The 113,427-nt window shown below is 71.7% G+C and carries 102 protein-coding genes, 1 tRNA gene and 1 pseudogene (2 of these 104 cut by a window edge); 57 read left to right on the top strand and 47 right to left on the bottom strand.

Features of this window, described 5'->3' with window-relative positions:
• Positions 1-1,388, bottom strand: partial view of a DUF4331 domain-containing protein gene (locus tag ACFY01_RS19985; protein WP_390737030.1) — the 5' portion only. The gene continues 151 nt to the left of window position 1, outside the view; only the first 1,388 of its 1,539 coding nucleotides appear in the window; its start codon is at positions 1,386-1,388; its stop codon lies beyond the left edge, outside the window.
• A 221-nt stretch (positions 1,389-1,609) separates the two neighbouring features.
• On the opposite strand from ACFY01_RS19985, the gene ACFY01_RS19980 reads away from it, so the two are divergent.
• From ACFY01_RS19980 to ACFY01_RS19970, 3 genes are all read left to right on the top strand, one after another.
• A complete protein-coding gene (locus ACFY01_RS19980; RefSeq protein ID WP_390737029.1) occupies positions 1,610-2,152 on the top strand; it encodes a sigma-70 family RNA polymerase sigma factor in 543 nt (180 codons plus the stop codon).
• A complete protein-coding gene (locus tag ACFY01_RS19975) occupies positions 2,149-2,967 on the top strand; it encodes an anti-sigma factor domain-containing protein (RefSeq protein ID WP_390737028.1) in 819 nt (272 codons plus the stop codon). Before ACFY01_RS19980 ends, ACFY01_RS19975 begins: the two co-directional genes overlap by 4 nt.
• A 115-nt stretch (positions 2,968-3,082) precedes the next feature.
• On the top strand, positions 3,083-3,358 hold the full coding sequence (locus tag ACFY01_RS19970; RefSeq protein WP_132853822.1) for a hypothetical protein: 276 nt from the start codon (positions 3,083-3,085) through the stop codon (positions 3,356-3,358).
• Positions 3,359-3,371: 13 nt separating this feature from the next.
• Here ACFY01_RS19970 and ACFY01_RS19965 read toward each other — a convergent pair whose 3' ends face one another.
• Genes ACFY01_RS19965 through ACFY01_RS19955 form a run of 3 tightly spaced genes read right to left on the bottom strand, consistent with a single transcriptional unit; the run spans position 3,372 to position 6,352 of the window.
• Entirely contained in the window at positions 3,372-4,568 is a 1,197-nt protein-coding gene (locus ACFY01_RS19965) for a CaiB/BaiF CoA transferase family protein (RefSeq protein ID WP_390737109.1), read from the bottom strand.
• A gap of 48 nt (positions 4,569-4,616) precedes the next feature.
• The gene (locus ACFY01_RS19960) at positions 4,617-5,393 is read right to left on the bottom strand and encodes an ABC transporter permease (RefSeq protein WP_390737027.1); all 777 of its coding nucleotides are present in this window, start codon (positions 5,391-5,393) and stop codon (positions 4,617-4,619) included.
• Positions 5,390-6,352: an ATP-binding cassette domain-containing protein gene (locus ACFY01_RS19955; RefSeq protein ID WP_390737026.1), complete on the bottom strand. Its 963-nt coding sequence runs from the start codon at positions 6,350-6,352 to the stop codon at positions 5,390-5,392. Before ACFY01_RS19955 ends, ACFY01_RS19960 begins: the two co-directional genes overlap by 4 nt.
• A gap of 64 nt (positions 6,353-6,416) precedes the next feature.
• Between ACFY01_RS19955 and ACFY01_RS19950 the strand changes: the two genes are divergently transcribed.
• A complete protein-coding gene (locus ACFY01_RS19950; RefSeq protein WP_390737025.1) occupies positions 6,417-7,139 on the top strand; it encodes a TetR/AcrR family transcriptional regulator C-terminal domain-containing protein in 723 nt (240 codons plus the stop codon).
• A 15-nt stretch (positions 7,140-7,154) separates the two neighbouring features.
• Here ACFY01_RS19950 and ACFY01_RS19945 read toward each other — a convergent pair whose 3' ends face one another.
• From ACFY01_RS19945 to hmgA, 3 genes are all read right to left on the bottom strand, one after another.
• Entirely contained in the window at positions 7,155-8,321 is a 1,167-nt protein-coding gene (locus ACFY01_RS19945) for a type ISP restriction/modification enzyme (protein ID WP_390737024.1), read from the bottom strand.
• A gap of 532 nt (positions 8,322-8,853) precedes the next feature.
• Positions 8,854-9,600, bottom strand: a complete 747-nt coding sequence (locus ACFY01_RS19940) for a GntR family transcriptional regulator (RefSeq protein ID WP_390737023.1) — start codon at positions 9,598-9,600, stop codon at positions 8,854-8,856.
• 27 nt (positions 9,601-9,627) lie between these two features.
• The gene (hmgA, locus tag ACFY01_RS19935) at positions 9,628-10,977 is read right to left on the bottom strand and encodes a homogentisate 1,2-dioxygenase (protein WP_390737022.1); all 1,350 of its coding nucleotides are present in this window, start codon (positions 10,975-10,977) and stop codon (positions 9,628-9,630) included.
• A gap of 190 nt (positions 10,978-11,167) precedes the next feature.
• Between hmgA and ACFY01_RS19930 the strand changes: the two genes are divergently transcribed.
• The gene (locus ACFY01_RS19930) at positions 11,168-11,764 is read left to right on the top strand and encodes a hypothetical protein (protein ID WP_390737021.1); all 597 of its coding nucleotides are present in this window, start codon (positions 11,168-11,170) and stop codon (positions 11,762-11,764) included.
• A gap of 78 nt (positions 11,765-11,842) precedes the next feature.
• Positions 11,843-12,463 carry a TetR family transcriptional regulator gene (locus ACFY01_RS19925; protein ID WP_390737020.1) on the top strand — a complete coding sequence of 207 codons (621 nt, stop codon included), beginning with the start codon at positions 11,843-11,845 and terminating at the stop codon, positions 12,461-12,463.
• A 16-nt stretch (positions 12,464-12,479) separates the two neighbouring features.
• Here ACFY01_RS19925 and ACFY01_RS19920 read toward each other — a convergent pair whose 3' ends face one another.
• Positions 12,480-12,695, bottom strand: coding sequence for a hypothetical protein (locus ACFY01_RS19920; protein ID WP_390737019.1), 216 nt, complete (start codon positions 12,693-12,695; stop codon positions 12,480-12,482).
• A 114-nt stretch (positions 12,696-12,809) separates the two neighbouring features.
• Between ACFY01_RS19920 and ACFY01_RS19915 the strand changes: the two genes are divergently transcribed.
• From ACFY01_RS19915 to ACFY01_RS19880, 8 genes are all read left to right on the top strand, one after another.
• A complete protein-coding gene (locus tag ACFY01_RS19915; RefSeq protein WP_390737018.1) occupies positions 12,810-15,062 on the top strand; it encodes a molybdopterin oxidoreductase family protein in 2,253 nt (750 codons plus the stop codon).
• A 133-nt stretch (positions 15,063-15,195) separates the two neighbouring features.
• Entirely contained in the window at positions 15,196-16,635 is a 1,440-nt protein-coding gene (locus ACFY01_RS19910) for a CitMHS family transporter (protein ID WP_390737017.1), read from the top strand.
• Positions 16,636-16,656: 21 nt separating this feature from the next.
• Positions 16,657-17,904 (top strand): MFS transporter, encoded by a 1,248-nt coding sequence (locus ACFY01_RS19905; protein WP_390737016.1) that lies wholly within the window; start codon positions 16,657-16,659, stop codon positions 17,902-17,904.
• 102 nt (positions 17,905-18,006) lie between these two features.
• Positions 18,007-18,741 (top strand): hypothetical protein, encoded by a 735-nt coding sequence (locus ACFY01_RS19900; protein WP_390737015.1) that lies wholly within the window; start codon positions 18,007-18,009, stop codon positions 18,739-18,741.
• On the top strand, positions 18,728-19,372 hold the full coding sequence (locus ACFY01_RS19895; RefSeq protein WP_390737014.1) for a class F sortase: 645 nt from the start codon (positions 18,728-18,730) through the stop codon (positions 19,370-19,372). The genes ACFY01_RS19900 and ACFY01_RS19895 overlap by 14 nt, the downstream gene beginning before the upstream one ends.
• A gap of 906 nt (positions 19,373-20,278) precedes the next feature.
• A complete protein-coding gene (locus ACFY01_RS19890) occupies positions 20,279-21,619 on the top strand; it encodes an ABC transporter ATP-binding protein (RefSeq protein WP_390737013.1) in 1,341 nt (446 codons plus the stop codon).
• A gap of 151 nt (positions 21,620-21,770) precedes the next feature.
• Complete coding sequence (locus ACFY01_RS19885; RefSeq protein ID WP_390737012.1) at positions 21,771-23,159, top strand: aldehyde dehydrogenase family protein; 1,389 nt, start codon at positions 21,771-21,773, stop codon at positions 23,157-23,159.
• Positions 23,160-23,174: 15 nt separating this feature from the next.
• The gene (locus ACFY01_RS19880; protein ID WP_390737011.1) at positions 23,175-24,257 is read left to right on the top strand and encodes a zinc-binding dehydrogenase; all 1,083 of its coding nucleotides are present in this window, start codon (positions 23,175-23,177) and stop codon (positions 24,255-24,257) included.
• 22 nt (positions 24,258-24,279) lie between these two features.
• Here ACFY01_RS19880 and ACFY01_RS19875 read toward each other — a convergent pair whose 3' ends face one another.
• From ACFY01_RS19875 to ACFY01_RS19865, 3 genes are all read right to left on the bottom strand, one after another.
• The gene (locus tag ACFY01_RS19875) at positions 24,280-25,224 is read right to left on the bottom strand and encodes a DMT family transporter (protein ID WP_390737108.1); all 945 of its coding nucleotides are present in this window, start codon (positions 25,222-25,224) and stop codon (positions 24,280-24,282) included.
• 99 nt (positions 25,225-25,323) lie between these two features.
• Entirely contained in the window at positions 25,324-26,031 is a 708-nt protein-coding gene (locus tag ACFY01_RS19870; RefSeq protein ID WP_390737010.1) for an ArsR/SmtB family transcription factor, read from the bottom strand.
• A 59-nt stretch (positions 26,032-26,090) separates the two neighbouring features.
• Positions 26,091-26,732, bottom strand: coding sequence for a TetR/AcrR family transcriptional regulator (locus ACFY01_RS19865; protein WP_390737009.1), 642 nt, complete (start codon positions 26,730-26,732; stop codon positions 26,091-26,093).
• Positions 26,733-26,825: 93 nt separating this feature from the next.
• Between ACFY01_RS19865 and ACFY01_RS19860 the strand changes: the two genes are divergently transcribed.
• The 3 genes from ACFY01_RS19860 (at position 26,826) to ACFY01_RS19850 (ending at position 29,035) form a co-directional block, all read left to right on the top strand.
• On the top strand, positions 26,826-27,977 hold the full coding sequence (locus ACFY01_RS19860; RefSeq protein ID WP_390737107.1) for an acyl-CoA dehydrogenase family protein: 1,152 nt from the start codon (positions 26,826-26,828) through the stop codon (positions 27,975-27,977).
• 74 nt (positions 27,978-28,051) lie between these two features.
• Positions 28,052-28,339, top strand: a complete 288-nt coding sequence (locus ACFY01_RS19855) for a YiaA/YiaB family inner membrane protein (RefSeq protein ID WP_390737008.1) — start codon at positions 28,052-28,054, stop codon at positions 28,337-28,339.
• A 72-nt stretch (positions 28,340-28,411) separates the two neighbouring features.
• Complete coding sequence (locus ACFY01_RS19850; RefSeq protein WP_390737007.1) at positions 28,412-29,035, top strand: TetR/AcrR family transcriptional regulator; 624 nt, start codon at positions 28,412-28,414, stop codon at positions 29,033-29,035.
• A gap of 15 nt (positions 29,036-29,050) precedes the next feature.
• On the opposite strand, the gene ACFY01_RS19845 is transcribed toward ACFY01_RS19850, so the two are convergent.
• Positions 29,051-29,512 (bottom strand): MaoC family dehydratase, encoded by a 462-nt coding sequence (locus ACFY01_RS19845; RefSeq protein WP_390737106.1) that lies wholly within the window; start codon positions 29,510-29,512, stop codon positions 29,051-29,053.
• Between the two features lie 128 nt (positions 29,513-29,640).
• Between ACFY01_RS19845 and soxR the strand changes: the two genes are divergently transcribed.
• Complete coding sequence (gene soxR, locus ACFY01_RS19840; RefSeq protein WP_390737006.1) at positions 29,641-30,105, top strand: redox-sensitive transcriptional activator SoxR; 465 nt, start codon at positions 29,641-29,643, stop codon at positions 30,103-30,105.
• Positions 30,106-30,401: 296 nt separating this feature from the next.
• Here the strand turns inward: soxR and ACFY01_RS19835 are convergent, their stop codons facing one another.
• From ACFY01_RS19835 to ACFY01_RS19825, 3 genes are all read right to left on the bottom strand, one after another.
• A complete protein-coding gene (locus ACFY01_RS19835; protein WP_390737005.1) occupies positions 30,402-31,469 on the bottom strand; it encodes an RNA ligase (ATP) in 1,068 nt (355 codons plus the stop codon).
• Positions 31,470-31,553: 84 nt separating this feature from the next.
• The gene (locus ACFY01_RS19830; RefSeq protein WP_390737004.1) at positions 31,554-32,264 is read right to left on the bottom strand and encodes a 3-keto-5-aminohexanoate cleavage protein; all 711 of its coding nucleotides are present in this window, start codon (positions 32,262-32,264) and stop codon (positions 31,554-31,556) included.
• 103 nt (positions 32,265-32,367) lie between these two features.
• Positions 32,368-32,970: a hypothetical protein gene (locus ACFY01_RS19825; RefSeq protein WP_390737003.1), complete on the bottom strand. Its 603-nt coding sequence runs from the start codon at positions 32,968-32,970 to the stop codon at positions 32,368-32,370.
• Positions 32,971-33,230: 260 nt separating this feature from the next.
• Here ACFY01_RS19825 and ACFY01_RS19820 point away from each other — a divergent pair, with 260 nt between their 5' ends.
• Positions 33,231-36,014 (top strand): penicillin acylase family protein, encoded by a 2,784-nt coding sequence (locus tag ACFY01_RS19820; RefSeq protein ID WP_390737002.1) that lies wholly within the window; start codon positions 33,231-33,233, stop codon positions 36,012-36,014.
• A gap of 22 nt (positions 36,015-36,036) precedes the next feature.
• Here the strand turns inward: ACFY01_RS19820 and ACFY01_RS19815 are convergent, their stop codons facing one another.
• Both ACFY01_RS19815 and ACFY01_RS19810 read right to left on the bottom strand, forming a co-directional pair.
• Positions 36,037-37,350 (bottom strand): serine-threonine protein kinase, encoded by a 1,314-nt coding sequence (locus tag ACFY01_RS19815; protein ID WP_390737001.1) that lies wholly within the window; start codon positions 37,348-37,350, stop codon positions 36,037-36,039.
• An 81-nt stretch (positions 37,351-37,431) separates the two neighbouring features.
• Positions 37,432-38,661, bottom strand: a complete 1,230-nt coding sequence (locus ACFY01_RS19810) for an exo-beta-N-acetylmuramidase NamZ domain-containing protein (protein ID WP_390737000.1) — start codon at positions 38,659-38,661, stop codon at positions 37,432-37,434.
• A 122-nt stretch (positions 38,662-38,783) separates the two neighbouring features.
• Here ACFY01_RS19810 and ACFY01_RS19805 point away from each other — a divergent pair, with 122 nt between their 5' ends.
• Genes ACFY01_RS19805 through ACFY01_RS19795 form a run of 3 tightly spaced genes read left to right on the top strand, consistent with a single transcriptional unit; the run spans position 38,784 to position 41,840 of the window.
• Entirely contained in the window at positions 38,784-39,557 is a 774-nt protein-coding gene (locus tag ACFY01_RS19805) for an SDR family oxidoreductase (RefSeq protein ID WP_390736999.1), read from the top strand.
• Positions 39,554-41,221: a class I adenylate-forming enzyme family protein gene (locus ACFY01_RS19800; protein ID WP_390736998.1), complete on the top strand. Its 1,668-nt coding sequence runs from the start codon at positions 39,554-39,556 to the stop codon at positions 41,219-41,221. Before ACFY01_RS19805 ends, ACFY01_RS19800 begins: the two co-directional genes overlap by 4 nt.
• Before the next feature lie 25 nt (positions 41,222-41,246).
• Positions 41,247-41,840 (top strand): TetR/AcrR family transcriptional regulator, encoded by a 594-nt coding sequence (locus ACFY01_RS19795; protein ID WP_390736997.1) that lies wholly within the window; start codon positions 41,247-41,249, stop codon positions 41,838-41,840.
• Between the two features lie 773 nt (positions 41,841-42,613).
• Here ACFY01_RS19795 and ACFY01_RS19790 read toward each other — a convergent pair.
• The gene (locus ACFY01_RS19790) at positions 42,614-43,828 is read right to left on the bottom strand and encodes an acyl-CoA dehydrogenase family protein (RefSeq protein WP_390736996.1); all 1,215 of its coding nucleotides are present in this window, start codon (positions 43,826-43,828) and stop codon (positions 42,614-42,616) included.
• 5 nt (positions 43,829-43,833) lie between these two features.
• On the bottom strand, positions 43,834-44,856 hold the full coding sequence (locus ACFY01_RS19785) for a phosphotransferase family protein (protein WP_390736995.1): 1,023 nt from the start codon (positions 44,854-44,856) through the stop codon (positions 43,834-43,836).
• Positions 44,857-45,123: 267 nt separating this feature from the next.
• Here ACFY01_RS19785 and ACFY01_RS19780 point away from each other — a divergent pair, with 267 nt between their 5' ends.
• Positions 45,124-46,083, top strand: coding sequence for an NADP-dependent oxidoreductase (locus ACFY01_RS19780; RefSeq protein ID WP_390736994.1), 960 nt, complete (start codon positions 45,124-45,126; stop codon positions 46,081-46,083).
• Positions 46,084-46,104: 21 nt separating this feature from the next.
• Here ACFY01_RS19780 and ACFY01_RS19775 read toward each other — a convergent pair whose 3' ends face one another.
• From ACFY01_RS19775 to ACFY01_RS19760, 4 genes are read right to left on the bottom strand one after another with little or no spacing between them, the layout of a single operon-like run.
• The gene (locus tag ACFY01_RS19775) at positions 46,105-46,431 is read right to left on the bottom strand and encodes a DUF202 domain-containing protein (RefSeq protein ID WP_390736993.1); all 327 of its coding nucleotides are present in this window, start codon (positions 46,429-46,431) and stop codon (positions 46,105-46,107) included.
• Positions 46,428-46,820 carry a YidH family protein gene (locus ACFY01_RS19770; protein WP_390736992.1) on the bottom strand — a complete coding sequence of 131 codons (393 nt, stop codon included), beginning with the start codon at positions 46,818-46,820 and terminating at the stop codon, positions 46,428-46,430. The genes ACFY01_RS19775 and ACFY01_RS19770 overlap by 4 nt, the downstream gene beginning before the upstream one ends.
• Positions 46,821-46,841: 21 nt before the next feature.
• The gene (locus tag ACFY01_RS19765) at positions 46,842-47,357 is read right to left on the bottom strand and encodes an NUDIX hydrolase (RefSeq protein ID WP_390736991.1); all 516 of its coding nucleotides are present in this window, start codon (positions 47,355-47,357) and stop codon (positions 46,842-46,844) included.
• Between the two features lie 45 nt (positions 47,358-47,402).
• A complete protein-coding gene (locus tag ACFY01_RS19760; RefSeq protein WP_390736990.1) occupies positions 47,403-48,296 on the bottom strand; it encodes a DMT family transporter in 894 nt (297 codons plus the stop codon).
• Positions 48,297-49,135: 839 nt separating this feature from the next.
• On the opposite strand from ACFY01_RS19760, the pseudogene ACFY01_RS19755 reads away from it, so the two are divergent.
• From ACFY01_RS19755 to ACFY01_RS19745, 3 genes and pseudogenes are all read left to right on the top strand, one after another.
• Positions 49,136-50,044, top strand: a pseudogene (locus ACFY01_RS19755) (hypothetical protein); the annotation flags it as partial.
• Between the two features lie 129 nt (positions 50,045-50,173).
• Positions 50,174-50,899 (top strand): molybdopterin-dependent oxidoreductase, encoded by a 726-nt coding sequence (locus ACFY01_RS19750; protein ID WP_390736989.1) that lies wholly within the window; start codon positions 50,174-50,176, stop codon positions 50,897-50,899.
• Complete coding sequence (locus tag ACFY01_RS19745) at positions 50,883-51,509, top strand: cytochrome b/b6 domain-containing protein (RefSeq protein ID WP_390736988.1); 627 nt, start codon at positions 50,883-50,885, stop codon at positions 51,507-51,509. The genes ACFY01_RS19750 and ACFY01_RS19745 overlap by 17 nt, the downstream gene beginning before the upstream one ends.
• Positions 51,510-51,639: 130 nt before the next feature.
• Here ACFY01_RS19745 and ACFY01_RS19740 read toward each other — a convergent pair whose 3' ends face one another.
• Positions 51,640-52,557 carry an NAD(P)-dependent oxidoreductase gene (locus ACFY01_RS19740; protein ID WP_390736987.1) on the bottom strand — a complete coding sequence of 306 codons (918 nt, stop codon included), beginning with the start codon at positions 52,555-52,557 and terminating at the stop codon, positions 51,640-51,642.
• A gap of 59 nt (positions 52,558-52,616) precedes the next feature.
• On the opposite strand from ACFY01_RS19740, the gene ACFY01_RS19735 reads away from it, so the two are divergent.
• Entirely contained in the window at positions 52,617-53,024 is a 408-nt protein-coding gene (locus tag ACFY01_RS19735) for a MerR family transcriptional regulator (RefSeq protein WP_390736986.1), read from the top strand.
• Here the strand turns inward: ACFY01_RS19735 and ACFY01_RS19730 are convergent.
• From ACFY01_RS19730 to ACFY01_RS19720, 3 genes are all read right to left on the bottom strand, one after another.
• Positions 52,975-53,739, bottom strand: a complete 765-nt coding sequence (locus ACFY01_RS19730) for an SDR family oxidoreductase (RefSeq protein ID WP_390736985.1) — start codon at positions 53,737-53,739, stop codon at positions 52,975-52,977. The two genes, ACFY01_RS19735 and ACFY01_RS19730, sit on opposite strands and share 50 nt — an antisense overlap.
• 10 nt (positions 53,740-53,749) lie before the next feature.
• Positions 53,750-55,147 (bottom strand): GntP family permease, encoded by a 1,398-nt coding sequence (locus ACFY01_RS19725; protein WP_390736984.1) that lies wholly within the window; start codon positions 55,145-55,147, stop codon positions 53,750-53,752.
• A 71-nt stretch (positions 55,148-55,218) separates the two neighbouring features.
• Positions 55,219-55,740, bottom strand: a complete 522-nt coding sequence (locus tag ACFY01_RS19720) for a gluconokinase (RefSeq protein WP_390736983.1) — start codon at positions 55,738-55,740, stop codon at positions 55,219-55,221.
• Between the two features lie 143 nt (positions 55,741-55,883).
• Between ACFY01_RS19720 and ACFY01_RS19715 the strand changes: the two genes are divergently transcribed.
• Positions 55,884-56,585, top strand: a complete 702-nt coding sequence (locus tag ACFY01_RS19715) for a FadR/GntR family transcriptional regulator (RefSeq protein ID WP_390736982.1) — start codon at positions 55,884-55,886, stop codon at positions 56,583-56,585.
• A 21-nt stretch (positions 56,586-56,606) separates the two neighbouring features.
• Here ACFY01_RS19715 and ACFY01_RS19710 read toward each other — a convergent pair whose 3' ends face one another.
• Entirely contained in the window at positions 56,607-56,825 is a 219-nt protein-coding gene (locus tag ACFY01_RS19710) for a hypothetical protein (protein WP_390736981.1), read from the bottom strand.
• On the bottom strand, positions 56,818-57,192 hold the full coding sequence (locus ACFY01_RS19705) for a YchJ family protein (RefSeq protein WP_390736980.1): 375 nt from the start codon (positions 57,190-57,192) through the stop codon (positions 56,818-56,820). The genes ACFY01_RS19710 and ACFY01_RS19705 overlap by 8 nt, the downstream gene beginning before the upstream one ends.
• A gap of 319 nt (positions 57,193-57,511) precedes the next feature.
• On the opposite strand from ACFY01_RS19705, the gene ACFY01_RS19700 reads away from it, so the two are divergent.
• Positions 57,512-58,357, top strand: a complete 846-nt coding sequence (locus ACFY01_RS19700; protein ID WP_390736979.1) for a hypothetical protein — start codon at positions 57,512-57,514, stop codon at positions 58,355-58,357.
• Between the two features lie 29 nt (positions 58,358-58,386).
• On the opposite strand, the gene ACFY01_RS19695 is transcribed toward ACFY01_RS19700, so the two are convergent.
• From ACFY01_RS19695 to ACFY01_RS19685, 3 genes are all read right to left on the bottom strand, one after another.
• Entirely contained in the window at positions 58,387-58,578 is a 192-nt protein-coding gene (locus ACFY01_RS19695; protein WP_390736978.1) for a hypothetical protein, read from the bottom strand.
• Positions 58,579-58,727: 149 nt separating this feature from the next.
• On the bottom strand, positions 58,728-60,071 hold the full coding sequence (locus ACFY01_RS19690; protein WP_390736977.1) for a M1 family metallopeptidase: 1,344 nt from the start codon (positions 60,069-60,071) through the stop codon (positions 58,728-58,730).
• Between the two features lie 74 nt (positions 60,072-60,145).
• Positions 60,146-64,012 (bottom strand): Pls/PosA family non-ribosomal peptide synthetase, encoded by a 3,867-nt coding sequence (locus ACFY01_RS19685; RefSeq protein WP_390736976.1) that lies wholly within the window; start codon positions 64,010-64,012, stop codon positions 60,146-60,148.
• A 287-nt stretch (positions 64,013-64,299) separates the two neighbouring features.
• Between ACFY01_RS19685 and ACFY01_RS19680 the strand changes: the two genes are divergently transcribed.
• Positions 64,300-65,415 carry an NADAR family protein gene (locus ACFY01_RS19680; protein WP_390736975.1) on the top strand — a complete coding sequence of 372 codons (1,116 nt, stop codon included), beginning with the start codon at positions 64,300-64,302 and terminating at the stop codon, positions 65,413-65,415.
• A 35-nt stretch (positions 65,416-65,450) separates the two neighbouring features.
• Here ACFY01_RS19680 and ACFY01_RS19675 read toward each other — a convergent pair.
• Positions 65,451-65,538: transfer RNA gene (locus tag ACFY01_RS19675), tRNA-Leu, on the bottom strand.
• 199 nt (positions 65,539-65,737) lie between these two features.
• On the opposite strand from ACFY01_RS19675, the gene ACFY01_RS19670 reads away from it, so the two are divergent.
• The 3 genes from ACFY01_RS19670 to ACFY01_RS19660 all read left to right on the top strand — a co-directional run bounded on the left by ACFY01_RS19670 (position 65,738) and on the right by ACFY01_RS19660 (position 68,583).
• On the top strand, positions 65,738-67,063 hold the full coding sequence (locus tag ACFY01_RS19670) for a M20/M25/M40 family metallo-hydrolase (protein WP_390736974.1): 1,326 nt from the start codon (positions 65,738-65,740) through the stop codon (positions 67,061-67,063).
• 160 nt (positions 67,064-67,223) lie between these two features.
• Positions 67,224-67,457 (top strand): chaplin ChpH, encoded by a 234-nt coding sequence (gene chpH, locus ACFY01_RS19665; RefSeq protein ID WP_132853764.1) that lies wholly within the window; start codon positions 67,224-67,226, stop codon positions 67,455-67,457.
• A 115-nt stretch (positions 67,458-67,572) separates the two neighbouring features.
• The gene (locus ACFY01_RS19660) at positions 67,573-68,583 is read left to right on the top strand and encodes a chaplin (protein ID WP_390736973.1); all 1,011 of its coding nucleotides are present in this window, start codon (positions 67,573-67,575) and stop codon (positions 68,581-68,583) included.
• Positions 68,584-68,665: 82 nt separating this feature from the next.
• On the opposite strand, the gene ACFY01_RS19655 is transcribed toward ACFY01_RS19660, so the two are convergent.
• Positions 68,666-68,854 (bottom strand): DUF5703 family protein, encoded by a 189-nt coding sequence (locus ACFY01_RS19655; RefSeq protein WP_145882766.1) that lies wholly within the window; start codon positions 68,852-68,854, stop codon positions 68,666-68,668.
• A gap of 47 nt (positions 68,855-68,901) precedes the next feature.
• Here ACFY01_RS19655 and ACFY01_RS19650 point away from each other — a divergent pair, with 47 nt between their 5' ends.
• Positions 68,902-69,621 (top strand): hypothetical protein, encoded by a 720-nt coding sequence (locus tag ACFY01_RS19650; RefSeq protein ID WP_390736972.1) that lies wholly within the window; start codon positions 68,902-68,904, stop codon positions 69,619-69,621.
• 55 nt (positions 69,622-69,676) lie between these two features.
• Here ACFY01_RS19650 and ACFY01_RS19645 read toward each other — a convergent pair whose 3' ends face one another.
• Both ACFY01_RS19645 and ACFY01_RS19640 read right to left on the bottom strand, forming a co-directional pair.
• Positions 69,677-72,109, bottom strand: coding sequence for a helix-hairpin-helix domain-containing protein (locus ACFY01_RS19645; protein WP_390736971.1), 2,433 nt, complete (start codon positions 72,107-72,109; stop codon positions 69,677-69,679).
• Positions 72,106-73,089: an aldo/keto reductase gene (locus ACFY01_RS19640; protein ID WP_390736970.1), complete on the bottom strand. Its 984-nt coding sequence runs from the start codon at positions 73,087-73,089 to the stop codon at positions 72,106-72,108. The genes ACFY01_RS19645 and ACFY01_RS19640 overlap by 4 nt, the downstream gene beginning before the upstream one ends.
• A gap of 164 nt (positions 73,090-73,253) precedes the next feature.
• Between ACFY01_RS19640 and ACFY01_RS19635 the strand changes: the two genes are divergently transcribed.
• Together ACFY01_RS19635 and ACFY01_RS19630 are read left to right on the top strand one after the other, a co-directional pair.
• Positions 73,254-74,309 (top strand): LLM class F420-dependent oxidoreductase, encoded by a 1,056-nt coding sequence (locus ACFY01_RS19635; protein ID WP_390736969.1) that lies wholly within the window; start codon positions 73,254-73,256, stop codon positions 74,307-74,309.
• 215 nt (positions 74,310-74,524) lie between these two features.
• A complete protein-coding gene (locus tag ACFY01_RS19630; protein WP_390736968.1) occupies positions 74,525-75,313 on the top strand; it encodes a ferritin-like domain-containing protein in 789 nt (262 codons plus the stop codon).
• Between the two features lie 9 nt (positions 75,314-75,322).
• Here ACFY01_RS19630 and corA read toward each other — a convergent pair whose 3' ends face one another.
• On the bottom strand, positions 75,323-76,321 hold the full coding sequence (corA, locus tag ACFY01_RS19625; protein ID WP_390736967.1) for a magnesium/cobalt transporter CorA: 999 nt from the start codon (positions 76,319-76,321) through the stop codon (positions 75,323-75,325).
• Between the two features lie 62 nt (positions 76,322-76,383).
• Between corA and ACFY01_RS19620 the strand changes: the two genes are divergently transcribed.
• The 4 genes from ACFY01_RS19620 to mshC all read left to right on the top strand — a co-directional run bounded on the left by ACFY01_RS19620 (position 76,384) and on the right by mshC (position 79,858).
• Positions 76,384-77,070, top strand: coding sequence for a histidine phosphatase family protein (locus ACFY01_RS19620; protein WP_390736966.1), 687 nt, complete (start codon positions 76,384-76,386; stop codon positions 77,068-77,070).
• A gap of 92 nt (positions 77,071-77,162) precedes the next feature.
• Positions 77,163-77,753 carry a DUF3090 domain-containing protein gene (locus ACFY01_RS19615; RefSeq protein ID WP_390736965.1) on the top strand — a complete coding sequence of 197 codons (591 nt, stop codon included), beginning with the start codon at positions 77,163-77,165 and terminating at the stop codon, positions 77,751-77,753.
• Positions 77,717-78,535: an SCO1664 family protein gene (locus tag ACFY01_RS19610; protein ID WP_390736964.1), complete on the top strand. Its 819-nt coding sequence runs from the start codon at positions 77,717-77,719 to the stop codon at positions 78,533-78,535. Before ACFY01_RS19615 ends, ACFY01_RS19610 begins: the two co-directional genes overlap by 37 nt.
• A gap of 93 nt (positions 78,536-78,628) precedes the next feature.
• The gene (gene mshC, locus ACFY01_RS19605) at positions 78,629-79,858 is read left to right on the top strand and encodes a cysteine--1-D-myo-inosityl 2-amino-2-deoxy-alpha-D-glucopyranoside ligase (RefSeq protein WP_390736963.1); all 1,230 of its coding nucleotides are present in this window, start codon (positions 78,629-78,631) and stop codon (positions 79,856-79,858) included.
• Between the two features lie 82 nt (positions 79,859-79,940).
• Here mshC and ACFY01_RS19600 read toward each other — a convergent pair whose 3' ends face one another.
• From ACFY01_RS19600 to ACFY01_RS19575, 6 genes are all read right to left on the bottom strand, one after another.
• The gene (locus tag ACFY01_RS19600; RefSeq protein WP_390736962.1) at positions 79,941-80,921 is read right to left on the bottom strand and encodes a PAC2 family protein; all 981 of its coding nucleotides are present in this window, start codon (positions 80,919-80,921) and stop codon (positions 79,941-79,943) included.
• Positions 80,922-81,134: 213 nt separating this feature from the next.
• The gene (locus ACFY01_RS19595) at positions 81,135-81,806 is read right to left on the bottom strand and encodes a FadR/GntR family transcriptional regulator (RefSeq protein ID WP_390736961.1); all 672 of its coding nucleotides are present in this window, start codon (positions 81,804-81,806) and stop codon (positions 81,135-81,137) included.
• A gap of 212 nt (positions 81,807-82,018) precedes the next feature.
• Positions 82,019-83,635: an FAD-dependent oxidoreductase gene (locus tag ACFY01_RS19590; RefSeq protein ID WP_390736960.1), complete on the bottom strand. Its 1,617-nt coding sequence runs from the start codon at positions 83,633-83,635 to the stop codon at positions 82,019-82,021.
• A 48-nt stretch (positions 83,636-83,683) separates the two neighbouring features.
• Positions 83,684-85,222 carry a glycerol kinase GlpK gene (glpK, locus tag ACFY01_RS19585; RefSeq protein ID WP_390736959.1) on the bottom strand — a complete coding sequence of 513 codons (1,539 nt, stop codon included), beginning with the start codon at positions 85,220-85,222 and terminating at the stop codon, positions 83,684-83,686.
• A 98-nt stretch (positions 85,223-85,320) separates the two neighbouring features.
• The gene (locus ACFY01_RS19580; RefSeq protein WP_390736958.1) at positions 85,321-86,115 is read right to left on the bottom strand and encodes an MIP/aquaporin family protein; all 795 of its coding nucleotides are present in this window, start codon (positions 86,113-86,115) and stop codon (positions 85,321-85,323) included.
• Between the two features lie 377 nt (positions 86,116-86,492).
• The gene (locus tag ACFY01_RS19575; RefSeq protein WP_390736957.1) at positions 86,493-87,257 is read right to left on the bottom strand and encodes an IclR family transcriptional regulator; all 765 of its coding nucleotides are present in this window, start codon (positions 87,255-87,257) and stop codon (positions 86,493-86,495) included.
• A 282-nt stretch (positions 87,258-87,539) separates the two neighbouring features.
• Here ACFY01_RS19575 and metH point away from each other — a divergent pair, with 282 nt between their 5' ends.
• The 4 genes from metH (at position 87,540) to ACFY01_RS19555 (ending at position 95,597) form a co-directional block, all read left to right on the top strand.
• Entirely contained in the window at positions 87,540-91,055 is a 3,516-nt protein-coding gene (metH, locus tag ACFY01_RS19570; RefSeq protein ID WP_390736956.1) for a methionine synthase, read from the top strand.
• 150 nt (positions 91,056-91,205) lie between these two features.
• Positions 91,206-91,907 carry an HAD family hydrolase gene (locus tag ACFY01_RS19565; RefSeq protein WP_390736955.1) on the top strand — a complete coding sequence of 234 codons (702 nt, stop codon included), beginning with the start codon at positions 91,206-91,208 and terminating at the stop codon, positions 91,905-91,907.
• Between the two features lie 431 nt (positions 91,908-92,338).
• Positions 92,339-93,943, top strand: a complete 1,605-nt coding sequence (locus ACFY01_RS19560) for an ABC transporter substrate-binding protein (RefSeq protein ID WP_390736954.1) — start codon at positions 92,339-92,341, stop codon at positions 93,941-93,943.
• Positions 93,944-94,022: 79 nt separating this feature from the next.
• Positions 94,023-95,597: an ABC transporter substrate-binding protein gene (locus tag ACFY01_RS19555; RefSeq protein WP_390736953.1), complete on the top strand. Its 1,575-nt coding sequence runs from the start codon at positions 94,023-94,025 to the stop codon at positions 95,595-95,597.
• Positions 95,598-95,682: 85 nt separating this feature from the next.
• Here ACFY01_RS19555 and ACFY01_RS19550 read toward each other — a convergent pair whose 3' ends face one another.
• Together ACFY01_RS19550 and ACFY01_RS19545 are read right to left on the bottom strand one after the other, a co-directional pair.
• Positions 95,683-96,354: a response regulator transcription factor gene (locus tag ACFY01_RS19550; RefSeq protein ID WP_020141342.1), complete on the bottom strand. Its 672-nt coding sequence runs from the start codon at positions 96,352-96,354 to the stop codon at positions 95,683-95,685.
• Positions 96,355-96,368: 14 nt separating this feature from the next.
• Positions 96,369-97,406, bottom strand: a complete 1,038-nt coding sequence (locus tag ACFY01_RS19545) for a RecB family exonuclease (RefSeq protein ID WP_390736952.1) — start codon at positions 97,404-97,406, stop codon at positions 96,369-96,371.
• Positions 97,407-97,591: 185 nt separating this feature from the next.
• On the opposite strand from ACFY01_RS19545, the gene ACFY01_RS19540 reads away from it, so the two are divergent.
• The 3 genes from ACFY01_RS19540 (at position 97,592) to ACFY01_RS19530 (ending at position 101,244) form a co-directional block, all read left to right on the top strand.
• Complete coding sequence (locus ACFY01_RS19540; RefSeq protein WP_390736951.1) at positions 97,592-99,445, top strand: site-2 protease family protein; 1,854 nt, start codon at positions 97,592-97,594, stop codon at positions 99,443-99,445.
• 50 nt (positions 99,446-99,495) lie between these two features.
• Complete coding sequence (locus ACFY01_RS19535; RefSeq protein WP_390736950.1) at positions 99,496-100,398, top strand: tRNA (adenine-N1)-methyltransferase; 903 nt, start codon at positions 99,496-99,498, stop codon at positions 100,396-100,398.
• 264 nt (positions 100,399-100,662) lie between these two features.
• Positions 100,663-101,244 carry a hypothetical protein gene (locus tag ACFY01_RS19530; protein ID WP_390736949.1) on the top strand — a complete coding sequence of 194 codons (582 nt, stop codon included), beginning with the start codon at positions 100,663-100,665 and terminating at the stop codon, positions 101,242-101,244.
• 65 nt (positions 101,245-101,309) lie between these two features.
• On the opposite strand, the gene ACFY01_RS19525 is transcribed toward ACFY01_RS19530, so the two are convergent.
• Positions 101,310-101,615: a ferredoxin gene (locus ACFY01_RS19525; RefSeq protein WP_390736948.1), complete on the bottom strand. Its 306-nt coding sequence runs from the start codon at positions 101,613-101,615 to the stop codon at positions 101,310-101,312.
• Between the two features lie 243 nt (positions 101,616-101,858).
• On the opposite strand from ACFY01_RS19525, the gene arc reads away from it, so the two are divergent.
• From arc to prcA, 6 genes are all read left to right on the top strand, one after another.
• Positions 101,859-103,625: a proteasome ATPase gene (gene arc / locus ACFY01_RS19520; protein WP_361804345.1), complete on the top strand. Its 1,767-nt coding sequence runs from the start codon at positions 101,859-101,861 to the stop codon at positions 103,623-103,625.
• A 232-nt stretch (positions 103,626-103,857) separates the two neighbouring features.
• Positions 103,858-105,369 (top strand): depupylase/deamidase Dop, encoded by a 1,512-nt coding sequence (gene dop, locus ACFY01_RS19515; RefSeq protein ID WP_390736947.1) that lies wholly within the window; start codon positions 103,858-103,860, stop codon positions 105,367-105,369.
• Between the two features lie 200 nt (positions 105,370-105,569).
• A complete protein-coding gene (locus ACFY01_RS19510) occupies positions 105,570-105,788 on the top strand; it encodes a ubiquitin-like protein Pup (protein ID WP_058079921.1) in 219 nt (72 codons plus the stop codon).
• Between the two features lie 192 nt (positions 105,789-105,980).
• Positions 105,981-106,424, top strand: a complete 444-nt coding sequence (locus ACFY01_RS19505) for an endonuclease VII domain-containing protein (protein WP_390736946.1) — start codon at positions 105,981-105,983, stop codon at positions 106,422-106,424.
• A complete protein-coding gene (gene prcB, locus ACFY01_RS19500; RefSeq protein ID WP_390736945.1) occupies positions 106,376-107,221 on the top strand; it encodes a proteasome subunit beta in 846 nt (281 codons plus the stop codon). Before ACFY01_RS19505 ends, prcB begins: the two co-directional genes overlap by 49 nt.
• A gap of 58 nt (positions 107,222-107,279) precedes the next feature.
• The gene (gene prcA, locus ACFY01_RS19495) at positions 107,280-108,032 is read left to right on the top strand and encodes a proteasome subunit alpha (RefSeq protein WP_390736944.1); all 753 of its coding nucleotides are present in this window, start codon (positions 107,280-107,282) and stop codon (positions 108,030-108,032) included.
• A gap of 102 nt (positions 108,033-108,134) precedes the next feature.
• Here the strand turns inward: prcA and ACFY01_RS19490 are convergent, their stop codons facing one another.
• The gene (locus ACFY01_RS19490) at positions 108,135-109,151 is read right to left on the bottom strand and encodes a LacI family DNA-binding transcriptional regulator (protein WP_390736943.1); all 1,017 of its coding nucleotides are present in this window, start codon (positions 109,149-109,151) and stop codon (positions 108,135-108,137) included.
• 114 nt (positions 109,152-109,265) lie between these two features.
• Here ACFY01_RS19490 and ACFY01_RS19485 point away from each other — a divergent pair, with 114 nt between their 5' ends.
• The 4 genes from ACFY01_RS19485 to ACFY01_RS19470 all read left to right on the top strand — a co-directional run.
• Positions 109,266-110,525, top strand: coding sequence for an MFS transporter (locus ACFY01_RS19485; protein WP_390736942.1), 1,260 nt, complete (start codon positions 109,266-109,268; stop codon positions 110,523-110,525).
• Positions 110,526-110,534: 9 nt separating this feature from the next.
• Positions 110,535-111,896: a Pup--protein ligase gene (pafA, locus tag ACFY01_RS19480; RefSeq protein WP_055622880.1), complete on the top strand. Its 1,362-nt coding sequence runs from the start codon at positions 110,535-110,537 to the stop codon at positions 111,894-111,896.
• A 152-nt stretch (positions 111,897-112,048) separates the two neighbouring features.
• Entirely contained in the window at positions 112,049-113,062 is a 1,014-nt protein-coding gene (locus ACFY01_RS19475) for an FKBP-type peptidyl-prolyl cis-trans isomerase (protein ID WP_390736941.1), read from the top strand.
• Between the two features lie 92 nt (positions 113,063-113,154).
• Positions 113,155-113,427, top strand: the 5' portion of a protein-coding gene (locus tag ACFY01_RS19470) for an FKBP-type peptidyl-prolyl cis-trans isomerase (protein ID WP_355930588.1). The gene runs 108 nt beyond the window's last position; 273 of the gene's 381 nt are visible here — the first part of the coding sequence; it begins with the start codon at positions 113,155-113,157; the stop codon falls past the right edge of the window.

Genomic DNA, 113,427 nt, shown 5'->3' with positions numbered 1-113,427 from the left:
TGGCTGCGGACGTCGGCGCCGCTGGTCGTGCCCTTGGCGAGCGCGCCGCGCGAACCCGGGGTCGGCTCGGCCACGTACGGGAAGTACTTCTCGAACTTCTTGTCGTTCTCGTTGACCGCGTCGCTCAGGTCGTTCTTGGCGCCGACCAGTTCACCCTCCATGACCTGGAGCGCCTCGTCGACCACGTCGTCGGTGAGCCGACGGCCGTTCGGGAAGCCCGCGTTGTCACCGTCGAGCACACCGAGCCGCTTGGGGTGCATGGCCGGCTTGATCGAGGTGTTGAGGCGCAGCTGTTCCGAAGGCTTCACGTACGGAGGCTGGTTGAGCCCCTTGACGCCCTTCAGGAACACGTCGACCAGGTCGTTGCGCGGCTCCTTCGGAGCCTTGATCTTGTAGATCGACTCGATGAGCTTCGGCAGCTCGGGGTTGGTCACGTTCTTCAGGAACTGCGCGTCGTACGCCGGCGAGGACGCGTTGAACTTGTCCTTGTCCTTCAGCGGGTTGACGACCTCGTTCACCAGCGGGTTGCCCAGGCGCGAGACCTGCGAGTAGTAGCCCTGCGCGTTCTTGCGCTGCGTGGTCGAATAGATGCCGACGATCGGCTGCTTGCTCGACTCACGGATCAGGTCGTTGGGCACCTGGAGGGCGATCGTGTTGACGTTGTAGCCCTTGAGCGTGTCCCGGCCGACCTCGCTGAGGTTCCCGCCGTACAGCAGGTCGAAGACGCGCAGGTCCAGGAAGAACGGGTCGTCCGCCTGTCCGGCGAAGGTCTGGGCACCGCCCGACGTCTTGTAGATGGCCTGCGAGCGCAGCTTCGCGTAGTCCGGCATCGACGCCTTGCCGACGTCCGACGGGGCCACCGGCACGCTGTCCGCGACCCGCGACTTGTAGACCTGCTTGCCGTACTTCAGCTTGATCAGGTCGATGTCGTACGTCTGCGTGACGTTGAGGTCGGGGTCGTTCAGGCTGTCGACGACACCGGTGTTGTAGAGGAAGGTGTTCTCGTTCTTCCGGTGCGTCTTGAAGGTGTAGCGGAAGATCAGGTCGTCCTTGGCGTCACCGTTGTTGTCGACATGGAGGTCGTACTGGGCGTCGTCCGCGAACGTGAAGAAGTTCGGTCCGCCGGCCGGGTCCTCCATGGGGATCCAGTTCGCCACGATCGTCGTCGTGTCGGGCTTGTCGGGGCTGACGAACGCGTACACGTCGGTGTTGTCGTACTGCGGGGTCCCCGAGATGAGCGGGGCCTCCCGGTGGCTGGAGGCGAAGGCCGCCCCGGGTGCCAGTGCGGCGGCGCCGGCGGCCGCCAGCCCGCCGGCGGCCAGCGCACTGCAGACGAGAGTGGCGAGGCCCTTGCGCCCCGCGCCGCTCCTGGAAAAGTGAGGTGTCATGCCGTCCGTCCTCAGTCCCAACTTGCTTGACGGACGGGTATACGGAGCGGAGGGCGGGTTCGGTTTGGTCTCGAAGAAAAAATCTTTTTCGAGTTCGTGACCCGCGTTTTCGGCCCTCGGATACGTAAGCCCTGCTGGAGGTGTGTCCGTTGGGCAGGGGCGGTGTGACGGGAGCTGGTGTGGCGGGATGGGGCCGGTGCGGCCGCGGAGAGGGGGACGGGGTGGAGGCGGACGAACTCCTGGTGCGCGTGGCCGGCGGTGACCAGAAGGCGTTCGAGCAGCTGTACGGCATGGTGTCCGGGCCGGTGTTCGGACTCGTGCGCCGCGTGCTGCGCGATCCCGCCCAGTCGGAGGAGGTGGCCCAGGAGGTGCTGCTCGAACTCTGGCGCTCGGCCGCCCGGTTCGACCCCGCCAGGGGCAGCGCCCTGTCCTGGGTCCTGACCCTCGCCCACCGCCGCGCCGTCGACCGGGTGCGCAGCGCCCGCGCGGCCGGCGAACGGGAGCAGCGCGAGGCACTGCGCACCTCCGGACCCGCCTTCGACCAGGTCGCCGAGGAGGTCGAGGCGGGGCTGGAGCGCGAATGGGTACGGCGCTGCCTCAACCGGCTCACCGCCCTGCAACGACAGTCCGTCACCCTCGCCTACTACGACGGCTACACCTACCGTGAGGTGGCAGAGCGGCTGTCGCTGCCACTGGGTACGGTCAAGACGCGGATGCGCGACGGACTCACCCGGCTGCGCCAGTGCCTGGGAGGTGCCGCATGAGCCTGCTCGACCGGCTGTTGCGCCGCGAGGACCTGCACTCGCTCGCCGCCCCCTATGCCCTGGACGCACTGGAACCCGCGGAGCGCGTCCGCTTCGAGAAGCACCTGAGGAACTGCGACCGCTGCACCGCCGAGGTGCGCGCACTGGCCGAGGACGCCGTGCGCCTGGCCTGGTCGACGGCCGCGCCGCCGCCGGCCGCGATGCGCGACCGGGTGCTGGCGGCGGTCCGGGCCACCCCGCAGGACCCGGCCCCGTCGCCGGTCCGCGAACGCGCGCCCCAGCTCCCGCCGCACGTCTGGGGTGCGCAGCCACCTCCGGCCCGCACCCGTGCGCCCCGCCGGCGCCCCCTCTTCGTCCCGTTCGCCACCGTCACGGCCGCCGCCGCGCTCGTCGTCGCCGGGCTCTTCGCGGTCCAGGCCAACCGGACGCAGGATCAACTCGACGCCGCGCGAGCTCAGTCACGTGAGATCGCCCACGTTCTGTCCGCCTCGGACGCCCGCGCGACCAGCGGCAGGGACACCCAGGGGCGAACGATCGGAGTGATCGCTTCCGCATCCGAGGGCCAAGCCGTCGTCACGCTCAGCGGATACAACGCCCCGCCCGGCGGACGGGTGCGCCAGCTCTGGCTCATGCGCCCCGGCGTGCAACCGCGCTCCCTCGGGCTCTTCGACGGCGACACGCCCTTGATCGCGACCGGTCTGGGCAAGTCCGCGACGTCACTCGCAGTGACCGTGGAACCCGACGGTGGGTCAGCACAGCCCACCACGCAGCCAATTGCCCAACTCGCGTTGAAATCGGTCGGATTCGGAGAGTAATCGTCAACCCCCTTGCTGGGTAGGTGAATCCTGCGACCGTGATACACGCATGCCTCGCCGGGGCGATAGGGTTAGCCTGCCCGGGCCGGGTGGACTCGTACGGGTGGGGAGTGACATGGAGCAGATAACAGTGCGCAGCAGGGCGCGGGTCCCTGCGATCACCTGCGGGAGCAGCGCGACCAGCTCGCGCCTGGACCGCCATCTGTCGGTATTGGGCGGTCCCGCCATACCGCAGCGGGAGACGGTCGAGGCCACCTCGCTGATGCGTGAGCTGACCGCACGTGAGCCCGCGCACGAGCGCAGCGGCAGGGGCGCCCGGGTCCGCCGGGTCTCGCTCTTCGCCCCCCTGCGCCGACTGCGCCGCTCGCTGTTCGGCGGCAACAAGCACTGAGCCCCGCCCGCGTTCAGACGACCACACCGTCCCGGCGCAACGCTGCGATCTCGTCGTCCGTCATCCCCACGGCACGCAGCAGCGCACCGGTGTGCTGTCCGAGCGCGGGCACGTCACCCATCCGAGCCTCGTCCCCGCCCGGCAAGGTGATCGGCGGCAGCAGCGCCCGCAACGGCCCGACCGGCGAACCCACCTCCCGCCACCGCTCCCGGGCCGCCAGCTGCGGATGCTCCGCGACCTCCCCCAGGTCCCTCAGCCGGGCACACGCGATGCCCGCCGCCTCCAGACGCGCCAGCGCCTCGTCCGCCGTCAGCGCGCCCAGCGCCTCGGCGACGAGCCCGTCGGTGCGCTCCCGGTTCGCCACCCGCGCCGGGTTCGTCGCGTACGCGGGATCCGTGCCCAACTCTGGGCGCCCGATGACCTGTTCGGCCAGCCGCCGCCACTCCCGGTCGTTCTGCACCGACAGCAGCACCCGCCCGCCGTCCGCCGTCGGATAGGCGTCGTACGGCGCGATGACGGCATGCGCCAGCCCGGTGCGGACCGGGGGAGTGCCCCCGTGCATGGTGTGGTGCAGCGGATGGCCCATCCACTCGGCGAGCGCGTCCAGCATCGACACCTCCACCGGCCCGCCGCGCCCGGTCGTCCCGCGCCGCACCAGCGCCGCCAGCACCCCCGAGAAGGCGTACATGGCCGCCGCGATGTCCGCCGCCGGGATCCCCGCCTTCACCGGCTGCTCCGGCGTCCCGGTCACCGACACCAGCCCCGCCTCGCACTGCACGAGCATGTCGTACGCCCGCTTGTCCGCGTAGGGGCCCGACGCCCCGTACCCCGAGATGTCCACCGCGATCAGCCGGGGGTGCGCCGCGCACAGCGTGGCCGCGTCGAGGCCGAGCCGGGCCGCCGCGCCCCGCGCGAGGTTCTGCACGAACACGTCCGCGTCCGCGACCAGTCGCCGCAGAAGATCCAGGCCGCGCGGGTCCTTCAGGTCCAGCGCGATGGACTCCTTGCCGCGGTTGCACCACACGAAGTGCGAGGCCAGCCCGCGCGCCGCGGAGTCGTAGCCGCGCGCGAAGTCGCCGCCGTCGGTCCGCTCCACCTTGATGACCCGGGCGCCCAGGTCGGCGAGCTGCCGGGTCGCGAAGGGTGCGGCCACGGCCTGTTCGACGGCGACGACTGTGATGCCCTCCAGGGGGAGGGGGAGTCGGTCCATGGGGAGTCGGTCCATGCGGTGGATCATCACCCCTGACCGGCGGTTCTGTCAGCCGTGCGCGTACCGGCGGACCGCGAGCGGTGCGAAGAGGGCGATCAGCACGGCGCACCACACCAGTGACCCCGCGACCGGATGTGCCACCGGCCAGGCCGCGCCCTCGGGCACGGGCGCGTTGCCGAACAGGTCCCGCAGTGCCGTGGTCACCGCGCTGATCGGGTTCCACTCGGCGAGCGTGCGCAGCCAGCCGGGCAGGTTGCCGGTCGGGATGTAGGCGTTGGACAGCAGCGGCAGCATGAAGGTGGCGCCGCCCAGCTGGCCGGCCGCCTCCTCGCTGCGGGTCAGCAGCCCGAGGAAGATGCCCACCCAGGTGCAGGCGAACCGGAACAGCAGCAGCAACGCGACCGCGCCCACCGCGGCCGGCGCCGAGCCCTCCACCCGCCACCCCATGGCCAGCCCGACCGCCAGGAACGGCACCGTGCCCGCGGCCGTGGTCACGAGGTCGGCCAGCGCCTGCCCCAGCGGGACGGCGGCCCGGCTCATCGGCAGTGTGCGGAAGCGGTCCATCACGCCCCGGTGGGTGTCCTGGGCGGCCTGGAACATGCCCGTCATGATCCCGCCGGCGGCGGTCGCCACCAGCAGTCCGGGGACGAGGAAGGAGCGGTACCGCGCGCCGGGCATCGCCAGCGCGCTGCCGAAGACGTAGCCGAAGAACAGCAGCATGCTGATCGGCATCGTCTGGCTGAGGATCAGCAGTCCGGGGTTGTTGCGGACCCGGCGCAGCTGGCGTCCCAGCATCGCGCCGCCGTCGTACGCCAGCGTGCTCATGCCGCGACCTCCTCGAGGCCGGTGCGGTCGGTGTGGTCGGTCAGACGCAGGAACACGTCGTCGAGGGTCGGGGGCTTGAGGCTCGCGTCGAGCAACGGCAGGCCGGCCGCGTCGAGTTCGCGGACCAGGCGGGGCAGGGTGAGCGTGGTGTCGGTGGTCACGGCGCCGACGCTGTGCCGCTCGTGGTCGGGCGCCGGCTGCCCGCCGGTGATCCGCTCCAGCACGGCGGCCGCCTTCTCCAGGCTGCCGGGGTCGGCGACGACGACCTCCGCGAACATCCCGATCGCCGCCTTCAGCTGGGCCGGTGACCCCTGGTGCGCGACCCGCCCCCGGTCCACCAGTGCGATGTCGTCGGCGAGTTGGTCGGCCTCCTCCAGGTACTGGGTGGTGAGCAGCACGGTCGTGCCGTCCGCCTTCAGCTCGCGCACGGCGTCCCAGATCCGGGTCCGGCTGGCGGGGTCGAGTCCGGTCGTCGGCTCGTCGAGGAACAGGACGTCCGGGCGGCGGACCAGGCTGGCCGCGAGGTCCAGGCGGCGCCGCATCCCGCCCGAGTAGGTGGACGCGGGCCGGTCGGCGGCCTCGGCCAGGCCGAAGCGGTCCAGCAGCTCCGCGGCCCGCTCGGCGGGGCCGCGCACCCGGTGCAGCCGGGCGAACAAGCGCAGGTTCTGCCTTCCGGTGAGGTCGCCGTCGACCGACGCGTACTGCCCCGTGACACCGATCCGCCGCCGTACGGCCGCCGCCTCCCGCACGAGGTCGTGCCCCGCCACCCGCGCCGAGCCCGCGTCGGGCCCGATCAGCGTGGTCAGCAGCCGTACGGCCGTCGTCTTCCCCGCCCCGTTCGGACCCAGCAGCCCGCAGACGGTGCCCTGCGCGACGGCCAGGTCCAGCCCGCGCAGGGCGTGCACAGCGCCGAAGCGCTTCTCCAGACCTTCACTAAGTACAGCGTACGTAGAAGTCATGGGCCGACCATAGCGCACTACGTACGGTGTACGTAACTACGATGGTGGAGCGAGGTGATGATCGATGGCAGGCCGAGTGGCCGTACCCGAAGTGATCTGGGCGCGCCCCGAGCGCGCCGGACGAGGTCCGCGGCCGGCGTACACCCGCGCCGACATCGCGGCCGCCGCCGTACGGATCGCCGACGCCCAGGGGCTGGACGCGGTGTCCATGCGGCACGTCGCGGCCGAACTGGGCTGCGGCACGATGTCGCTGTACAACTACGTCCCCCGCAAGGAGGACCTGCACGAGCTGATGGTGGACGCGGTCAGCGGCGAGCACGAACTGTGGGAGCCGGCCGGCGACTGGCGCGCCGACATGCTCCGCGTCGCCCACCAGACCCGCGGCCTGATGCACCGCCACCCCTGGATGCCGCGCCTGATGTCCCCCGTCTACGGCTTCAGCCCCAACGCCCTGCGCTACGTCGAGCACTGCCTGGCCTGCCTGGACCCGCTCCAGGCCGGCTACGGCACGAAGATCGAGCTCGTCGCGATGCTGAACGGCGTGGTGACCACGTACGTCCGCAACGAACTCGACACCGCCGAGCGCGCCCGCTCCCTGCCCTGGTCCGAGGACGAGGAGCACGCGGTCCGCATCGCCTACCTGGGCGGGCAGATCGCCTCCGGCGCGTATCCGCGGATGGCGGCGGCCTTCATGTCGGACCCGGGCCCGATCGACCTGGAGGCGGTGTTCCAGCGGGCTCTGGAACGGGTGCTGGACGCCTTCGACCCGGCCCGGGGCGGCCGCTGACCGGTCCGGGGCACGCTAGATCAGCGCGAACTGGCCCTCCGGGCCCTCCTCGTGGTGGTCCAGGACGGAGGCGGGGCGGCGGGACCACTCCGGGGCCGGGAGCACGCCCGCCTCGCGGAGGTCGGTGGCCGTGACCGGGGCCGCCGGCTCCAGCTCTTCCTGCCGCGGCTTCAGCTCCGCCAGCAGCGCGAGCACCGTGATCAGTTCCAGCAGCTCCGACGTCCAGGCCTGCGGCCAGGAGCCGGGGCGGACCGCCGCGAGGGTGCCGGGCTCGGCGGGGTCGGTGCGGGTCGCGAACCACTGCTCCACGACCCGGACCCCGGCCACCTCGAAGTCCCACGCCTGCGGCGGTACCGGCGAGATGCGGCCCTCGTCGACGTGCAGGGTCTCCTCGTCGCGGTCGTAGTGGAGGGTGAGCGGGCGGGTGGGCAGGGGCGCGCGGACGTAGGGGCGGCGCCCGCCGGGGAGTTTGGGGCGCTCGCCGTCGCGGCGCATCAGCCAGAGCATGCGGTGGCCCAGCCGCACGCCCCGGGCCCAGAGTTCGGCGTCGCCGGTGAGCGGGACGGTGAGGTCCGGGCGGGCCGTGGCCAGGATCCAGGCGAGCACGTCCAGCGGGGCGGGGGACAGGCCCAGACGGGCGGCCAGGAAGACCGTCAGGCCCGGCGCGAGATTCGGTTCCTCGCCCCCGGGGCGCCGGTACAGCGGGCGGATGCGGCCGGGCCGCAGGAGGGGCATCCGGGAGGTCGCCAGGAGGGGCGAGCCCAGAGCGGGGCTGTCACCGGCCGTCTCCACGGTGAAGACCTGGTGCTCGTCGGCCACCCGCCACAGCTCGGGGCGGGCCGTGTCCAGCAGGCGGTGGTCGGGGATCAGCCACTGCTCGTCGAAGGGGGCCGCGAGCACCCGCACCGGCTCCGGGCAAGGACCCGAGGCACGCACCAGCTTCTCCGTGCCGCTGGACTGGCCGGGCAACTGCCCCACCGCCGAGTGCGGCGTCCGCGAACGCGTCGGCTCGAACAGGGCCTCCCGCTCCGCCCCCTCGGCCTTCAGCAGAGCATCCCACCGGGCCTTCAGCGAGCCCGGATCAGGAGCCGTCGGCCAGGCGCGGCCCGGCCGCAGCGGTGCGACGGACCACGGCATGAGGTCCGCCAGCAGCGGAGCGTCGTCGTGCGTCACGCTGGGCATCGTACGGCAGCACCCACAAGAGGCGGGGGCCCGCGTTCGACACCGGGTTCCACCGCCCGGCCGCGCCCCGCCACGACGGCTCCGGACGCGGTTGACGGCTGGTCGCGGTTTCCGTGCGGGCGCGATCCGTGATGACGGCAGCGACGACCGTTCGTGGCGGTCTCCGTGCGGGCACGCCCCGTCAGGGCGGATCCGGAGGCGGCTGACGGCTCGTCGCTGTCTCCGTGCGGGTGACCGGGTAGGGACGGCGGCCCCGGAGGCGGTCTACGGCTCGCCGCGGCCTCCGTGCGGACGCGAGCCGTGATGACGGGCCGCAGACCGACGATCGTTCGTCGCGGTAACGCGCGGGCGCGTCCCGCCACGGCGAACCGGCAGGCGGCCGACGGCGCATAGCTGCCTCCGCGCGGACGCGCCCCGCCGCGGTGAGCCCGTGGCCGGCCGGCGGCCGGTCGTGGTCTCCGTCCGGGGGCGCCCCGTCACGGCGAACCCGGTCGACGGCCGACGGTTCGTCACGGCCCCGTCAGCGGAGCGTTCACGCGTCCAAGGTCACCGTGAAGGAGAAGCGGTCGCCCCGGTAGTGGATGACCGCCACGTCGAGGGCGCGTCCCTCGGTGTCGTAGGTGATGCCCGTGTAGTGCAGGATCGGGCTGAGCAGGGGGACTTGGAGCAGTCGTGCGGTGTCGGGGTCGGCCAGTCTGGCCTCCACGGTGTCCGTGATGCGGCTGATGTCGACCCCGACGACGTCCCGCAGCACCTTGGTCATCGGCCAGCGCACCAGGTCGTCCAGGTCGATGCGCTCGGCCAGTTCGGGACGGATGTGGTTGACGGCGTGGTTGGTCGGCTCGCCGGTCTTCTCGTCGCTGCGCAGCCGATGGTACGTCGCCACCTCGGCGAGGTCCGGGAAGTACTCGGCGAGTTCGGCCGGCACGCTCGCCGTGCCGTGGTCCAGCAGCTCGGTCGTCATGCCGGACTGCTGGGCCACGATCGCGTCCACCGAGCCCAGCAGCCTGACGGGAGCCCCCCGCAGGGCGTCCGGCTCGATGAACGTGCCGCGCCGGCGGTGCCGGCTGATCAGTCCCTCGTCCTCCAGCTCCTTCAGCGCCTGCCGCATGGTCAGCACGCTGACCCCGTAGTGCTCGGCCAGCCGTTCCTCGGTGGGCAGGCGCAGGGGGTCCCGGGGCGAGCGGCCGAGTATCGAGGCGCGCAGCGACTGCGACACCTGGTACCAGAGCGGCAGCTTGCGGTTCAGGACGATGGAGTCGGGGGCGAAGGAGGTCACGGGCTATCCGTACCTGTCGGGAACCGGTCAGTGCAACGGACGGAAGTGCCGCTCCAGGCCCCGCCACACGTCGTCGTACCCCTGCTGTAGATGGTCGGCGTGGGCCGCCTGCGGCGTGAGCGTCACCGGCCAGCGCGTCTCGAACATGAACGCCAGCCCGTCGTCGACCTTCTGCGGCTTGAGCTCGGCCGCGCTCGCCCGGTCGAAGGTCTCCCGGTCCGGGCCGTGCGCCGACATCATGTTGTGCAGTGAGCCCCCGCCCGGCACGAAGCCCCCTTCCCCGGCGGTCTTCGCGTCGTAGGCGCCCTCGATCAGGCCCATGTACTCGCTCATCACGTTCCGGTGGAAGTACGGCGGCCGGAAGGTGTCCTCGCCCACCAGCCAGCGTGGCGCGAAGACCACGAAGTCGACGCCGGCCAGGCCGGGGGTGTCCGAGGGCGACGTCAGCACCGTGAAGATCGACGGGTCGGGGTGGTCGTAGGAGATCGTGCCGATGACGTTGAAGCGGCGCAGGTCGTAGACGTACGGCACATGGTTGCCGTGCCAGGCCACCACATCGAGGGGTGAGTGGTCGTACGTCGCCGACCAGAGGTTGCCGCAGAACTTGTTCACCACCTCCACCGGGCCCTCGACGTCCTCGTACGCGGCGACCGGGGCCCGGAAGTCACGGGCGTTGGCCAGTCCGTTGGCGCCGATCGGGCCGAGGTCGGGGAGGCGGAAGGGAGCGCCGTAGTTCTCGCAGACGTAACCGCGGGCGGTCGGGTTCTGCCCGCCGTCCGATGCGGTGTCGAGCAGCTCGACCCGGAAGCGCACCCCGCGCGGCACCAGCGCCACATGCCCCGGCTCCACGCGCAGCAGCCCGAACTCCGTGCGCAGCAGCAGCCCGCCCCGCTCCGGCACGATCAGCAGTTCCCCGTCGGCGTCGCTGAAGACGCGGTCCATCGAGGAGTTGGCCCGATACAGGTGTACGGCCATGCCGGCGCGCTGGGCCGCGTCGCCGTTGCCGCCCAGGGTCCACAGGCCCGCCAGGAAGTCCGTCCCGGCCGGCGGCTCGGGCAGCGGGTTCCAGCGCAGCCGGTTCGGGTCCGGCACGGTCTCGGTGAAGGGGGCCGTACGGATCGCGCCGTTGTCGGTGCGGACGAAGGCGGGGTGGGCGGCCGAGGGACGGATCCGGTACAGCCAGGAGCGGCGGTTGTGCGCCCTGGGCTCGGTGAACGCCGAGCCGCTGAGCTGTTCCGCGTACAGGCCGAGCGGTGCTCGCTGCGGCGAGTTGCGGCCGTCGGGCAGGGCGCCGGGCACCGCCTCCGAAGCGTGCTCGTTGCCGAATCCGGACAGATGGGCCAGTGCCTCCGCGGTCTTCCGCGCGTCCCCGCTCATGATCGCTCCCTTGCGAACCTGATTCCTATGCAACACCGTAGGATTGCGTTTTCGCCGGCGCAAGAGGGGGCCGGCGTCCTGCGGGGGCCCATGCCCTACGTGGGTCCTGTGCGGGTCATCCCGGAGAGGTAGGGCCGGAACCAGACTTCAGAAGGATTCGCGTTCCGGCGCGCTGTTCTAGAGTCCCGGCATGTCGTGGAAGCGGGGGATGCTCGCCGCGCTCGTCGTCTGTGTACCGCTGCTGCTGGGACCGGCGGGTTGCGGCACGAGCGACGCGGACGAGGGGAAGGGCGGGGAGTCGTCATCACCGGTGGGCAGACTTCTCGACGGGACGGACCGGGAAGGACGGCACTACCGTGAGGTCGGCAAGGGCAAGGCACCCGAGGTCGGTATCGAGGTGACGCCCGACGTCGGCGGACGCTGGGACGTCCGGCTGACCGTCCGCAACTTCCGCTTCTCCGCGCCGGGCGCGAAGGCGGAGGCGGTCGCGGGGCGGGGGCTGGCCTACCTCTTCGTCGACGGCGGCCAGGTCACGAGGCTGCGCACCCCCGGATACCGGCTCGCCGCCCGTCTCGTCCCGCACGGCACACACCACGTCACCGCCCGCCTGTACGCCGACGACGGCACGGTGTGGGCGGTGCACGGCAAGCCGGTGGAGAGCACGGCCGACATCACGGCGTCAGGGGCGGAGTCGTCACGGGAGTCATCACCGGATTCGTCACCGGAGTCACCTCCGGACTCGTCGTCGCAGCCGTCGGCGCATTCGTCAGCGAAGCCGTCGCCGTGACCCGGGCGGGATGAGTGCATCGGCCATCCGTCTCCGTACCAGGGGGCGAGCTTCACCGGAGTCCGGCGGGAAGGCATCATGAAGCCCGTGCCCCACGATGCGACATCGCTGCGCCGCGCGCCCGTGCAGCGGCGCAGCGCCGAACGGCTGACCAGGATCCTCGACGCCTGCGCCGACCTCCTCGACGAGGTCGGCTACGACGCCCTGAGCACGCGGGCCGTGGCGCTGCGCGCCGGGGTGCCCATCGGCTCCGTCTACCGCTTCTTCGGCAACAAGCGGCAGATGGCCGACGCGCTCGCACAGCGCAACCTGGAGCGGTATTCGGAGCGTGTCACCGAGCGGCTGAAGGACGCGCGGCGGGGGGACTGGCGGGCGGCGATGGACGCCGTCCTGGACGAGTACCTGGCGATGAAGCGCACCGCGCCCGGCTTCTCCCTCGTCGACTTCGGCAACCAGATACCGGTCGGTGCCCGGCACGCCGAGCCCAACCACCGCGTCGCGGACCGCCTCACCGACCTGCTCTCCGGCTATCTCGGCCGCTCCCCCGACGAAGACCTCCGCCGCACCTTCCTGGTGGCCGTGGAAGCCTCCGACACCCTGGTCCAGCTCGCCTTCCGGGTGGACCCGGACGGCGACGAGGCGATCATCCGGGAGACACGGGAACTGCTGAGGGCGTATCTGGGGCGAGTGCTGGACTGAGGCGCTGTCCCGCCGCTCAACGCCGATGCCGCCGTGGACGCAGCGCGCTCAGCGTCGCGCACACCAGCGCTCCGAGCAGCATCCAGCCCCATGGCACCCAGCCCCACGGCACCCCGCCGGGCCGACGCGTGAGAGTGGCGTACGCGAAGGTGCCAAGGCTGCTGCCCGCCAGGAAGAACACGAAGTCACGCAGGGCGAACCGCCATCTGGGGCGGTCTGTGTCCGAGATCATGCGGGCATTGTCCATGCTCGCTCCTTCCCTTACCCCCTCCCCATCGTGCATACCGGTCGGTATGCTCGGTCGAGCCGAGGCGCCAGCGCCGCCGCCATCCCATCGGGAGGACCCGTGTCCCGCACCGCCCTGCGAATCTGCCCCCTGTGCGAGGCCACCTGCGGCCTGACGCTCACCATCGAGGGGACCCGCGTCACCGGTGCCCGGGGCGACCGCGACGACGTGTTCAGCAAGGGGTTCATCTGCCCCAAGGGCGCCTCCTTCGGCGCCGTCGACGGCGACCCGGACCGGCTGCGCACACCCCTGGTCCGCAAGGACGGCGAACTGTGCGAGGCGAGCTGGGAGGAGGCCTTCGACGTCGTCGCCGCGGGGATCCGGCCCGTCGTCGAGCGGTACGGGGCGGACGCGGTCGGCGTGGTCCTCGGGAACCCCAACGTGCACACCATGGCCGGCGGCCTCTACCCGCCCGTCCTGGCCGGCGCGCTGCGCACCCGCAGCCTGTTCACCGCCTCCACCGTCGACCAGATGCCCAAGCACGTCTCCAGCGGGCTGCTGTTCGGCGACGCCAACGCCATCCCCGTGCCCGACCTCGACCACACCGACCACCTGCTGCTCATCGGGGCCAACCCGCTGGAGTCCAACGGAAGTCTGTGCACCGCCCCCGACTTCCCCGGCAAGCTCAAGGCGCTCAAGGCCCGCGGCGGCACGCTCACCGTCATCGACCCGCGCCGCACCCGCACCGCCAAGCTCGCCGACCGGCACATCGCGATCCGCCCCGGCACCGACGCGCTGCTGCTCGCGGCGATGGCGCACGTCCTGTTCGAGGAGGCCCTCGTCGACCTGGGGGACCTGGCGCCCCACGTGACAGACGTCGGCGAACTCGCCGAAGCCCTGCGGGACTTCACCCCCGACGCCGTGGCCGGCGCCTGCGACGTACCGGCCGACGGGATCCGTACCCTCGCCCGCGAACTCGCCGCCGCCCCCACCGCCGCCGTCTACGGCCGCATCGGCAGCTGCACCGTCCCGCACGGCACCCTCGCCAGCTGGCTCGTGGACGTCCTCAACGTCCTCACCGGCAACCTGGACCGCCCCGGCGGTGCCCTCTTCCCGCAGGCGGCGACCGACAGGACGCCCCGCCCCGCCGGACCCGGCCGCGGGTTCGCCCTCGGCCGCTGGCACTCCCGGGTGAGCCGGCACCCCGAGGCGAAGGGCGAGTTGCCGCTCTCCGCGCTCGCCGAGGAGATCGACACCGCCACCGAGGAGGGCGAGCCGGTCCGCGCCCTGATAGCCGTCGCCGCCAACCCCGTGCTGTCCGCCCCGGACGGCGACCGGCTCGACAAGGCCCTGGACTCCCTGGACTTCATGGTCAGCGTCGACCCCTACCTGAACGAGACCTCGCGCCACGCCCACGTCGTGCTGCCCCCGCCGCCGCCCTCGCAGAGCCCGCATCACGACTTCGCCTTCAACACCCTCGCCGTACGCAACCAGGTCCGCTACACCCGCCCCGCCGTCCCCCTGGAGCCCGGCCGGATGGCCGAGACCGAGATCCTGGCCCGGCTGATCCTCGCCGCGACCGGGATGCACGGCGCCGACCCGGCGGCCGTCGACGCCATGGTCATCGACCAGACTCTCGGCAAGGCCGTCCAGGAACCCCACTCCCCGGTGCACGGCCGCGACCCGAAGGAACTCGCCGCACAGCTCACCGGCGACACCGGCCCCGAGCGGCGGCTGGACATGATGCTGCGCCTCGGCCCCTACGGCGACGGCTTCGGCGCACGACCGGACGGGCTGAGCCTGGCCAGGCTCCTCGACCACCCGCACGGCATCGACCTCGGCCCGCTGCGGCCCCGCCTGCCGCAGCCGCTGAAGACCGGCAGCGGCAAGGTCGAGCTGCTTCCGCGGCCCATCGCGGACGACCTGCCCCGCCTGCGCGAGGCCCTGCACGAGCGGGCCGACGGGCTCGTCCTGGTCGGCCGGCGCCATCTGCGGTCCAACAACAGCTGGATGCACAACGTGCCCGCCCTCACCGGCGGCACCAACCGCTGCACCCTGCACATCCACCCCGAGGACGCCGAACGCCTCGGCGTGCTGGACGGGGCGCCGGTCCGCGTCAAGGGCGCCGGGGGAGAGGTCACCGCCCCGGCCGAGGTCACCGACGGCGTGCGGCCCGGCGTGGTGAGCCTGCCGCACGGCTGGGGCCACGACCGCCCCGGCACCCGGATGAGCCACGCCGCCACCGACCCCGGCGTCAACGTCAACCAGCTCCTCGACGGCAGTCTGCTCGACCCGCTGTCGGGCAACGCGGTCCTGAACGGAGTGCCCGTCGAGGTCGCCGCAGTGACCGAAAAGCTCACCCCTGTGACCTGAGCAAAGCCGTGACCTGGCATTTTGCGCTTATTGCTCGCAGGTCAACGTCTTGTTAACGCCGTTTGAACGGACCTAACGTCAACGCACCGCCTGCCCGGTGGAATGTTCAAGGGCGAACGTTAGGTATCCACTCATGCTGACCATCCTCGGCTTCGCCATGATCGCGACCTTCCTGGTCCTGATCATGCTGAAGAAGATGTCGCCGATCGCGGCGCTCGTGCTGATTCCCGCGCTGTTCTGCGTGTTCGTCGGCAAGGGCGCCAAGCTCGGCGACTACGTCCTCGACGGCGTCACCAGCCTCGCGCCCACCGCGGCGATGCTGATGTTCGCGATCGTCTACTTCGGTGTGATGATCGACGTCGGCCTCTTCGACCCGATCGTCCGGGGGATCCTCAGGTTCTGCAAGGCCGACCCACTGCGGATCGTCATCGGCACCGCCGTCCTCGCAGCGGTCGTGTCGCTGGACGGCGACGGCTCGACGACCTTCATGATCACCGTCTCGGCGATGTACCCGCTGTACAAGCGCCTGAAGATGAGCCTGGTCGTGATGACCGGTGTGGCCGCCATGGCCAACGGCGTGATGAACACGCTGCCCTGGGGCGGCCCGACCGCCCGCGCCGCGACCGCGCTGAAGCTCGACGCCGGCGACATCTTCGTGCCGATGATCCCCGCCCTCGCCGCGGGCCTGCTCTTCGTCTTCGCCCTCGCCTACGTCCTCGGCCGCCGCGAGCGCAAGCGGCTCGGCGTGCTGACGCTGGACGAGGTGCTGGTGGAGGAGCCGGAGCCGGAGACCGTCCTGGTGGGCGGAGGTTCCGGCAAGAGCGACGGCAAGGGCGCCGGATCCGGGGGCGGCGACCGCGCAACTGCCGTGCGCACCGGTGGCGCGGGCTCCGGCACCGACGCGGACGCCCCCGAGGACGAGGAGGACGGTCTGCAGGGCCTCGACCCGCAGCGGCCGACCCTGCGGCCCAGGCTCTACTGGTTCAACGCGTTGTTCACCGTCGCCCTGCTCACCGCCATGATCATGGAGTGGCTGCCGATCCCGGTGCTGTTCCTGCTGGGCGCGGCCCTGGCGCTGACCGTCAACTTCCCGCACATGCCCGACCAGAAGGCCCGCCTCGGCGCGCACGCCGAGAACGTCCTCAACGTCTCCGGCATGGTCTTCGCCGCCGCCGTCTTCACCGGCGTCCTCCAGGGCACCGGCATGGTCGACCACATGGCCAAGTGGCTGGTGGACAACATCCCCGACGGCATGGGCCCGCACATGGCCTTCGTCACCGGCGTACTGAGCATCCCGCTCACGTACTTCATGTCGAACGACGGCTTCTACTTCGGCATCCTCCCGGTGCTCGCCGAGGCCGGCCACGCGCACGGCGTCTCCTCCCTGGAGATCGCCCGCGCCTCCCTCGTCGGCCAGCCGCTGCACATGTCCAGCCCGCTCGTCCCGGCCGTGTACGTGCTGGTCGGCATGGCGAAGGTGGAGTTCGGCGACCACACCCGGTTCGTGGTCAAGTGGGCGGCGCTCACCTCGCTGGTGGTACTCGGCGCGGGAATCCTGTTCGGCATCATCTGATCTCCCGGGGAGGAAACGTCCATGGCGCCCGGTGGGAACCGCGGCTGGCTGCTCCGTCTCGTCATCGCCTTCGGCTTCGCGCAGGGGGCGGTGTCGATGGCCCGGCCCGCCGTCTCCTACCGGGCCCTCGCGCTCGGCGCGGACGAGCGGGCGGTCGGTGTGATCGCGGGCGTGTACGCCCTGCTGCCGCTCTTCGCGGCCGTACCGCTCGGCCGCCGCACCGACCACGGCCGCTGCGCGCCCCTGCTGCCCGTAGGCGTGGTCCTGATATCCGGCGGCTGCGTCCTCAGCGGGCTCGCCGGCTCGCTGTGGGCGATGGCCCTGTGGAGCGGGGTGATGGGCCTCGGCCACCTCTGCTTCGTGATCGGCGCCCAGTCGCTGGTGGCCCGGCAGTCCGCCCCGCACGAGCAGGACCGCAACTTCGGCCACTTCACCATCGGCGCCTCGCTCGGCCAGCTGATCGGACCGGTCGCGGCGGGTGCGGTGATCGGCGGCCCCGCCATGGCGGGTTCCAGCGCGCTGGCCCTGGTGGTGGCGGGGGCGGGCGCGGCGGTCGCCTTCACCTCACTGTGGCGCATCGAGGACCGTACGGCCGTCACGTCCCGTGGCGCGGCGGGCGAGCGGGTGCCGGTGGGCCGCATCCTCGGCGCCAGGGGCGTGCCGGCGGGGATGCTCATCAGCCTCTCCGTGCTGTCGGCCACCGACATCCTCACCGCCTATCTGCCGGTGGTCGGCGAGCACCGGGGCATCGCGCCGTCGGTGGTCGGTGTCCTGCTCAGTCTGCGTGCCGGTGCCACCATCGCCTGCCGTCTCGTCCTCACCCCGCTGCTGCGGCTGCTCGGCCGCTCCCTGCTGCTGACCGTGACCTGTCTGCTGGCGGCCGTGCTGTGCGCGGGTGTCGCGCTGCCGGTGCCGGTGTGGGGGCTCGGCCTGATGCTCGTCGCGCTCGGCTTCTGTCTCGGGGTCGGTCAGCCGCTGTCCATGACGACGGTCGTCCAGGCCGCCCCCGACGAGGCCCGCTCCACCGCGCTCGCGCTGCGCCTGACCGGCAACCGTCTCGGCCAGGTCGCCGCGCCCGCCGCCGCGGGGCTGGTCGCCGGGGTCGCGGGGGTGGCCGCGCCGTTCGTGATGCTGGGGGCGCTGCTGCTGCTCTCGGCGGGTGGTGCGCTGCGTGGTCCCGGGGTCCCGGAGGCGGTGCCGGCGACGGCCGGGCCGGGCGTGCGGGAGGACCGTACGGGGCCCGCGTTGCGCCGGTCGGGCGATAGCTGACGGCGCGTCGGGCGTCGCTGCCGCGAGGGCCGGGGTGGTTGTGAAAGAGAGTCAGATGAAAGGTCGATTTGTATGAAAATCGTCTGACTCGGAGGAGTACCCATGCCCACCTTGACACTCCCACCCGCCGTCGGCGCCCGGCTCGGCGTCGGTGCCCTCACCGTCCTCACCGCGGCGGGAGCCACCTGGCTGGCGGCGCCGAGCGCCGTGGCCCAAGGGGAGGCGGGTGACATCAGGATCCACCGGGTGGGCGTGCCCTTCGGAGTCTCGAAGGACGACCCCGTGGTCTGCCGGTTCTACCTCGACGCCGTCAACTTCGACACACTGCCCAGCGTCGCGTACACCATTGTGGCTCAGCCGCCGCTGCCCACCAGTGCCACCGTGACCGGGACCATCGCGCTCGGACCGGGCTCCGGTGCCGGGCACACCGACCCGTTGGGGCTGGCGGACGGGCAGTACCGGCTCACCTGGACCGCGGGGGCCACGCCGCGGGAGAAGATCTTCCGCGTCGACTGCCACGGCCAGCCGGACCACGGGCCCGGCGGGGACCCCGGCCGCATCGAGGACCACGGGCACGACGCGGCGGCCGCCCCGCACGACGGTGACGGTCCGCGCGACGAGGGCGACGGGTCGCGTGACGAGGGCGGGCAGCGCAACGATGAGGGGCAGCGCGACGGCGACGGTCCGCGGGGCGGAGTCCACGCGGGCGGTGGCGGACTCGTCGACACGGCCGGGGCGTACACCCCGCTGACCGCGGCGGCCGCCGTGGGTCTGGTCGTGGTCAGCGGAGCCGTGTACTTCCGGCTGATCCGCCGGCGCCCCGATGGTGCCGCGTAGGCGCAGACGCAGGCCCTGGCACCGGACCCGCGCCTTCCGTCTCGCCAGGACGGCCTTGCTCGTCACCGTCCTGGTGACGGTGGTCCGCTGCGGCGGGCCCGAGGGGCCGGCCGGCCCGGCCGGGGCCGGCGGGCCCACGCAGGCCGGGCGGGCCGCGCCCCCGCCCCAGCCCCTGCCACGATCGCCGGCGACCACCCTGCGAGTCCCCTCGCTGGGCGTGGACGCGCCGATCGTCGGCGTACGGCTCGGCCCCGACCGCCAACTGGAGACGCCACCGCTGGACAAGGCCGAGCTCGTCGGCTGGTACCAGGACGGGCCCACCCCCGGTGAGACGGGCACGGCCGTCGCCGTCGGCCACCGGGACACCCGGACCGGCCCCGCGGTCTTCGCCGCCCTCGCCCAGGTGCCGGCGGGCAGCAGCATCGAGGCCGGGCGCGCCGACGGGCGTACCGCCGTCTACACCGTGGACCGCGTCCGGGTCTTCGACAAGGACGACTTCCCCGACAAGGAGGTGTACGGCCCGAGCCGCCGCCCCGAACTCCGGATCCTCACCTGCGGCGGCCTCTACAACCGCAGAACCGGCTACACCAGCAACGTGGTCGTCTTCGCCCACCTGACCGCAACGCGGTGACCTCCGGCGGCTCGCGGGCCATGCGCGGCTCGCCGACCGCGTTGCGGTCACGGCAGGTCCCTCGCCCCCGCCGCCCCTACCCGTTCCCGTCCCCAGGGGCTCCGCCCCTTCAACCCCGCGAGGGGGCTCCGCCCCCTGAACCCCCGCGGGGCCGTGCCCCTGTACCCCACCGGGGTGCGCCCCCCGCTGAGTCGTGGATGGGGCTGCGCCCCTGGGACCCCCGCGGGGCTGCGCCCCTGTACCCCACCGGGGGCGGGTCCCCTCGGAGCCGTGGTGGGGCTGCGCCCCTGGGACCCCCGCGGGGCCGTGCCCCTGTACCCCACCGGGGTGCGCCCCCCCGCTGAGTCGTGGATGGGGCTGCGCCCCTGGGACCCCCGCGGGGCCGTGCTCCTGTACCCCACCGGGGTGCGCCCCCCCCGCTGAGTCGTGGATGGGGCTGCGCCCCTGGGACCCCCGCGGGGCCGTGCCCCTGTACCCCACCGGGGGCGGGTCCCCTCGGAGCCGTGGTGGGGCTGCGCCCTTGGGACCCCCGCGGGGCTGCGCCCCTCGCGGGGCCGCCCCTGCACCCATGGGGGCTCGGGTCCCGAGCGCCCGCTGGGTTCCGCCCCCTCGGCCCCCGCTGGCCTGTGCCCCTGCGCCCGCCCGGGGTCAGGGGCACAGCCCCCGGGCGGGGTCGAAGGGGCGGAGCCCCTGGAGGACGGGAAGGGTAGGGGCGGCGGGGGCGAGAAACCTGCCGCCGGCCGCAGCGTCACCGGCCGCAGGCCCCCGCGCTGAATCGGGGCGTCCGTTTTCTGGCCCGGCGGGCCGGCTCGCCCGATCTCGGCCATTCCCTTCCCCCGGGTGCACACATTCCGTTAACTTCCGTGACTCACAGGCCTCTTACGACCGCCCCCGGGGACAGCTGCCATGACACGCGCCATCTCCCTGCACGATGTGAGCAAGACCTACGCGCGAGGCGTCCGCGTGGTGGACCGGTTGTCGCTGGACATCACGCCGGGGGAGTTCCTCGTGCTGCTCGGGCCGTCCGGCTGCGGCAAGTCCACCGTGCTGAGGATGATCGCCGGGCTGGAGGAGATCGACGAGGGCGAGCTGCTGCTCGACGGCGAGTACGCCAACGACCTCGTCCCGTCCGACCGGGACATCGCGATGGTCTTCCAGAACTTCGCGCTCTACCCGAACATGACCAGCCGCGACAACATCGGCTTCCCGCTGCGCATCGAGACCCCCGGCGCGGACCCCCGTACCCGCGTGGACGCCACCGCCCGCATGCTCGGCATAGAGGACCTCCTCGACCGCTTCCCGAGCCAGCTCTCCGGCGGCGAACGCCAGCGGGTCGCCATGGGGAGGGCCATCGCCCGCCATCCGTCGGCCTTCCTGATGGACGAGCCGCTGTCCAACCTCGACGCCAAGCTGCGCAACCACCTGCGCGCCGAAATATCCCAGCTCACCCGCGAGTTGGGCGTCACCACGGTGTACGTCACACACGACCAGGCCGAGGCCATGTCGCTGGGCGACCGGGTCGCCGTCCTGCGCGGTGGTCTGCTCCAGCAGGTCGGCACCCCGCGCGAGGTGTACGCGCTGCCGCGCAATGTCTTCGTCGCCGCCTTCATCGGCACTCCCCGCATCAATCTGATACGCGGCCTGGTCCGCGCCCCGCTGGACGGTGCGATGACCATCAGCCTCGGCAAGCAGGCCCTGCCCCTGCCCGAACCCCTCTGCCTTGACCACCGCCTGCTGCGCGTGCAGCAGGGCCGGGAGGTGATAGTCGGCCTGCGCTCGGAGGCCGTCCGCATCGCCAAGCACAAGGCCGCCCGCCCCGGAGAGGTGCCGATCACCGGCCTGGTGCGGCACCTGGAGTTCCAGGGGCACGAGATGCTGGTCCACTTCGACACCGGCTCACGGCCCGCCGTCGTACCGGAGCTGGAGGCCCCGCGCCCGGTCGTCCGGCCCTCCCGGCGCCGCCGCAGGGAGGGCCCCGGCGTCCTGGGCCGGCTGAGGGAACGGGCGAGCTCCCTGCGCGCCGGCCCGGTGGTGGTGCTGGAGGACCCGGACGAGGCCGGCCCCGGCCCCGAGCCGCCGGAGGGCCGGCTGCCCGGCGATCTGGTCGTGCGCACCACCCCCGACCTCCAGCTCCGTCACGGCATGCAGATCCCCCTGCTCGTCGACCTCGCCCACCTGTTCGTCTTCGACCAGCACGGCGACCGGATCTCCCCGTCCCCCGCGCGGCTGCCGGACCTGGAAGAGTGAGCCCCGAAAAGGGCGTGCAAAGAGGGTGTGCTGGCGCACGAAAACTATCGCCGCTAGTTTGTGAGCCGTGCGGCGGCCCACCTACGAGCCGGACGACACGACACGCCATGTCACGCCATGCCATGCCATGCCCCGCCGGGAGGAAGCAGCAGTGAAGCCACACGACGGCCTCTACATCGACGGCGCCTGGCGCCCCGCCACCGGCGGCGATCTGATCGAGGTCGTGAACCCGGCCGACGAACAGGTCATCGGTCGTGTCCCCGCGGCCTCCGCCGAGGACGTCGACGCCGCGGTACGTGCCGCCCGCGCCGCCCTCCCGGCCTGGGCCGCGACACCCCCGGCCGAGCGGTCCGCCCGCCTGGCCGCGCTGCGGGACGTGCTCGTGGCCCGCCAGGAGGAGATCGCCGAGACGATCACCGCGGAACTGGGCTCGCCGCTGAAGCTGTCGCAGGCCGTACACGCGGCCGTGCCGATCGCCGTCGCGGGCTCGTACGCCGAACTGGCCGCCACCCACCCCTTCGAGGAGAAGGTCGGCAACTCGACCGTCCACCTCGAACCCGTCGGCGTGGTCGGCGCGATCACCCCCTGGAACTACCCGCTGCACCAGATCGTCGCCAAGGCCGCCCCGGCGCTGGCCGCGGGCTGCACGATCGTCCTCAAGCCCGCCGAGGACACCCCGCTCACCGCCCAGCTCTTCGCCGAGGCCGTGCACGAGGCGGGCGTACCCGCCGGGGTGTTCAACCTGGTCACCGGCCTCGGCCCGGTCGCCGGCCAGGCGCTCGTCGAGCACCCGGACGTCGACCTGGTCTCCTTCACCGGCTCCTCCGCGGTCGGCAGGCGGATCGGCGCGGTGGCCGGCGGCGCGCTGAAGAAGGTCGCCCTCGAACTCGGCGGCAAGTCCGCCAACGTGATCCTGCCGAGCGCCGACCTCGCCAAGGCGGTCAACGTCGGCGTCGCCAACGTGATGACCAACTCCGGCCAGACGTGCAGCGCCTGGACCCGCATGCTGGTGCACACCGACCAGTACGAGGAGGCCGTGGAGCTGGCCGCGGCCGCCGCCGCCAGGTACGGCGACCGCATCGGCCCGGTGGTCAACGCGCGGCAGCGCGACCGCGTGCGCGGCTACATCGAGAAGGGCCTCGCCGAGGGTGCCCGGCTGGTCGCCGGTGGCCCCGAAGCCCCGCGCGAGCCCGGCTACCACGTCAGCCCCACCGTCTTCGCCGACGTCACCCCGGAGATGACCATCGCCCAGGAGGAGATCTTCGGCCCGGTCCTCACCGTTCTGCGCTACGAGGACGAGGAGGACGCCCTGCGCATCGCCAACGGCACCGTGTACGGCCTCGCGGGCGCCGTCTGGGCGGGCGACGAGGCCGAGGCGGTGAGCTTCGCCCGCCGGATGGACACCGGCCAGGTCGACATCAACGGCGGCCGCTTCAACCCGCTCGCCCCCTTCGGCGGTTACAAGCAGTCCGGGGTCGGCCGCGAACTCGGCGCCCACGGACTCACCGAGTACCTCCAGACCAAGTCCCTCCAGTTCTAAGGAAGTACGCGAGCCATGGCCGTACGAGCCGCCGTCCTGCCCGCCATCGGCGCACCCCTGGAGATCACCGGCATCGAGCTCCCGGACCCGGGCCCCGGGCAGGTCCGCGTCCGCCTCGCCGCCGCCGGCGTCTGCCACTCCGATCTGTCCCTGTCCAACGGCACCATGCGCGTACCGGTCCCGGCGGTCCTCGGCCACGAGGGCGCCGGCACGGTGGTGGCCGTGGGGGAGGGCGTCACCGGCCTGGCCCCCGGCGCACCGGTGGTCCTCAACTGGGCTCCGTCCTGCGGCAGATGCCACGCCTGCACGCTGGGTGAGGTCTGGCTGTGCGCCAACGCCCTGAACGGCGCCGCCGACGTGTACGCCCGTACCGCCGACGGCACCGAGCTCCACCCCGGCCTGAACGTCGCCGCGTTCGCCGAGGAGACGGTCGTCCCCGCGTCCTGCGTACTGCCCCTCCCGGACGGTGTCCCGCTCACCGACGCGGCCCTCCTCGGCTGCGCCGTCCTCACCGGCTACGGCGCCGTCCACCACTCGGCGGGGGTGCAGCCCGGCGAGACGGTCGCGGTGTTCGGCGTGGGCGGCGTCGGCCTCGCCACCCTCCAGGCGGCCCGGATCGCCGGGGCCGCGCGGATCATCGCCGTGGACGTCTCCCCGGAGAAGGAGGAACTGGCCCGCGGCGCGGGCGCCACCGACTACGTCCTCGCCTCCGAGAGCACCCCCCGCGAGATCCGCGCCCTCACCGGCAAGCAGGGCGTCGACGTCTCCGTGGAGTGCGTGGGCCGCGCGGTCAGCATCCGCGCGGCCTGGGAGTCCACCCGCCGGGGCGGCCGTACGACGGTCGTCGGCATCGGCGGCAAGGACGAGCAGGTCACCTTCAACGCCCTGGAGATCTTCCACTGGGGCCGCACCCTGGCCGGCTGCGTCTACGGCAACTGCGACCCGGCCCGCGACCTGCCCGTGCTCGCCGAGCACGTACGGGCGGGCCGCCTGGACCTCGGCGCGCTGGTCACCGAGCGGATCGCCCTCGACGGCATCCCGGCCGCCTTCGACAACATGCTGGCGGGCAAGGGCGGCCGGGCCCTGGTGGTGTTCTGACCGGTCAGCGCACCCGTTAGGGTCAGGACACCCGCTCGGGTCGCTGCTCCGGCTCGGCGGCGGCGACCCGGGACGCCCGCGCCCGGGACCGGGACACCGCCACACCCGCCAGACACAGCACCCCGCCCGCGAGCGTCAGCGGCCCCGGCACCTCGCCGAGCGCCAGCCAGGACATCAGCACGACCAGCGCGGGCACCGCGTACGTGGTCGCGCCCATGCGGCTCGCGGTCGTACGGGCGAGGGCGTACGCCCAGGTCGTGAAGGCCAGCGCGGTCGGGAAGACACCCAGGTAGACCATGTTGAGCGTGGCCGTCAGCGGGGCGCCGGCCGCGTCGTGCACCAGCTGCCCGGCGAACGGCAGGCAGACCACCGCCCCGGTGAAACACCCCCACGTCGTCACCTGGAGCGCGCTCGCCCCGGCCAGGGCGGGCTTCTGGGCGACCACCCCGGAGGCGTACGCGACCGCCGCGAGCAGGCACAGCGCCACCCCGAGCAGTGAGGAACCACCCCCACCGGACATCGAAAGACCCACGGTCACCGCGCCGGCGAACGACACGGCCATCCCCGCCAGCAGCCGCGGCGGCATCGGATCGCCGAGCAGCCGCGCGCCGAGCAGGGCGATCAGCAGCGGGCCGATGTTCACCACCAGGGCGGCCGTACCCGCGTCGACCTGCTGCTCGCCCCAGTTCAGGACCACCATGTAGCAGCCGAACCAGAGCAGCCCGGATATCGCGATCCCGCGCCAGGCCGACCTCGGCGGCAGCCCCTCCCGCCGCACCAGACAGATCAACCCGAGCGCCAGCGCCCCGGACAGCAGCCGCCCGAGCGCCAGCGCGCCCGGCGAGTACGCGGCACCCGCGCTGCGGATCGACACGAAGGCGGAGGCCCACAGCACGACGGTGACGACGGCCGCGCCGGCGGCGAGCGCCTCGGGGCGACGGGCGGTCGGGGACGGGGTGGCGTTCATCATGCTCCCGAGGTTAGGAGGAGGGGCGGGGTGCGGGCTCGCGGATTTCGGACCGAGAGGCGGGGTGCGGGCTCGCGGGTTTCGGACGGGCAGCCGGGCTCAGCGCAGCGCGCCCTCCGCTATCCCCAGCAGTTCGGACAGCGCCCGCTCGCCCGACGGAGTCACCTTCACCGCGCGCTCCGAGCCGATGCGCACGCACCAGCCCGCGTCCAGGGTGTGCCGGCACAGGGCCGCCCCGGCGACGCCCGCGAGGTGGGGGCGGCGCTCGGTCCAGTCGAGGCAGGCGCGGGCCAGCGGCCGGCGGCCCCCGCGTTCCAGGCCGATGCCGACCGAGCCGAACCACTCCAGACTGGCGTCCGTGAGCGCGAACCCGGTCTCCTGTTGCAGCAGTCCGCGCGCGGTGAGCGCGTCGGTGACCGCGATGCCCAGCCGCCCGGCGAGGTGGTCGTAGCAGGTGCGGCCCCGGGCCATGGCCGACCCGGCGCCTGCCTCCCGCAGGGTGTGCGGGCGCCGGGCGGCGGGCGTGACCTGGGCGGCCAGGTCCTCCACCAGCTGCGCGACCCGCGTGCCGGCCAGCCGGACGTACCGGTGCCGACCCTGCCGTTCCTCGGCGAGCAGCCCGCCGGCGACCAGTTTGCTCAGGTGCTCGCTGAGCGTCGACGCGGCGACCCCGGCGTGCCGGGCCAGCTCACCGGCCGTCCAGGCCCGCCCGTCCAGCAGCGCCAGCAGACACGCGGCCCGCGTCTCGTCGGCGATCAGCCCGGCGAGCGCCGCGAGGCCCGGTGCCTGGGGGTCTCTGGTGGTCATGCCTCCCAGCATGCGGCACGAACACTTCGGTGACCGCCGAAGTGCCGGCCGCCTGCCTGCTACTCGCCGCGGCCGACCTGCTCGTACTGCCGCACCAGCCCGTCCAGCAGCGCCGTCAGGCCCGTCTCGAAGGCCCGCTCGTCGATCTTCTCCGGCTGGTCGGCGAGCAGGTGGGCCTGCCCGAGATGGGGATAGTCGGCGGGGTCGTACGCGCTCACGTCGTCCACGAAGCCCCCGGCGAAGGAGCTCAGCGCGGAGCCCATGATGAAGTACCGCATCAGCGCGCCGATCGAGGTGGCCTGTGCCGGGGGCCAGCCCGCGCCCACCATCGCGCCGTAGACGGCGTCGGCCAGGCGCAGCGCGGCCGGGCGGCGGCCGGGGCCGCGGGCCAGGACCGGGACGATGTTGGGGTGGTCGCGCAGGGCGGCCCGGTAGGAGACGGCCCAGTCGTGCAGCGCGGTCCGCCAGTCCCGGCCGTCCTCGAACATCGACAGATCGACCTGGGCGCTCACCGAGTCGGCCACCGCCTCCAGGATCTCGTCCTTGGTGCGGAAGTGGTTGTAGAGCGAGGGCCCGCTCACGCCCAGCTCGGCGGCGAGCCGGCGGGTGGAGACGGCCGACAGGCCTTCCGCGTCCACGAGTTCCCGTGCCGTCGCGACGATCCGGTCGGTGCTGAGGAGGGGCTTGCGCGGTCGGGCCATGGCGCACATAGTAGGGCTGCACGCTGAAACTAGCAGTGCTAATTTAAATGTGCGGCTTTCAAATGTGCGGCTTTCAAATGAGGTGATCTCGTGGTGTACCTGGGGCTCAGTGAGGAGCAGACCGCGGTCCGGGAACTCGCCCAGGACTTCGTGGCACGTGAGATCTCCCCGCACGTGGTCGCCTGGGACCGGGCCGAGGAGGTCGACCGCGGCATCGTGAAGAAGCTCGGTGAGCTCGGTTTCCTCGGTCTGACCATCGACGAGGAGTACGGCGGCTCCGGCGGCGACCACCTGGCGTACTGCCTGGTCACGGAGGAGCTGGGCCGCGGCGACTCGTCCGTGCGCGGCATCGTCTCCGTCTCGCTCGGCCTGGTCGCCAAGTCGGTCGCCGCCTGGGGCGACGAGGAGCAGAAGCGGCGCTGGCTGCCCGGGCTCACCTCCGGCGAGTGCGTCGGCTGCTTCGGCCTGACCGAGCCGGGGACCGGGTCCGACGCGGGCAGCCTCGCCACCCGTGCGGTGCGCGAGGGCGACGACTACGTCATCAATGGCACGAAGATGTTCATCACCAACGGCACCTGGGCCGATGTCGTCCTGCTCTTCGCCCGCTCCACGGACGCCCCGGGACACAAGGGCGTCTCCGCTTTCCTCGTGCCCACTGACACCCCGGGGCTGACCCGCCGCGCCATCCACGGCAAGCTCGGCCTGCGCGGACAGGCGACCGCGGAACTGGTCCTGGAGGACGTGCGGGTGCCCGCCTCGGCGATGCTGGGGGAGGAGGGCAAGGGCTTCTCCGTCGCCATGTCCGCCCTCGCCAAGGGCCGGATGTCGGTCGCGGCGGGCTGTGTCGGCATCGCCCAGGCGGCGCTGGACGCGGCGGTCCGCTACGCCGGGGAGCGCGAGCAGTTCGGCAGGAGCATCGCCCACCACCAGCTCGTCCAGGAGCTGATCAGCGACATCGCCGTCGACGTGGACGCGGCCCGGCTGCTGACCTGGCGGGTCGCCGACCTCGTCGACCGCGGCCTGCCCTTCGCCGTGGAGTCCTCCAAGGCCAAGCTCTTCGCCTCCGAGGCGGCCGTCCGCGCCGCGAACAACGCCCTCCAGGTCTTCGGCGGTTACGGCTACATCGACGAGTACCCGGCGGGCAAACTGCTGCGCGACGCCCGCGTGATGACCCTCTACGAGGGCACCAGCCAGATACAGAAGCTGCTCATCGGGCGGGCGCTGACGGGGGTTTCGGCGTTCTGAGAGGGTGTCTCTGAGTACGTGTCTGAGTACGTCGGCGGATGTGGCACGGGCCACGTCCGCCGAAGCTTGTCGCCATGAGTGACACATCGGTCAAGCAGCAGAGCACGGCCGCTTTCTACGGCCAGGCCGTCGCCTCCTTCGCCCTCGCCATGGTGGCGACCACCGTCGGCATCTTCCGCCTGGACGCCAACGCGTGGGTGAGGGGTTTCCTCGGCATCGCCGTCCTCTACCTGGTCACCTCCGCCTTCACGCTCGCCAAGGTCATCCGGGACCGTCAGGAGGCCGGGCAGATCGTGAACCGGGTGGACCAGGCCCGGCTGGAGAAGCTCCTCGCCGAGCACGACCCCTTCGAAAAGCTCTGAGCGGGCACACTAAGCGCTCGCTCAGCTTCGGCGGTATGGTGGAGCTCCTGTACCGAGAGGGGCGAGCGAGCGATGAGTACGGCTCAGGAGACGACCGGCGGCGAGATCGAGCCGTGGGAAGAGGTCACCCCTGACGCGGCGCGGCGGCTGCTCGTCGCCGCCGTGGAGGCCTTCGCCGAGCGCGGCTACCACGCGACGACGACCCGCGACATCGCCGGCCGCGCGGGCATGAGCCCGGCCGCGCTCTACATCCACTACAAGACGAAGGAAGAGCTCCTCCACCGCATCAGCCGGATCGGCCACGACAAGGCGCTGGACATCCTGCGCACGGCGGCCCGGGGTGAGGGCAGTGCCACGCAGCGGCTCGCCGAGGCGGTGAGCTCCTTCGTGCGCTGGCACGCCGGGCGCCGGACGACCGCCCGGGTCGTGCAGTACGAACTGGACGCGCTCGGGCCGGACGCCCGCGCCGAGATCCTCGCGCTGCGCCGGCAGGTGGACGCGGAGGTGCGCGGGATCATCGACGAGGGTGTGGCGTCGGGCGAGTTCCAGGTGATCGACGTGCACGGCACCACCCTCGCGGTGCTGTCCCTGTGCATCGACGTCGCCCGCTGGTTCAACGTGGACGGTCCCCGCACGCCCGAGCAGGTCGGCGCGCTCTACGCCGACCTCGTGCTGCGGATGGTCGGGGCCGGGTAGGACCGCCCTGCCCGCTCAGAGGTAGTAGCGGGCCACCGACTCCGCGACGCAGACCGGCTTGTCGCCGCCCTCGCGCTCCACGGTGAAGGCCACGGTGACCTGGACGCCGCCGGTGACGTCCTCGACGCCGGTGATCTGCGCGGTGGCGCGCAGCCGGGAGCCGACGGGCACGGGGGCGGGGAAGCGGACCTTGTTCGTGCCGTAGTTGACGCCCATCTTCACGCCCTCGACCTTGATCAGCTGGGGGCCGAAGAGGGGCAGCAGCGACAGGGTCAGGTACCCGTGCGCGATGGTCGTCCCGAACGGGCCCGCGGCGGCCTTCTCCGGGTCGATGTGGATCCACTGGTGGTCGCCGGTGGCGTCCGCGAACAGGTCGATGCGCTTCTGGTCGACCTCCAGCCAGTCGGTGTGGCCCAGCTGCTCGCCCACGGCCGCCTTCAGCTCGTCGGGGGAGGTGAAGATCCTCGGTTCCGCCATGTCCAGGGCCTCTCGCGTCACGGTGTCGATGACATGCCTAAGCGACTGCTTAGCATGGTCGGTGCGGGAAGCGATGTCAACGACAGGCGTGCGGTCGGGGCCGGTGGCCGGTCGGTAGGCTCGGCGGAGTGCCCCAGATCCCCGAGAAGATCCACGAGCTGACCGTCGGCCAGTTGTCCGCGCGCAGCGGTGCCTCCGTCTCCGCCCTGCACTTCTACGAGTCCAAGGGCCTCATCAGCAGCCGGCGCACGCCCGGCAACCAGCGCCGCTACACCCGCGACGCGCTGCGCCGCGTCGCCTTCGTGCGGGCCGCCCAGCGCGTCGGCATCCCGCTGGCCACCATCCGCGAGGCGCTCGCCGAACTCCCCGAGGAGCGCACGCCCACCCGCGAGGACTGGGCCCGGCTCTCCGAGGCATGGCGCTCCGAACTCGACGAGCGCATCACACAGCTGAGCCGCCTCCGCGACCACCTCACCGACTGCATCGGCTGCGGCTGCCTGTCCTTCAGCGCGTGCGTCCTGTCCAACCCGGACGACGCGTTCGGCGAACGGCGGGCGGGTTCCCGGCTGCTGGTGGAGTCCCCTCGGCGCTGAGACGGACACGAGCCGGCGCCGTCGCCCCCCGGCCCCCCTACGGCCTGAACGGCGTCGTTCTCGAACGCCGGACGGACTGGACGATGCCGGCTGGCGTCCGGAGCCGGTGCGGCACGGGCCGGCACCGCGGCACCCTTTCACCCCCGCCGCGCCGCGGCGACGGGCGTCGCCGGACACGTCCCCGGCCCCTGCGCGCAGGCCGGCGGCGCAGCCGGACACCGCCCCGCCCTCTGTGGCGCCGGGTCGTGTCCCGGCCCAGGGCGCCGGCCCCGGGTGACCGAGCGGCCGCCGACGGCTCACTCGTACTCCGTCCCGCCCTTCCGCGTCAGATAGGCCGGGCTGACCGCCTTGGCGATCGCCCGTCCCCCGGTCACGGGGCTGTACCGCTCCACCGCGGGCCGGATCGCGACCCCCTCGCGCAGGTGCAGCTCCCGCCCGGACACGGTCTCCCGCCCGCCGGCCAGCTCCAGCACCCGCTCGATGTCGTACGCCCCCTCGAACAGCCGTGGCACCAGCGGCAGTTCATCCTTCAGCAACTCCGCCGCGCCGAGCCAGCGCACCGATCCGTCGACCTCGGCCGAGACGTCGAACACCGCGTACCCGAGCGTCTCGCGCCGTCCGTCGGCGCCGTACGTCAGGTCCTGCACGCCGGCGCCGTACACCTCGCCGAAGATGCCGACGCGCCGCGCCCCCAGCCGCCGCGCGAGCCGCGCGGCGACCTCGGCGACGCCGTGACCGCGCACCGCCCGCCAGTACAGGTTCCGCGGGTCCTCCTTGAGGGCCAGGGACTTGGCGCCGAAGCCCTTGGAGGACACGTACACCCGGTCCTCGTCGGCGACGTACGTCAGCAGGCAGGCCGAGCCGTGCAGCTTCTCGGTGAGCACCACCGGCTCACCGGGCGTGAAGATCCCGGGGTAGCGCTGGATGTTCTCGATGTCGACCCAGGGCAGCAGCTCGGGCGCGGACTCCACCTCGCCGTTCATGGTGGGCGGGACCGGCGGCACCCACTTGGTGATGCCCAGCAGCTCCGCGAAGTCGGTGCCCTCGGCCGCGGCCCGCGCCAGGTCGACGCCGGTCAGCGCCTTCGGCCGGCACACGATGCCCTGCGACACCTCCCCGCGCAGCCGCACCGCCTTGACCCGGTCGTGGTTGCCGCCCGCGAGCCGTCCGGTCAGGCCGAGCTCCTCGATGAGCCCGGCCGGGAGGACCGACTGCTCGGGGATGTAGACGGCGGCCTCACCGGTGCGGTACGCCCCCTTGGCGACGACGGCCCGGTACAGGCCCACCTGGGCCAGCTCCAGTGCGTCGGCGTTGGGGTGTTCGTGGACGGTCAGCACTTCGGCGGTGACGCGCAGCGTCGACATCGGGACTCCTGGGGTACTCAGGCGGGTTTCATCGACCCCAACTGTCCGCACGGGAAAGGGGTGGAGCGACCGGATTTGGGGCTGCTAGGGTCCCGGCCGCAGCGCCTGGGCCACCAACTGGGCGTTGGACACCGCCCGTTGCCCGTCGGGCAGGAACAGCGTGTCCTCCAGGCCCACGCGCGTGGCCAGCCCCAGCCGCCCCGCCAGCCGCAGCACCGGCCACGCCCCGCCCTCCTCGCCGTGCAGCAGCACCGGCCGGCCGTGGGCCTCGCCGAGGCCGGACAGCAGGGAGCGCGCCGACGCCTCGGCGGTGTCCGGGTCCGGGTCCGTCACCTCGGCCAGCACCCGCAGCACCTTCGGTCCGAGCGGTGACGCCGCGAAGCGGGACGCCCCGTCCGTCCCGGACCAGATGCCCGCCTCCACGCCGATGCCCATGGCGATCAGCTGCTCGGCGACCTCCTCCGCGCCCGGCTCGTGCCAGTTGACGGAGGCGAAGTCGGGCAGCACCGACCAGCCGCGCACGCGCTCGAGCCGGACCGCCGGATCGGGGGCGGCCCAGGCGCCGGTGGTCACCCCGACCGGCACCGGCACCCGCGTCCGTATCGCGTCGACGGTCGCCGCGACCACGCGCGGGGACAGACTGTCCTGGCCGCACGGAGTCCTGGGGTGGACGTGCACTTCCGTGGCCCCCGCCGCGACGGCCTCGGCCGCCGACCGGGCCATCGCCTCGGGAGACAGCGGCACGCACGCGCCGTCGGCTCCTCCTCGGCGCCCGTTGAGACATACCTGCACCATGCCTCCATGGTGCCGGTCACCACCGACAACGACGCGCGGCAGAAAGAGCGGCAGAAAGAGCGGCAGAAAGGGGGGTGCGGCATCCCCTGCGCACCCCGCTCGGTCAGGCCGATATGAGCAGCCGTCCGCGCCTGGCGTACGCCAGCGCCTCGGGGGTGAGCACGGGGCGGGGGACGAGGATGCCGCAGTCCGCGCAGACCGGGCCCGACGAGGGTTCGTGGTCCAGGTCGTACCTCCAGACGAGGCGTTCACCGTCGCACACCGGGCAGGCCGAGCCCGGTTCGCGCTCCAGGGCGGCGATCAGCCGCCGCAGCACCTCCGCGAGGGGTTCATCGGGGTGGACGCGGGGGTCGTCGCACCAGGCGACCCCGAAGCCGCCCCAGGTCAGCCGGTGCCAGTCGTCCACGCTGCCCGGCCGGCGCAGCCCGTCGTGCTTCTCCTTCTTGCGGCGCTCGGCGAACTCCACCTCATAGGCGAGCCAGACCGCCCGGGCCTCCTCCAGCTCCTCCAGCGCGGCCACGAGCCGCGCCGGGTCGGGGGAGCGGTCCTCGGGACCGAACCCGGCCCGGGAGCACAGATGGTCCCAGGTCGCCCTGTGTCCGTAAGGAGCGAACCGCTCAAGGCACTTGCGCAGCGAGTAGCGCCGCAACGCCAGGTCGCACCGCGCGTCGCGCACCTGTCTCGCCAGACTCCGGAAACCGGCCATCGCCCTGCACCTCCGTCACACCTGCACCTGAACTTCGGTCACTTCGGCGTCGTCGTACGGAGTCCTCGTACCGACGTCGACGAGTAGACGTATCGACACCCGATCCGGCTCCATACGTTTTCCGATGCCCTCCCATAACGCGCCCCGGGTTGACCGCCCGGCTGAACCCGAAAGCCTCTGCAAAAAGTGACGCATGTTCATCTTCACTCCCGGGGATACCGGCGGTAACGTCTGCGCACCCCCACTCCCCAGGAGCTGCCATGGCACGGCGCGTCCCACGCACCACACTCGACAGACTGAGAACTCCTCGCAGGTTCCACGGGTTCCTGAAGTCGGCCTCGATATGCGTTCTCATCGCCGGTCTTCTGTCTCCGCTGACCCAGGTGACCGCCAGCGCGGCCACGGCCTCCAACGACTACTGCGGCGGCCAGTGCTCCGACATCCTGCCGCCCGGCGAGAACGGCAACGCCACCCTCGCCCAGATCCTGCTCAACCAGGCGTTCGGCACCCAGCCCAGCCATGCCGAGGACCAGCTCGGCCCCTACGCCAACCTCGCCACCGGCTACCCGGCCCTCACCGACTCGACCATCAATACGTTCTTCAACGACGCTTCGTTCGGAGTGCCCTCCGACCAGGTCGCCTCCACCGAGAAGCCGGCCGGCCGCAGCGACGTGACGATCGTCCGCGACAAGAAGACCGGTGTGCCGCACATCACCGGTACCACCAGATACGGGACCGAGTTCGGTGCGGGCTATGCCGCCGCCGAGGACCGGCTGTGGCTCATGGACGTCTTCCGGCACGTCGGCCGCGGCCGGCTGACCACCTTCGCGGGCGGCGCCGCGTCCAACCAGGGCCTGGAGCAGGAGTTCTACCGCAACGCGCCCTACACCGAGGCCGACCTCCAGGCGCAGATCGACAACGCCGTGGCGAAGAACGGCGCGCGCGGCCAGCAGGCCCTCGCCGACGCAGGCGCCTATCTCGCGGGCGTCAACTCCTACATCGACGCCTCCGACAGCGGCCGTTACTTCCCCGGCGAGTACGTCCTGACCGGCCACAAGGACTCGATCACCAACGCCGGCACCATCGACCACTTCAAGATCACCGACCTGGTGGCGCTGGCCTCGGTCATCGGCTCGCTGTTCGGTTCCGGCGGTGGCGGCGAGGTCAACAACGCCCTGTCCCTGATCGCCGCCCAGTCCAAGTACGGTGTGGCGGAGGGCACCAAGGTCTGGGAGTCGTTCCGCGAGCGCAACGACCCCGAGGCCGTCCTCACCGTCCACAACGGCGAGAGCTTCCCGTACGCCTCCACCCCGGCCGACCCGCAGGGCGAGGCCCTGCCCGACGCCGGCTCGGTGACCCAGGAGCCACTGGTCTACGACCGTACCGGCAGCGCGGCCACCTCCAGTGCCACCAGCGCCTCGGCCACGGCGGCGAAGACGACGCTGAGCTCCGCCAAGCGCGGCATGTCCAACGCCCTGGTGGTGAGCGGCAAGTACACCAAGAGCGGCCACCCGATCGCCGTGTTCGGCCCGCAGACCGGCTACTTCGCCCCGCAGCTGCTCATGCTCCAGGAGATCCAGGGCCCGGGCATCAGCGCCCGCGGCGCCTCCTTCGCGGGCCTGAGCATGTACGTCGAACTCGGCCGCGGGCAGGACTACTCCTGGAGCGCGACGACCTCCGGCCAGGACATCATCGACTCCTACGCCGTCGAACTGTGCCAGGACGACTACCACTACCTGTACCACGGCACCTGCACGGCCATGGACAAGGTCGAACAGGCGAACGCCTGGAAGCCGACCACGGCCGACGGCACCGCGGCGGGCTCGTACACGATGCGGGTGTGGCGCACGAAGTACGGGCCGGTGGAGTACCGGGCCACGGTCGGCGGCAAGAAGGTCGCCTACACCACCCTGCGCTCCTCCTACCTGCACGAGGCCGACTCGATCATCGGCTTCCAGATGCTGAACGACCCGGACTTCGTCAAGGGCCCGGCGGACTTCCAGGCCGCGGCCCAGCACATCAACTACACCTTCAACTGGTTCTACGCCGACTCCCAGCACACCGCGTACTACAACAGCGGCGACAACCCGGTGCGCGCGAGCGGCGTCGACGCGGAGTTCCCGGTGTGGGGACAGGCGGCGTACGAGTGGAAGAACTGGGACCCGTCGACCAACACGGCCGACTACACCCCGGCCTCCGCCCACCCCAACTCCATCGACCAGGACTACTACATCTCCTGGAACAACAAGCAGGCCAAGGACTACACCACCGCATCCTGGGGCGACGGCTCCGTGCACCGCGGCAACCTGCTCGACGACCGGGTGAAGAAGCTGGTCGCGGCCGGCGGGGTGACCCGTACGGCGCTGGTGAAGGCCATGGCGGACGCCGCCCTTGAGGACCTGCGGGCCGAGGACGTGCTGCCGAAGCTGCTGAAGGTCGTCAACAGTTCCACGGTCACGGACTCCACGGCCGCGGCGGCGGTGGCCAAACTCCAGGCCTGGGTGACGGCCGGCGCCAAGCGCACGGAGACCTCGGCGGGCTCCAAGACGTACGCCGACGCCGACGCCGTCCGGATCCTGGACGCCTGGTGGCCGCTGCTGGTGAAGAGCGAGTTCCAGTCCGGACTGGGCAGTGACCTCTACACCGCCTTCACCGGCAACCTGTCCGTCGACGAGGCGCCGTCCGCCGGGCACGGTCCCACCGGTTCGCACGCCGGAAGCTCCTTCCAGTACGGCTGGTGGAGTTATGTCGACAAGGACATCCGGGCGGTGCTCGGTGAGTCCGTGCAGGGCGGTCTCGCGCAGAAGTACTGCGGCGGCGGCAGCCTCAGCTCCTGCCGGGACATCCTCATCAGCACGCTCAAGACGGCGGCCGGAACGACCGCGGCCCAGGTCTACCCCGGCGACGACCAGTGCTCGGCGGGCGACCAGTGGTGCGCCGACTCGATCGTCCAGCGCACCCTGGGCGGCATCAAGCACGGCAAGATCAGCTGGCAGAACCGCCCGACCTTCCAGCAGGTCGTGGAGTACACCTCGCACCGGTGACACCGGAGTGCCGGCGGCGGGGTCAGGTGACGCGCCCCGCCGCCAGCACCACCCGGACCAGCTCCGGGTGCACGATGTCGCTGTGCGCGCCCGCCGGCGGCCCGCCGTGGCGGACCACCGCCGCCGCGTCGACGTTCACGCATCCCGAGCCGGGTAGGCGGCCGCCCAGCGCCTCGGTCAGCGTCAGCGCGCGCGTGCCCGGCACCGCCTGCACCCCGTCGTGGCCCATCGCGCCCCACTCGGGGCCCAGTACGTGCCCGATGTCGAAGCACGCCACCGACCGCGCGTCGCCCGCCATGCGGGAGGCCAGCGGGTAGAAGGTGCCCAGGGCCGCGTCGAAGTGCGAGTAGCAGCACACCACCGGTCCGTCGACGCGCTTGTGCAGATCCCGCAACGCCCCGGCGGCCTGCGGGTCGTGGGGCAGTTCGGCCGCGAAGGCGTAGTGCGAGAAGGCCCCCTGGAGCAGCGTCACGGACTTCACCGCGCGCACGCCCTGGGGCAGTCCGCGCAGCGCGAAGGACACCAGCCGGCCGCCGAAGCTGTGCCCCACCAGGTGCACCCGCACCCCGGGCGCCGCGCCGGCCAACTGCCCGATGACCGGGCCCAGTCCGTGCTCCCCGATGGTGCCGGCCCGCCGCTTCATCGCGTAGTACGTCGCCTGGCGCAGCAGTTCACGTGCCCCGTGCCACGGGTTTGGCAGCGAGAACCCCTCGGCCGGGCCCGGGGACTCCAGTGCCGCCAGGGCCTGCCCGAACTCCTCGCACGCCGCCGCCGTGTCCCCGCGGAGCATGCCGGGCTCGCCGTCCGCCGCGGTGTCCGTCGCGCACCGCGCCTGCGGTCCGTCCGGGGCCACCTCGACCAGGAGCCGCACCAGCCGCCCGAACTCCTCCAGCGCCGCCTCCTCGCGGGGCTGCCGGTCCAGCAGCCCGGCAAGCTGGTCGACCACGGTGGTCCGGTCGGGGAAGGTCCGCAGCAGCGCCTGCCGGGTGTCCTTGTCGAGCGCGGGACGCGGCGCGGCCTCGGCCTCCACGGCCGCCACGGACTTGGGGAAGTCGGGGATCGGCTCGTCCGAGAACCGCATCGAGGGCCACACCACGCCCACGTACCCGATCCGGGCCTTCGGCGCGAGCCCGGGAATCGGTGCGAAGAAGTGACGGTAGAGCGCGGTCGCGTCCGAGCGGTCGTTGTTCCAGCCGTGCGAGAAGACGATCAGGTCGTGGACTCCGTGGCCCGTGACCTCCGCGAGCAGCCGGTCCCGTTCCCGGCCGTCCACGTCCCCGTCCGCGTCGAAGGTCAGCTCCCAGTAGGGAGTCACACTCATCGCAGGATCCGCCATGACAGGCCCCCTCGTCCCCCGAAGTGGTGCGATGTGGGCGCATCGTCCTACCGGGGGACGGGGTTGGCCATACGTCGCGGCTCACCGGTAGCGGAGGTATTCCTTCCGGATCCGCCGGAACGCCGCCAGCTCCTCCTGCCAGGCACCGACGACCTCGTCCGTGTCCGCGCCGGCGTCGATCATCGTGCGGACCCGCGCGGAGCCCGTGAGCTTGTCGATCCAGTTGTCGGACCGCCAGGCGAAGCCGCTCCAGACCCGCTTCGCGGTCACCAGGAGCGCGATCCCGGTGCGCACGGGGTCGTACGCGGCCCGGTCGTGCACATGGATCTGCACCCCGCCGACGGTCTTGCCCTCGAACTTGGAGAACGTCGGCGCGAAGTACGCCTCGCGGAAGCGCACGCCCGGCAGCCCCAGCGCGTTCACCGCGGCCGCCCACCGTCCGTCGATGCCGTCCGCCCCCAGCAGTTCGAAGGGCCGCGTCGTGCCGCGCCCCTCCGACAGGTTCGTCCCCTCGAACAGGCAGGTCCCCGAGTACACCAGGGCCGTGTCCGGCGTCGGCATGTTCGGGCTCGGCGGCACCCAGGGCAGCCCGGTGGCGTCGAAGAACTCCGACCGCCGCCAGCCCGTCATGAGTACGGTCTCCGGCGCGACCCGGCCGCCCAGGAACTCCGCGTCGAACAGCCGCGCGAGCTCGGCCACCGTCATCCCGTGCGCCTGCGCGATCGGCTGCCGGCCGACGAAGGTGGCGAACTCCCTGTGCAGCACCGGCCCCACGGCCGACCGCCCGGTCACCGGGTTCGGCCGGTCCAGCACCACGAACCGCTTGCCCGCGAGCGCGGCGGCCTCCATGCAGTCGTACAGGGTCCAGATGTACGTGTAGAAACGCGCCCCGACGTCCTGGATGTCGAAGACGACGGTGTCCACGCCCGACGCGGTGAAGACGTCGGCCAGCGGCTGCCCGCTCTTGAGGTAGGTGTCGTAGACCGGCAGCCCCGTCGCCGGGTCGTCGTAGCGGCCCTCGGAGCCGCCCGCCTGCGCGGTGCCCCGGAACCCGTGCTCGGGTCCGAAGACCGCCGTCAGCCTGACACGGGGGTCCGCGTGCATCACGTCGACGATGTGGCGGACGTCCCGGGTGACGCCGGTCGGGTTGGTGACGACACCGGCCTTCTGGCCGGACAGGAGGGCATAGCCGTCTGCCGAGAGGTGGTCGAATCCGGTGCGCACGCGCTTGCCGGGTTCGGTCGCGACGGGTGCCGCGGGCACCGCCGCCATCGTGGCCGATGCGAGAAGGCTCCGTCTGGCCAGGCGCATGGGTGACCTCCGTGAGGGGGGAAGGTACATGCCGAGTGTGGCCGGGTCACCCTTCCGTTTACACATACCGACTGGTTAGTCTGGCCCGGCAGAGCCGAGTCGCGTCGTGTCGAAGGAGACCGATGGTGGAAGCCGTGCAGGATGCGGGAGTGGTCGTCACCGGGGCGGGTGGCGGCATCGGGGCCGCGCTGGCCCGCAGGTTCGCCGCCGAGGGGGCCCGGGTCGTGGTCAACGACCTGGACGCCGGGCGGGCCGAGGCCGTCGCCGAGGAGATCGGCGCGATCGCGGTGCCGGGCGACGCCTCCGCGATCGTCGGCGACGCCCGGGACGCGCTCGGCGGCACGATCGACGTCTACTGCGCCAACGCGGGCGTCGCGTTCGAGGACGCGGGTGCCGGCGAGCCGCTCGACGAGCGGTCCTGGGCCCTGTCCTGGGACGTCAACGTGATGGCCCACGTCCGCGCGGCCCACGCGCTGCTGCCCGAGTGGCTCGAACGCGGTCGCGGCCGGTTCGTCTCCACCGTCTCGGCCGCCGGACTCCTCACCATGATCGGCGCCCCCTCCTACGCCGTCACCAAGCACGGCGCGCTGGCCTTCGCCGAATGGCTGTCGCTCACCTACCGCCACCGGGGCCTGAAGGTGCACGCGATCTGTCCGCAGGGCGTCCGCACCGACATGCTCGCCGCGACCGGCAGCGCGGGCGACATCGTCCTGAAGCCCACCGCGATCGAGCCGGAGGACGTCGCGGACGCCCTGTTCAAGGGCATGCAGGAGGACCGCTTCCTGATCCTGCCGCACCCCGAGGTCGCCGAGTACTACCGGGCCCGGGCCACCGACCCCGACCGCTGGCTCGGCGGCATGAACCACCTCCAGCGCAAGTGGGAGGAGGTCCGATGACCGGCTCCCGTTACGCGGCCAAGCCCTGGCTGGCCCTCCTCGACGACGCCCAGCGCGCCCCGATCGACCCCGCCGACTCCCTCGTGCACGCCCTGCGCCGGGTGGTCACCGAGACCCCGGACCGCACCTTCCTCGCCTACTTCGACGCCCGCCTGACCTACCGCGAGGCCGACGAGCTCAGCGACTCCGTCGCCGGGCACCTCGTCGCCCGCGGCCTCGGGCGCGGCGACCGGGTCGCCATCCTGCTCCAGAACTCCCCGCACTTCGTGCTCGCCCTGCTCGGCGCCTGGAAGGCGGGCGCGACCGTCGTCCCCGTCAACCCGATGTACAAGTCCGGCGAGGTCTCCCACGTCCTGCGGGACGCGGAGGCGACCGCACTGGTCTGCGCCGACCGGGCCTGGGAGTCGTACCTGCGGAACACGGCCGCCGGCTCACCCGTGCGGATCGTGCTCACCGCCTGCGAGCTGGACTTCCAGACCCGCGACGACGCGCGCGTGCTCTCCTTCGAGCGGCTGCCCCCGGCGGCGGACGCCGACGACCTCGTGACCGTCGCCCGGCAGGGCGACAAGGCGCCCGAGGACCGCGCCCCGGCCCCGGACGACATCGCCCTGATCAGCTACACCTCGGGCACCAGCGGCACCCCCAAGGGCGCCACCAACACGCACGCCAACATCATGTACAACGCCGAGCGCCAGCGGACCGGCCTCGGCCTGCCCGACGCGCCGGTCTACTTCACGCTGGCGCCCCTGTTCCACATCACCGGGATGGTCTGCCAGCTCGGCGCCTGCCTGAACAGCGCGGGCACGCTGGTGCTGGCCTACCGCTTCGAACCCGGGGTCGTCCTGGACGCGTTCGCCGAGCACCGGCCGCACTACACGGTCGGCCCCTCGACCGCCTTCATGGCGCTGACCGCCCACCCGGCCGTCACCCCGGACCACTTCTCCTCCTTCCGCGTCATCTCCTCGGGCGGCGCGCCCCTGCCGCCCGCGCTGGTGGAGAAGTTCCGGTCGGGCTTCGGACCGTACATCCGCAACGGCTACGGGCTGACCGAGTGCACCGCGCCCTGCGCCAGCGTGCCGCCCGGCCGGGAGGCACCCGTCGATCCGGTCTCCGGGACGCTGGCCGTCGGCGTGCCCGGCCCCGACACGGTCGTACGCATCGTCGACGACCAGGGCGCGGAGGTGCCCTACGGCGAGCAGGGCGAGATCGTCGTGCGCGGCCCCCAGGTCGTGCCCGGCTACTGGCGGCGGCCCGACGCCACCGCCGAGACCTTCCCCGGCGGCGAACTGCGCACCGGCGACATCGGCTTCATGGACGAGCAGGGCTGGCTGTACGTCGTCGACCGCAAGAAGGACATGATCAACGCGTCCGGCTTCAAGGTGTGGCCGCGCGAGGTCGAGGACGTCCTCTACACCCACCCGGCAGTGCGCGAGGCGGCCGTGGTCGGGATACCGGACGGCTATCGTGGCGAAACCGTCAAGGCGTACATCAGCCTGCGTCCCGGCGCCGAGTCGGACCCCGACGCACTGGCCGCCTACTGCAAGGAGAGACTGGCGGCCTACAAGTACCCGCGTCAGGTGGAGATCCTGCCCGACCTGCCCAAGACGGCGAGTGGGAAGATCCTGCGTCGGGAACTGCGCTCCCGCGCGCACGACAGTAAGTAGAACTACAGAAAGGCAGGTGGCGGCAGTGCCCAGGACGACGGACGGAGACGGAACCCCCGTCCCCCAGCGGTTGCTCGCCGCCGCCACTCGGCTCTTCGCCGAGCAGGGCTACGACCGGACCTCGGTGCAGGAGATCGTGGAGGCGGCCGGCGTCACCAAGGGGGCGCTGTACCACTACTTCGGCTCCAAGGACGACCTCCTGCACGAGGTGTACGCGCGCGTGCTGCGGGTGCAGCAGGAGCGCCTGGACGCGTTCGCGAACGCCGACGAGCCCATCGAGAAGCGGCTGCGGGGGGCGGCGGCCGACGTGGTGGTCACCACCATCGAGAACCTCGACGACGCGATGATCTTCTTCCGCTCCATGCACCACCTGAGCCCGGAGAAGAACAAGCAGGTGCGCGCCGAGCGCCGGCGCTACCACGAACGCTTCCGTGCGCTGGTCGAGGAAGGCCAGCGGGAGGGCGTCTTCTCCACGGCGACCCCCGCCGACCTCGTGGTGGACTACCACTTCGGCTCCGTCCACCACCTGTCGACGTGGTACCGGCCCGACGGGCCGCTCAGCCCCCAGGAGGTCGCCGACCACCTCGCCGACCTGCTGCTGCGGGCGCTGCGCCCGTAGGACCGCGTACGGCCGGAGAACCGCGTACGCCCGGAGGACCGCGCACCCGTCCCGGCCCCGGGGCCAAGTCGATGATCTCCTCGAAGAACAGGACGGCCGTGCCCGCCGCGCCGCCGCCGACGCCGACACGATGGCGGCGCGCTGGGTGAGCAGCGGTCCGTCCCGGTCGGGCCGCGGACGGCCGGACTGTGGCACCCCCGCACCCCTTACCGGGTGACACGGGCGCCGGCACCCACCGGCCGTCGCCCGCAGCGCCCCGACGACCCGCTCGGAGCGGCCGGGGCCGAACACCACGCCCGTCGCACCGGCCTCGCCGGCCCGGCGCAGCAGCTCCCGCGGCCGGAACTCGGGGCCCAGCACGTCCAGCACGGTGACGCCGGAGACGGCCACCGCCGGACCGCCGGAAGCCGCCTCCAGCTCCACGGCGCCCGAGCCCACGACGGACAACAGCTGTTCGAGACTCACCCCCCGGCTCCACCGCTGTGCCCGCCCCGGCGATTCCTCCGGCACCGTCACCGTTCCCCCCGTTCCCGCCCACACGAAGGCACGGCGAAGCCCGGGCAGCAGGCACCGGGGAAGGCCGGTGCGGCCGCCCGGGGGAGTGCGGCGCGGCGACAGGACCACGCCGTGCCCCGCCACCGTCAGCCGGCCGGGCTCACCGCACAGCCGCATCGGGTCATCGGCCGGTCGCAGCCGGTCGAGGCCGGTCGAGCCGGCCCGGTCACGAGCACCGGTATGGGCCGCGCCCGGGCGGCCCGTGCCGGCCCTGTGGTTCAGAGGTACTTCTTCAGCTCCCGCCGCGCCAGCGACCGCTGGTGCACCTCGTCGGGGCCGTCCGCGATCATCAGGGTGCGGGCAGCCGCGTACAGCTCGGCGAGCGGGAAGTCCTGGCTCACTCCGCCCGCGCCGTGCAGCTGGATCGCGCGGTCGATGATGTCGACGACCGCGCGGGGCGTGGCGATCTTGATGGCCTGGATCTCCGTGTGGGCGCCCCTGTTGCCGACGGTGTCCATCAGCCAGGCGGTCTTGAGCACCAGCAGCCGCAGCTGCTCGACCGTCACCCGGGCGTCCGCGATCCAGTTGTGGACCACGCCCTGCTGGGCGAGTGCCTTGCCGAAGGCCTGGCGGGAGACGGCCCTGCGGCACATCAGCTCGATCGCCCGCTCGGCCATGCCGATCAGCCGCATGCAGTGGTGGATGCGGCCGGGACCGAGCCGGGCCTGCGCGATGGCGAAGCCGCCGCCCTCCTCGCCGATCAGGTTGGCCACCGGCACGCGCGCGTGGTCGAAGACCACCTCGGCGTGGCCGCCGTGGGAGTGGTCCTCGTAGCCGAACACCCGCATGGCCCGCTTGACGGTGACGCCCGGGGTGTCGCGGGGGACCAGCACCATGGACTGCTGGCGGCGGATGTCCGGCCCGTCCGGGTCGGTCTTGCCCATCACGATGAAGATCCTGCAGTCCGGGTTCATCGCCCCGGAGATGTACCACTTGCGGCCGGTGATGACGTACTCGTCGCCGTCCCGCTCGATGTACGTGGTGATGTTGGTGGCGTCCGAGGAGGCCACCTCCGGCTCGGTCATCGCGAACGCCGAGCGGATCTCACCGGCGAGCAGCGGCTCCAGCCACTGCTTCTTCTGCTGCTCGTCGGCGAACTGCGCCAGCACCTCCATGTTGCCCGTGTCGGGCGCGGCGCAGTTCAGCGCGGTGGGCGCGAGGTGCGGGGAGCGTCCGGTGATCTCGGCGAGCGGCGCGTACTGGAGGTTCGTCAGCCCCGCCCCGTACTCGGCGTCGGGCAGGAAGAGGTTCCACAGGCCCTGCCTGCGGGCCTCGGCCTTGAGTTCCTCCACCACGGCCGGGGTGTCCCACGGCGAGGCCAGCGCGGCCCGCTGCTCCTCGGCGACCGCCTCGGCCGGGTAGACGTACTCGTCCATGAAGGCGAGGAGCTTGGCGCGCAGTTCCTCCGTGCGCGCGTCGAACGCGAAGTCCATGCCGGTCAGCCTTCCTGAAGAGTGGTCAGTCCGTGGTGGATGAAGACGGGGACGAGCTCGCCGATCCGGTCGAAGCCGCGCCCGACCGTCTGGCCCAGCGTGTACCGGTAGTGGATGCCCTCCAGGATCACGGCCAGCTTGAACCAGGCGAACGCCGTGTACCAGGAGACGGCCGAGACGTCCCGGCCCGAACGCGCGGCGTACCGCTCGATCAGCTCGGCCGGGGACGGGTGCCCGAGGGCCTCGGCGGTGGTGGAGACCGGCGACTCGGGCATGCCCAGCGGCTGGCTGTACATCACCAGCAGGCCCAGGTCGGTGAGCGGGTCGCCGAGGGTGGACATCTCCCAGTCGAGGATCGCCCGGATCGTGTCGTCCGGGCCGATCAGGACGTTGTCGAGGCGGTAGTCGCCGTGCACGACGGTGGGCGCGGGGGAGCCGGGCAGCTGCCGGCCGAGGCTGGCGTGCAGCTCGTCGATCCCGGCCAGCTCGCGGTTGCGCGAGGCGTCCAGCTGCTTGCCCCAGCGGCGCAGCTGCCGGTCCAGGAACCCCTCGGGCCGGCCGAAGTCCGCGAGGCCCACCTCGGCGGGGTCCACCGCGTGCAGCTCCACCAGGGTGTCGACCAGGGACAGCACGGCGTTCCGGGTGCGCTCCGCGCCCAGCGGGGCGAGCTGGTCGGCGGTACGGTAGGGGGTTCCCTCGACGAACTCCATCACGTAGAACGGGGACCCGAGCACCTGCTCGTCCTCGCACAGCAGCACCGGGTCGGGCACCGGCACGTCCGTCGGGTGCAGCGCGCTGATCACGCGGTACTCGCGCTTCATGTCGTGCGCGGTGGCCAGCACATGGCCCAGCGGGGGCCGGCGTACGACCCATCTGGACCTGCCGTCGGAGACCGCGTAGGTGAGGTTCGACCGTCCGCCCTCGATCAGCCGGCCGGTCAGCGGGCCGGTCACCAGGCCGGGCCGCTCCCGGTCGAGCAGGCCGCGCAGCCGGTCGAGATCGAGTCCGGGCGGGTGGTCGGGGCTCATACGTCGCTCCTACGAATGGGTGACAGGATACGACTCATGATGCCGACCGGTCGGTATGTCGTCCAGTGGGAGGGCCAAACGTGATCGGTGCCACGATAGGCCGACGGCTCCCCGAGGGTGGTCATGGCGCTCGTCCTCCTGGGTACCGGGGGACGTGAACGGCGTCGACACCGACGGCGTCGACGACACCCCAGGCTGCCACGCGGACAACCCGTATCGGGTCAGTCCCGGTTGCGTGGCGCCCGCGTACCCCGGAGGGTCGGTGACATGAAGGGCATCCACTACAGCCGCTACGGCGGAGCCGAGGTCCTCGAGTACGGCGAGCTGCGCGATCCCAAGGTCGGTCCCGACTCGGTGCTCGTGAAGGTGCGCGCGGCGGCCGTCAACCCCGTCGACTGGAAGTGCCGCGAGGGCTATCTGGACGCCGCCCTGGACGCCGTCTTCCCGGTCGTCCCCGGCTGGGACGTCTCCGGCGTCGTCGTGCAACCAGGGGCGGCCGTCACCGAGTTCGCCGTCGGCGACGAGGTCATCGGCTACGTCCGCGAGGACTTCCTGTCGCGGGGCACCTTCGCCGAGTACGTGGCCGCCCCCGTGCGCACCCTGGCCCGCAAGCCGCGCAACCTCAGCTACGAGGAGGCGGCCGGGCTGCCGCTGGCCGGACTCACCGCCTACCAGGTGCTCGTCAAGACGCTGGAGGTCAAGCGCGGCGAGACCGTCCTGGTGCACGCGGCCGCCGGCGGCGTCGGCTCGATCGCCGTCCAGCTCGCCGCCCACTTCGGGGCCCGGGTCATCGGTACGGCGAGCGAGCGCAACCACGACTACGTGCGCGGCCTGGGCGGCGAACCGGTGGCCTACGGCGACGGCCTGGCCGAACGGGTACGGGGACTCGCCCCGGAGGGGGTGGAAGCGGTCTTCGACACCGTGGGCGGCGACGCGCTCAAGGCCTCGGCGAACCTGCTCGCCCCCGAGGGCCGGCTGGCGTCGATCGCGGACGCGGACGTCGTCGGCTACGGCGGCCGCTACTGCTTCGTACGCCCCGACGCGGAGGACCTGGGCCGTCTGTCCGAGCTCGCCGAACAGGGCGCGGTGTCGGTGCACGTGTCCGAGACCTTCCCGCTGGAGCGGACGGCGGACGCACAGCGGCTGAACCAGGAGGGCCGGACCCGGGGCAAGATCGTGGTGACCGTGGACTGGTCGGAGGAGACGGGAGCGGAATCCGGGCGGTAACGCGCTCCGGGTACTCCGGCGCTACACGACGAGCGCGGCGGCGCACACCGCCATCGCCACCGTGCACAGCACCGCCGCCAGGGCGTGGCGGGGAGCGAGCGCGGCCACCCGCTCGCCCGGGCTCGCCAGCGCGCGGATGCGGTGGTGGGCGACCAGCAGGAAGCCCACCCAGAGGGCGCCGCACAGGGCGCAGGCCACGATCCCGGTGGCCGAGGCCCCGCCGTGCAGCGCGGCCCGCAGTGCCAGCACGGAGGCGACGGCGTACGACAGCGTGGTGCGCCGCCAGGCGAGCCGGGTCCGCTCCGGTTGCAGCCCGGGGTCCCGGCCGGGGTCCTGCCCGGTCGTCACCCGGCCCACCCGGCCAGCACGACCACGACCATCGCGATGGCCACCACGGCGACGACCAGGCCCAGCACCGCGGGGAACCGGGAGGCGGGCAGGTCCTCGCCCCGCCGCATGGCACGCTCGCAGCGCACCCAGTGGTTCACCGCCCTGAGCGAGCACAGCACACCCGCCGCGAGCAGGGCCAGCGCGAGCCCGACCCGCCAGCCCCAGCGCAGGTCGGGCAGGAACTGGTCCACCGCGAACCCGCCGCCGATCAACGCCAGCGCGGTCCGCAGCCAGGCCAGGAAGGTGCGCTCGTTCGCCAGCGAGAACCGGTAGTCGGGCGTACTGCCCTCCTCCCGCACCTGCTCCGGCGCGAACCACAACCGGACGTTCCGTACGAACTCGATCACGCGGCCGACCCTACCGGGGCGTCACCGGGCCGCCCGGAACGCCCTCAGCCGCTCGTACGCCGCCAGCCCGTCCGGCACCCACTCCCACTCCCCGAGCCGCCGCCGCACCTCCTCCTCGGGCAGGAAGTCGTACCAGGCCACCTCCTCCACCTGCGGCCGCACCGGCGTCTCGCAGCGGACCTCGTACACCGCCGACCACCAGCTCCGCCCGGCCCCGCCGTCGTAGAGGAACTTGAACAGGAACGTCGGCCGGGGCAGCCCGCTCACCCCCAGTTCCTCCTCCGCCTCCCGCAGCGCCGCGTCGTCGTAGGACTCGCCCGCCCCGACGACACCCCCGACGAACATGTCGTGCAGGGAGGGGAACACCAGCTTGGTCGATGTGCGCCGGTGGACGAAGAGCCGGCCGGCGGGGTCCCGGGCCTGGATGAACACGCAGCGGTGGCGCAGCCCCCGCGCGTAGGCCTCCCCGCGCGGGGACCGGCCGATGACCTGGTCGTTCTCGTCGACGATGTCGAGGATCTCGTCAGCAGCGCTCATGGCCCCCATGAAAGCAGGGCGGCCCCGCCGGGGAGCCGGGCCGGGTCAGTGCGGCTGGAGGTCCCGCGCCCGCTCCTGCTCCGCAGTGCCGCGCGGCATCGCCGGGTGCAGCCCCAGCAGCACGATCCCCGTGACGATCGCCGCGAGGCCGGCCGCCTCCCAGGCCAGCGCCCCGGTGTCGGTGCGCAGCCGGTCGCCGAGGAAGCCCACCCCGCACAGGATCCCGGCCAGCGGCTGGGTCGCGGTGAGCGCGGGCAGCGACATGCGCAGCGGGGCGGTCTCGAACGCGCTCTGCACGAGCAGCAGCCCGGTCACGCCGAGCGCGACCACCCCGTACGGCTGCCAGCCGGTGAACACCTCGGCGAGCCCGCCCGCGGAGAAACGCTCCCCGCTCACCCGGGTCAACGCGTCCTGCACGCCGTAAAGAAGCCCGGCCGCGCAGGCCAGCAGGACCGGGCCCCAGCTCAGCCGCGAGCGTTTGGCGTACGTCGTCAGCACCAGGGCGACGCCCACCATCACGCCGATGATCAGCCAGTGCCGGAACGGATCGGTCACGGCGGTCCCGCCGCGCGGCTGACCGGCCACGATGAACGCGGTCACGCCCCCCGCGAGGAGCGCGAGCCCCGCCCAGCCCTGGTGGCCGAGGACCTGCCGGGTCCGGTACCGGGACAGGGCGAGGGCGAACAGCAGGTTGGTGGCGAGCAGCGGTTCCACCAGGGAGATCTCACCCTGGCCCAGGGCGATCGCGCCCAGGACCATGCCGGCCACCATCAGTCCTATGCCGCCCAGCCAACTGGGCACTCTCATCAGGTCGAGCAGCAGCCGGAACGACAGGAAGTCGCTGAGCGGTGCCTTCTGGGCGGCGGCTTGCTGGAGCACGAACCCGAAGCCCAGGCAACAGGCCGCGCTCACGGCGAGAATCAGAACCAGAACCGACACGCTGCGTACCTCGATCATCCGGCCGGGCCACGGAGTGCGTAGTGGCCGACTGTAGCGCTCCCGGGTCGGCGTTGCCCCTGGGAGTACCCGGAACCGGGCAGTTGACTCGGTCGCGCTGCCCGGGGGGACGCGTGGACGGCGGCGAGACCGTACTGCCATGGTCCGTTGGCCGGACCGGTGGCGCCATGGCACACGCCACAGGGTGACCTGCGACGCGATGTCCCGGGGGCGCTTGCGGTGGCCGAGTGGATCACAACTCGCCCACAGGGAAAGATAGTTGACGCGTGTAACACCTCGTTGTCGCTTGACGGAAACTGTTGACTGAGGGTTTGCTGTGAGTGATCGGTCGATGCCGGCCCGCCACCCGCCCGGGCGCCGACCACGAGCCCCGCCCCGAGGAAGGCCCCCCGCTGTCCCCAAGCCGCTCCCGCACACCCCGGGCCACCACCGACCCACGGCCCGCCGGCCGGCCGGAACCCCTGCCCGACCCGCCCCGCGACACCGCCGACGGGCGAGGAGACGAGCCGCCGGACTCCGCGCCCGCGACTCCCTGCGGCCCCGTACGCACAACCGGAACCGGCGACCCGGCCGAGCCCGCACCCGACAGCGGCCCGGACGCCACGTCCGCCCCGGCGGCGGGCGGCGAGTCGAGCCGCGGGGCTGGGGCCGTGGTCGGTGGTGGGCGGGGTGTCGGGAATGCGGCCGGGCCGGGCGCGTTGGGTATGTCGGGTTCCGGGGCCGTGTCCGCGGTCGGCGGCGGACCGGACTTCGGGGCCGTGCCGGCGACCGGTGGCGCGCCCGGCGGCGGGCCGGGGCCCGCCTGCGAGCCTGACCGAGGCGCCGTCCCCGCCTTCGATCCCGCCCACGACGACACCGAACTCGTCGCCGCCCGCGCCGCTCTGGCACAGGGCCGCCGCCAGGCCGCCCGGGCGCTTCTGCTGCGCACCGGGGACGACTGGGACCGGCGCGGACACCGCATCGCCGTCCTCGCCCAGAACCCGTACGCCGCCGCCTGGGCCCGCGACTGGCTGATCGTCGAGCCCCGGTCCGCCGACGCCGCCGCGCTCCTCGCCCTGGCCCTCGTCCACCGCGCCCGGCGCGGCAAGGAGGGACGGGGCCCGGCCCGGGACGCCTGCCGTGCGGCGGCCGCGCTGGCGCCTCCTGCCGACCCCACCCCGTGGCTCGGCCTGCTCTTACTCGAGCGGGCCTTCGGCAGCGACGACACGGTGGCCCGGATCTTCGGCGAGGTGCGCGACCGACACCCCGAACACCACCACGCCCACCACCTGATGGTCGCCCGGCTCGCCGAGCGCGGCACCCTCCGCGGCCCGGCCCCGCTGCACGAGGTGTACGAGTTCGCCGACCACGTCGCCGCCCGGGCCCCCGCCGACTCCCCGCTCGCCCTCCTGCCCGTCGTCGCCCGCGCCGAGCGTTACCGCGTACTGGCCACGGCCGGCCTGGAGCCGGCCGACCCGGCCGACTCCGCCCACTGGACGGGGAGCCGCGCCCGGCAGGCGACACGGGCCGCGTTCGACTGGTGGCTGGAGTGGGAGCACGACGACCACCCGCGCCGTCACGTCGACCTGAACTTCCTCGCCCACGCCATGGTCTGCCAGCAGCGGACCGCCGAGGCCGCCGCCCTGTTCCGGCGCATCGGCCGGCACGCCACCCCGGCCCCCTGGTCGTACCCGTACCAGGACCCGTGCGCCGCCTTCCGCCGGGCCCGCGGCAAGGCCCTCGGCGGCTGACCCGGCCCGCTCCCACGCGCCTCGCGCCCGACGCGTCTCCATGAGACGTACATGAGAAGTGATTACGGAATCCTGACGGGAAACCGTGATCACTGGTCCGCCGGGCCGCAACAGTGCTCGAATGAAAAGGTGAACCCCGAACAACCCGAGGACGAGGGCCGCCCCATCGGCCGCCGCGTCTTCCTCGGCACTCTCGGCCTGGGCGCCCTGGGCGTGATCGCCGCGCCCACCCTTCAGCGTGGCATGGAGTCCTTCCTCGGCACGGTCTCCGGCAAGGACCCGACGGGCCTGACCGGCCTCCTGCCGAACGGCGGCGGCTTCCGCTACTACTCGGTGGCCGCCTCCGTCCCGCACAAGGGCCCCACGGACTACCGGCTCAAGATCGACGGCCTCGTCGACCACCCCCGCACCTACACCCTGGCCGACCTGCGCGCCCAGCCGCAGACCAGGCTGGTCAAGGACGTGCAGTGCGTCACCGGCTGGCGCGTCCCGGGCACCCCCTTCGAGGGCGTCCGCCTCGCGCACCTGCTGGACACGGCCGGCGTGCGCGAGGGCGCCAAGGCGATCCGCTTCACGTGCTTCGACGGCACGTACACCGAGAGCCTCACCCTGGCCCAGGCCCGCCGCCCCGACATCCTGGTCGCCCTGCGCATGCAGGACAAGGACATCGGCCACGACCACGGCGGCCCGGTCCGCCTGTACGTGGCGCCCATGTACTTCTACAAGTCCGCCAAGTGGCTCTCCGGCATCACCGTCACGGACCGCGTCCAGGAGGGCTACTGGGAGAAGCTGGGCTACGACGTCGACGCCTGGGTGGGCCGCTCGAACGGACGGACCGATGAGCCTACGAGCTGAGACCCCCGCCCCGCCGAGCGCGCGGATCCACCGCTTCAGCCGGGCCGAACGGTGGGTGCACCGGACGACGGCCGTGCTGATGGGCGTGTGCGTCGCCACGGCGGCCTGCCTGTACATCCCCCAGCTCGCCATCCTCGTCGGCCGCCGCGAGCTGGTCGTGCGCATCCATGAGTGCGCCGGCCTCGCCCTGCCCGCACCGGTCCTGCTCGGCCTCGCCTCCCGCGCCTTCCGCGCCGACCTCGGCTTCCTCAACCGCTTCGGCCCGCACGACCGGATCTGGCTGCGCGCCGCGCTGCGCCGCGACCGGCGGCCCGTGGCCCGGCCGGCGGCCAAGTTCAACGCCGGGCAGAAGGTGTACGCCGCCTGGATCGCCGGGGCGACGCTGGTGATGCTCGGCACCGGCCTGATGATGTGGTGCACCCACCTCACCCCGCTGATGTGGCGCACCAGTGCCACCTTCGTGCACGACTGGCTGGCCCTGACCATCGGTGTCGTCCTCGCCGGCCACATCGGCATGGCCCTGGCCGACCCCGAGGCCCGCCGCGGCCTGCGCACCGGATCGGTGAGCCGGGAGTGGGCGGAGCGCGAACACCCGCTGTGGCGCCCCTGACCCTCGATCCACCCGGCCCACCCGTCCGGCAGGCCCGGCCCGTCCGGCACCTCCGGCCCGCCTGGCCTGTCCGGCACGTCTGGCACCTACGGCACCTCAGGCCCGTCCGACCCGTCAGGCCCGCGGCACGTCAGGCCTGTCGGCCCTGTTCGGCCCCGTCGGCGTGCTGGACCGTGGCCAGCCGTGCCAGTCCGTCGTCGCCGTGGCCCGCGGTCACCAGCCGGTCGGCGGCCCGCTTCGCCGACGCCAGCGCGCCCAGGTCCAGGCCGTGCCCGGCGGCGGTGCCGACCAGGTGTGAGAGCGCCGTCGCCGCCGAGGCGACGGTGGAGCGCTCGCCGGGGAAACGCCCCGCGGCCAGCTGTTCGGCCCAGCGCGGAGCCATCTCCGTCAGCAGGCCGCCGATACCGGCGGCGTAGGGCGCCAGTTCACCGGGAGCGATGCCCTCGGCACCGGCCAGCGCGAAGGCGTGCGCCAGGCCGTTCACGGAGGTGGCGAACAGATCCAGCAGCGCCACCTCGTGGGCCACGGCCCGGCCCGGGTCCGCGCCGACGTACCCGCCCGTCCCGCCGATCGCGGCGACGACATTCCGCACGACCTCGTAGACCTCCGCCTTCCCGCTGTAGAGCACCGCGGCCGACGGTGTCCCGATGGCGGGGGTCGGGGAGAGGATCGCTCCGTCCAGATACCGGATGCCGTGCCCGTCCGCCCACCGGGCCAGGGACCGGGCCTGCGCCGGCTCCCCGCTGCCGAGGTTGACCAGCACGCGACCGGTCCAGTCGCCCGGCGGCGGGTCGAGGACGGCCCGTACGGCGGCGTAGTCCCGCAGGCAGGCGACGATCACCCGCCCGCCCCGCACGGCCTCCTCGACCCCGTCGGCGACGGCGGCGCCCCGCCGGGAGAGGGTGCCGGTCCGGCCCGGGGTGCGGTTCCACACCGTCAGCGGGTGACCGGCGTCCAGGAAGGCGGTGGCCAGGGCACGTCCCATGGGGCCAAGCCCCAGGAGGGAAACGGGAGTTGCGGTCGCGGATGTCGGTGTCGAAGTCGTCATGCGGCGATGCTGCACAATGACGTTGACGTGAGAGTCAAGTCCCTGTTGCACTCGGTCCCATGAGGATCGGGGAACTCTCCCGGCGCACTGGCGTGAGCCCGCGCGCCCTGCGCTACTACGAGGAGCAGGGGCTGCTGACCCCGGCCCGCCGCCCGAGTGGGTACCGCGAGTTCGAGGAGCGGGACGTCGCGACCGTCCGGCGCATCCAGATCCTGCTCTCCGCGGGGCTCGGCACGTCGGCCATCGCGGAGATCGTGCCCTGCGCCGACGACCCGGACGTCGTCCTGGTCGGCAAGTGCCCCGAACTCCTGGACGGCATCGCCCGGGAACGGGACCGCATCACGGCGACGATCGAGGACCTGACGGCGGCCCGCGACATCCTGGACTCCCTGGTCGGCCGCCCCCTGGACGGCACGTTCACAGGACGCTCGTCATCCCGCCGTCGACGTACAGCACCTGCCCGCTGACGAAGTCCGCCGCGGGGGAGGCGAGGAACAGCACCCCGCCCACCAGGTCCTCGGTACGGCCCCACCGGCCGGCCGGGGTGCGCCGCCGCACCCAGGCGCTGAACTCCTCGTCCTCGACGAGGGGCCCGGTCAGCTCGGTCTCGATGTAGCCGGGGCCGAGGCCGTTGACCTGGACGCCGTGCGGACCCCAGTCGGCGCACATGCCCTTGGTGAGCATCTTCAGCGCCCCCTTGGTCGCCGCGTACGGCGCGATGCCGGGGCGGGCCACCTCGCTCTGGAGCGAGCAGATGTTGATGATCTTGCCGTGGCCGCGTGCCGTCATCCGCCGTGCCGCCTCCCGGCCTACCAGGAATGCGCTGGTGAGGTTGGTGTCCAGGATGCGGTGCCAGTCGGAGTCGGTGAACTCCAGCAGGGGCGCGCGCAGTTGCATGCCCGCGTTGTTGACCAGGATGTCCAGCGGGCCCACCCGCTCCTCGACCTCCGCGATCCCGGCGGCCACCGACGGGCCGTCGGTCACGTCGAACGCGGCCGTGTGCACCCGGTCGCCGGGCAGTCCGGCCGCGGCCCCGGCGAGCCGGTCGGGGTGCCGTCCGTTGAGGACCACCGTGCACCCGGCCTGGAGCAGGCCGCGGGCGAGGGCGAGCCCGATGCCCCGGCTGGAGCCGGTGACCAGGGCCGTGCGGCCGCCGATGTCGAAGAGGGGGTGAGCCGTCATCGCCGTACTCCTAGATCACGAGGGACAACAGCAGGACCAGTCCGCCGCCGACCACCGAGATGATCGTCTCCATGACCGACCAGGTCTTGACCGTCTGGCCGACGCTCAGCCCGAAGTACTCCTTGACCAGCCAGAACCCGGCGTCGTTGACATGGCTGAAGAACAGCGAGCCGGCGCCGATGGCGAGGACGAGCAGCGCGGTGTGCGTGGTCGACATGTCGGCCGCCAGCGGGGCGACCAGACCGGCCGCCGAGACGGTCGCGACCGTCGCCGAGCCGGTCGCGAGGCGGATCGCCACCGCGATCAGCCACGCCAGCAGCAGCGCGGGGATCGACCAGTCCTTGGAGATGTCCAGGATCATCTGGCCCACACCGCAGTCGATCAGCGTCTGCTTGAAGCCGCCGCCCGCACCGACGATGAGCAGGATGCCCGCGATCGGCATCAGGCCCTTCTCGACGGTCTGCGAGATCCGCTCCTTGGAGAACCCGGCCGGCCGGCCCAGCGTGAACATGCCGACGATGACGGCCGCGAGCAGGGCGATCAGCGGGGAGCCGACGACGTCGAAGACCCGCTGGGTGGTGTTCGCGGGGTCGTCCACGGTGAGGTCGACCAGCGCCTTGGCGAGCATGAGGACGACCGGCAGCAGCACGGTGGCCAGCGTGGGCACGAAGCCGGGACGCCGCTGAAGTTCCTCGGAGGCGCGCGGCGGCAGCATCCGGTCGGGCACCGGGACGTCCACCCAGCGGGCGGCGACCTTGGAGAACAGCGGGCCGGCGATGATCACCGTGGGTATGGCGACGACGATGCCCAGCGCCAGCGTCACGCCGAGGTTGGCCTTGACGGCGTCGATGGCGACCAGCGGTCCGGGGTGCGGCGGCACCAGCCCGTGCATCACGGACAGGCCGGCCAGCGCCGGGATGCCGATCCGCATCAGCGAGTAGTTGCCGCGCTTGGCGACCATCAGCACCACCGGGATCAGCAGCACGATGCCGACCTCGAAGAACAGCGGCAGGCCGATCACCGAGGCGATCAGCACCATCGCCCACGGCATCGCCCGGCCGCCCGCCTTGGCGAGGATCGTGTCGACGATCTGGTCCGCCCCGCCGGAGTCGGCGAGCAGCTTGCCGAGTATCGCGCCGAGGGCGATCAGCACACCGACACCGGCCACCGTGGTGCCCAGACCGGTGGTGAAGCTGAGGATGGCCTTGTCCAGGGGTGCCCCGGCGACGGCCCCGAGCGCCAGTGACCCGATGGTCAGCGCCAGGAAGGCATGGAGCTTGAACTTGGTGATGAGCAGGACGATGACGGCGATGCCCGCCAGGACGGCGATGCCCAGCTGTGCGTGGCCGGCCGAGGTGATCGGCGCAGGCGCATCCGCTGCCAGCATCTCGACGCTGAGTCTGGTCACGGTTTCCCTTGTGGTTACGGGGGACGGGGGAGGGGTGGGGGGTGGGGGGTGGGGGCGGCCGGGTTACCGGGTCACCGGGTGGCCGGGTCGGGGAGCTCGTCGAGCGCCGTCAGGGCTCGTTCGGTGATGTCCTCCGGGCCGCCGGAGACGTCGACGACGACGCCCGCCTCGTCCGCCTGGAGCGGCTCGAGGGTGGCGAACTGGGAGTCGAGCAGCGCGGTGGGCATGAAGTGGCCCTGACGGTGCGTCATGCGGTCCTCGATGAGCGACCGGTCGCCCGCCAGGTGCACGAACACGATGCCGGGAGCCGCCGCCCTGAGCCGGTCGCGGTACGACCGCTTCAGCGCCGAGCAGCTCACCACCCCGCCGAGCCCGGCCCGCCCGTGCGCCCACGCGCCGATGGCGTCGAGCCACGGCCACCTGTCGGTGTCGTCGAGCGGGATGCCGGCCGCCATCTTGGCGATGTTGGCCTGCGGGTGGAAGTCGTCGCCCTCGGCGTAGGGGACGCCGAGCCGGGCGGCGAGCAGCGGACCGATCGTGGTCTTGCCCGTGCCGGCGACGCCCATCACCACGACGACGTGGGGGGTACGCATCTCTGCCTCGCTGTCTTCGTCGACATCTGACGTCTTTGACGGACGCCGACGACACTGAAACCGATTAGGTACGACTAATTCAAGAGTCTGTGACAAATAAGTCTGACTTTTTGGCTTAGTGATCCACCGCGTACGCTGAGTGCATGAGCACACCGGGCCGGGGGCTGCACGGCCATGTACTGGACACCCTCGGCCCCGCCATCACCGCGGGCGAGTACCCTCCGGGCAGCGTTCTGCGCACGGACGAGCTCGCACAGAGCTTCGATGTGTCACGTTCGGTGATGCGCGAGGCGGTGCGTGTGCTGGAGTCGATGCATCTGGTCGAGTCCCGCCGCCGTGTGGGCGTGACGGTCCGCGCCAAGTCCGAGTGGAACGTCTACGACCCGCAGGTCATCCGCTGGCGTCTGGCCGGCGCCGACCGCCCGCACCAGCTGCGCTCGCTGACCGTCCTGCGTTCCGCGGTCGAACCGGTGGCGGCGGCCCTCGCCGCGAAGAACGCCACCGCCGAGCAGTGCGCCGAGCTCACCGAGTGCGCCCTCGGCATGGTGGCCAACTCACGCGGCCGGCGGCTCGAGGGATACCTCGTCCACGACGTCGCCTTCCACCGGGTGATCCTCACCGCCTCCGGCAACGAGATGTTCGCCCGCCTCGGCGACGTCGTCGCCGAGGTCCTCGCGGGCCGCACCCACCACGAGGTCATGTTCGCGGACCCCGACCCGGCCGCCGTCACCCTCCACGTCCAGCTGGCCGAAGCGATCCGCGCCGCCGACGCGTCCCGCGCCGAACAGCTGACCAGGGAGATCACCGCGGGCGCCCTCCACGAACTGGACATCCTGGCGCCCTGACCCGGCGCCTGCCGGCAGCCCCTAGGGGTGCTGCGCGGCCATCACGACATACGCGCAGGCGACGACCGCGCCCAGCAAGACGACGGGGACGGCGATCAACGCGCAGCCGAGCAGCCCTGCGACACCCGTGATCGCCGCCCACCCGAACCGCGTCGCCCGTTCGGCCCGCCGGACCACTTCCAGTTGATCACCGTCGTCGCACCAGTCACGGCCGTCGTCGTCACGGCCGCGCTCACTCATCCGGGAACTCCCCGTCGACGTACACCCACGCCCCGTCCACCCGCTCGAACCGGCTCCGCTCGTGCAGCGAACCACCCCGGTAGGAGGCCCGGAAGGTCACCGTCCCGGTGGAGTGGAAGGCCGACCCGTCCGTGGTGCCCAGCACATCGAGACCCGTCCACCTCGTCCCCGGATCGAGGTCGAGCCGCGCGGGCCGTGTCCGCGGATGCCAGGTGCGCAGCAGATAGCCCGCGTCACCCTTCACGAACGCGCTGTACCGCGACCGCATCAGCGCCTCGGCGGTCGGTGCGGCGGCACCGGCGTGATAGCGGCCGCAGCACTTCTCGTACGGCTCGGACAGCCCGCACGGGCAGGAATGCGAGGTCATGGACTCATTGTGCCGTGAGACGCCCGGCCCGGCCGCCGCACCCGTAAGCTCCCGCTCACGGGTAGCACGGCGAGGGGGAGAGCGTGTCCGGCAGCGACCTGGTGGCGGCTTTCTGGCGACCGCTGAGGGCGGAGGTCGAAAAGAGCGTCGTTGGCGCAGTCACGCGACGCTGTGGAAGTCGCAGTTCACGGCGACCTCCTGGGACGCCTTCACGCGAGCCGTCGGTACCGTCTTCCGGTCCGGCGGCCCTCTGCCCGACGACATCACCCTCGCCCTGGGGCACCACGACGCCGGGCCCACAGCACCACTCCTGGCTTCGGTGGACCGGGGAACCACGGCGGCATACGGCGTGGTCAGGGACGCGCTGCGACGCTCTCGGGCGCTGTACGACGACGACTTCGAGCTGCTCGTGGAGCCGTCCTTCCCGCTCTTCGACGAACTGGACGGGGTCAGCGGCCTCATCGTCTTCGACGCCCGTGGCTCGCGGGTGTCCGTGCTCCAGGCCCTCATGGCACTGCTCGTCTGCGACCCGGCACCCGAGGGAGACGTCCTGACTCGCTACGAGACCTGCCTTGGTGCCCTCGAAGCGGTCGGCCACCGATCCGGTGTCCCCGCCCGTGCCATCGGTCTGGTGAGCCGTCGGCTCACCGCCGACAGTCCGGAACTCCCCGTCATGTTCGTGAAGAAGGCGATCCGGATGCTGACGGACCTGGAAGTCCAGACGCACGATCGGGACGACGCGACACGGGTGTCGTTGCTCGTCTGCGCCTGTCGGCAACTCGCCCGCCTCGACTACGCCGACGAGGACCTCCTCATCGTCATCGGGCGGCTTCTGGCCGGGCCCGGGTGGGGCAACCCCGCCGACCTGCATCAGCAAGCGGCCCTCAGCCTGGGTGAGGTACTCACCTCGCTGATGGTCAGTGCGGAACACACAGCGGATCTGCCGCCCACTGAGTTGTTCGTGCTGCTGTTGAAACTGGCCATCGCCCTCCACCTGCACTCCTGGTGCGCAGCACACGCCGCACGGCTCCTCGCCACACTGCGTCCGGCGGACTTGAACAGGCTGACGCCCGCCGAGGCCGCGTACCTGCACACCTGTGTCGCCGACAGCGCGCCCGCCCTGGCCCGGCGGCTCGCCGCGGACGGAGCGGGGCGGCACCCGTGACGGCCACCGCCTTCGCCCCCGCACCGGCCTCAGCCCGCGTCCGCGTCGTCCCCGATCAGCCGGTCCAGCTTCTCGGCGAACCACAGCGCCACCGCCCCGGTGACGACAGGTGCCGCATGTCCGAGGTGAACCACCGCCTCCGCGGCACTCCCCGCCACTGATCCGGCGGCCACAGCCGCACCCATGATGACCGCGCTCCGCAAAGAGATGATCTTCCGCATGCCGTCCTCCTGGCTAGGTAGATGAGCCCACCCTGCCCCGGAGATGCCTCCGGACGGCCGAACCCCGAAGCGGCCCGAAGACGCTGGTGAACGCCCTGCTCACGGGGGTGTTTCGGCGCCCGCTCGGCGAACGGCACCGAACACCGTCGTCAGCCGGCCGCGCGCGCGTCCGGCCCGGGCAGCGGCGGCAGCCGTGTCTCGTGCAGCCAGGCGGTGAACAGGTCGTGCAGCGGCTCGTCCGCGAACCGCGCGGCGTGCGCGGTGAAGACCGCCGTCGACGCGGAACCGCCCCGGTGCAGCCGCGTCCACTCGCGCAGCATCCGGAAGAACGCCTCGTCACCCAGCGCACAGCGCACCGCGTGCACGGCGAGGCCGCCGCGCTCGTAGAGCCGGTCGTCGAACATCAGCTTGCGGCCCGGGTCGGCGAGCCGCAGGTCCTGCGGCAGCGAGGACAGCAACCGGTGCGCCGAAGCGGCGTGTTGGTGCGCGCTGCGGCCGCCCGAGCGCTCCGACCACAGCCACTCGGCGTACTTGGCGAAGCCCTCGTTCAGCCAGATGTGCCGCCAGTCGGCGATGGACACGCTGTTGCCGAACCACTGGTGCGCCAGCTCGTGCGCGACCAGCCGCTCCGAACCCCGGGCCCCGTCCACGTGGTTGGCGCCGAACAGCGACAACCCCTGTGCCTCGACGGGCACATCGAGCTCCTCCTCCGTGACCACCACGGCGTACTCGTCGAAGGGGTACGGGCCGAACAGCTCCTGGAACAGCTCCATCATCGCGGGCTGGCGGGCGAAGTCCCGGGAGAAACGGGGCAGCAGATGCGCCGGTATGTGCCCGTGCTGCGGGACGCCCCCCGGCCCGGGGTCGCCGAGCAGCACCGTCTGGTACTTGCCCATCGCCAGCCCGACGAGATAACTGGACGTGGGCGCGGACTGCTCGTACACCCACGTGGTCGTCGAGGCCTTCGTCGTACGGGTCAGCAGCCGCCCGCCCGCCACCACCGCGTACGCCGACGGCGTGGTGATCGAGATCTGGTACGACGCCTTGTCGGAGGGCCGGTCGTTGCACGGGTACCAGGACGGCGCGCCCACCGGCTGGCTCGCCACCAGCGCCCCGTCCTCCAGCTCCTCCCAGCCGATCCCGCCCCAGGGGCTGGTGACCGGCTTGGGGTTGCCCGACCACTGCACCTCGACCGTGAACGCGGCCCCGGCGCGGACCGGCTTCGCGGGACGCACACGCAGCCGGCCGGCCCGGTGCGTGTAGTGCGGCTGGCGGCCGTCCACCCGGACCCGGCCCACCCGGAAGTCGGCCAGGTTCAGCTGGAACTCGCTGAGCGGCGAACGCCCCGCTATGGCGTTGATACGGGCCGTGCCCGACAGCCGGTTCGGACCCGGGCGGTAGTCCAGCGCGAGCTCGTAGCGGTGCACCCGGTACCGGAAGTCACCGTTGTCCGGGAAGTACGGGTCCTGCCCCGCCGACTGCTGAACCGCCACCGCTGTTTCCGCTCCCTGCGCCGCGCTGCCACTCCATGCCGGTGCCCCGCTCACCGGCTCCGAGTGGCCCGCGTTCAGGGACGCCATGCCTCGATCGGATTGCCCAGCCAGCGGGTGCCGTCCGGAACGGACTCCGCGGCCATGACGAGCGACGCGGGACCCAGCGTCGTACGGGCCCCGACCGTGCTGCCGGGCAGCACGATCCCGCCAGGGCCCAGCGTCGCGCCCTCACGGAGGACCACAGTATCCGTCCGCAAGATCCGGTCGTGGAAGAGGTGCGTCTGGAGCACACAGCCACGGTTCACGGTGGCCGCGTCCCCCAGGGTCACCAGATCCGACTCGGGCAGCCAGTAGCTCTCCACCCACACACCCCGCCCGATCCGCGCGCCCAGCCCGCGCAGCCACGCGGTCATCACCGGCGTACCCGGCACCGAACCGGCCAGCCACGGCACGGCCACCACCTCGACGAAGGTGTCCGCCAGCTCGTTGCGCCACACGAAGCCGCTCCACAGCGGGTGCTCCCCACTGCGGTGCCGGCCCACGAGCAGCCACTTCGCGACCACCGACACCAGCCCCGCCACCGCACCCGCCGCGAGCAGCACCAGCCCGGACAACAGCGGGGCCCAGCCGCCCAGCAGGCACAGCGCCGCCACCGTCAGCACGGCCAGCGCCGCCGAGCACAGCACCGGCACGATCCGGCACAGCTCCATCAGACCCCGCGCCCACAGCAGCCGGGCCGGCGGGTCGTACGTCCGGCTCTGATCGCCGTCGCCGGCGCTGCGCGGCAGCCGCACCGGCGGAAGCCCCAGGTAGGAGCTGCCCTTCTTCGCCTTCTTCGGGGTCGCCGACAGCACCCCCACCAGCCCGCCGTCCGGCACGGACCGGCCCGGCGCGGTCATCCCGGAGTTCCCCAGGAAGGCCCGCCGCCCGATCTCCGCGCGCCCGATCCGCAGCCAGCCGCCACCCAGCTCGTACGGCGCGGTCAGCGTGTCGTCCGCCAGGAACGCGCCCTCACCGACCGTCGTCAGGCTCGGCAGCGCGAGCACCGTCGACACCTCGGCGCCCCGCCCGATCCGCATCCCGAGCAGCCGCAGCCACACCGGCGTGACCAGCCCGGCGTACAGCGGGAACAGCGTTTCCCGGGACCGGTCCATCAGCTGCGTGACGGTCCACGCCTGCCAGCCGATCCGGCCGTGCGTCGGATGCGTGCCTTCGCGCAGGCCCAGGCTCAGCAGCCGCACGCAGACCAGGATCAGCAGCGCGTACGCCAGCCCGAACGCCAGCGTGGCCGGCACCAGCGCGAGCGCCGCACCCCGCAGGGCCGCCCCCAGCCCGGCGCCGGGCTCCACGAACACCCCGGCCACCGCGAGCGCGGCGACACCCGCGACCACCGGCAGCAGGGTCAGCGCGGCACCGGAGACGCCGTACATGAACCGCCAGAACGTTCCACGCCGCGGCCGCTCCTTCGGCCAGCTCCGCTTGGCCTTGCCCAGCTTCACGGCGGGCGCGCCCGCCCAGCGCTGACCGGTCGGGACCTGGCCGGTGACCGCCGAACCGGGCGCCACCTCGGCCCGCTTGCCGACCCGGGCGCCCGGGAAGAGCATGCTGCGGGTACCGACGGCGGCGTGCGCGCCGACCTTCACCGGGCCGATCTCCAGGCGGTCGCCGTCCAGCCAGTGCCCGGACAGATCGACCTCGGACTCCACGGCCGCGCCCCGGCCCAGCTTGAGCATGCCGGTGACCGGCGGCAGCGAGTGCAGGTCGACGTCCTGCCCGACCCTGGCGCCCAGCGCCCGCGCGTACCGCTGAAGCCAGGACCCGGTCAGCGAGGTCGCCCCGCTGAACTCGGCCAGCCGCTCGGCGGCCCACAGCCGCAGGTGCACTCCGCCGCCGCGCGCGTAACGCCCGGGCCGCACACCGCGCAGCAGCAGCCGCGCCCCGCCCGCGGCGATCGCGAGGCGGCCCGGCGGGCTGAACAGCACGACGGCACCGGCCGCGACCAGCCACCACGGGGCGGTCGGCAGCCAGGAGTACCCGGGCAGCAGATCGCCCAGCGCGGCCAGCGCCACCGTCCAGCGCAGCCCCAGCAGCGTGAACAGCGGCACGAGCAGCAGCAGCTGGATCACCTTGGCCCGCGTCGGCACCGGGGCGACGGTGCGGCGGGCGCCGTCGTCCTGCGCGGACTTCTCCAGGCGGCGGGCCAGCTTGCGCAGGGTGGGCTGCTGGTAGATGTCGAGGACGGCGGCGCTCGGGTAGCGGGTACGCAGCCGGGTCGTCAGCTGGGCGGCGGCCAGGCTGCTGCCGCCGATCGCGAAGAAGTCGTCCGAGGCGCTGGTCACCGGGATGCCGAGGACTTGCGTCCACTGCTCGGCGAGCCAGGCCTCGGTGCCGTAGAGCTGCTCGGCCGGACCGCCGGTCTCCAGGCCCTCCAGCGGCCAGGGCAGCGCGCCCCGGTCCACCTTGCCGCTGGTCCGGGTGGGCAGGTCGGCGACCGGCGCGAGCAGCGGCACCAGCGCCGCGGGCAGCTCGGCGCGCAGCCTCTCGACGGCCGCCGCGTGGTCCCAGCCCTCCTGGGTGACGATGTAGCCGACCAGGAGTTGGTTGCCGCCGCGGGCGGTGCGCACGGCGGCGGCCGCCCCCGCGACGCCGGGCAGCGACTGGAGGGCGGCATCCACCTCGCCGAGCTCGATGCGCCGCCCGCCGAGCTTGATCTGCTCGTCGGCCCGCCCGAGGAACACCAGCCCCTCGGGGTCGGCCCTGACCAGGTCACCGCTGCGGTACGCCCGCTCCCAGCCCAGCGACGCGAGCGGCGCGTACTTCTCCGCGTCCTTCTCGGCGTCGAGGTACCGGGCGAGCCCCACCCCGCCGATCACCAGCTGGCCGCTGCCGCCCATCGGCACGGGTTCCCCGGCCTCGTCGACGACGGCCAGCTCCCAGCCGTCGAGCGGCAGCCCGATCCGGACCGGCTCCTCGCCCGACATCAGCGAGGCGCAGGCGACGACGGTCGCCTCGGTGGGCCCGTACGTGTTCCAGACCTCGCGCCCCTCCGTCACCAGCCGCTGCACCAGCTCGGGCGGGCAGGCCTCACCGCCGAAGATCAGCAGACGCACGTCGTTGAGTGTCTCCGGCTCCCACAGGGCCGCCAGTGTCGGCACCGTCGAGACGACGGTGATCTCCTGCGCGACCAGCCAGGGTCCGAGGTCGGCGCCGCTGCGGACCTGCGACCGGGGCACCGGGACCAGACAGGCCCCGTACCGCCACGCCAGCCACATCTCCTCGCAGGACGCGTCGAACGCCACCGACAGCCCCGCCATGACCCGGTCGCCGGGCCCGATCGGCTCCTCCGTGAGGAACAGCGCGGCCTCGGCGTCCACGAACGCGGCGGCGCTGCGGTGGGTGACGGCGACGCCCTTGGGCTTCCCGGTGGAGCCGGAGGTGAAGATGATCCACGCGTCGTCCCCGACGCCCGGCCTGGCCGCCGGGACGTCACCGCGGCCGTTGACGGCCAGCTCGTGCCCGGCCCCGACGACGGCCCGCACCTGGGCCTCCTCGAACACCAGCTCGGCCCGCTCGTCCGGGTCCTCGGCGTCCACGGGAACGTAGGCGGCACCCGCGGCGAGCACGGCGAGGACCGCGACGTACAGATCGTTGGTGCCGGACGGCACCCGGACACCCACCCGGTCACCCCGGCCGACCCCGGCGGCGGCGAGCCGGCGCCGCAACCGCTCGACCTCCGCGGCCAGTTCCCGGTAGGTGAGCTGCGTCGTACCGTCGTCCAGGGCGAGTTCGTCCGGATACGACCGCACGGACGCGTCGAAGACGTCCATCAGCGTGCGCGGCGAAGCCGCCTGGCCCCCGGAGAAACGGGCGATGTCCCCGAACCGTTCGCGGATCTCTTCGTCGAGCAGGCCGAGAGCACTGCTCCCGTGTATGGCTGCCATCGGGTCCTCGCGTCTCGATCCCGGAAGCCTCCGGGGCGCTGGCGGGCCCGCAGGTCTGCCTGGGGTTGTCCGGCTCCAGCTCCGTAACAAGCCGGAAATATTAGTACGAAGGTAGGGTTCGGGCCTGTACACGGCCACTCGGGTGGGCCGTTCGGGGGATGCGTGAGGGCCGGTCAGAAGCCCGTGACCTGGCGGTCTTCCGGCAGGACGAGAGATGGCCCACACGGGCGTCCGGGACCGCGGAATTCCCGTCGCGCGGCCCGGGAACGGACCACGACAATGACGCGATGACCGGCAGACGCATCACCTATCGCACGGCGGACGGCAAGCGAGTACCCGGCACCTGGCGACACGCCTTCATCCGCAACTTCGACTACCACCTCACCGACTTGTTCATCTACGCGGACGGACTCGTCGACTGCTGGGGCCTGGTGACCCTCGAGGAGTTCGAGGAGAAGCTGCGCAGCGGCTGGGTCGCCACCGAACTCCCGGAAGGCGCCCGGGCGTCCGGGCACGAGCTGGCCGCCTGGAGGTTCAGCGAGCCGCAGACCTGGCTCACCCCCGAACTGCTGCTCGCCGAGATACGCGACACCATCGACCAGCTCAACGGCCGCCCGGATGCGACGGATCGGTGCCTCGCGGCCGTCGACGCGTTCCTGGCCGACCGGACCGAGGAGAAGCGGGCCGCGGCACGGGCCGCCTACCTCGCCATCCCCGAGACGCGGCGGCACTACGCCCTCGGGGACATGGACCGCAAGGACCAGCCGCTCCAGGCCCTGGTGGCCGGACCCGGCGGGCGCATGGAGCGGCCCGACGCCGTGGTCACGCGGGAGCTGTACGACGAAGCGGTCGCCTACTTCGAGGACCGGGCGAAATGGATCGCCGAACGGCCCTCACGCGTCCCGGCCGACGGACCCGCGACCCCGGTCGCCCCCGCGATCCACCTCTACCAGAGCTACCCGGTGAAGGCATCGGACGATCCGGGTACCAAAGCCCTCCGCAACGACTACCCCGCACCGGTCGACATCGAGGGCGTCACCTACCCCTCCGTCGCCCACGCCTACTGGGCCCTGTCGACCGACGACACCGAAGCACGCGCGGCGATCACCGAGGCCGACACCTCGTTCACCGCCAAGGACCTCGCGTCCCGCACCGGCCGGCGCGGCGGCTGGGAGCAGGCCCGCACCGCCGTGATGGCCGGCCTGCTGCGGGCCAAGTACACCCAGCACCCCGCCCTGGCCCGGATCCTCCTGGCCACGGACGACGCGACCCTCGTCTACGACGACAGCGACTCCGGCTTCTGGGGCGACAACGCCGGCCGCGGCCGGAACTGGACCGGCCGTCTCCTCGAACTCGTCCGCTCGGAACTGCACGCCGACCGGGCGGCCGCGCCACAGCCCTGACATGCGAAAGACCCCTGCTCAGCAGGGGTCTCAGCTGGTGTCCGAGGGGGGACTTGAACCCCCACGCCCGATAAAGGGCACTAGCACCTCAAGCTAGCGCGTCTGCCATTCCGCCACCCGGACAAGGTGTCTGTCGTGCGGGGTTTCCCCCGCGGCGACGAAGGAAACATTACCAGGCTTTCAGGGGTGGCCGATCACACCCCGTTCCCGGCCGCGTCGGGCGTGAACGGCGTGTGACGGACCGGGACCGGTCTTGGGGCCGGGCAGGGCGGGGAGGCAGGATGAGGAGGACCGACCAGCAGGCACAGCGGGAGGAAGCAGCGTGAGCGAGACGGACACGGCCAAGGGCGTCACCGGCCAGGACGAGGTCGTGGACCTCTGCCGCGAGCTGATCCGGTTCGACACCAGCAACTACGGCGACCACTCGGGCCCGGGCGAGCGCGCGGCCGCCGAGTACGTCGCCGAGAAGCTCGCCGAGGTGGGGCTGGACCCGAAGATCTACGAGTCCCACCCCGGGCGGGCGTCGACGGTGGCCCGCATCGAGGGCGAGGACCCGTCCCGGCCGGCGCTGCTGATCCACGGGCACCTCGACGTCGTACCCGCCAACGCCGCCGACTGGACCCACGACCCCTTCTCCGGGGAGGTCGCCGACGGGTGCGTGTGGGGGCGCGGTGCCGTCGACATGAAGGACATGGACGCGATGACGCTGGCGGTCGTGCGCGACCGGCTGCGCAGCGGGCGCCGGCCTCCCCGGGACATCGTGCTGGCCTTCCTCGCGGACGAGGAGGCGGGCGGCAGGTTCGGGGCGCGGTGGCTCGTCGACAACCACCCCGACCTCTTCGACGGTGTCACCGAGGCGATCAGCGAGGTCGGCGGCTTCTCGTTCACGGTCAGCGAGCAGCGGCGGCTGTACATGATCCAGACCGCCGAGAAGGGCCTGCACTGGATGAAGCTGACCGTGGCCGGCACCGCCGGGCACGGGTCGATGATCCACCGGGACAACGCGATCACCGAGCTGACGGAGGCCGTGGCGCGCCTGGGCCGGCACGAGTTCCCGGTGCGGGTCACCAAGACGACCCGCGCCTTCCTCGACGAGCTCGGCGACGCACTCGGCACCGAGCTGGACCCCGAGGACATGGAGTCGACGCTCGCCCGGCTCGGCAGCATCGCCAAGCTGATCGGCGCGAGCCTGCGCAACACGGCGAACCCCACGCAGCTGGGCGCCGGGTACAAGGTCAACGTCATTCCCGGCGAGGCCACCGCGGGCGTCGACGGGCGCTTCCTGCCGGGGTACGAGGAGGAGTTCCTCGCCGACCTCGACCGGATCCTCGGGCCGAAGGTGAAGCGGGAGGACGTGCACGCCGACAAGGCCGTCGAGACCAGCTTCGACGGGCCGCTGGTGGAGGCCATGCAGTCCGCGCTGCTGGCCGAGGACCCGGCCGCCAAGGCGATCCCGTTCATGCTCTCCGCCGGTACGGACGCCAAGTCCTTCGACGACCTCGGCATCCGGGGCTTCGGCTTCGTGCCGCTGAAGCTGCCGCCGGAGCTGGACTTCGCGGGCATGTTCCACGGTGTGGACGAGCGGGTGCCGGTGGACGGGCTGAAGTTCGGCGTGCGGGTGCTCGACCGGTTCATCGACGCGTCCTGAGGCACGCGTCGTGAGCCATTGGACCGGGCTATTCGGGCGCCCGTACGAGATCGACTGAGAAGGGTGAATGCGACCATAAGCTCGTAGCTCCATTACTCCCTCCTCGTTACAGGTAATGCGATCAGCAACACGGGATCGCTTTTGCCAACAAGGAGGAATAATGCTCAAGAAGGTCGTCGCTGCTGCGGCCGCCACCGGTGGTCTGGTTCTCGCGGGCGCGGGCCTGGCCGTCGCCGACTCGGGTGCTCAGGGTGCCGCCGTGCACTCCCCGGGTGTCGTTTCCGGCAACGTCGTCCAGGTGCCGGTGCACGTGCCGGTGAACGTGTGCGGCAACACGGTCAATGTGATCGGGCTCCTGAACCCCACCTTCGGCAACACCTGCATCAACAAGTGACGTCGTCTCTCTGAGGGACGTCCGTGCGGTCGGCCCCGGAGCGCGCGCCATGCGCTCCGGGGCCGACCGGTCTTTTCGTGAAATGCAGGATGTGAAGGCAGGGGGGAATTCAGGAATGCGACAGGGCACCCGTAAGGGCCTGATGACCATGGCGGCCGCCACCGGCGTGATCGCCGCCGCGAGTGGCTACGCCCACGCGGACGCGGGCGCGAACGGCTCCGCGGCCAACTCGCCGGGCGTACTGTCCGGCAACACCGTCCAGGCGCCGGTGCACGCGCCGGTGAACGTCTGCGGCAACACCGTGAACGTCGTCGGGTTGCTCAACCCCGCGATGGGCAACCATTGCGCCAACCACGGCGGTTCCGGCGGCGCTCACGCGAGCGGCTCCGCGTCCGACTCGCCGGGCGTACTGTCCGGCAACACCGTCCAGGCACCGATCGACGTGCCGGTGAACGCGTGCGGCAACAGCGTCGACGTCGTGGGGGCGTTCAACCCCGCGGTGGGCAACCATTGCGCCAACCACGGCGGCGCTGGTCACGGCGGCTCCGGGCACGGCGGTTCCGGCGGTTCCCACGCGGGCGGTCACACCGGTGGCTCGCCGGGCGTGGGCTCGGGGAACCACGTCCAGGTGCCGATCGACGCGCCGGTGAACGTGTGCGGCAACAGCGTCGACGTCATCGGCGCCGGCAACGCCACCGCGGGCAACGACTGCGTCAACGGCGGGGGCAACGGCGGCGGCCACGGGACCCCTCCGGGGGGTGGCGGAGGTACGACTCCGCCCGGGCAGCCGGGTCAGCCGGGACATCCGGGTCAGCCGGGACAGCCGGGACATCCGGGTCAGCCGGGACAGCCGGGAAATCCGGGACAGCCGGGACAGCCGGGAACCCCGGGTAACCCTGGCGAGCCGGGACAGCCCGGCACCCCGGGACACCCCGGCCACCCCGGTGGGCCGGGCGGCTCCTCGCATGTCGGCCAGCAGGGCGGGCGTGCCGCCGCCCAGTCCTCGGCCGCCGGGCAGCTCGCCCACACCGGCAGCGACCTGCCGCTGGGCATCGCCCTGCCCGCGGGCGCTGGCGTGCTGCTGGCGGGCGCGGTGCTGTACCGCAAGGCGCGGGCCTCGGTGTGACGCACGTCCGGTGATCGCACCGGCCGGGAAACGAAAGCGGGCCCCGCCGATGCGGGGCCCGCTCCGTCTCAGTCGCCCTGCCTCACCACGTGGCGCGCACCTGGCGGATGATCCGCCGGCGCAACCGCACCCTGCGGCTGCCGTCGCGCAGCAGGCTCAGTCGGTCCAACTCCCAGTTCCCGTACTCGGCATGGTCCGTCAGCAGGCGTGTGGCCTCCTTGCGGGAGACCCCGCGAGGCACGTACACGTCGACAAATTCGTATTCCGGCATCGCATCTATTGTGCGGGCTGGGGCCCGGTACGGATAGCGTCTGCACTATGTCTGATGCTGCGCAGCCCACCGCTGCCGAGGTACGCGCCGCCGCCGAGGCGGTCAAGACCGCGCTCGACCGCCACCTGGCGGCGGTCGAACGCAGGTCGGGTGAGGACGACCCGGCCGTCTACGAGGCGTTCAACCAGCTGGCGGCGGCCGCCGAGGCGTACGACGAGCTGCTCTACGACCGCTATGACGAGGTGACCCCCTTCGAGATCCCCGCCGCGGAGGACTCGCTGCCGCCGTACGCGGGCCCCGAGGAGCCGAACGCGATCAGCGTGCTGATCCGCCGCGACTACGCCGTCGCGGAACCCCAGCGGCTCCAGGCGCAGGCCCAGCGGGTCGAGGCGGCGGACTACGACGACGGCATGGACGCCTCCGGCACCGTCCACGGCGCGCTCGGCGTCCTGTTCGGCGAGTTCGAACCGGACGAGATCGCCTCCCGGCACAAGGAGTTCGGCCTGGAGGAGGGCGACTCCACGCTCTGGGTCACCGCCGCCGACGAACCCGCCGAACCCGGCGAGTGGCTCGAGGCGCCCTTCGAGCAGATCGATCCGCAGCGGGTGGTCTGCCGGTTCGACGTCAGCGCGGTGTTCGACGAAGAGACGGACGACGAACACGACGAACACGACGACCGCGACGACAACGACGAGGCCGACGACTTCGAGGACGCCCTCGACCTCGACGGGGACGAGGACCTCGAACCGCTGGACGCCGAACGCTGACCCCGGCGGCGGTACCGGGCCGGCCCCCGGGCCGGTCCGGCACCGCCGCGACCGGTCAGTCCGCCGCCGGGACCTGCGTGCGCAGCAGCACCGGCAGGCGCGTCGTCCGTGGCTTGGCCGGCATCTCCGCGACGGCCCTGGGCAGCGCCTGCTCGACGCCCTGCACCACGGACAGATGCCGGCTCGCCCGGCCGAAGGCCGTGTACACCCAGGGCCGACTGAGGGCTTGGGCGGCGTCGCCGGGCAGTACCGCGACCACCGCGGGCCACCGCACGCCGACCGCCTGGTGCGCGGTCAGCGCCCACCCGTGCCGCACGGACTGCTCCACCCGCTCCCTCGGTACGACGACGGGGGCGCCCGCGCACGACAGGTGCAGCCCCTCGGCGTCGGCCTTGACCACCTGGCCGGGCAGCGTACGGCCCGGGGCGGGGGAGTAGGCGATCCGGTCGCCCGGGTCGAAGCCGCCGAAACGGCCGGGGCCCGGGTTGAGCCGTTCCTTCAGCGCCTTGTTCAGCGCCCGGGTGCCCACGGCGCCCCCATGGCCCGGGGTGATCACCACCGTCTGCTCGGGCGGCACCCCGATGGCCCGGGGCACCGAGTCTGCGACCAGCTGCACGGTCCGGTGCACGGCCTCGCCCGCGTCCCGGACCGGCACGATGACGATCTCCTTGCCGGGCGCCTCCACCTGGTTCAGCTCGCCGACGCCGATGCCGGAGACCAGCTCGCCGAGCGGCCCCGGGTCGGGGACGCGGGAGGCGACCTGCGGGCACACGCGCGCGGCGAGCAGATCGGCGAAGACCCGGCCGGGCCCGGCCGACCACAGCACCCCCGGGTCCCCGGTGAGCACGAGGCGGGCCCCGTCGGGCAGCGACTCCACGATCATCGCCGCGTTCTCCACGTCGAGCTGCGGGGCGTCCAGCACGATCAGCAGATCCAGGTCCAGGCTGCCCTCGGCGTCCCGGCCGGGCCCCTCGGCGCCGGCCAGCAGACCGGGAACGGTGACGACGGACTCGACGTCCTCGCCCTCGTCCCCGGCACCGAGCAGGGCCGCGAACCGGTGCCGTCCGTCCGGCGTGTGGCAGGCCGCCACGGCCCGCAGCCCGGCCGCCCGGGCCGCGGTCAGCAGGGCCGCCGGTTCGGCGCGCGCCGCCTCACCGCCCGTGTGCAGCACCAGACCGTGCCCGGCGACGGCCCGCACCAGCTCCGCGGCACCGCCGGACGCGGCCACCGCCTGCCACTCCTCGGCGGCCTCCTTGGGCAGCGAGTTGACCAGCCGGGCCAGACCGTCGGCGAGGCTCTCCTCGGCGAGCGCGTACCGCTCGAGACCGACGAGCACGCGCACCGGCCGCTGCTCCTCGCTCTCCTCCCCGTCCTCTGCCGCCGCCGGCCGGGCCGGGGCGCCGGGCTCCTCCAGCGCGTCCTGGAAGACCAGGGCCTCGCCCTCCGCGAGGGCGCTCTGCACGGCCGCGTCCGGATCGGGCACGCCCTGCCGGCCCAGCGCGGCGGTGAGCGCGGGCAGTTCCAGGGCGGTGTGTCCGGCCAGGGCCGCCTGCTCCAGCAGCCAGCCGGTCACCGCGCGGCCCCGCCGCTCGTCGTCCGGGCCGCACTCGGCGCCGAGCAGCGCCCGCGCGAACCCGTCGGCCTGCTCGGGACGCACCCCGGCGACCCGCAGCAGCTGCCAGGGGTCCTCCCGCAGTACGGCGTCGGCACCCTCGCCGAGGGCCGCGACGACCTGGGACGCGAGCGCCTCGGGCGCGCCACCGTCGGTCAGCACACGCCCTACGGCGGCGACGGCGTCCGGCGCGGGAGCGGCGGGTGCGGCGGCGGCCGGTGCGGGCTGCGGACGCCGCACGGGTTCCGGGGCCGGCCGCCGTGGGGCCGGCGCCGGCTCGGCGAACACGGTGGCCGCGGGCTTCTCTCCGCTCTCCACCGCCCGCACGGCCGCCAGCAGCTCGGCGGCCTTCCCGCTGAGCTTGGTCCCGCCGGCGACCGGCCCCGCCTTCTCGGCCTTCCGGCGCTCGATCCGCTCCCGCTCGACCCGCTGCGCCGCCAGCTCGGCCGCCGCCTCGGACATCTCGGGAGCGGCGTCCCCGGTCTCCCCGCCCGACTCACCCGGCCCTTGGGCCCCGGCCGACGACGCGTCGCCCTTGCCGGCCGGCTCACCCGGGCCCGCCGGGCCGGAGCCGGACCCACGGGCGCCTTCGGCAGCTCCGCCGGGCCCGGTGTCACCGGCTCCACCTGTCGTCCCGGCCTCGGCATCCGGGCCGGCCGCCTCGTCCGGGGTGTCCCCGGCGGCCCCCGCCTCCCCGGCGGGCGCGGCCGAGCCACCGGCATTGCCCACCGGTCCGCCGGAACCATGGTCGTCGGCTGCCCCGGGCGGGGCTCCCCCCGCGTCCGCTCGTCCGGCGGCCAGGGCGGTCTCCGTGCCCTCCCCGGCCCCTCCTGCCGATCCGTCGGAGATCCCCGTGGACTCCGGGTCCGTGCTCACAGCGTGCTCCAGTCGTGATCGGGATAGCGGTGCACGGGCGCCGACACGTCGTCGAGCGCCCGGCAGATCTCGTCAGGAAGACTAAGGGCCTCCACTGACAACGCGGCCGTGAGCTGCTGCGCGGTGCGCGCCCCGACGATCGGGGCGGCCACGCCCGGCCGGTCGCGGACCCAGGCGAGGGCGACCTGGAGCGGGGTCACCGCCAGCCCGTCCGCCGCGGTCGTCACCGCCTCCACGATGCGGGTCGCAGTGTCGTCGAGGTACGGCGCGACGAACGGCGCCAGGTGCTCCGAGGCGCCCCGCGAGTCCGCGGGAGTGGAGGTGCGGTACTTGCCCGTCAGCACTCCCCGCCCGAGCGGCGAGGACGGCAGCAGCCCCACACCGAGGTCGAGCGCGGCCGGCAGCACCTCGCGCTCGACTCCGCGCTGGAGCAGCGAGTACTCCAGCTGCGTGGCCGCCAGCCGGGTCCGCGTCCCCGGCGCCGCCAGCTGCCAGGTCGCCGCCTTCGCCAGCTGCCAGCCGCAGAAGTTCGAGACGCCCGCGTAGCGGGCGCGCCCGCTGCTCACCGCCAGGTCCAGCGCCTGGAGCGTCTCCTCCAGTGGGGTTTCCGGGTCGAAGGCGTGGACGTGCCACAGGTCGACGTAGTCCGTGCCGAGGCGGGCCAGGGAGGCGTCGAGCGCGGCGAGCAGGTGACCGCGCGAGCCGTCGAAACGCCGGTCGGGATCGGGCATGCTCCCCGCCTTCGTCGAGATGACCAGGTCCCGGCGGGGCACGAGCCCTTCCATGAGCTGCCCGAGCAGATACTCGGCCTCGCCGGCGCCGTACACGTCCGCGGTGTCGACGAGGGTCCCGCCCGCCTCCCAGAACGCCTTCAGCATGTCCGCGGCGTCGTGCTCGTCGGTGTCCCGGCCCCAGGTGAGGGTGCCCAGCCCGATCCGGGACACGCGCAGGCCGGTACGGCCCAGATGCCTCTGCTCCATGCTGGCCGAGATTACTGGCCAGAACTGGGCCGTGGGTTGCCTGTGGATAACCGGTTTCCCACCCTGACCGGGGCCAATGGGCAACCCGCGGGGCCCCATCGTCCGCCCACCCGCGCTAGGGTCGCACCCACAAGCACGTTACTCATGGGTAAGGGGAATCGGCCATGCAGCTCGGGATCAACCTCGGCTACTGGGGCGCGGGAATGGACGCGGACAACCTGGCCGTCGCACAGGAGGCCGACCGGCTCGGCTACGCCGTCTGCTGGGCCGCCGAGGCCTACGGCTCCGACGCGGCCACCGTCCTCTCCTGGGTCGCCGCGCAGACCGAACGCATCGACGTGGGCTCCGCCATCTTCCAGATCCCGGCCCGCCAGCCCGCGATGACCGCGATGACCGCCGCGACGCTCGACTCGCTCTCCGGCGGCCGCTTCCGGCTCGGCCTCGGCGTCTCCGGACCGCAGGTCTCCGAGGGCTGGTACGGCGTCAAGTTCGACAAGCCGCTCGCACGGACCCGGGAGTACGTGGAGATCGTACGGAAGGCGATGACCCGCGAACGGCTGTCGTACGAGGGCCGGCACTGGACCCTCCCGCTGCCCGGCGGCCCGGGCAAGCCGATCAAGCTGACCGTGCACCCGCAGCGCGAGCACATCCCGCTGTACATCGCCGCCATCGGGCCGAAGAACCTCGAGCAGACCGGTGAGATCGCCGACGGGGCGTTGCTGATCTTCCCCTCGGCCGAGCACCTCGAGGACACCACGATCAAGTACCTGCGCGCGGGCCGGGAGAAGGCGGGCAAGACCCTCGACGGCTTCGACGTCTGCCCGACCCTGCCCCTCGCCGTCGGCGAGGACAAGGACGTGCCGCAACTCGCGGACGTCTTCCGCCCCTACACCGCGCTCTACGTCGGCGGCATGGGCAGCGCCAAGCAGAACTTCTACAACCAGCTCGCCCGGCGCATGGGGTACGAGAAGGAGGCCGCCGAGGTCCAGGAGAAGTACCTCTCCGGGGACAAGCAGGGCGCCGCGGCGGCGATCCCGCACGACCTCATCGACAAGACCACCCTGCTGGGCAGCGTCGACCGCATCGCCGACCGCATGAAGGCCTACGCCGCCGCCGGTGTCACCACGCTCAGCCTCGCCCCGGCCGGCTTCACCCTCGAGGAGCGACTCGCCTCGCTGCGCGCCGGCAGTGAGGCCCTGGAGCTCGCCGGTCTCGCGTAACGGGCTTCCGCGGCCGTGGTGGGGGCTCGGGGGTCTTCCCCGCCACGGCCGTCACGAGGAACAACGCGCCGGGGCCCGTGCGGTTACGCTCCCGCCGCGACCTCGATGCTCCTTCTTCCGGCCCAGTCGGCCGCCGCACCTGTTGCGGCATCCGGGATGCCGCACTTGACTCGTTCTTTGCGGAAACCTGCGGAAAGGTCCGGAAAGGTGCCCTCATGCTTTCGGTGAAGCGTGTGTTCCAGGAGATCCTCGACAACGACGAGTCCTTCCGGCTCTTCTGCTCCATCGCGGCCGGCGGCGAGGTCCAGGGCGGCTGGGAGAACGGACGGATCGCCGCGCTCGTCCCCGAGGGCGAACAGGCGCTCGTTCCCAAGATCACACGGCACGGCGCCGACGAGGACAAGCACGGGCGGATCTTCAACGCCCTCCTGCGCAAACGCGGTCTGGAACCGGTCCCCGTCCCGCCCGAGGCCGACTACACCATGCTCCTGGAGCGGCGCGGCATCGGCCTCGCCCACGACAGGCTCCGGCGGGACGAACCGCTGAGCGTGCGGGACATCATCGTCTACCTGGCCCACAGCCGGGTCACCGAACAGCGCGCCGCCGACCAGATGCTGCTGCTCCGCAAGCACTTCGCCGACCACCCCGAGGTGGGCAGGGCCGTCCGCGTGATCTCCCACGACGAGGCCGACCACCTCGCCTACACCCACGAGGAACTGCTGCGCTTCGCGGCCGCCGGCCACGGCCGGCTGATCCAGCGCACCCTGCGCGAGTGCGCGCTCGCCGAGATCCGCGTCCACCCGGACGTCAGCCTCGCCGTCATGGCCCGGATGGGCCGCGTCCTCGGCTGGTCCAAGGTCAGGCGCGCGGCGCTCGCGGCGGGCATCCGCGCCGTGTACGGCTATGAGCGCGCCGCGGGCTGGCGGCGCATGGTGTCCCTGCGCGTGCCCGAGCGCCGCGACCCCATGGGCGGCCCCGCGAGCACCGCCCCCGAGTTCGCCTGAGGCGCCCGGTCACAACCAGCCGCGTCCCTTGAACAGCCGGTACATCAGGACTTCCAGGGCGGCCATCACCAGGATCACGGCCGGGTACCCCCACGCCCAGTGCAGCTCGGGCATGTGGTCGAAGTTCATGCCGTAGACGCCCGCGATCAGCGTGGGGACCGCGGCCATCGCCGCCCACGACGAGATCTTCCGCATGTCGTCGTTCTGCCGGACGCCGGTCTGCGCCAGATGGGCCGACAGGATGTCCGAGACCAGCCGGTCCAGACCCTCCACGGACTCGTTCACGCGCGTGAGATGGTCCTGCACGTCCCGGAAGAAGGGCCGGGCCCTGTCGTCCACGAAGGGCACCCCGCCCTCGCCCGTCGGCACCGTGCCGGCCAGCCGCGTCATCGGCAGGGCCAGCGGAACCGTCGCCCGGCGGAACTCCAGGACCTGCCGTTTGAAGGTGTAGATCCGCGAGGCGGTGTTGCGCGAGCCGGCCAGGTCCGGCGAGAACACCTCCGCCTCCAGCTCCTCCATGTCGGTCTGGAGCTCGGTCGCCACCTCCAGGTAGTGGTCGACGGTGGCGTCGGAGATCGCGTACAGCACCGCGGTCGGCCCCTTCTCCAGCAGCCTCGGCTCCTCCTCCAGCCGGCGCCGCACGGCCGCCAGCGGCGAACCGTCGCCGTGCCGGACGGTCACCACGAAGCCGTCCCCGACGAAGACCATCACCTCGCCGGTGGAGACGGCGTCGCTCTCCGGCTCGTAGGCGACCGGCTTGATCACCATGAACAGCGAGTCGTCGTACACCTCCAGCTTGGGCCGCTGGTGGGCGTTGAGGGCGTCCTCCACCGCCAGCGGGTGCAGCCCGAACTCCTCGGTGACCCGGTCGAACTCCTTCTCCGACGGCTCGTGCAGCCCGATCCAGACGAACCCGCCCGCCGCCCGCGCCACCGCCAGCGCGTCGGACAGGTCCTCGGGCCCCTCACTGCGGTGCCCCTCCCGGTAGATGGCACAGTCGACGATCAAGAACCCCAGCCTCCCCTCGCCCGCGCGCCGCGGCACGTCCGCGTGCGCCTACGCTGGTCCGCATGCCCACGTTGATCCTCGTAAGGCACGGACGCTCCACCGCCAACACCGCCGGACTGCTCGCCGGCTGGACGCCCGGCGTCGCCCTGGACGAGCGCGGGGCCGCGCAGGCCGCCGCGCTGCCCGGACGACTCGACGGGCTGCCTCTCTCGGAAGTCGTCAGCAGTCCCCTGCAACGCTGCCAGGAAACCCTTCAGCCGCTGCTGGACGCCCGGCCGGACCTGCGCCTGCACACCGACGAACGGATCGGGGAGTGCCACTACGGCGACTGGTCCGGGCGCAAGCTCGCCGAACTCAAGGACGAGCCGCTGATGGAGGTGGTGCAGACGCACCCGTCGGCGGCCGCGTTCCCCGGCGGCGAGTCCATGCGCGCGATGCAGACCCGCGCGGCCGAGGCCGTACGGGAGTGGAACGCGCGCGTGGAGCGCGACCACGGCGCCGACGCCGTGTACCTCATGTGCTCGCACGGTGACATCATCAAGTCTCTCGTGGCGGACGCGCTCGGGCTGCATCTCGACCTCTTCCAGCGGATTTCCGTGGAACCGTGTTCCATCACCGCGATCCGCTACACCCGCCTCCGGCCGTTTCTCGTTCGTCTCGGGGACACCGGGGATTTCGCCTCCCTCGCGCCGCGTGAGGAACCCACGGGGGATGACGCACCGGTGGGGGGTGGTGCGGGCGCACCGTGATCGTCGGGCGCAGTAGGGTGAAGCGTCGCGTTCGCACACAGCCCCCCTCACGCACTCCCGATTCGCACTCTCGATCCCAATGGAGACAGGACGTGTCCCGTCAGGTGTTCCTCTACGACCCACCGGACCGCTTCGTGGCCGGCACAGTGGGGTTGCCCGGGCGCCGTACGTTCTTCCTCCAGGCGTCCGCCGGCCCCCGGGTGACCAGCGTAATCCTGGAGAAGACCCAGGTCGCCGCGCTCGCCGAGCGCATGGACGAGCTCCTCGACGAGGTCGTACGCCGCAGCGGCGGCCAGGCCCCGGTCCCCGCGGTGGCCCCGTCCGAGGTCGCCGACACCGAACCGCTGGAGACTCCCATCGAGGAGGAGTTCCGCGTCGGCACCATGGCGCTGGCCTGGGACGGCGAGGAACAGCGGATGATCGTTGAGGCCCAGGCGCTGGTGGAGCTCGACGCCGACTCCGAGGAGGACCTCGCGGAGGCCGAGGAGCGGCTGCTCCAGGACGAGGAGAACGGCCCCCCGATGCTGCGGGTCCGGCTCACCGGCGCGCAGGCCAGGGCCTTCGCCAAGCGCGCCCTCGACGTCGTGAACGCCGGCCGGCCGCCGTGCCCGCTGTGCAGTCTCCCGCTCGACCCGGAAGGACATGTATGTCCGCGCCAGAACGGATACCGCCGCGGAGCGTGACCGGCGCCGCCCTCCTCGCCGAGGGTGAGCTGACGGTGCGCGGACGCATCCGCGACGCCTCCAACGCGGCGCTGTACTGCACGGTGGCCCACGACGGCCAGCAGGCCGCCTGCGTGTACAAGCCGGTCGCCGGGGAACGCCCGCTGTGGGACTTCCCCGACGGCACCCTCGCCGAGCGCGAGGTGGCGGCGTACGAGGTCTCCGAGGCGACCGGCTGGGACCTGGTGCCGCCCACCGTGCTGCGCGACGGACCGTACGGCGAGGGCATGGTCCAGCTCTGGGTCGACGCGGCCCCCGACGCCGAACTGCTCGCCCTGGTTGACGGTGAGGAGCCCGAGCCGGGCTGGAAGGCCATCGGCTTCGCCGAGGTCGGTGAGGGACGGACCGCGCTGCTCGTGCACGCCGACGACGAGCGGCTGCGGCGCCTGGCGGTGCTGGACGCCGTGATAAACAACGCCGACCGCAAGGGCGGCCACCTGCTGCCCACACCCGAGGGGCGGCTGTACGGGATCGACCACGGGGTCACCTTCAACGTGGAGAACAAGCTGCGGACGCTGCTGTGGGGCTGGGCGGGAGAGCCCCTGACCGGCGAGGCCGTCGGCGTACTCAAGGGCCTCAAGGACGCCATGGCCGACGGAGGCCTCCTCGGCGCGCGACTGGCCGGGCTGATCACGGCCGCCGAACTGGACGCCACGCGCGCGCGTGTCGACGCGCTGCTCACCTCCGGCAGACATCCGGAGCCGGGCGGCGAGTGGCCGGCGATTCCGTGGCCACCCGTGTGAGCACACCCAGGGCCGGAACACAAGATCGCCTTTCCGGTCATCTGGCCTGGTCCGGTTGGTTGACGGCACTTGCGGGCGGTTAGGCTCATGTACATGCATGCCTGGCCCGCTTCCGAGGTCCCCGCCCTGCCTGGTCAGGGTCGCGACCTGAGGATCCACGACACCGCGACCGGTGGTCCCGTCACCCTCGACCCCGGTCCCGTCGCCCGTCTCTACGTCTGCGGCATCACCCCGTACGACGCCACGCACATGGGGCACGCGGCGACCTACAACGCGTTCGACCTGGTGCAGCGCGTGTGGCTCGACACCAAGCGGCAGGTTCACTACGTCCAGAACGTCACCGACGTCGACGACCCTCTGCTGGAGCGGGCCGAGCGGGACGGCGTCGACTGGGCCGCCCTCGCCGAGAAGGAGACGGCCCTCTTCCGCGAGGACATGACCGCCCTCAGGATGCTCCCGCCGCGGCACTACATAGGTGCCGTCGAGGCGATACCCGGCATAGTCCCGCTCGTGGAGCGGCTGCGCGACCTGGGCGCCGCCTACGAACTCGAGGGCGACGTCTACTTCTCCGTCGAGTCCGACCCGCACTTCGGCAAGGTCTCGAACCTCGACGCCGCGGCCATGCGGCTGCTGTCCGCCGAGCGCGGCGGCGACCCCGACCGGCCCGGCAAGAAGAACCCGCTCGACCCGATGCTGTGGATGGCCGCCCGCGAGGGCGAACCCAGCTGGGACGGCGGCTCGCTGGGCCGGGGCCGGCCCGGCTGGCACATCGAGTGCGTCGCCATCGCCCTGGACCACCTCGGCATGACCTTCGACGTCCAGGGCGGCGGCTCCGACCTGGCCTTCCCGCACCACGAGATGGGCGCCTCGCACGCCCAGGTGCTCACCGGCGAGTTCCCCATGGCCCGGGCGTACGTGCACGCCGGCATGGTCGGCCTGGACGGCGAGAAGATGTCGAAGTCCAAGGGCAACCTGGTCTTCGTCTCCCAGCTGCGGCGCGACGGGGTCGACCCCGCCGCCATCCGGCTCACCCTCCTCGCCCACCACTACCGGGCCGACTGGGAGTGGACCGACCAGGTGCTGGCGGACGCCCAGGACCGGCTCGGACGGTGGCGTGCCGCGGTGTCCCGGCCCGACGGGCCGCCCGCCGACACGCTCGTCGAGGAGATCCGCGAGGCCCTCGCCAACGACCTCGACGCCCCGGCCGCCCTGGCCGCCGTCGACCGGTGGGCCGTGCTCCAGCAGGAGCGGGGCGGCACCGACACCGGAGCCCCCGGCGTCGTCACCCGGGCCGTGGACGCGCTGCTGGGCGTGGCCCTGTAGCCCGCGGCTCCCCGGGCTCGTCGTACGGCGAAGGGGCGGTACGCGTGACGCGTACCGCCCCTTCGCGCGGGTCACCCGCGTATCAGTCGTCCGAGGAGTCGTCGTCCTCGGAACTCGGCTTGGGCGGCTTCGGGGGCCGGGTGCGGCCGCTGGGGTTGTCCCTCAGGTACGAGGACGGCGACCCGTCCCCGCCGTCCGCCGTCGCGTGCCCACCGGGCGGATTCACGTCCCGGCGGCGCAGATACCGCTCGAACTCACGGGCGATCGCCTCACCCGACGCCTCCGGCAGCTCGGCGGTGTCCCGGGCCTCCTCCAGCGTCTGCACGTACTCGGCGACCTCGCTGTCCTCGGCGGCCAGCTGGTCCACACCCACCTGCCAGGCCCGCGCGTCCTCCGGCAGCTCGCCCAGCGGGATACGCAGGTCGAGCAGGTCCTCCAGACGGTTGAGCAGGGCCAGCGTCGCCTTCGGGTTGGGCGGCTGCGACACATAGTGCGGGACCGCCGCCCACAGCGACACCGCCGGGACCCCGGCGTGCGCGCAGGCCTCCTGAAGGACACCGACGATGCCCGTCGGACCCTCGTACTTGGTCTCCTCCAGGTCCATCCGCTGGGCCAGGTCCGCGTCGGACGTGACCCCGCTGACCGGGACCGGACGCGTGTGCGGGGTGTCACCGAGCAACGCGCCCAGCACGACCACCAGTTCAACCCCCAGCTCGTGCGCGAAGCCCAGCAGCTCGTTGCAGAACGAGCGCCAGCGCATGGACGGTTCGATGCCGCGGACCAGCACCAGGTCGCGCGGCTTCTCGCCACCGACCCGCACCACCGACAACCTTGTCGTCGGCCAGGTGATCTTGCGCACTCCGCCGTCCATGAACACCGTGGGGCGGTTCACCTGGAAGTCGTAGTAGTCCTCGGCGTCCAGCGCCGCGAACACCTCACCCTTCCACTCCCTCTCCAGATGCGCGACCGCGGTGGAGGCGGCGTCGCCGGCATCGTTCCAGCCCTCGAACGCGGCCACCATGACCGGGTCGATCAGCTCGGGAACCCCCTCGAGCTCGATCACCCAGCGCCTCCTTCCGACGTGCCCTCGCGTACGTCCCAACCTTACGGCGTCCGACGGGGGCGCCCGCAGCCCCCTTGCGAGGGGGAGTGAACGGATCACTGCCCCGATCACCGCCCCGGAACACCCCCGCGCCGAAGGCATCCTCACCACTCCCGCAAGGGTTCCGCACACGGGTTTCACAAGGCCCTGTCACAGGTGTTTCACAAGGTCCTGTCACAGGGTGCTGCGCAACCACTGCTCCACGCTCGCGATGTGCACGGTCGCCCACGAGCGTGCCGCCTCCGCGTCCCGGTCGCGCAGGGCCGCCAGGATCGCGCGGTGCTCGCGCAGGGTGCGGCTCACCGCGTCCTCCTGGGTCAGACCGCGCCAGATCCGGGCCCGGGTGGTCGGCCCCGACAGGCCGTCCAGCAGCGAGCACAGCACCGAGTTGCCGGAGCCGCGCACGATGCTCCGGTGGAACTCCAGGTCGCAGGCGACGAGTTCCTCCACCGAGGGCGCGCCGCCGAGGGCGTCCAACTGCGCGCTCAGGGCGTCCAACTGCTGCTCGCTGATCCGCGAGGCGGCCATCGCCGTGGCGGCCGGCTCCAGGATTCGGCGCACCGCCAGGAATTCCAGGACCGTGTCGTCGCGGTGGAAGTCGACGACGAAGCTCAGCGCCTCCAGCAGCAGTTGAGGATCCAGGCTGGTGACGTACGTCCCGTCGCCCTGCCGCACGTCCAGGATCCGGATCAACGACAGCGCCCGCACGGCCTCCCGCAGGGAGTTGCGCGAAAGCCCCAGCTCGGCGGCGAGCTCGCTCTCCTTCGGCAGCCGGTCGCCGGGCCGCAGCGCACCGGAGACGATCATCCCCTTGATCTTCTCGATCGCCTCGTCGGTGACCGCCATGACGGGCCTCCTGTCGCTCAGACCTCCGATGTGTCAGCACATTATGGGGGCAGATGACCAGGCCCGGCGGTGCCGACCGGACGCACGGGAAAGGGGCGGCTCCATCGGCGTGGAGCCGCCCCTCCCGGTTCCCGGCCCCGGTGCGGCGAGGGCCGGTCAGCGATGCCGGCCCTGGTCAGGGAAAGAGCCGGTCACCGTGGCTTGCTTGCTGCTCACTTCTTGTCGAGCAGGTCCTGCACCTTCGCGCGGACCTCGTCCGTGGCCAGGCCGCGGATCGTCAGCGTCGTACGGCGGCGCAGCACGTCGTCCGCCGTCTCGGCCCACTCGTGGTCGCGGGCGTAGACGACCTGCGCCCAGATCTCCGGGGCGTCCGGGTGGACGCGCTCGGCCAGCTCCGGGTTGTCGTTGGCCAGCCGGGCGATGTCGAAGGCCAGCGAGCCGTAGTGGGTCGCCAGGTGCCGGGCGGTGTCGGCGGCCATGCGCGGGCCCGGCGCCGGGTGGTCCACCAGCAGGCGGTGGGCCACCGCACGCGGGTTGGCGACGCCCGGCAGCGGCAGCTTCTTCGGCAGGGAGGAAATCGGCTCGAAGTCGTCGCCCAGCGGCTGACCCGGCAGCGACTCCAGCTTCTGCATGACCGTACGGCCGATGTGCCGGAAGGTCGTCCACTTGCCGCCCGCGACGGACAGCATGCCGCCCCTGCCCTCGGTGACGACCGTCTCGCGCTTCGCCTTCGCGGTGTCGCCCGGGCCGCCCGGCAGCACCCGCAGTCCGGCGAAGGCGTAGGTGATCAGGTCACGGCTGAGCTGCTGGTCCCGGACGGAGAACGCGGCCTCGTCCAGGATCTGGGTTATGTCCTTGTCGTTGACCGCGACATCCGCCGGGTCACCCTCGTACTCCTCGTCGGTGGTGCCGAGCAGCAGCATGTCCTCCCAGGGGAGGGCGAAGGTGATGCGGTACTTGTCGATCGGCGTGGCGAGCGCGGCCTTCCAGGGCGAGGTGCGCTTGAGCACCAGGTGCGCGCCCTTCGACAGGCGGATGGACGGCGCCGCGTTCGGGTCCTCCATCCTGCGCAGGTGGTCGACCCACGGGCCGGTCGCGTTCAGCACGAGCCGGGCGTTGACGCCGAACTCGTCACCGGTGGTGCGGTCGCGCAGGTCGGCGCCCGTCACCCGGCCCTTGGTGAAGCGCAGGCCGGTGACCTCGGCGTGGTTGAGGACGGCCGCGCCCGCGTCGACGGCCGCGCGGACCGTCATCAGCGCCATGCGCGAGTCGTTCATCTGGTCGTCGCCGTACACGGCCACGGCCTTGAGGTTCTCGGTGCGCAGCTCGGGCACGTCCTGCGCGGCCTTCGCCGGGCTCAGCAGGTGGCCGACACCGTCACCGAAGGCGGAGAGCGCGGAGTAGGCGAACACGCCCGCGCCGAGCTTCGCCGCGCCGTGCGGGCCCCCCTTGTACACGGGGAGGTAGAAGGTGAGCGGGTTCGCCAGGTGGGGGGCCACCTGGCGGGAGACCGCACGGCGCTCGAAGTGGTTCTCCGCCACCAGCTTCACCGCGCCGGTCTGCAGGTAGCGCAGACCGCCGTGGAGCAGCTTCGAGGAGGCGGAGGAGGTGGCGCCGGCGAAGTCGCCGGCGTCGACCAGTGCCACCCTGAGGCCGGACTGCGCGGCGTGCCAGGCGGTGGAGATGCCCAGGATGCCGCCGCCGATCACGAGAAGGTCGTACGACGCCTTGGAGAGCTGCTCCCTGGTTTCGGCCCGGCTCGGGAGGGAGCCGGAGGCCGGGTGTGTCCCCAGGGCAGGTACGGACTGCAGGGTGGACTGACTGGTCATTTCTGGTACTTACTCCTCGTCAGAGCTGTCTGAGCCTTCTGGAGCCGCTCAGCTCTCGTCCTCGATCCAGCCCATGGTCCGGTCGACGGCCTTGAGCCAGTTCTTGTACTCACGGTCGCGGATGTCCGCGTCCATCTGGGGGGTCCACTCGGCGGCCCGGCGCCAGTTGGCGCGCAGTTCGTCCGTGCTGGACCAGAAGCCGACGGCCAGGCCGGCGGCGTAGGCGGCGCCGAGGCAGGTGGTCTCGGCGACCATCGGGCGCACCACCGGTGCGTCCAGAACGTCGGCGAGGGTCTGCATCAGCAGGTTGTTGGAGGTCATGCCGCCGTCGACCTTCAGGGCCACCAGCTCGTCGCCGGAGTCCTTGACCATGGCGTCGGCGATCTCGCGGGTCTGCCAGGCGGTCGCCTCCAGGACCGCACGGGCGAGGTGCGCCTTGGTGACGTACCGGGTCAGGCCGGCGATCACACCGCGGGCGTCGGAGCGCCAGTGCGGGGCGAACAGGCCGGAGAAGGCCGGCACGAAGTAGGCGCCGCCGTTGTCCTCGACCGAGAGCGCGAGCGTCTCGATCTCGGCCGCGGTGGAGATCAGGCCCATCTGGTCCCGCATCCACTGCACCAGGGAGCCGGTGACGGCGATCGAGCCCTCCAGCGCGTAGACCGTCGGCTGGTCGCCGATCTTGTAGCCGACCGTGGTCAGCAGGCCCGCGTAGGAGTTGATGATCTTGTCACCGGTGTTCATCACCATGAAGGTGCCGGTGCCGTAGGTGGACTTGGTCTCGCCCTCGGAGAAACAGGTCTGGCCGAACAGGGCCGCCTGCTGGTCGCCGAGCGCGGAGGCGACCGGGATGCCGCCGAGCAGGTCGCCGAGCTTGCCGCCGGTGACCTCGCCGTAGATCTCGGCGGAGGAGCGGATCTCGGGCAGGATCTGGAGCGGCACGCCGATCGACTCGGCGATCTTGTCGTCCCACTGCATCGTGTGCAGGTTCATCAGGAGGGTACGGGAGGCGTTGGTCACGTCGGTGACGTGCTTGCCGCCGTTGACACCACCGGTCAGGTTCCAGATGACCCAGGTGTCCATGGTGCCGAAGAGGATGTCGCCCGCCTCGGCGCGCTCCCGCAGGCCGTCGACGTTGTCGAGCAGCCAGCGGGCCTTGGGGCCGGAGAAGTAGGAGGCCAGCGGCAGACCCGTCTCGCGGCGGAAGCGGTCCTGGCCGACGTTGCGGCCGAGCTCCCGGCACAGGGCGTCGGTGCGGGTGTCCTGCCAGACAAGGGCGTTGTAGACGGGCTCACCGGTGTTCTTGTCCCACAGCACGGTGGTCTCGCGCTGGTTCGTGATGCCGATGGCCTTGATGTCGTCGCGGGTGATGCCGGCCTTCTGGATGGCTCCGGCGACGACCTCCTGGACGTTGGTCCAGATCTCGTTGGCGTTGTGCTCGACCCAGCCCGGCTTCGGGAAGATCTGCTCGTGCTCCTTCTGGTCGACGGAGACGATGCGGCCGTCCCGGTCGAAGACGATGCAGCGCGAGGAGGTCGTGCCCTGGTCGATGGCGGCGATGAACGGGCCGGCAGTGTGAGCGTCGGTCACTGTGTGCTCCTGAGGAATCCGTGGTTAAGGGGCGTTACGTACGGCGCGTGTTCGTAGGTCTTGGCCCCGGGCCGCCCGTGAGCGGCCCGGGGGACTCACTAAGCGAATGCGACGTTGTAGATGCCTGCGGCGATCGCGCCGCCGATCAGCGGACCGACGATCGGGATCCAGGCGTAGCCCCAGTCGGAGCCGCCCTTGTTGGGCAGGGGCAGGAGGGCGTGCACGATACGCGGACCGAGGTCACGGGCGGGGTTGATCGCGTAGCCCGTGGGGCCGCCGAGGGACAGGCCGATGGAGACGACCACCAGAGCGGTGATCAGCGCACCCAGGGTGCCCAGGCCGTTGCCCTTGTCGTTCAGGCCCTGTGTGAGGACGGCGAGCACCAGCACGACGGTGCCGATGATCTCCGTGGCGAGGTTCTGCACCGCGTGCCGGATCTCCGGACCGGTGGAGAAGACGCCCAGGACCGGGCCGGCGCCCGTCTCCTGGGCCTCGACGGCCTTGGCCGCCGTGGCCTGCGCACCCGGACCGCCGACGATCTCCTTGTCGGTGAGGTGCGCACGGAACTGACCGTAGTAGGCCACCCAGACCAGGCTCGCGCCGATCATGGCGCCGAGCAGCTGACCGCCCCAGTAGGTGGGGAGGTTGCTGAAGTCGTTGTCCTTGATCGCGAGTGCGAGGGTCACGGCCGGGTTCAGATGGGCGCCGGAAAGCGGCGCCGAGGTGTAGACAGCCGTCAGAACGGCGAAACCCCACCCGAAGGTGATGGCGAGCCAGCCGGCGTTACGGGCCTTTGAGGCCTTCAGCGTCACGGCGGCGCAGACGCCACCGCCGAGCAGGATGAGTATGGCGGTACCGATGGTCTCGCCGATGAAGATGTCGGAGCTGGACACCCGCGACTCCTTTGTCCTTCGTCCAGGGAAGCCGAACCCCGGGTCCCTCCGGGGGTTCAGCGCCCTCAGGGGTGAGAGCGATGCCGGCCCTTGGCGTTGTCACACTCTAGCGCGTATTGCCGGTAGGTGTTCGACAATGCCGACCGATGGACGGGAGTCTTGCTCCGGCCTCAGGCACGCGTCAAGAGTTCTGTTATCGAATATGCGATCGTTATTGATCGCAGGGAGTTATCGATCTGCGGGCGCGTGAAGCGCGGGTATGCCTGTTATGTCCTTTTCAGGGTATGGCGAGAGCCGGAACGCCGCTCAGCGTCCCGGTCCATACCCCGTGGGCCCTCCGTGGCCTCCCGTGCGGCCTTCCCCGGTGTTCCCGGAGCTCAGAACCGCCCCGCGCCCAGGTCCCGCGACACCGCGCGGGCGCAGTCCCGCACCGCGGCGATCAGCTCGGGACGCAGCTCGCCGTCGCGGCACAGCCGCTCGACGGCGCCGGTGATCCCCACCGCGCCCACCGGCATCCGCCGCCGGTTGTGGATGGGTGCGGCCACCGAGGCCACGCCCTCCCAGGTCTCCTCCACGTCGGCCGCGTAGCCACGCGCGCGCGTGAGGTCGAGGATGTGCTCGAAGTCGGCCCAGTCGCAGGTCGTGCGATCCGTGAAGGCCTTCCTGTCGGCCTCCAGCGCCTCACTGTGCGCGACCGGGTCGTATGCCGACAGCACCTTGCCCAGGGCGGTGGAGTGCAACGGCTGCATGGCCCCGATCTCCAGCACCTGCCGGCTGTCGTCGGGCCGGAAGACGTGGTGCACGATCAGGACGCCCTGCTGATGGAGCACGCCCAGGTAGACGCTCTCCCCGCTGGAGCGGGCCAGGTCGTCGGTCCACACCAGGGCGCGCGCGCGTAGTTCGTGCACGTCCAGATACGTGGTGCCCAGGCGCAGCAGCTCGGCGCCCAGCTGGTAACGCCCGGAGACGTCGTCCTGCTCCACGAAACCCTCCTGCTGGAGGGTGCGCAGAATGCCGTGGGCCGTGCCCTTGGCGAGGCCCAGCGAGGAGGCGATGTCCGACAGGCCGAGCCGTCGCTCGCCGCCCGCGAGCAGCCGCAGCATCGCGGCCGCCCGTTCGAGCGACTGGATGTTCCGTGCCATCGCCGTACAGCCTCCGTCCCCTTCGTCCGTCACCGCGCACGGCAACTGACACCGTTCGGCAATGTCGAACACTACCGGTCCATGACGACCGCCCGCTAATGGTTGGTCGGTACTTGTTACGTCACACGTGGCCCGGGGATGGCTCACAGGCCACCCTCGTCCGCCTCGTGGACGCCATGCCCATCCAAGCCCACTCCCGGTTACGCTGGCGCCGTGCCTCTTCCCCGGGCCTGCCCGGGAAACCGCATAGCCGACAGCCGTCGCATCCCAGGGAGCCCCTTAATGGCCTCGTCGCCGCTGACCCCTTCCACCGACAGCCGGACCCGCGTGTCCGCGCTCCGAGAGGCACTCGCCACCCGCGTGGTGGTCGCCGACGGTGCCATGGGCACGATGCTCCAGGCACAGGAACCGACGCTCGAGGACTTCGAGAATCTCGAAGGCTGCAACGAGATCCTCAACCTCACCCGGCCGGACATCGTCCGTTCGGTCCACGAGGCGTACTTCTCGGCGGGCGTCGACTGCGTGGAGACCAACACCTTCGGCGCGAACCTCACCGCTCTGGGCGAGTACGACATCCCCGAACGCACCGCTGAGCTGTCCGAGGCCGGAGCCCGCATCGCCCGCGAGGTCGCCGACGAGTTCGGCGCACGCGACGGCCGGCAGCGCTGGGTGCTGGGCTCGATGGGTCCCGGTACGAAGCTGCCCACCCTCGGCCACACCACCTTCGGCGCCATCCGGGACGCCTACCAGCAGAACGCCGAGGGCCTGCTCGCCGGCGGTGCCGACGCCCTGCTGGTGGAGACCACGCAGGACCTGCTCCAGACCAAGGCCTCGGTCGTCGCCGCCCGCCGAGCCATGCGCACAGCCGGCTACGACGTGCCGCTGATCGTGTCGGTGACGGTGGAGACGACCGGCACGATGCTGCTCGGCTCGGAGATCGGCGCCGCGCTGACGGCGCTGGAGCCGCTCGGCATCGACATGATCGGCCTGAACTGCGCCACCGGCCCGGCGGAGATGAGCGAGCACCTGCGCTACCTCACCCGGCACTCCCGGATCCCGCTGTCCTGCATGCCGAACGCGGGTCTGCCGGTCCTGACCAAGGACGGCGCCCACTACCCGCTGACGGCCCCGGAGCTGGCGGACTCCCACGAGACCTTCGTCCGCGAATACGGCCTGTCCCTGGTCGGCGGCTGCTGCGGCACCACCCCCGAGCACCTGCGCCAGGTCGTCGAACGCGTCCGCGACCTCACCCCGCCCGAGCGCGCACCGCAGCCCGAGCCGGGCGCCGCCTCGCTCTACCAGTCGGTTCCGTTCCGGCAGGACACGTCCTACCTGGCGATCGGCGAGCGGACCAACGCCAACGGGTCGAAGAAGTTCCGTGAGGCCATGCTGGAGGGCCGCTGGGACGACTGCGTGGAGATGGCCCGGGAGCAGATCCGCGAGGGCGCGCACATGCTGGACCTGTGCGTGGACTACGTCGGCCGGGACGGTGTCGCCGACATGGAGGAACTGGCGGGCCGGTTCGCGACCGCCTCGACCCTGCCGATCGTGCTCGACTCCACCGAGGTCGACGTCATCAAGGCCGGCCTGGAGAAGCTGGGCGGGCGTGCGGTCATCAACTCCGTCAACTACGAGGACGGTGACGGCCCCGAGTCCCGCTTCGCCCGGGTGACGCAGCTGGCCGGGGAGCACGGTGCGGCGCTGATCGCGCTGACCATCGACGAAGAGGGTCAGGCCCGGACCCCGGAGAAGAAGGTCGAGATCGCCGAACGGCTGATCGCCGACCTGACGGGGAACTGGGGCATCCGTGAGTCGGACATCCTCATCGACACGCTGACTTTCACGATCTGTACCGGCCAGGAGGAGTCCCGCAAGGACGGCATCGCCACCATCGAGGCGATCCGGGAGCTCAAGCGCCGCCACCCCGACGTACAGACCACCCTCGGCCTGTCGAACATCTCCTTCGGCCTCAATCCGGCCGCCCGGATCCTGTTGAACTCCGTCTTCCTGGACGAGTGCGTCAAGGCGGGTCTGGACTCGGCGATCGTGCACGCCTCGAAGATCCTGCCGATCGCCCGGTTCAGCGAGGAAGAGGTGCGGACCGCGCTGGACCTGATCCACGACCGCCGCACCGAGGGCTACGACCCCCTCCAGAAGCTGATGCAGCTGTTCGAGGGTGCCACGGCGAAGTCGCTGAAGGCGGGCAAGGCGGAGGAGCTGGCCGCTCTCCCGCTGGAGGAGCGGCTCAAGCGCCGCATCATCGACGGCGAGCGCAACGGTCTGGAGGCCGACCTGGATCTCGCGCTGACCGAGCGCCCCGCCCTGGACATCGTCAACGCGACGCTGCTGGACGGGATGAAGGTGGTCGGTGAGCTGTTCGGCTCCGGCCAGATGCAGTTGCCGTTCGTGTTGCAGTCGGCCGAGGTGATGAAGGCCGCGGTCGCCTATCTCGAGCCGCACATGGAGAAGTCGGACGCCGAGGGCAAGGGCACGATCGTGCTGGCCACGGTGCGCGGGGACGTCCACGACATCGGTAAGAACCTGGTGGACATCATCCTGTCCAACAACGGCTACAACGTGGTCAACCTGGGCATCAAGCAGCCGGTCTCGGCGATCCTGGAGGCGGCCGAGGAGCACCGGGCCGACGTGATCGGCATGTCGGGACTGCTGGTGAAGTCCACGGTGATCATGAAGGAGAACCTGGAGGAGCTCAACCAGCGCGGCCTGGCGGCCGACTACCCGGTCATCCTGGGCGGCGCCGCCCTCACCCGGGCCTACGTCGAGCAGGATCTGCACGAGATCTACCAGGGCGAGGTCCGCTACGCCCGGGACGCGTTCGAGGGCCTGCACCTGATGGACGCGCTGATCGGGGTGAAGCGGGGCGTGCCGGGGGCGAAGCTGCCGGAGTTGCGGCAGCGCCGGGTGCGGGCGGCCGCCGGCGTGGAGGTCGAGGAGCGGCCCGAGGAAGGCCACGTCCGTTCCGATGTGGCCACCGACAATCCGGTGCCCAGCCCGCCGTTCTGGGAGTCCCGGGTGGTCAAGGGGATCCAGCTGAAGGAGTACGCGAGCTGGCTGGACGAGGGTGCGCTGTTCAAGGGGCAGTGGGGGCTGAAGCAGGCCCGCACCGGTGACGGCCCGACGTACGAGGAACTCGTGGAGACCGAGGGCCGCCCGCGCCTGCGCGGCCTGCTGGACCGGCTCCAGACGGAAAACCTGCTGGAAGCGGCCGTGGTCTACGGCTACTTCCCGTGCGTGTCCAAGGACGACGACCTCATCATCCTCGACGAACAGGGCAACGAGCGGACCCGCTTCACCTTCCCGCGTCAGCGGCGCGGCCGGCGGCTGTGCCTGGCGGACTTCTTCCGCCCGGAGGAGTCCGGCGAGAGGGACGTGGTCGGCTTGCAGGTGGTCACCGTCGGCTCCCGGATCGGCGAGGAGACCGCCAAACTGTTCGAGTCCAACTCCTACCGCGACTACCTCGAACTGCACGGCCTCTCCGTCCAACTGGCCGAAGCACTCGCCGAGTACTGGCACGCCCGCGTCCGTTCGGAACTGGGCTTCGCGGGGGAGGACCCCAGCGACATGGACGACATGTTCGCGCTGAAGTACCGCGGCGCCCGCTTCTCCCTCGGCTACGGAGCCTGCCCCAACCTGGAGGACCGCGCCAAGATCGCCGAGCTGTTGCGGCCCGAGCGCATAGGCGTCCACCTGTCGGAGGAGTTCCAGCTGCACCCGGAACAGTCCACGGACGCGATCGTGATCCACCACCCCGAGGCGAAGTACTTCAACGCCCGCTGAGCCCGTTCGAGCAACGGGGCACCCCCCGAGCGACGGCCCCAAGCGGTAGACAAGGCGTTTCACTAGCGAGAGTCGTACACTGGTCGATCCACCGCAGGCCGGTTCCCGCACGGGAACCGGCCTGATCGCCCCTTCAGGAGGTGCGCCCCGATGACCAGCACGGTCCCCGCGCTCGGAACCCGTACGGCGGAAGGCTCAGCCCTCCAGGCGGTGCTGCTCGACATGGACGGCACCCTGGTGGACACCGAGGGCTTCTGGTGGGACGTCGAAGTGGAGGTCTTCGCCCGTCTCGGCCACACCCTCGACGAGTCCTGGCGTCATGTCGTGGTCGGCGGGCCCATGGCCCGCAGCGCGGGCTTCCTCATCGAGGCCACCGGCGCCGACGTCACCCTCGCCGAGCTCAGTGTGCTGCTGAACGACGGATTCGAGGACCGCATCGGGCGTGCCCTACCGCTGATGCCGGGCGCCGCCAGACTGCTCGCGGAGCTGTATGAGCAGCAGATCCCGACGGCCCTGGTCTCCGCTTCGCACCGCCGCATCATCGACCGGGTGCTGACCACGCTCGGGCCCCAGCACTTCTCCCTGTCCATCGCCGGCGACGAGGTGTCGCGCACGAAGCCGCACCCGGACCCGTATCTGCTCGCGGCCGCCGGACTGGGCGCGGATCCGGCCAGATGCGCGGTCGTCGAGGACACCGCGACCGGGGTCGCGGCCGCCGAGGCCGCGGGCTGCCACGTGGTCGCGGTGCCCTCGGTCGCTCCCATCGCCCCGGCCGTCCGGCGGACCGTGGTGACCTCCCTGGAAGAGGTCGACCTGGCATTTCTGCGCGGCTTGATGACGGAAATGCACTAGCCGTTCACCCAGCGTGCAAAGCCCATTGGGCAAAATCCCGCCGCAGTACACCCGGGCGCGTACAGCGGAATTCGAAGCAGGCCGCGCGACCGAATTTCACCACTGAACAACCGGGCTGGAAGTGTGACGTTCAACACTTCGTCGAGCCTCGACACTCGTGCCGATGTGTGCTGCTCACCCCTGTTCGGGGGGAACTCGCGCGTCCTTGTGTCCTGATTCATGGAACGCTGCACTAATCCTGCCTCTGTCGGGTTTTCGGTGTGTCCACGCCCGGTTTCACTGCGTGATGGGAACTCAACTCCGGCGGCTGTGAACCCTCCTGCAAGCGCGGACTAATCTCATTGCGAGAACATCGCCCTTACCCCGTGATCCGCCGCAACACCCATGCATGCCGGGTACACGGATTCGAACAGCCCTGGAGAAACCCGAGCATGAACCGCAAGACTTTGGTGCTGCCGGCCGTAGCCGGCCTGCTCGCGCCGGTTCTCGCCGCGTGCGGCGGAGACAGCAGCGGGAGCAAGAGCGGCGACGCGATCGTTGTCGGCACCACGGACAGGTTCACGGCCACCAAGGACGCACCGGCCCCGCTCGACCCGGCCTACGCCTACGACGTCGGCACCTGGAACATCCTGCGTCAGACCGTGCAGACCCTGATGATCCAGCCCAAGGGCGAAGGCGACCCCGTACCCGAGGCCGCCGAGAGCTGCGGCTTCACCGACAGCGGCAACGAGCGCTACGCCTGCAAGCTGCGCGACGGCCTGAAGTTCGCCAACGGCGACGCCGTCACCGCCAAGGATGTGAAGTACTCGATCGAGCGTGCGCTGCGCATCAAGGTCGCCGGCGGTCCCGCCGCCCTGCTGTCCACCATCGACACCGTCGAGACGCAGGGCAACCGCGAGGTCATCTTCCACCTCAAGACCGCGGACGCCACCTTCCCGTACAAGCTGTCCACCCCGGTCGCGGGCATCGTGAACCCGAACGACTACGCCAAGGACAAGCTGCGCGACGGCTTCTCGATGGACGGCTCCGGCCCCTACACCTTCTCGGCGGACGTCAAGGACGACTCCATCGACAGCATGACCTTCAGCAAGAACCCCAACTACAAGGGGAGTCTGAAGGTCAGCAACGACAAGGTGCAGATGCGCTCCTTCGCCGACGCCGACGCCATGGGCGCCGCGATCGACAAGGGTGACATCGACGTCATGACCCGCACCATGTCGCCGTCCCAGATCAACAAGCTCGACGCCGGCACCGACGAGAACGTCGACCTCGTCGAGATGCCGGGCCTGGAGATCCGCTACCTCGCCTTCAACACCAACGCGGCCACGGTGAAGACCAAGGCGGTCCGCGAGGCCATGGCCCAGGTCATCAACCGCGGCGAGCTGGTCTCCAAGGTGTACGGCTCCCAGGCCGAGCCGCTGTACTCGCTGGTCCCGGCCACCGTCACGGGCCACTCCAACTCGTTCTTCAACAAGTACGGCGACCCCAGCGTCACCAAGGCCAAGTTGCTGCTGACCAAGGCCGGCATCGTCGCCCCGGTGAAGCTGACCCTGCACTACACGACCGACCACTACGGCCCCGCCACCAAGCAGGAGTTCGAGGTCCTGCAGAAGCAGCTCAACAACAGCGGCCTGTTCGACGTCAGCATCCAGGGTTCGCCCTGGGACACCTTCCGGCCCGCCGAGCAGAAGGGCAAGTACGACGTCTACGGCATGGGCTGGTTCCCGGACTTCCCGGACGCCGACAACTTCCTCGCGCCCTTCCTCGACAAGGACAACACCCTCGGCTCGCCGTACGCCAACGCCACCATCCGCAACACCCTGATCCCGCAGTCCCGTCGCGAGGCCGACCGGCTCACCGCCTCCAAGAGCCTGACGGTGATCCAGAACACCGTCGCCGACGACGTCCCGATCCTGCCGCTGTGGCAGGGCAAGCAGTACGTCGCCGCGCGGAACGACATCACGGGCACCTCCTACGCCCTGAACTCCTCCTCGACGCTTCAGCTGTGGGAGCTCGGCCGCGGTGTGAGCAACTGACGCTCCGGCTGTCCACCCGGGGCCGGTGACCGCGGCCCCGGGTTCATGAGAATCGACGACAAGGGCACACGCAGTGGACATGCACACCCGGTGGGCGGTCCTGCCCGTCCTGGCGGGACTGACCTCCGGTCTGTTGACCGGCTGCGGCTCGGGGGGCGGTGACTCCGGGGGCAGCGGCTCCTCAGTGGTGATGGGCATGTCCGACGACGTCCTCGCCACCGATCCCGCCTCCGGATACGACCCCGGCTCCTGGTTGTTGTTCAACAACGTCTTCCAGTCGCTGCTGGCCTTCCCCAAGGGCGGTACGGAACCCGAGCCGGAGGCGGCCAAGGAGTGCGCGTTCACTGACACCCAGGCCAGGGTCTACAAGTGCACCCTCAAGGACGGCCTCCAGTTCAGCAACGGTGACGCCCTCACCTCCGAGGACGTGAAGTTCTCCTTCGACCGCATGCTGAAGATCAACGACCCGGCCGGTCCCGCGATCATGTTCCCGATGCTCGACAAGGTCGAAACCCCGGACGCCAAGACCGTGGTGTTCCGGCTGAAGGTGCCGGACGCCACCTTCCCCAGCAAGCTCGCCTCCGGTGCCGGTTCCATCGTCGACCACAGCCAGTACGACGGCGACGCGCTGCGCAAGGACGACAAGGCCGTCGGCTCCGGCCCCTACCGGCTGGACTCCTTCGGCAAGGACGAGGCCGTCTTCTCCGTCAACCCGCACTACAAGGGCAGCGCCGAGACGAAGAACTCAGGCGTGACCCTCAAGTTCTTCCACGGCGAACAGGCCGACCTGAAGGACGCCCTGGTCCACGGCGAGGTCGACATCGCCTACCGCGGTCTGACCGCCGGCGCCGTCGCCGACATCGAGAAGCAGGACGACAGCAGCGGCATCGAGGTCATCGAGGGCAGCAGCGCCGAGGTCCAGCACCTCGTCTTCAACATGGACGACCCCGTGGCCGGAAAGCTCGGCGTCCGCAAGGCCATCGCCTACCTGCTCGACCGCGACGCCCTGATCAGGAACGTCTACGAGGACACCGCGACCCCGCTCTACTCGATCATCCCGGCCGGCATCACCGGCCACAACACGGCCTTCTTCGACACCTACGGCGCCCGCCCCTCCAAGGCCAAGGCCGCCGCCGCCCTGCACGCCGACGGCATCACCGGCAAGGTGAAGCTCACCCTCTGGTCCACGCCCTCCCGCTACGGACCCGCCACCGACCAGGAACTGAAGGCGATCGCCGCCCAGCTCAACGCCAGCGGCCTGTTCACCGCCGACGTCAAGTCCGTCGCGTACGACCAGTACGAGAAGGACGTCGCCAAGGGTAAGTACGGCGTGTACGTCAAGGGCTGGGTGCCCGACTACCCGGACGCCGACAACTTCACCTCGCCCTTCTTCGGCAAGGGCAACGTGCTCAGCAACCACTACACCAACAGCACCATCACCGGCTCCCTCATCCCGCGCACCGCCGCCGAGAGCGACCGCGCCGCCACCACCCCGGAGTTCGCCCGGCTCCAGAAGATCGTCGCCGACGAACTGCCCGTCCTGCCCGTCTGGCAGGCCAAGCAGTACGCGGTCGTCCGCGACGGCGTCTACGGCCTGGAGTACTGCCTCGACGCCTCGACCGTGTTCCGCTTCTGGGAACTCAGCAAGGGCTGACAGCCGGTCGCCGGCGCACGAAGCCGACACACGAAGGGCGCCCCCTCCTCGGGAAGGGGGCGCCCTTTGCCGGTCGCACGGCCCGCTACTGCGCGCCGGGGCGCACCAGCCCGCTCTCGTACGCGTACACCGCCGCCTGCACCCGGTCCCGCAGCCCCAGCTTGGTCAGCACATGGCCCACATGCGTCTTCACGGTCGTCTCGCTGACGAACAGGTCGGCGGCGATCTCGGCGTTCGACAACCCCCGCGCCACCAGCTTCAGCACCTCGACCTCCCGGTCGGTCAGGGTGTGCAGCGTGTCCGGCACCGGCTCGTCCCCCGACGGCAGATGCGTGGCGTACTTGTCCAGCAGCCGGCGCGTGATGCTCGGCGCGAGCATCGCCTCCCCGGCCGCCACCACCCGGATGGCCTGCACCAACTCGTTGGCGGGCGCGTCCTTGAGCAGGAAGCCGCTCGCCCCGGCACGCAGCGCCTCCACCACGTACTCGTCCAGGTCGAACGTGGTCAGCACCAGCACCTTCGCCGGGCCGTCCCGGCCGGGGCCGGTGATCTGCCGGGTCGCCTCCACCCCGTCCATCCGCGGCATGCGGATGTCCATCAGCACCACATCCGGCTGCAGGGCGCGCACCTGGTCGAGGGCCTGGAGGCCGTCCCCGGCCTCGCCGACGACAGCGATGTCCTGCTCCGCCTCCAGGATCATCCGGAACCCGGTGCGCAGCAGCGGCTGGTCGTCGACCAGTAGGACGCGGATGGCCACGTAAGTCTCCTTCGCTAGTCCGGCCCCATTCTGCCCTGCGGCACGGCCCGCGACTCGGCCGCCCTCACCGGCAGCGACTGTGCCTCCCGGGGGGCAACCCCCGGACCCCCGGCCGAAAGCCCGTCGGCCATCCCCACCGGCAAGGGATACGGCGGGGGAGTGCCACCGAACTCCGGACAGTGCGCCTGGTGATCGCACCAGCCGCACAGCTTCGTCGGCCGCGGCCGCCACTCACCGGTCCGCGTCGCCTCCCGGATCGCCTCCCACAGCGCCAGAAGCTTGCGCTCCACCCGCTCCAGGTCGGCGAGGACCGGGTCGTACGTCAGCACGTCACCGCTGCCGAGGTAGACCAGCTGGAGCCGGCGCGGGATCACGTTCTTCAGCCGCCAGACGACCAGGGCGTAGAACTTCATCTGGAAGAGCGCGCCCTCGGCGTACTCGGGCCTCGGCGCCTTGCCCGTCTTGTAGTCGACGATCCGCACCTCGCCGGTCGCCGCCACGTCCACCCGGTCGATGATCCCGCGCAGCCGCAGCCCCGAGTCCAGCTCCGCCTCCACGAACAGCTCGCGCTCGGCCGGCTCCAGGCGGGTCGGATCCTCCAGCGTGAACCACCGCTCGACCAGCCGCTCGGCCTCGCCCAGCCAGCGGGCCAGCCGCTCGCCCTCCGGATCGTCCGCGAACAGCTCGACGACCTCCGGCCTGGTCTCCCGCAGCCGGTCCCACTGACCGGGGATCAGCGACTTGGCCCGGGGCGCCGTCCGCTCCGCCGCCGGCGCGTCGAAGAGCCGCTCCAGCACCGCGTGCACCAGCGTGCCCCTGGTCGCCGCCTCGCTGGGCTTCTCCGGCAGCCGGTCGATCACCCGGAACCGGTACAGCAGGGGGCACTGCATGAAGTCACTGGCCCGCGAGGGCGACAGGGAAGCGGGCGGCACGACGGGGCGCCCGGCCGCCGTGTCCGCCACAGTCGTCTCCGCCCCACCCGTGAGCAGCGGAACCGCCTCCGCGCCCGCGCCGCCCCCGGCTTCCGCCGTGCCCTCGATGCTGCTGTCCATGACCACAGACCATACGGCCCACCACTGACAGTCACCCAGCCGCGGGCCGGACCTGTGGACAACGCCGGGCCGAACACAGGGGGTGCCGGGGCGGAACGCGCGACGACGGCCGCATACCATCGACCTCGAGACCCTTCCGCCCGGCACCCGGCAGACGCGGAAGACGCTTCGAACGAGGGGACACCGTGGACGTGAGCGGCGCGAGCGGGCAGCCGCGGTCCGGCAACGACGAGCCGACCGAGCACCCCGCGGGCCCTACGGCCCCGGCCACCGGCCCCGGCCCGCGACAGACGCCTGCCGCCACCGGCCGAACCCCCGACCCGGACGCAGCACAGGACCCGCCCCCCGCCGCAGACGAACAACAGCCCGACGGCACCCCCGCCACCCACCCGGACACGCCCGAGCCCCCCACCCCCGCCACCGACGAGCGGCAGCACGACACCGCCGGGCCTCGTCCGGAGTCCGGCGAGGACATCCCCGCGGCCCCGGCGGCCACCCCGCACGACGAGCCGGGCGGCAGGCCCGCTGCCGGCCGGGACGCGGCCGGCCCGCCGGCCCCCGTCGCTGACGCACGGCAGAGCGACTCCTCCGGGCCTCGTCCGGAGTCCGGCGAGGACATCCCCGCGGCCCCGGCGGCCACCCCGCACGACGAGCCCGACGGCAGGCCCGCCACCCACCCGGACACGCCCGAGCCCCCCACCCCCGCCACCGACGAGCGGCAGCACGACTCCACGCCGGCCCGTCCGGAAGCCGGCCAGGACACCCTCCGGCCACACGGCGCGCCCGCGCCCGGCCGGCCGCACCCCGGCGACAGCGCCAGCCGTTCCGAAGCCCACAGCGGTACCGGGAGGGGCCGCCCGCCCCGGCGCCCCCGCGAACCCGGCGGCGGACTGCTCATGGGACGTCCCTTCGGCGTGCCGGTGTACGTCGCGCCCAGCTGGTTCCTCGTCGCCGCGCTGATCACCTGGGTGTTCGGCGGACAGCTCGACCGCGTGCTGCCCGAACTCGGCGCCGCCCGCTACCTCGTCTCCCTCTTCTTCGCCGTCGCTTTCTACGCCTCCGTCCTGATCCACGAGCTCGCCCACACCGTCGCGGCCCTGCGCTTCAAACTCCCGGTCCGCCGCATCCAGCTCCAGTTCTTCGGCGGCGTCTCCGAGATCGAGAAGGAGGCCGAGACCCCCGGACGGGAGTTCGTGCTGGCCTTCGTCGGCCCGCTGCTCTCCCTCGTTCTCGCCGGGCTGTTCTACCTCGCCATGCTGCCCGTCGAACCCGGCACCGTCCCCGGCGTCCTGCTCGCCGGCCTCATGGTCTCCAACCTCATCGTGGCCGCCTTCAACCTCCTGCCCGGCCTCCCCCTCGACGGCGGCCGCATGCTCCGCGCCGTCGTCTGGAAGATCACCGGCAAACCCATGAGCGGCACGATCGCCGCCGCCTGGTTCGGCCGCGCCCTCGCCGTCACCGTCCTCATCGGCCTCCCCCTGCTCACCCAGTCCGGCGCCCTCGGCACCACCGCCGAGGACAACGTCGGCATGGACACCGTCACCGACGCCCTGCTCGCCGCGATCCTCGCCGCGATCATCTGGACCGGCGCCGGCAACAGCCTGCGCATGGCCCGGCTCCGCGAACACCTGCCGGAACTGCGCGCCCGCAACCTCACCCGCCGCGCCGTCCCCGTGGAGACCGACACCCCGCTGTCCGAGGCCCTGCGCCGCGCCAACGCCGCCGGCGCCCGCGCCCTGGTCGTCGTCGACGCCGAAGGCAACCCCCTCTCCCTCGTCCGCGAGGCCGCCATCGTCGGCGTACCCGAACACCGCCGCCCCTGGGTCACGGTCAGCGGCCTCGCCCAGGAACTCACCGACGGCATGCGCGTCTCCGCGGAACTGGCCGGCGAGGACCTCCTCGACACCCTGCGCGCCACCCCCGCGACCGAGTACCTCGTCGTGGAGGACACCGGCGAGATCTACGGCGTCCTGTCCGCCGCCGACGTGGAGCGCGCCTTCGTCAAGGCGATGGCCCGGCCCACCCCGCAGTCCTCCTAGGAGCCCCGCCGGTGGTCAGCGCCCCCCGCAAACGCCGGTAGGCTGGTCACATGTCCGAACCGACCGGTGCCGCCCGCAGGCGCGGGCCCTTCAAGGTCGGGGACCAGGTACAGCTGACCGACCCCAAGGGCCGCCACTACACGTTCACGCTCGAGGCCGGGAAGAACTTCCACACCCACAAGGGTTCCTTCCCGCACGACGAACTGATCGGCGCTCCCGAGGGCAGCGTTGTCCGCACCACCGGAAACGTCGCCTACCTCGCGCTGCGCCCCCTGCTCCCCGACTACGTCCTGTCCATGCCCCGCGGGGCAGCCGTCGTCTACCCCAAGGACGCGGGGCAGATCCTCGCCTTCGCCGACATCTTCCCCGGCGCGCGCGTCGTCGAGGCCGGCGTCGGCTCCGGCTCGCTCAGCAGCTTCCTGCTGCGCGCCATCGGCGACCACGGCATGCTGCACAGCTACGAGCGCCGCGAGGACTTCGCCGACATCGCCAAGCAGAACGTCGAGCGCTACTTCGGCGGCCCCCACCCGGCCTGGCAGCTCACCGTCGGCGACCTCCAGGACAACCTGTCCGACACCGACGTCGACCGCGTCATCCTCGACATGCTCGCCCCCTGGGAGTGCCTGGAGGCCGTCTCCAAGGCACTGGTGCCCGGCGGCATCCTGTGCTGCTACGTCGCCACCACCACCCAGCTCGCCCGGACCGTGGAGTCCATCCGTGAGATCGGCTGCTTCAACGAGCCGACCTCCTGGGAGACCATGATCCGCAACTGGCACATCGAGGGCCTGGCCGTCCGTCCCGACCACCGGATGATCGGGCACACCGGCTTCCTCCTCACCGCCCGCCGCCTCGCCGACGGCGTCGAGCCGCCCATGCGCCGCCGCCGCCCCGCCAAGGGCGCCTACGGCGAGGACTACGCCGGACCGAACGCCGACGGAGGCGCCGGCCGCTGAGCCGTCACCCTCCGAACGCCCCCTTCTGCGGCATTGCCACCCCTGTGACGGCATTTGCCGCCCAGCCGCACCAACGCACGGGCGCCACGGCGAAGTTCCCGGGACCGACCGGAACTCCGCCGGGGCGCCCGCGCGTTGACGGAGCAACAGGAACCGAGCGCCCCGCGGGCCGAGGAACCCCTGACCCTGCCGTTCCCCCGAACTGTGACGTGTGGCACCATGCTGGCCACCCCACCGGCACAGCCCTCACAGGAGACGCTCCTAGTGCAGCAATCCGCCGTCCCGGAACTCGCTCACGCCCACCCCCGTCCGATCCACTGGCTAGCCACCGCCACGGCCGTCGCCGGTGTCGTGGCCTTCTCCTCGGTGCTCCAGCCCGGCTCCGCCACCGCCGCCCAGCCGGGCACCGGCGCCGAAGTGAAGTCCGCTCCCGCGGCCGCCGCACCACCGGCCACCGCGGGCGTCGCCTTCCCCCTCGCATGCGGACGCGTGAAGGCCGTGGTGGCCAAGAGGGCGACCGGAGACCTCGACGGCGACGGCAACCCCGAGACGGTCGCCGTGGTCCACTGCGACTCCGCCATGGGCACCCCGCCCGACGGCGTCTACGTCCTCACCCGCGCCGCCGGCACCGGGAAGCCACGCGTCGTCGCCACCCTCGTCGACCCCAAGGACCGGCTCAACGTCACCGACTTCACCGTCCGCGCCGGAGCCGTCACCGCCACCCTGCTCGGCTACTCCTCGTCCGACGTACCGAGTTGCTGCCCGGACCTCAAGACCCCGGCCAAGTGGCAGTGGAAGGGGAACACGTTCGTCCGCTCCTCGTCCGGCCAGGCCCACAGCGTCTGAAACCGGCCCCCCGCGCGCACACCGTGTGAGAAATCAGACAATGCTCACGGCATGTGCCCGCCAAATCACTCCGCGTCAGGGCCGTACACCTCCACCTTGTCCAAAACCCGACGCACATGGATGCACTCGCCCGGACACTCCTTCGCCGAATCCACGACATCAGTGAGAAGCGGCAGGGGAACGGGCGTTGCAGCCCCCCTGGCCTGCAACAGCTCCTCGTCCGGGCCCTTCACGTAAGCCAGGCCGTCGATGTCCAGCTCGAACACCTCCGGCGCGTACTGGGCGCAGATACCGTCGCCCGTACACAGATCCTGGTCGATCCAGACCTCCAGCGCCTCGCCGCCGCTTCGGGTCTCCTGCTGCACGGTCATCTCTCCTGCCGTTTGAACGCCGAGCCGACGGGAATCAGGCCAGCTCTGACGGGTGTTGAACGTCTCGACCCTACCTGCGGCGGCTTCCCAATCATGTTCGGTGGGTATCCCCCTGATGCGAGGGAGAGCGCAAGGGTGAAGATCGGACACTCCTTGACAGTCTTTGTGATCTAGGGGTTTCAATCGACACCCACCCAGGTAGGGTCTGGAAGCGTCCAGCTCCCCTTGGAGGAGGTGAGGACCGTGGCAGCCCACGACGACGACATGAACCGCGGCATCCGCCCGGGACGAGGGTCCGACGACCCGGCCGGGCAGATCGCCTACCTTGAGCAGGAGATCGCCGTCCTGCGACGCAAGCTCGCCGACTCTCCGCGACACACGAGGATTCTCGAAGAGCGGATCGTCGAGCTGCAGACGAACCTGGCCGGCGTGTCCGCCCAGAACGAGCGACTCGCCAACACACTCCGCGAGGCCCGCGACCAGATCGTGGCCCTCAAGGAAGAGGTCGACCGGCTCGCCCAGCCGCCGGCCGGCTTCGGCGTCTTCCTACAGGCCATCGAGGACGGCACCGCCGACATCTTCACCGGCGGCCGCAAGCTCCGGGTGAACGTCAGCCCGAGCGTCGAACTCGACGACCTCAGGCGCGGCCAGGAAGTAATGCTCAACGAAGCGCTCAACGTGGTCGAGGCCATGGAGTACGAGCGCGTCGGGGACATCGTCACCCTCAAGGAGATCCTCGAGGACGGCGAGCGAGCCCTGGTGCTCGGGCACACCGACGAGGAACGGGTGGTACGGCTCGCCGAGCCGCTGCTGGACGTCACCATCCGCCCCGGCGACGCCCTGCTGCTCGAACCCCGCTCCGGCTACGTCTACGAAGTGGTCCCCAAGAGCGAGGTCGAGGAACTCGTCCTCGAAGAGGTCCCCGACATCGGCTACGAGCAGATCGGCGGCCTCGGCGGCCAGATCGAGGCCATCCGCGACGCGGTCGAGCTCCCCTACCTCTACCCGGACCTGTTCAAGGAGCACGAACTGCGCCCGCCCAAGGGTGTCCTGCTCTACGGACCCCCCGGATGCGGCAAGACGCTCATCGCCAAGGCCGTCGCCAACTCGCTGGCCAAGAAGGTCGCCGAGGTCACCGGCCAGGCCGCCGGCAAGAGCTTCTTCCTCAACATCAAGGGCCCCGAGCTCCTGAACAAGTACGTCGGCGAGACCGAGCGGCAGATCCGCCTCGTCTTCCAGCGGGCCCGTGAGAAGGCCAGCGAGGGCACCCCCGTGATCGTCTTCTTCGACGAGATGGAGTCCCTCTTCCGCACCCGCGGCTCCGGCGTCAGCTCGGACGTGGAGAACACCATCGTCCCGCAGCTCCTCGCCGAGATCGACGGCGTGGAAGGCCTCCAGAACGTGGTCGTCATCGGCGCCTCCAACCGCGAGGACATGATCGACCCCGCCATCCTGCGCCCCGGCCGGCTCGACGTGAAGATCAAGATCGAGCGTCCGGACGCCGAAGCGGCCAAGGACATCTTCGGGAAATACCTCACCGAACGCCTCCCGCTGCACGCGGACGACCTCGGCGAGCACCAGGGCGACAAGTCCCTCACGGTCCAGAGCATGATCCAGACCGCGGTCGAGCACATGTACGCCGAATCCGAGGAAAACCGATTCCTGGAGGTCACCTACGCCAATGGTGACAAGGAAGTCCTCTACTTCAAGGACTTCAACTCCGGCGCCATGATCGAAAACATCGTCGGACGCGCCAAGAAAATGGCGATCAAGGAATTCCTCGACAACAACCAGAAGGGCCTCCGCGTCTCCCACCTCCTCCAGGCCTGCGTGGACGAGTTCAAGGAGAACGAGGACCTGCCGAACACCACCAACCCCGACGACTGGGCCCGCATCTCCGGGAAGAAGGGCGAGCGGATCGTCTACATCCGCACCCTCATCACCGGAAAGCAGGGCGCGGACACCGGGCGCTCCATCGACACGGTGGCGAACACCGGGCAGTACCTGTAAAAACAGGGCGGCTGCGGGTGCCCTCCACGGGTACCCGCAGCCGACTGCTTTTCGGGCACGGCCGGAGCAGGCAAATGACGCAAATGATCTCCCCACCAGCGCAAAGGCGTTCTAGGCTCTTTCCTACCGCCGAGTCGCGCAGTGCGGGGACGGGCACCGCACACGCACCGGAGCGCCAGCGGTACTTGAGCGGCGTCCACGACCGAGGGCGCTGCCGGGCAAGGAGGGCCGCATGACCGTACGGCGAGTAATGGGCATCGAGACGGAGTACGGCATCTCCGTCCCCGGCCACCCCAACGCCAATGCCATGCTCACCTCATCCCAGATCGTCAACGCCTACGCCGCGGCGATGCACCGGGCCCGCCGGGCCCGCTGGGACTTCGAGGAGGAGAACCCGCTGCGGGACGCCCGAGGCTTCGACCTCGCCCGCGAGGCCGCCGACTCCAGCCAGCTCACCGACGAGGACATCGGCCTCGCCAACGTGATCCTCACCAACGGCGCGCGCCTCTACGTCGACCACGCACACCCCGAATACAGCGCCCCCGAGGTCACCAACCCCCGCGACGCCGTCCTCTGGGACAAGGCCGGCGAGCGGATCATGGCCGAGGCCGCGGAACGGGCCGCCCAGCTCCCCGGAGCCCAGCCGATCCACCTCTACAAGAACAACACCGACAACAAGGGCGCCTCCTACGGCACGCACGAGAACTACCTGATGAAGCGGGAAACCCCGTTCTCGGACATCGTGCGCCACCTCACGCCCTTCTTCGTCTCCCGCCAGGTCTTCGCCGGCGCCGGCCGCGTCGGCATCGGCCAGGACGGCCACGAACACGGGTTCCAGCTCAGCCAGCGGGCCGACTACTTCGAGGTCGAGGTGGGCCTGGAGACGACCCTGAAGCGCCCGATCATCAACACCCGGGACGAACCCCACGCGGACGCGGAGAAATACCGCCGCCTGCACGTGATCATCGGCGACGCCAACCTCTCCGAGATCTCCACCTACCTCAAGCTCGGCACGACCGCCCTGGTCCTGTCCATGATCGAGGACGGCTTCATCGCCGTCGACCTGGCCGTCGACCAGCCCGTGCGCACCCTCCACCAGGTCTCCCACGACCCGACGCTCAAGCGCCTGGTCACCCTGCGCAGCGGCCGGACACTCACCGCCGTCCAGCTCCAGATGGAGTACTTCGAGCTCTCGCGCAAATACGTCGAGGAACGCTTCGGCGCGGACGCCGACGAGCAGACCAAGGACGTCCTGTCCCGCTGGGAGGACACCCTCAACCGGCTCGAGCACGACCCCATGAGCCTCGCCGGGGAGCTCGACTGGGTGGCCAAGCGGGAACTCATGGAGGGCTACCGCCGCCGCGACGACCTCGACTGGGACGCCGCCCGGCTGCACCTGGTGGACCTCCAGTACGCCGACGTACGGCCCGAGAAGGGCCTCTACAACCGTCTGGTGGCCCGCGGGCGCATCAAGCGGCTCCTGGACGAGGCGGAGGTCGAGCGGGCCCGTACGAAGCCGCCGGAGGACACCCGGGCCTACTTCCGCGGGCGCTGCCTGGAGCAGTACGCCGACGACGTCGCGGCGGCCTCCTGGGACTCGGTCATCTTCGACCTGCCCGGACGGGACTCCCTCCAGCGCGTTCCAACCCTCGAACCACTTCGCGGAACGCGAAATCACGTCAAGGAACTACTGGACCGCTGCCGCACGGCGGAAGACCTGGTCAGGGTCCTGTCAGGCGGCTGAGCGGGCCTTCTCCGGGTACTCGGACCGGCCCGGGCGGGCAGGGTGGAAATCCCGCCGCCCGGGAATCATCGAGGTGGCCCCCGCACGTTGTACGAACTGCGGGGCCGATGTCGGACCCGGCTTGTAGGGTCTGATCATCACCGATCGGCAGGAATGCCGACCTGTCGACCATGTCGGGCGAACTGAGCGGGGTGAGGGTTATGGCAACCAAGGACACCGGCGGCGGCCAGCAGAAGGCGACGCGCTCCACGGAGGAGGTCGAGGAGCAGGCGCAGGACGCGCAGGGCTCGGAGGACCTCAAGGAGCGGCACGAGAAGCTGAGCGATGACGTGGACTCCGTGCTGGACGAGATCGACGACGTCCTCGAGGAGAATGCCGAGGATTTCGTGCGGTCCTTCGTTCAAAAAGGTGGCCAGTAAGCACGGTTTTCCTTCAAAACGAAGGTGAACGGAGATCGGGCAGTGCTGGGGGAGTCGGATGTGAAGCGCTGCGTGCGGTGTCGAGGAGTCAAGCCGCGCGCAGCCTTCGCGGCAAGGCGTTCCAACCTGGACGGCCTTCAGCATCACTGCCGCGATTGCGCTGCTCGTTCGGACCGGAAGCGCCAGGAGGCCATGGGTAGAACCGTGCCGTCGCCGGGTGCGATCCCCACGGGCCACAAGTACTGCCAGGGATGCGGGGAAGCGAAGTCGCATTCTCACTGGCATCAGAGGAGATCGGCTCCTGACGGCTTGGCCTCGCGGTGCCGTGACTGCCGCGTGGTGGACAACCGGAGCGGCCACCTCAAGCGCAAGTACGGCCTCACCGAAGCCGAGCGCGACGAGTTGATCGCCTCCCAAGGGGGCGTCTGCTGCATATGTCTTGCGGCTCCGCCCGCACATGTGGATCACTGCCATGAGACGGGTAGGGTCCGTGGCGTACTGTGCTTCAGCTGCAACGCCGCACTGGGGCAGTTCAAGGACCAGCCCGATGCCATAAGGCGGGCTGCTGCTTACGTGGAAGGAAACGCGTGGAAGCCAACACTCGTAGCACCGGGCGTCTACCAGCTGCCTTCCTGACGCCAGGATCCTCCTCCTTCATGGACTTCCTGTCCGAGCACCAGCCGGAGATGCTCCCGGGCAACCGGCAGCTGCCCCCCACCCAGGGCGTCATCGAGGCGCCCCACGGCACCACCATCGTCGCCGTGACCTTCCCGGGGGGCGTCGTGCTCGCCGGTGACCGCCGGGCCACCATGGGCAACGTCATCGCGCAGCGGGACATCGAGAAGGTGTTCCCGGCGGACGAGTACTCGGCCGTCGGCATCGCCGGCACCGCCGGTCTCGCCGTGGAGATGGTCAAGCTCTTCCAGCTCGAGCTGGAGCACTTCGAGAAGGTCGAGGGCGCCCAGCTGTCGCTGGAGGGCAAGGCGAACCGGCTGTCGACCATGATCCGTTCCAACCTCGGCATGGCCATGCAGGGCCTGGCCGTGGTGCCGCTCTTCGCCGGTTACGACATCGACCGTGAGAAGGGCCGCATCTTCTCCTACGACGTCACGGGCGGCCGCTCCGAGGAGCACGGCTACGCGGCGACGGGCTCCGGCTCGATCTTCGCGCGCGGTGCCATGAAGAAGCTGTTCCGTGAGGACCTGACCGAGGACCAGGCCACGACGCTCGTGGTGCAGGCCCTGTACGACGCGGCTGACGACGACTCGGCGACCGGTGGTCCCGATGTCGCCCGCCGGATCTACCCCATCGTCACCGTGATCACCGAGGACGGCTTCCGCCGGCTCACCGACGACGAGTCGTCGGAGATCGCCCGTTCGATTCTCGAGCGGCGGCTGGAGCAGCCCGACGGTCCGCGGGCCGCGCTGCTGTAGCCGTCAGGCCCTTGCCCAGGTGATCGCAGTGACTTCCACAGAAAGGGACGGATAACCGGTGTCGACGCCGTTCTATGTCTCACCCCAGCAGGCCATGGCCGACCGGGCGGAGTACGCCCGCAAGGGCATCGCCCGTGGCCGCAGCCTCGTGGTGCTCCAGTACGCCGACGGCATCGTCTTCGTCGGTGAGAACCCGTCCCGCGCGCTGCACAAGTTCAGCGAGATCTACGACCGGATCGGCTTCGCGGCCGCCGGCAAGTACAACGAGTACGAGAACCTGCGGATCGGTGGCGTGCGCTACGCCGACCTGCGCGGTTACACCTACGACCGGGACGACGTGACGGCCAGGGGCCTGGCCAACGTCTACGCCCAGACGCTGGGCACGATCTTCTCCAGCGCGGCCGAGAAGCCGTACGAGGTGGAGCTGGTGGTCGCCGAGGTGGGGGAGACACCGGAGGGTGACCAGATCTACCGCCTGCCGCACGACGGTTCGATCGTGGACGAGCACGGCTCGGTCGCGGTCGGCGGCAACGCCGAGCAGATCAGCAGCTTCCTCGACCAGCGTCACCAGGACGGTATGTCGCTGGCCGAGGCGCTGAAGCTGGCGGTGCAGGCCCTGTCCCGTGACACCAACGGCACCGAGCGGGAGATTCCCGCCGAGCGCCTGGAGGTGGCGGTGCTGGACCGTACGCGGCCGCAGCAGCGCAAGTTCAAGCGGATCGTCGGCCGGCAGCTGTCCCGGCTGCTGGCGGCGAACGGCGCGAGCACGGAGGCGGAGAGCGCCGAGGAGGAAGGCTCCGAGGAGGAGTAGGTCCTTGTCCCGCACTCCGCCCGTCACGCGCCCCGGCCGATCTTTCGGCCGGGGCGCGTGGCGTCAGGGGGTGTCGGTTTCCGTCAGGCGGTTCAGGTGGCTTCAGGTGGCGCGTGGCGGCGCCGTGGAGCCCCGTACCACCAGTTCCACCGGTATGTCCCCGCCCTCCGGTCGACGGCCGTCCAGGACGGCCAGGAGGGCGTGCATGCCGCGTTCGCCGAAGAGCTCGGCGTCCAGGCGGACGGTGGTCAGTTCGGGGTCGATGGCGGTGGCGAGGGCGAGGTCGTCGAGGCCGGTGACGGAGATGTCGTCCGGGATGCGCAGGCCGAGGCGGCGCAGGGCCTTGTAGGCGCCCGCGGCGAGTTTGTCGTCGTCGCAGACCAGGGCGGTGGGGTGGGGGCCTGGTCCGGTCAGGGCGGTGGTGGTGGCGGTGAGGGCGCCTTCGATGGAGATGGGGGCGTGGACGGTGCGGATGTCGGTGCCAGGGGCGGTGCCAACGTGTGCGGCCAGTTCACGTGCGCGTACCTCGAAGGTCCAGGAGGCGACGTCCGCGGCGAGGTGCAGGAAGCGCCGGTGGCCGAGGCCGAGCAGGTGTTCGGCGACCTGGCGTACGCCGTCCGCGATGTCCAGGTTGACCGTGGCGGCGCCGAGGCTGCCGTCGGGGTCGCTGTCGAGCATGACGAGGGGGAGTTGGTCGCCGCGGATGGCGGTGAGGGCGTCGGCGGCCATGGAGGAGGCGATGACGCCGTCCAGGGCGGCTGAGGCGGAGGCGAAGGGGTCGCGGGCGGGTCCGATGCCTTCGGGGGAGGGGTAGAGGACGACGCCGAAGCCGTGCTGGGCGGCGACGCGGGCGGCACCCGTGTAGACGCCGGCGAAGAATTCGGTGGTGAGGGCGGGGACGACGAGGAGGACGGTGCGGGTGCGGCCGAGGCGCAGGTTGCGGGCGGCGAGGTTGGGCCGGTAGCCGAGGTCGCGTGCGGCTTCCCGGACGCGTTCGGCGGTGGCCGCCGACACCCGGCCGCGCCATTTGTCGCCGAGGACGAGTGAGACGGCTGCTTGTGAGACTCCGGCGGCCTGGGCGACGTCACGGCTTGTCGGGCGCGTGTTGCTGGGTGCCACCGTGGGTGCGCTCCTTCGGCTGGTTCGTTGCCCCGGTCCTTCGTCTGGACGCGTGAACAGCGCACATGGTACGTATGGAAAGTCGACGTTATACGTAAAACTTGGAGGCAGTCGATGGCCGCGGGATACCTGGAGATCCTCAGGGCGAGGCACGCGGTCCGGCTGCTGACGGGCACCCTGGTGGGCCGTCTGCCGAATGCCACGGCGGCCATCGCGCTGGTGCTGTTCGTCCGCGGCCAGGGCGGCACGTACAGCCTCGCCGGGGCTCTGGCGGCGGTCTACGGCGTCGCGAACGCCGTGGGGCAGCCGGTGCTCGGCCGGCTGGTGGACCTCCACGGTCAGCCGCGTGTGCAGCTGCCCGCCGCGGTGGTCTCGGCCCTGGCGATGACGGTGTTCGCCCTCTCCGGTACCGACCCGCTGCCGCTCGCCTACGCCGCCGTCGCGGCCGCCGGGCTCTTCACCCCGCCCCTGGAGGGCGGTCTGCGTGCCCTGTGGCCGTCGGTGCTGCGCCGGGAGGAGCAGGTGCACACGGCGTACGCGATGGACGCGGTGGCCCAGGAGGTCATGTTCACGGTCGGCCCGCTGCTGGTGACGCTGTGCGTGTCGCTGTGGGACGAGCGGGCCGCGCTGCTCGTCCTGAACGCCGTGGGGGTGCTGGGCGCGCTCTCGGTGGTCGTCTCGGCGCCTTCGCGCGCGTGGCGGTCGGCTCCTCGTGAGGCGCACTGGCTCGGCGCCCTGCGTTCGCCGGGCCTGCTGGCGTTGCTGGGTGCCTTCCTGTTCGTGGGTGTCGCGCTCGGCTCCATCACGGTGGCCTCGGTGCCGTACGCCGACGGGCACGGCGGGGACGCGGTGTACGGCTGGCTGATGGCGGCGCTGGGCCTGGGCGCGCTGGTGGGCGGCACGGTGTACGGGGCGCGGCAGTGGGCCGGTGTGCCCGAGCGGCGACTGAGGGTGCTGGTCGGCCTTCTGGCGGTGTGTTATCTGCCGCTGATGCTGATGCCGGGCGCGGTGGCGATGGTGCTGCTGACGGCGGTCTCCGGGGTGTTTCTCGCGCCGTGCATCGCCTGTGCGTTCATCATCGTGGACCGGCACGCGCCGAGGGGGACGGTCACGGAGGCGTTCTCGTGGCTGGTGACGACGTTCACGGTGGGCGCGTCGGTGGGAACGGGCCTGGCGGGCCCGGTCGTCGAGGCGGGTGGCGCGCTGTGGGGTTTCGCCGTGCCGGGTGCGGCGGGTGCGGTGTCGCTGCTGGTCCTGGCGGCCACCGGGCGGGTCCTCGCAGCTCCCGCCGGGGGTGCGGTCGTTGCGTCTTCATCGGAAAATGATCCAAATCGTGCTGCCGAACCCCGTTTCAGCTCGGGGGATCGGGCGTAATGTTCACTCATGGACCGCCGCATTTTCGGGCTGGAGAACGAGTACGGCGTCACGTGCACGTTCAGGGGACAGCGCCGCCTGTCGCCTGACGAGGTGGCGCGGTACCTCTTCCGCCGTGTCGTGTCATGGGGCCGCAGCAGTAATGTCTTTCTGCGAAACGGCGCCCGCCTCTATCTCGACGTGGGGTCACATCCGGAATACGCGACACCCGAATGTGACAATGTGACCGAACTGGTCACCCACGACAAGGCCGGCGAGCGCATTCTCGAAGGACTCCTGGTGGACGCGGAACGACGCCTGCACGAGGAGGGAATCGCGGGCGACGTCTACCTCTTCAAGAACAACACGGACTCGGCGGGCAACTCCTATGGTTGCCACGAGAACTATCTGGTGGCCCGGCACGGGGAGTTCTCCCGGCTCGCGGACATCCTCATTCCGTTCCTGGTCACCCGGCAGCTGCTGTGCGGCGCCGGCAAGGTGCTCCAGACCCCGCGTGGCGCGGTGTACTGCGTCAGCCAGCGGGCGGAGCACATCTGGGAGGGCGTCTCCTCGGCGACGACCCGCTCCCGTCCCATCATCAACACGCGCGACGAGCCGCACGCGGACGCCGAGCGCTACCGCCGCCTGCACGTCATCGTGGGCGACTCGAACATGTCCGAGACGACCATGCTGCTCAAGGTCGGCGCCACCGACCTGGTGCTGCGCATGATCGAGGCGGGCACGGTGATGCGGGACCTCACCCTGGAGAACCCGATCCGGGCGATCCGCGAGGTCAGCCACGACATCACCGGCCGGCGCAAGGTGCGGCTGGCCAGCGGCCGGGAGGCCTCCGCGCTGGAGGTGCAGCGGGAGTACTACGAGAAGGCCGTGGACTTCTGTGAGCGCCGCGGTATCCGTACCGGCACCGTCGAGCAGGTGCTGGAGCTGTGGGGCCGCACGCTGGACGCGATCGAGACCGAGGACCTCGACCGTATCGGCACCGAGATCGACTGGGTGATGAAGTACAAGCTCATCGAGCGGTACCGGGCCAAGCACAACATGACGATGTCGCATCCGCGGGTCGCCCAGATAGACCTCGCCTACCACGACATCCACCGTCGTCGTGGCCTGTACTACCTGCTGGAGAAGAAGGGTCAAGCGACCCGGATCTGCAACGACTTGAAGATCTTCGAGGGCAAGTCGGTTCCTCCGCAGACCACTCGGGCGCGGCTGCGCGGCGACTTCATCCGGCGGGCGCAGGAGCAGCGCCGGGACTTCACGGTCGACTGGGTGCACCTGAAGCTGAACGACCAGGCGCAGCGGACCGTGTTGTGCAAGGACCCGTTCCGTTCGGTGGACGACCGGGTGGAGAAGCTGATCGCCGGAATGTGAGCCGGGCGTTCACGCCGAGTGTTTGAAGCGTTTCCGCACTTCAATGCGGGAACGTGACACGGGCGCCGTACGTTTTCCGTACGGCGCCCGTGTCACGCCGTAGAGTTGCGCGCACGCCAACCACAAGATCGACCGATTACGAGGCTCCCCCCGTGCGCCGACGCTCCCTCCTCCTTGCCGCCGTACCCGCAGGACTGGTCACGCTCGCCGGCTGCGGCGACGGCTCGTCCGAATCGAGCAAGGCCTCCGCGTCGCCGTCGGCCTCCCCCTCCTCCGTCCCGCCGCCGAAGATCGTGGACGGGCCGCTGCCCACCATCACCGCGGGCACGAAGTTCGGTGAGAAGCCGACGGTGGCGAAGGGCACGGGGGAGCCCTCGAAGAACCTGGCTGTCAGGACGGCGATCGCGGGCAGCGGCCGCGTGGTCGCGGAGAACGACTTCATCGTGGCGAACTACCTGGGCCAGATCTGGGCCACGGCGAAGGTCTTCGACAACTCCTACGACCGTAAGACGCCCCTGGTCATGCAGCTCGCCCAGGGCAGCCTGATCGACGGCTGGCGGTATGGCCTGGCGGGCAAGAAGGTCGGCAGCCGGATCGAGATGGCCGTCCCGCCGACCTGGGGATACGGCAAGTCCGGTAACCCGGACGCGGGCATCAAGGGCACGGACACGCTGGTCTTCGTCGTCGACCTGGTGGACTCCTTCAACTCCAAGAGCTCCAGCAAGGGCAAGCCGGTCGCGCAGAACGACGCGAGTCTGCCGAAGATCGGTACCAACACGGACGGCACCGCTCCCTCGGTCGACATCCAGCAGCCGGATCCGCCGAAGAAGCTCGTGTCGAACTACGTCCTGGAGGGCGACGGGCCCGAGGTCAAGGCGAGCCAGACCATTCTGTGTCAGTTCCAGGGACTGGTCTGGAAGAAGGGTGACAAGGGCAAGCCGTTCGTCGCGACGTACGGCACCGGGCGGCTGAGTCAGCTCTCGCTGGAGCAGATGCGGCAGGTCGTCAAGGGCCTGGCCGACGGCGTCACGGGCAAGAAGGTGGGCAGCCGGGTCCTGATCGTGGTGCCGCCGGACCAGGGTTACGGCGACAACCCGCCGAGCGGCAGCCCCATCAAGAAGGACTCCACTCTGGTGTTCACCGTGGACATCCTGGCGGCGATGTAGGGCGCCCCGTGGTGCGCCCGGCGCGGGCGCGAGCGGCCCGAAGGTGAAAGACTGTCCGGGTTCCGAGTCGTACACAAGCAGGAGCTTTAGACGTGAACATCGAGAAGCCCGAGATCGACTTCCCGGGCGGCGAGCCCCCGGCCGACCTCGAGATCAAGGACATCTGGGAGGGGGACGGCGAGGTCGCCGCGGCTGGTGACTTCGTCAAGGTTCACTACGTGGGCGTCGCGTTCTCCACCGGCGAGGAGTTCGACGCCTCCTGGAACCGCGGGACCCCGCTGGACTTCCAGCTCGGTGTCGGCCAGGTCATCCAGGGCTGGGACAAGGGCGTGCAGGGCATGAAGGTCGGCGGTCGCCGCCAGCTG

The sequence above is a fragment of the Streptomyces sp. NPDC001480 genome, from assembly GCF_042894725.1.
In the GTDB taxonomy this organism is placed as follows: Bacteria; Actinomycetota; Actinomycetes; order Streptomycetales; family Streptomycetaceae; genus Streptomyces.
The sequence above is the reverse complement of the archived record's forward strand: the minus strand, read 5'-3'. Positions and strand labels throughout refer to the sequence as shown.

Excerpts from the sequence above, each read along its gene's own strand:
- ACFY01_RS19975 (WP_390737028.1), top strand. The coding sequence starts at position 2,149 with ATGAGCCTGCTCGACCGGCTGTTGCGCCGCGAGGACCTGCACTCGCTC.
- ACFY01_RS19970 (WP_132853822.1), top strand. The coding sequence starts at position 3,083 with ATGGAGCAGATAACAGTGCGCAGCAGGGCGCGGGTCCCTGCGATCACC.
- ACFY01_RS19965 (WP_390737109.1), bottom strand. The coding sequence starts at position 4,568 with ATGGACCGACTCCCCCTCCCCCTGGAGGGCATCACAGTCGTCGCCGTC.
- ACFY01_RS19960 (WP_390737027.1), bottom strand. The coding sequence starts at position 5,393 with ATGAGCACGCTGGCGTACGACGGCGGCGCGATGCTGGGACGCCAGCTG.
- ACFY01_RS19955 (WP_390737026.1), bottom strand. The coding sequence starts at position 6,352 with ATGACTTCTACGTACGCTGTACTTAGTGAAGGTCTGGAGAAGCGCTTC.
- ACFY01_RS19950 (WP_390737025.1), top strand. The coding sequence starts at position 6,417 with ATGGCAGGCCGAGTGGCCGTACCCGAAGTGATCTGGGCGCGCCCCGAG.
- ACFY01_RS19945 (WP_390737024.1), bottom strand. The coding sequence starts at position 8,321 with ATGCCCAGCGTGACGCACGACGACGCTCCGCTGCTGGCGGACCTCATG.
- hmgA (WP_390737022.1), bottom strand. The coding sequence starts at position 10,977 with ATGAGCGGGGACGCGCGGAAGACCGCGGAGGCACTGGCCCATCTGTCC.
- ACFY01_RS19930 (WP_390737021.1), top strand. The coding sequence starts at position 11,168 with ATGTCGTGGAAGCGGGGGATGCTCGCCGCGCTCGTCGTCTGTGTACCG.
- ACFY01_RS19925 (WP_390737020.1), top strand. The coding sequence starts at position 11,843 with ATGAAGCCCGTGCCCCACGATGCGACATCGCTGCGCCGCGCGCCCGTG.
- ACFY01_RS19920 (WP_390737019.1), bottom strand. The coding sequence starts at position 12,695 with ATGATCTCGGACACAGACCGCCCCAGATGGCGGTTCGCCCTGCGTGAC.
- ACFY01_RS19910 (WP_390737017.1), top strand. The coding sequence starts at position 15,196 with ATGCTGACCATCCTCGGCTTCGCCATGATCGCGACCTTCCTGGTCCTG.
- ACFY01_RS19905 (WP_390737016.1), top strand. The coding sequence starts at position 16,657 with ATGGCGCCCGGTGGGAACCGCGGCTGGCTGCTCCGTCTCGTCATCGCC.
- ACFY01_RS19900 (WP_390737015.1), top strand. The coding sequence starts at position 18,007 with ATGCCCACCTTGACACTCCCACCCGCCGTCGGCGCCCGGCTCGGCGTC.
- ACFY01_RS19895 (WP_390737014.1), top strand. The coding sequence starts at position 18,728 with ATGGTGCCGCGTAGGCGCAGACGCAGGCCCTGGCACCGGACCCGCGCC.
- ACFY01_RS19890 (WP_390737013.1), top strand. The coding sequence starts at position 20,279 with ATGACACGCGCCATCTCCCTGCACGATGTGAGCAAGACCTACGCGCGA.
- ACFY01_RS19880 (WP_390737011.1), top strand. The coding sequence starts at position 23,175 with ATGGCCGTACGAGCCGCCGTCCTGCCCGCCATCGGCGCACCCCTGGAG.
- ACFY01_RS19875 (WP_390737108.1), bottom strand. The coding sequence starts at position 25,224 with ATGAACGCCACCCCGTCCCCGACCGCCCGTCGCCCCGAGGCGCTCGCC.
- ACFY01_RS19870 (WP_390737010.1), bottom strand. The coding sequence starts at position 26,031 with ATGACCACCAGAGACCCCCAGGCACCGGGCCTCGCGGCGCTCGCCGGG.
- ACFY01_RS19865 (WP_390737009.1), bottom strand. The coding sequence starts at position 26,732 with ATGGCCCGACCGCGCAAGCCCCTCCTCAGCACCGACCGGATCGTCGCG.
- ACFY01_RS19855 (WP_390737008.1), top strand. The coding sequence starts at position 28,052 with ATGAGTGACACATCGGTCAAGCAGCAGAGCACGGCCGCTTTCTACGGC.
- ACFY01_RS19850 (WP_390737007.1), top strand. The coding sequence starts at position 28,412 with ATGAGTACGGCTCAGGAGACGACCGGCGGCGAGATCGAGCCGTGGGAA.
- ACFY01_RS19845 (WP_390737106.1), bottom strand. The coding sequence starts at position 29,512 with ATGGCGGAACCGAGGATCTTCACCTCCCCCGACGAGCTGAAGGCGGCC.
- ACFY01_RS19835 (WP_390737005.1), bottom strand. The coding sequence starts at position 31,469 with ATGTCGACGCTGCGCGTCACCGCCGAAGTGCTGACCGTCCACGAACAC.
- ACFY01_RS19830 (WP_390737004.1), bottom strand. The coding sequence starts at position 32,264 with ATGGTGCAGGTATGTCTCAACGGGCGCCGAGGAGGAGCCGACGGCGCG.
- ACFY01_RS19825 (WP_390737003.1), bottom strand. The coding sequence starts at position 32,970 with ATGGCCGGTTTCCGGAGTCTGGCGAGACAGGTGCGCGACGCGCGGTGC.
- ACFY01_RS19820 (WP_390737002.1), top strand. The coding sequence starts at position 33,231 with ATGGCACGGCGCGTCCCACGCACCACACTCGACAGACTGAGAACTCCT.
- ACFY01_RS19815 (WP_390737001.1), bottom strand. The coding sequence starts at position 37,350 with ATGGCGGATCCTGCGATGAGTGTGACTCCCTACTGGGAGCTGACCTTC.
- ACFY01_RS19810 (WP_390737000.1), bottom strand. The coding sequence starts at position 38,661 with ATGCGCCTGGCCAGACGGAGCCTTCTCGCATCGGCCACGATGGCGGCG.
- ACFY01_RS19805 (WP_390736999.1), top strand. The coding sequence starts at position 38,784 with ATGGTGGAAGCCGTGCAGGATGCGGGAGTGGTCGTCACCGGGGCGGGT.
- ACFY01_RS19800 (WP_390736998.1), top strand. The coding sequence starts at position 39,554 with ATGACCGGCTCCCGTTACGCGGCCAAGCCCTGGCTGGCCCTCCTCGAC.
- ACFY01_RS19790 (WP_390736996.1), bottom strand. The coding sequence starts at position 43,828 with ATGGACTTCGCGTTCGACGCGCGCACGGAGGAACTGCGCGCCAAGCTC.
- ACFY01_RS19785 (WP_390736995.1), bottom strand. The coding sequence starts at position 44,856 with ATGAGCCCCGACCACCCGCCCGGACTCGATCTCGACCGGCTGCGCGGC.
- ACFY01_RS19780 (WP_390736994.1), top strand. The coding sequence starts at position 45,124 with ATGAAGGGCATCCACTACAGCCGCTACGGCGGAGCCGAGGTCCTCGAG.
- ACFY01_RS19765 (WP_390736991.1), bottom strand. The coding sequence starts at position 47,357 with ATGAGCGCTGCTGACGAGATCCTCGACATCGTCGACGAGAACGACCAG.
- ACFY01_RS19745 (WP_390736988.1), top strand. The coding sequence starts at position 50,883 with ATGAGCCTACGAGCTGAGACCCCCGCCCCGCCGAGCGCGCGGATCCAC.
- ACFY01_RS19740 (WP_390736987.1), bottom strand. The coding sequence starts at position 52,557 with ATGACGACTTCGACACCGACATCCGCGACCGCAACTCCCGTTTCCCTC.
- ACFY01_RS19735 (WP_390736986.1), top strand. The coding sequence starts at position 52,617 with ATGAGGATCGGGGAACTCTCCCGGCGCACTGGCGTGAGCCCGCGCGCC.
- ACFY01_RS19730 (WP_390736985.1), bottom strand. The coding sequence starts at position 53,739 with ATGACGGCTCACCCCCTCTTCGACATCGGCGGCCGCACGGCCCTGGTC.
- ACFY01_RS19720 (WP_390736983.1), bottom strand. The coding sequence starts at position 55,740 with ATGCGTACCCCCCACGTCGTCGTGGTGATGGGCGTCGCCGGCACGGGC.
- ACFY01_RS19715 (WP_390736982.1), top strand. The coding sequence starts at position 55,884 with ATGAGCACACCGGGCCGGGGGCTGCACGGCCATGTACTGGACACCCTC.
- ACFY01_RS19710 (WP_390736981.1), bottom strand. The coding sequence starts at position 56,825 with ATGAGTGAGCGCGGCCGTGACGACGACGGCCGTGACTGGTGCGACGAC.
- ACFY01_RS19705 (WP_390736980.1), bottom strand. The coding sequence starts at position 57,192 with ATGACCTCGCATTCCTGCCCGTGCGGGCTGTCCGAGCCGTACGAGAAG.
- ACFY01_RS19695 (WP_390736978.1), bottom strand. The coding sequence starts at position 58,578 with ATGCGGAAGATCATCTCTTTGCGGAGCGCGGTCATCATGGGTGCGGCT.
- ACFY01_RS19685 (WP_390736976.1), bottom strand. The coding sequence starts at position 64,012 with ATGGCAGCCATACACGGGAGCAGTGCTCTCGGCCTGCTCGACGAAGAG.
- ACFY01_RS19680 (WP_390736975.1), top strand. The coding sequence starts at position 64,300 with ATGACCGGCAGACGCATCACCTATCGCACGGCGGACGGCAAGCGAGTA.
- chpH (WP_132853764.1), top strand. The coding sequence starts at position 67,224 with ATGCTCAAGAAGGTCGTCGCTGCTGCGGCCGCCACCGGTGGTCTGGTT.
- ACFY01_RS19660 (WP_390736973.1), top strand. The coding sequence starts at position 67,573 with ATGCGACAGGGCACCCGTAAGGGCCTGATGACCATGGCGGCCGCCACC.
- ACFY01_RS19655 (WP_145882766.1), bottom strand. The coding sequence starts at position 68,854 with ATGCCGGAATACGAATTTGTCGACGTGTACGTGCCTCGCGGGGTCTCC.
- ACFY01_RS19650 (WP_390736972.1), top strand. The coding sequence starts at position 68,902 with ATGTCTGATGCTGCGCAGCCCACCGCTGCCGAGGTACGCGCCGCCGCC.
- ACFY01_RS19640 (WP_390736970.1), bottom strand. The coding sequence starts at position 73,089 with ATGGAGCAGAGGCATCTGGGCCGTACCGGCCTGCGCGTGTCCCGGATC.
- ACFY01_RS19635 (WP_390736969.1), top strand. The coding sequence starts at position 73,254 with ATGCAGCTCGGGATCAACCTCGGCTACTGGGGCGCGGGAATGGACGCG.
- ACFY01_RS19630 (WP_390736968.1), top strand. The coding sequence starts at position 74,525 with ATGCTTTCGGTGAAGCGTGTGTTCCAGGAGATCCTCGACAACGACGAG.
- ACFY01_RS19620 (WP_390736966.1), top strand. The coding sequence starts at position 76,384 with ATGCCCACGTTGATCCTCGTAAGGCACGGACGCTCCACCGCCAACACC.
- ACFY01_RS19610 (WP_390736964.1), top strand. The coding sequence starts at position 77,717 with ATGTCCGCGCCAGAACGGATACCGCCGCGGAGCGTGACCGGCGCCGCC.
- mshC (WP_390736963.1), top strand. The coding sequence starts at position 78,629 with ATGCATGCCTGGCCCGCTTCCGAGGTCCCCGCCCTGCCTGGTCAGGGT.
- ACFY01_RS19595 (WP_390736961.1), bottom strand. The coding sequence starts at position 81,806 with ATGGCGGTCACCGACGAGGCGATCGAGAAGATCAAGGGGATGATCGTC.
- ACFY01_RS19590 (WP_390736960.1), bottom strand. The coding sequence starts at position 83,635 with ATGACCAGTCAGTCCACCCTGCAGTCCGTACCTGCCCTGGGGACACAC.
- ACFY01_RS19575 (WP_390736957.1), bottom strand. The coding sequence starts at position 87,257 with ATGGCACGGAACATCCAGTCGCTCGAACGGGCGGCCGCGATGCTGCGG.
- metH (WP_390736956.1), top strand. The coding sequence starts at position 87,540 with ATGGCCTCGTCGCCGCTGACCCCTTCCACCGACAGCCGGACCCGCGTG.
- ACFY01_RS19565 (WP_390736955.1), top strand. The coding sequence starts at position 91,206 with ATGACCAGCACGGTCCCCGCGCTCGGAACCCGTACGGCGGAAGGCTCA.
- ACFY01_RS19560 (WP_390736954.1), top strand. The coding sequence starts at position 92,339 with ATGAACCGCAAGACTTTGGTGCTGCCGGCCGTAGCCGGCCTGCTCGCG.
- ACFY01_RS19555 (WP_390736953.1), top strand. The coding sequence starts at position 94,023 with ATGCACACCCGGTGGGCGGTCCTGCCCGTCCTGGCGGGACTGACCTCC.
- ACFY01_RS19545 (WP_390736952.1), bottom strand. The coding sequence starts at position 97,406 with ATGGACAGCAGCATCGAGGGCACGGCGGAAGCCGGGGGCGGCGCGGGC.
- ACFY01_RS19535 (WP_390736950.1), top strand. The coding sequence starts at position 99,496 with ATGTCCGAACCGACCGGTGCCGCCCGCAGGCGCGGGCCCTTCAAGGTC.
- ACFY01_RS19525 (WP_390736948.1), bottom strand. The coding sequence starts at position 101,615 with ATGACCGTGCAGCAGGAGACCCGAAGCGGCGGCGAGGCGCTGGAGGTC.
- dop (WP_390736947.1), top strand. The coding sequence starts at position 103,858 with ATGACCGTACGGCGAGTAATGGGCATCGAGACGGAGTACGGCATCTCC.
- ACFY01_RS19510 (WP_058079921.1), top strand. The coding sequence starts at position 105,570 with ATGGCAACCAAGGACACCGGCGGCGGCCAGCAGAAGGCGACGCGCTCC.
- ACFY01_RS19505 (WP_390736946.1), top strand. The coding sequence starts at position 105,981 with ATGGGTAGAACCGTGCCGTCGCCGGGTGCGATCCCCACGGGCCACAAG.
- ACFY01_RS19485 (WP_390736942.1), top strand. The coding sequence starts at position 109,266 with ATGGCCGCGGGATACCTGGAGATCCTCAGGGCGAGGCACGCGGTCCGG.
- pafA (WP_055622880.1), top strand. The coding sequence starts at position 110,535 with ATGGACCGCCGCATTTTCGGGCTGGAGAACGAGTACGGCGTCACGTGC.